This window comes from Micromonospora sp. RL09-050-HVF-A, from assembly GCF_019374995.1.
Classification (GTDB): domain Bacteria; phylum Actinomycetota; class Actinomycetes; order Mycobacteriales; family Micromonosporaceae; genus Micromonospora; species Micromonospora antibiotica.
On record NZ_JAGKQP010000002.1, the window covers coordinates 1,985,810 to 2,101,152 of the forward strand.

At 71.0% G+C, this 115,343-nt stretch carries 107 protein-coding genes (2 of these 107 running past the window's edge); 61 read left to right on the forward strand and 46 right to left on the reverse strand.

All coding sequences use genetic code 11. The features are described from left to right. From J7462_RS08595 to J7462_RS08615, 5 genes are all read left to right on the forward strand, one after another. A protein-coding gene (locus tag J7462_RS08595; protein WP_308290821.1) for a sugar ABC transporter substrate-binding protein crosses the window boundary here: on the forward strand, positions 1-648 show its 3' portion. Its footprint begins 405 nt before the window's first position; only the last 648 of its 1,053 coding nucleotides appear in the window; its start codon lies beyond the left edge, outside the window; the stop codon is at positions 646-648. Further along, positions 645-2,186: a sugar ABC transporter ATP-binding protein gene (locus tag J7462_RS08600; RefSeq protein ID WP_219463302.1), complete on the forward strand. Its 1,542-nt coding sequence runs from the start codon at positions 645-647 to the stop codon at positions 2,184-2,186. Before J7462_RS08595 ends, J7462_RS08600 begins: the two co-directional genes overlap by 4 nt. After that, entirely contained in the window at positions 2,179-3,216 is a 1,038-nt protein-coding gene (locus tag J7462_RS08605; protein ID WP_219463304.1) for an ABC transporter permease, read from the forward strand. The genes J7462_RS08600 and J7462_RS08605 overlap by 8 nt, the downstream gene beginning before the upstream one ends. Positions 3,217-3,291: 75 nt before the next feature. Further along, positions 3,292-4,617, forward strand: a complete 1,326-nt coding sequence (locus J7462_RS08610; RefSeq protein ID WP_219463306.1) for an enolase C-terminal domain-like protein — start codon at positions 3,292-3,294, stop codon at positions 4,615-4,617. After that, positions 4,614-5,495 (forward strand): amidohydrolase, encoded by an 882-nt coding sequence (locus J7462_RS08615; protein WP_219463308.1) that lies wholly within the window; start codon positions 4,614-4,616, stop codon positions 5,493-5,495. The genes J7462_RS08610 and J7462_RS08615 overlap by 4 nt, the downstream gene beginning before the upstream one ends. Before the next feature lie 15 nt (positions 5,496-5,510). Here J7462_RS08615 and J7462_RS08620 read toward each other — a convergent pair whose 3' ends face one another. After that, positions 5,511-6,206 (reverse strand): FadR/GntR family transcriptional regulator, encoded by a 696-nt coding sequence (locus tag J7462_RS08620; RefSeq protein ID WP_219463310.1) that lies wholly within the window; start codon positions 6,204-6,206, stop codon positions 5,511-5,513. Between the two features lie 173 nt (positions 6,207-6,379). On the opposite strand from J7462_RS08620, the gene J7462_RS08625 reads away from it, so the two are divergent. The 6 genes from J7462_RS08625 to J7462_RS08650 all read left to right on the forward strand — a co-directional run bounded on the left by J7462_RS08625 (position 6,380) and on the right by J7462_RS08650 (position 12,576). Next, positions 6,380-6,715 (forward strand): L-rhamnose mutarotase, encoded by a 336-nt coding sequence (locus tag J7462_RS08625; RefSeq protein ID WP_208567559.1) that lies wholly within the window; start codon positions 6,380-6,382, stop codon positions 6,713-6,715. Next, a complete protein-coding gene (locus J7462_RS08630; RefSeq protein ID WP_219463312.1) occupies positions 6,712-7,737 on the forward strand; it encodes a zinc-binding dehydrogenase in 1,026 nt (341 codons plus the stop codon). Before J7462_RS08625 ends, J7462_RS08630 begins: the two co-directional genes overlap by 4 nt. Before the next feature lie 184 nt (positions 7,738-7,921). Next, positions 7,922-8,704, forward strand: coding sequence for a hypothetical protein (locus J7462_RS08635; protein ID WP_308290822.1), 783 nt, complete (start codon positions 7,922-7,924; stop codon positions 8,702-8,704). A 57-nt stretch (positions 8,705-8,761) separates the two neighbouring features. Then, a complete protein-coding gene (locus J7462_RS08640) occupies positions 8,762-10,048 on the forward strand; it encodes an ROK family protein (protein ID WP_219463313.1) in 1,287 nt (428 codons plus the stop codon). A gap of 17 nt (positions 10,049-10,065) precedes the next feature. Continuing rightward, complete coding sequence (locus J7462_RS08645; protein ID WP_219463316.1) at positions 10,066-10,896, forward strand: LacI family DNA-binding transcriptional regulator; 831 nt, start codon at positions 10,066-10,068, stop codon at positions 10,894-10,896. 126 nt (positions 10,897-11,022) lie between these two features. After that, positions 11,023-12,576: a cellulase family glycosylhydrolase gene (locus J7462_RS08650; protein ID WP_219463317.1), complete on the forward strand. Its 1,554-nt coding sequence runs from the start codon at positions 11,023-11,025 to the stop codon at positions 12,574-12,576. A gap of 164 nt (positions 12,577-12,740) precedes the next feature. Here J7462_RS08650 and J7462_RS08655 read toward each other — a convergent pair whose 3' ends face one another. The 3 genes from J7462_RS08655 to J7462_RS08665 form a co-directional block, all read right to left on the reverse strand. After that, entirely contained in the window at positions 12,741-14,516 is a 1,776-nt protein-coding gene (locus J7462_RS08655) for a DUF1996 domain-containing protein (protein ID WP_219463319.1), read from the reverse strand. A 253-nt stretch (positions 14,517-14,769) separates the two neighbouring features. Continuing rightward, the gene (locus J7462_RS08660) at positions 14,770-16,146 is read right to left on the reverse strand and encodes a hypothetical protein (RefSeq protein WP_219463320.1); all 1,377 of its coding nucleotides are present in this window, start codon (positions 16,144-16,146) and stop codon (positions 14,770-14,772) included. Beyond that, positions 16,143-17,192, reverse strand: a complete 1,050-nt coding sequence (locus J7462_RS08665; protein ID WP_308290824.1) for an NAD-dependent epimerase/dehydratase family protein — start codon at positions 17,190-17,192, stop codon at positions 16,143-16,145. The genes J7462_RS08660 and J7462_RS08665 overlap by 4 nt, the downstream gene beginning before the upstream one ends. 153 nt (positions 17,193-17,345) lie before the next feature. Here J7462_RS08665 and J7462_RS08670 point away from each other — a divergent pair, with 153 nt between their 5' ends. Genes J7462_RS08670 through J7462_RS08690 form a run of 5 tightly spaced genes read left to right on the forward strand, consistent with a single transcriptional unit; the run spans position 17,346 to position 21,016 of the window. Continuing rightward, positions 17,346-18,005: a glycosyltransferase family 2 protein gene (locus J7462_RS08670; RefSeq protein WP_219463321.1), complete on the forward strand. Its 660-nt coding sequence runs from the start codon at positions 17,346-17,348 to the stop codon at positions 18,003-18,005. After that, on the forward strand, positions 18,002-18,694 hold the full coding sequence (locus J7462_RS08675; RefSeq protein ID WP_219463323.1) for a TIGR04282 family arsenosugar biosynthesis glycosyltransferase: 693 nt from the start codon (positions 18,002-18,004) through the stop codon (positions 18,692-18,694). Before J7462_RS08670 ends, J7462_RS08675 begins: the two co-directional genes overlap by 4 nt. Beyond that, entirely contained in the window at positions 18,691-19,332 is a 642-nt protein-coding gene (locus J7462_RS08680; RefSeq protein WP_308290825.1) for a class I SAM-dependent methyltransferase, read from the forward strand. Before J7462_RS08675 ends, J7462_RS08680 begins: the two co-directional genes overlap by 4 nt. Then, on the forward strand, positions 19,329-20,543 hold the full coding sequence (locus J7462_RS08685; protein ID WP_308290826.1) for a molybdopterin-dependent oxidoreductase: 1,215 nt from the start codon (positions 19,329-19,331) through the stop codon (positions 20,541-20,543). Before J7462_RS08680 ends, J7462_RS08685 begins: the two co-directional genes overlap by 4 nt. Beyond that, a complete protein-coding gene (locus J7462_RS08690) occupies positions 20,540-21,016 on the forward strand; it encodes a hypothetical protein (protein WP_219463327.1) in 477 nt (158 codons plus the stop codon). Before J7462_RS08685 ends, J7462_RS08690 begins: the two co-directional genes overlap by 4 nt. Here J7462_RS08690 and J7462_RS32025 read toward each other — a convergent pair. The 5 genes from J7462_RS32025 to J7462_RS32920 all read right to left on the reverse strand — a co-directional run bounded on the left by J7462_RS32025 (position 20,991) and on the right by J7462_RS32920 (position 25,809). Then, positions 20,991-21,590, reverse strand: coding sequence for a carbohydrate ABC transporter permease (locus J7462_RS32025; RefSeq protein ID WP_308290827.1), 600 nt, complete (start codon positions 21,588-21,590; stop codon positions 20,991-20,993). The genes J7462_RS08690 and J7462_RS32025 overlap by 26 nt on opposite strands. Beyond that, positions 21,485-23,026, reverse strand: coding sequence for a sugar ABC transporter permease (locus J7462_RS08695; RefSeq protein WP_308290828.1), 1,542 nt, complete (start codon positions 23,024-23,026; stop codon positions 21,485-21,487). The genes J7462_RS32025 and J7462_RS08695 overlap by 106 nt, the downstream gene beginning before the upstream one ends. After that, positions 23,023-24,459 (reverse strand): extracellular solute-binding protein, encoded by a 1,437-nt coding sequence (locus tag J7462_RS08700; RefSeq protein ID WP_255597640.1) that lies wholly within the window; start codon positions 24,457-24,459, stop codon positions 23,023-23,025. Before J7462_RS08700 ends, J7462_RS08695 begins: the two co-directional genes overlap by 4 nt. A 403-nt stretch (positions 24,460-24,862) precedes the next feature. Next, positions 24,863-25,375: a hypothetical protein gene (locus J7462_RS08705; protein ID WP_219463329.1), complete on the reverse strand. Its 513-nt coding sequence runs from the start codon at positions 25,373-25,375 to the stop codon at positions 24,863-24,865. A gap of 59 nt (positions 25,376-25,434) precedes the next feature. Then, complete coding sequence (locus J7462_RS32920; protein ID WP_308290829.1) at positions 25,435-25,809, reverse strand: UBP-type zinc finger domain-containing protein; 375 nt, start codon at positions 25,807-25,809, stop codon at positions 25,435-25,437. Positions 25,810-25,971: 162 nt separating this feature from the next. Here J7462_RS32920 and J7462_RS08715 point away from each other — a divergent pair, with 162 nt between their 5' ends. Then, the gene (locus J7462_RS08715) at positions 25,972-26,700 is read left to right on the forward strand and encodes an alpha/beta fold hydrolase (protein ID WP_219463333.1); all 729 of its coding nucleotides are present in this window, start codon (positions 25,972-25,974) and stop codon (positions 26,698-26,700) included. 224 nt (positions 26,701-26,924) lie between these two features. On the opposite strand, the gene J7462_RS08720 is transcribed toward J7462_RS08715, so the two are convergent. Next, positions 26,925-27,608: an alpha/beta fold hydrolase gene (locus J7462_RS08720; protein ID WP_208567574.1), complete on the reverse strand. Its 684-nt coding sequence runs from the start codon at positions 27,606-27,608 to the stop codon at positions 26,925-26,927. A gap of 53 nt (positions 27,609-27,661) precedes the next feature. Between J7462_RS08720 and J7462_RS08725 the strand changes: the two genes are divergently transcribed. Continuing rightward, positions 27,662-28,639, forward strand: a complete 978-nt coding sequence (locus J7462_RS08725) for a YafY family protein (RefSeq protein ID WP_219463335.1) — start codon at positions 27,662-27,664, stop codon at positions 28,637-28,639. Positions 28,640-28,673: 34 nt separating this feature from the next. Here the strand turns inward: J7462_RS08725 and J7462_RS08730 are convergent, their stop codons facing one another. Continuing rightward, entirely contained in the window at positions 28,674-29,717 is a 1,044-nt protein-coding gene (locus J7462_RS08730) for an arabinan endo-1,5-alpha-L-arabinosidase (RefSeq protein ID WP_308290830.1), read from the reverse strand. Positions 29,718-30,167: 450 nt separating this feature from the next. Between J7462_RS08730 and J7462_RS08735 the strand changes: the two genes are divergently transcribed. The 8 genes from J7462_RS08735 (at position 30,168) to J7462_RS08770 (ending at position 41,721) form a co-directional block, all read left to right on the forward strand. Beyond that, positions 30,168-32,336 (forward strand): UvrD-helicase domain-containing protein, encoded by a 2,169-nt coding sequence (locus tag J7462_RS08735; RefSeq protein ID WP_219463340.1) that lies wholly within the window; start codon positions 30,168-30,170, stop codon positions 32,334-32,336. A gap of 283 nt (positions 32,337-32,619) precedes the next feature. After that, a complete protein-coding gene (locus tag J7462_RS08740) occupies positions 32,620-33,648 on the forward strand; it encodes a LacI family DNA-binding transcriptional regulator (RefSeq protein WP_244252456.1) in 1,029 nt (342 codons plus the stop codon). 86 nt (positions 33,649-33,734) lie between these two features. Beyond that, positions 33,735-35,039: an ABC transporter substrate-binding protein gene (locus tag J7462_RS08745; RefSeq protein ID WP_219463342.1), complete on the forward strand. Its 1,305-nt coding sequence runs from the start codon at positions 33,735-33,737 to the stop codon at positions 35,037-35,039. A gap of 67 nt (positions 35,040-35,106) precedes the next feature. Then, entirely contained in the window at positions 35,107-36,078 is a 972-nt protein-coding gene (locus tag J7462_RS08750; RefSeq protein ID WP_219463344.1) for a carbohydrate ABC transporter permease, read from the forward strand. 1 nt (position 36,079) lies between these two features. After that, a complete protein-coding gene (locus J7462_RS08755) occupies positions 36,080-36,955 on the forward strand; it encodes a carbohydrate ABC transporter permease (RefSeq protein WP_219463345.1) in 876 nt (291 codons plus the stop codon). After that, positions 36,952-39,192 carry an alpha-xylosidase gene (yicI, locus tag J7462_RS08760; RefSeq protein WP_219463349.1) on the forward strand — a complete coding sequence of 747 codons (2,241 nt, stop codon included), beginning with the start codon at positions 36,952-36,954 and terminating at the stop codon, positions 39,190-39,192. Before J7462_RS08755 ends, yicI begins: the two co-directional genes overlap by 4 nt. Further along, positions 39,189-40,589 carry a GH1 family beta-glucosidase gene (locus J7462_RS08765; protein WP_219463350.1) on the forward strand — a complete coding sequence of 467 codons (1,401 nt, stop codon included), beginning with the start codon at positions 39,189-39,191 and terminating at the stop codon, positions 40,587-40,589. Before yicI ends, J7462_RS08765 begins: the two co-directional genes overlap by 4 nt. Before the next feature lie 472 nt (positions 40,590-41,061). Continuing rightward, the gene (locus J7462_RS08770; RefSeq protein WP_219463352.1) at positions 41,062-41,721 is read left to right on the forward strand and encodes a YitT family protein; all 660 of its coding nucleotides are present in this window, start codon (positions 41,062-41,064) and stop codon (positions 41,719-41,721) included. Positions 41,722-41,830: 109 nt separating this feature from the next. Here J7462_RS08770 and J7462_RS08775 read toward each other — a convergent pair whose 3' ends face one another. Together J7462_RS08775 and J7462_RS08780 are read right to left on the reverse strand one after the other, a co-directional pair. Further along, the gene (locus tag J7462_RS08775; protein ID WP_219463353.1) at positions 41,831-42,136 is read right to left on the reverse strand and encodes a hypothetical protein; all 306 of its coding nucleotides are present in this window, start codon (positions 42,134-42,136) and stop codon (positions 41,831-41,833) included. A gap of 159 nt (positions 42,137-42,295) precedes the next feature. Beyond that, entirely contained in the window at positions 42,296-42,811 is a 516-nt protein-coding gene (locus J7462_RS08780; protein ID WP_219463355.1) for a hypothetical protein, read from the reverse strand. A 343-nt stretch (positions 42,812-43,154) separates the two neighbouring features. On the opposite strand from J7462_RS08780, the gene J7462_RS08785 reads away from it, so the two are divergent. After that, positions 43,155-43,850 carry a DUF2690 domain-containing protein gene (locus J7462_RS08785; protein WP_219463357.1) on the forward strand — a complete coding sequence of 232 codons (696 nt, stop codon included), beginning with the start codon at positions 43,155-43,157 and terminating at the stop codon, positions 43,848-43,850. Positions 43,851-43,992: 142 nt separating this feature from the next. Here the strand turns inward: J7462_RS08785 and J7462_RS08790 are convergent, their stop codons facing one another. Beyond that, positions 43,993-44,961: a hypothetical protein gene (locus J7462_RS08790; RefSeq protein ID WP_219463359.1), complete on the reverse strand. Its 969-nt coding sequence runs from the start codon at positions 44,959-44,961 to the stop codon at positions 43,993-43,995. 142 nt (positions 44,962-45,103) lie between these two features. On the opposite strand from J7462_RS08790, the gene J7462_RS08795 reads away from it, so the two are divergent. Further along, the gene (locus J7462_RS08795; RefSeq protein WP_255597641.1) at positions 45,104-48,319 is read left to right on the forward strand and encodes a BTAD domain-containing putative transcriptional regulator; all 3,216 of its coding nucleotides are present in this window, start codon (positions 45,104-45,106) and stop codon (positions 48,317-48,319) included. A 67-nt stretch (positions 48,320-48,386) separates the two neighbouring features. On the opposite strand, the gene J7462_RS08800 is transcribed toward J7462_RS08795, so the two are convergent. The 3 genes from J7462_RS08800 to J7462_RS08810 are packed head-to-tail and all read right to left on the reverse strand — an operon-like array spanning position 48,387 to position 52,932. Beyond that, positions 48,387-49,394, reverse strand: a complete 1,008-nt coding sequence (locus J7462_RS08800) for an NAD(P)-dependent oxidoreductase (protein ID WP_219463364.1) — start codon at positions 49,392-49,394, stop codon at positions 48,387-48,389. Next, the gene (locus J7462_RS08805; protein WP_219463365.1) at positions 49,391-51,973 is read right to left on the reverse strand and encodes an alpha/beta fold hydrolase; all 2,583 of its coding nucleotides are present in this window, start codon (positions 51,971-51,973) and stop codon (positions 49,391-49,393) included. Before J7462_RS08805 ends, J7462_RS08800 begins: the two co-directional genes overlap by 4 nt. Continuing rightward, on the reverse strand, positions 51,970-52,932 hold the full coding sequence (locus tag J7462_RS08810; protein ID WP_219463367.1) for a 3-oxoacyl-ACP synthase III: 963 nt from the start codon (positions 52,930-52,932) through the stop codon (positions 51,970-51,972). The genes J7462_RS08805 and J7462_RS08810 overlap by 4 nt, the downstream gene beginning before the upstream one ends. Before the next feature lie 197 nt (positions 52,933-53,129). Here J7462_RS08810 and J7462_RS08815 point away from each other — a divergent pair, with 197 nt between their 5' ends. Beyond that, on the forward strand, positions 53,130-53,546 hold the full coding sequence (locus J7462_RS08815; RefSeq protein ID WP_219463369.1) for an SDR family NAD(P)-dependent oxidoreductase: 417 nt from the start codon (positions 53,130-53,132) through the stop codon (positions 53,544-53,546). On the opposite strand, the gene J7462_RS08820 is transcribed toward J7462_RS08815, so the two are convergent. Next, entirely contained in the window at positions 53,453-54,406 is a 954-nt protein-coding gene (locus J7462_RS08820; protein WP_255597643.1) for an alpha/beta fold hydrolase, read from the reverse strand. The two genes, J7462_RS08815 and J7462_RS08820, sit on opposite strands and share 94 nt — an antisense overlap. Positions 54,407-54,469: 63 nt before the next feature. Here J7462_RS08820 and J7462_RS08825 point away from each other — a divergent pair, with 63 nt between their 5' ends. Together J7462_RS08825 and xylB are read left to right on the forward strand one after the other, a co-directional pair. Further along, positions 54,470-55,450 (forward strand): WYL domain-containing protein, encoded by a 981-nt coding sequence (locus tag J7462_RS08825; protein ID WP_308290832.1) that lies wholly within the window; start codon positions 54,470-54,472, stop codon positions 55,448-55,450. Between the two features lie 112 nt (positions 55,451-55,562). Further along, positions 55,563-56,960 (forward strand): xylulokinase, encoded by a 1,398-nt coding sequence (gene xylB / locus J7462_RS08830; protein ID WP_219463375.1) that lies wholly within the window; start codon positions 55,563-55,565, stop codon positions 56,958-56,960. Between the two features lie 247 nt (positions 56,961-57,207). On the opposite strand, the gene J7462_RS08835 is transcribed toward xylB, so the two are convergent. Next, on the reverse strand, positions 57,208-58,407 hold the full coding sequence (locus J7462_RS08835; RefSeq protein ID WP_219463376.1) for a pectate lyase: 1,200 nt from the start codon (positions 58,405-58,407) through the stop codon (positions 57,208-57,210). A gap of 306 nt (positions 58,408-58,713) precedes the next feature. Here J7462_RS08835 and J7462_RS08840 point away from each other — a divergent pair, with 306 nt between their 5' ends. Continuing rightward, the gene (locus tag J7462_RS08840; protein WP_219470147.1) at positions 58,714-59,373 is read left to right on the forward strand and encodes a Type 1 glutamine amidotransferase-like domain-containing protein; all 660 of its coding nucleotides are present in this window, start codon (positions 58,714-58,716) and stop codon (positions 59,371-59,373) included. Between the two features lie 90 nt (positions 59,374-59,463). On the opposite strand, the gene J7462_RS08845 is transcribed toward J7462_RS08840, so the two are convergent. From J7462_RS08845 to J7462_RS08855, 3 genes are all read right to left on the reverse strand, one after another. Further along, positions 59,464-60,957, reverse strand: coding sequence for an alpha/beta fold hydrolase (locus tag J7462_RS08845; protein WP_219463378.1), 1,494 nt, complete (start codon positions 60,955-60,957; stop codon positions 59,464-59,466). 341 nt (positions 60,958-61,298) lie between these two features. Then, positions 61,299-61,772 carry a hypothetical protein gene (locus J7462_RS08850; RefSeq protein WP_219463380.1) on the reverse strand — a complete coding sequence of 158 codons (474 nt, stop codon included), beginning with the start codon at positions 61,770-61,772 and terminating at the stop codon, positions 61,299-61,301. Between the two features lie 110 nt (positions 61,773-61,882). Beyond that, complete coding sequence (locus J7462_RS08855; protein ID WP_219463382.1) at positions 61,883-64,618, reverse strand: ATP-binding protein; 2,736 nt, start codon at positions 64,616-64,618, stop codon at positions 61,883-61,885. A 671-nt stretch (positions 64,619-65,289) separates the two neighbouring features. Here J7462_RS08855 and J7462_RS08860 point away from each other — a divergent pair. Continuing rightward, on the forward strand, positions 65,290-65,799 hold the full coding sequence (locus J7462_RS08860; protein ID WP_308290833.1) for a hypothetical protein: 510 nt from the start codon (positions 65,290-65,292) through the stop codon (positions 65,797-65,799). Positions 65,800-66,054: 255 nt separating this feature from the next. Here the strand turns inward: J7462_RS08860 and J7462_RS08865 are convergent, their stop codons facing one another. Beyond that, the gene (locus tag J7462_RS08865; protein ID WP_219463384.1) at positions 66,055-66,234 is read right to left on the reverse strand and encodes a hypothetical protein; all 180 of its coding nucleotides are present in this window, start codon (positions 66,232-66,234) and stop codon (positions 66,055-66,057) included. A gap of 178 nt (positions 66,235-66,412) precedes the next feature. After that, positions 66,413-66,706: a hypothetical protein gene (locus J7462_RS08870; RefSeq protein ID WP_219463386.1), complete on the reverse strand. Its 294-nt coding sequence runs from the start codon at positions 66,704-66,706 to the stop codon at positions 66,413-66,415. Positions 66,707-67,134: 428 nt separating this feature from the next. Here J7462_RS08870 and J7462_RS08875 point away from each other — a divergent pair, with 428 nt between their 5' ends. Beyond that, the gene (locus J7462_RS08875) at positions 67,135-68,391 is read left to right on the forward strand and encodes a prolyl oligopeptidase family serine peptidase (protein WP_255597645.1); all 1,257 of its coding nucleotides are present in this window, start codon (positions 67,135-67,137) and stop codon (positions 68,389-68,391) included. Between the two features lie 80 nt (positions 68,392-68,471). Here the strand turns inward: J7462_RS08875 and J7462_RS08880 are convergent, their stop codons facing one another. Continuing rightward, positions 68,472-69,410, reverse strand: a complete 939-nt coding sequence (locus J7462_RS08880) for a LysR family transcriptional regulator (RefSeq protein WP_308290834.1) — start codon at positions 69,408-69,410, stop codon at positions 68,472-68,474. 109 nt (positions 69,411-69,519) lie between these two features. Between J7462_RS08880 and J7462_RS08885 the strand changes: the two genes are divergently transcribed. Further along, on the forward strand, positions 69,520-70,437 hold the full coding sequence (locus J7462_RS08885) for an NAD(P)H-binding protein (protein ID WP_219463390.1): 918 nt from the start codon (positions 69,520-69,522) through the stop codon (positions 70,435-70,437). Then, positions 70,427-70,792 (forward strand): darcynin family protein, encoded by a 366-nt coding sequence (locus J7462_RS08890; protein WP_219463392.1) that lies wholly within the window; start codon positions 70,427-70,429, stop codon positions 70,790-70,792. Before J7462_RS08885 ends, J7462_RS08890 begins: the two co-directional genes overlap by 11 nt. 88 nt (positions 70,793-70,880) lie before the next feature. Here J7462_RS08890 and J7462_RS08895 read toward each other — a convergent pair whose 3' ends face one another. From J7462_RS08895 to J7462_RS08920, 6 genes are all read right to left on the reverse strand, one after another. Next, a complete protein-coding gene (locus J7462_RS08895; RefSeq protein WP_219463393.1) occupies positions 70,881-71,825 on the reverse strand; it encodes an aldo/keto reductase in 945 nt (314 codons plus the stop codon). A gap of 244 nt (positions 71,826-72,069) precedes the next feature. Next, positions 72,070-72,939, reverse strand: a complete 870-nt coding sequence (locus J7462_RS08900; protein ID WP_219463395.1) for a DUF6745 domain-containing protein — start codon at positions 72,937-72,939, stop codon at positions 72,070-72,072. Between the two features lie 144 nt (positions 72,940-73,083). Continuing rightward, positions 73,084-73,794 (reverse strand): glycosyltransferase family 2 protein, encoded by a 711-nt coding sequence (locus tag J7462_RS08905; RefSeq protein WP_219463397.1) that lies wholly within the window; start codon positions 73,792-73,794, stop codon positions 73,084-73,086. A 5-nt stretch (positions 73,795-73,799) separates the two neighbouring features. After that, complete coding sequence (locus J7462_RS08910) at positions 73,800-74,426, reverse strand: class I SAM-dependent methyltransferase (RefSeq protein ID WP_219463398.1); 627 nt, start codon at positions 74,424-74,426, stop codon at positions 73,800-73,802. After that, a complete protein-coding gene (locus J7462_RS08915; protein WP_219463400.1) occupies positions 74,423-75,160 on the reverse strand; it encodes a PIG-L deacetylase family protein in 738 nt (245 codons plus the stop codon). The genes J7462_RS08910 and J7462_RS08915 overlap by 4 nt, the downstream gene beginning before the upstream one ends. After that, entirely contained in the window at positions 75,154-76,116 is a 963-nt protein-coding gene (locus J7462_RS08920) for an acyl-CoA dehydrogenase family protein (protein WP_219463402.1), read from the reverse strand. The genes J7462_RS08915 and J7462_RS08920 overlap by 7 nt, the downstream gene beginning before the upstream one ends. Before the next feature lie 422 nt (positions 76,117-76,538). On the opposite strand from J7462_RS08920, the gene J7462_RS08925 reads away from it, so the two are divergent. Genes J7462_RS08925 through J7462_RS08935 form a run of 3 tightly spaced genes read left to right on the forward strand, consistent with a single transcriptional unit; the run spans position 76,539 to position 79,185 of the window. Beyond that, positions 76,539-77,372 (forward strand): CPBP family intramembrane glutamic endopeptidase, encoded by an 834-nt coding sequence (locus J7462_RS08925; RefSeq protein ID WP_219463405.1) that lies wholly within the window; start codon positions 76,539-76,541, stop codon positions 77,370-77,372. After that, a complete protein-coding gene (locus J7462_RS08930) occupies positions 77,372-78,529 on the forward strand; it encodes a sensor histidine kinase (RefSeq protein ID WP_219463406.1) in 1,158 nt (385 codons plus the stop codon). Before J7462_RS08925 ends, J7462_RS08930 begins: the two co-directional genes overlap by 1 nt. Then, positions 78,526-79,185, forward strand: coding sequence for a response regulator transcription factor (locus tag J7462_RS08935; protein ID WP_219463408.1), 660 nt, complete (start codon positions 78,526-78,528; stop codon positions 79,183-79,185). Before J7462_RS08930 ends, J7462_RS08935 begins: the two co-directional genes overlap by 4 nt. A gap of 51 nt (positions 79,186-79,236) precedes the next feature. Here J7462_RS08935 and J7462_RS08940 read toward each other — a convergent pair whose 3' ends face one another. Next, positions 79,237-80,016, reverse strand: a complete 780-nt coding sequence (locus J7462_RS08940) for an NAD(P)H-dependent oxidoreductase (RefSeq protein ID WP_219463410.1) — start codon at positions 80,014-80,016, stop codon at positions 79,237-79,239. Positions 80,017-80,161: 145 nt separating this feature from the next. Between J7462_RS08940 and J7462_RS08945 the strand changes: the two genes are divergently transcribed. Together J7462_RS08945 and J7462_RS08950 are read left to right on the forward strand one after the other, a co-directional pair. Next, complete coding sequence (locus tag J7462_RS08945; RefSeq protein ID WP_219463411.1) at positions 80,162-81,010, forward strand: helix-turn-helix transcriptional regulator; 849 nt, start codon at positions 80,162-80,164, stop codon at positions 81,008-81,010. A 185-nt stretch (positions 81,011-81,195) separates the two neighbouring features. Continuing rightward, complete coding sequence (locus J7462_RS08950; RefSeq protein ID WP_219463414.1) at positions 81,196-81,723, forward strand: DUF6244 family protein; 528 nt, start codon at positions 81,196-81,198, stop codon at positions 81,721-81,723. A gap of 12 nt (positions 81,724-81,735) precedes the next feature. On the opposite strand, the gene J7462_RS08955 is transcribed toward J7462_RS08950, so the two are convergent. The 4 genes from J7462_RS08955 to J7462_RS08970 all read right to left on the reverse strand — a co-directional run bounded on the left by J7462_RS08955 (position 81,736) and on the right by J7462_RS08970 (position 85,001). Beyond that, positions 81,736-82,218, reverse strand: a complete 483-nt coding sequence (locus J7462_RS08955; RefSeq protein ID WP_308290835.1) for an NUDIX hydrolase — start codon at positions 82,216-82,218, stop codon at positions 81,736-81,738. A gap of 210 nt (positions 82,219-82,428) precedes the next feature. Beyond that, a complete protein-coding gene (locus J7462_RS08960; protein WP_219463416.1) occupies positions 82,429-82,866 on the reverse strand; it encodes a hypothetical protein in 438 nt (145 codons plus the stop codon). 228 nt (positions 82,867-83,094) lie between these two features. Next, a complete protein-coding gene (locus J7462_RS08965; RefSeq protein ID WP_219463418.1) occupies positions 83,095-83,652 on the reverse strand; it encodes an O-acetyl-ADP-ribose deacetylase in 558 nt (185 codons plus the stop codon). Between the two features lie 857 nt (positions 83,653-84,509). After that, positions 84,510-85,001, reverse strand: coding sequence for an SgcJ/EcaC family oxidoreductase (locus tag J7462_RS08970; protein WP_219463419.1), 492 nt, complete (start codon positions 84,999-85,001; stop codon positions 84,510-84,512). A 59-nt stretch (positions 85,002-85,060) separates the two neighbouring features. Between J7462_RS08970 and J7462_RS08975 the strand changes: the two genes are divergently transcribed. Further along, positions 85,061-85,540 carry a MarR family winged helix-turn-helix transcriptional regulator gene (locus J7462_RS08975; RefSeq protein WP_219463421.1) on the forward strand — a complete coding sequence of 160 codons (480 nt, stop codon included), beginning with the start codon at positions 85,061-85,063 and terminating at the stop codon, positions 85,538-85,540. Between the two features lie 248 nt (positions 85,541-85,788). Next, positions 85,789-86,541: a hypothetical protein gene (locus J7462_RS08980; protein WP_219463423.1), complete on the forward strand. Its 753-nt coding sequence runs from the start codon at positions 85,789-85,791 to the stop codon at positions 86,539-86,541. Positions 86,542-86,591: 50 nt separating this feature from the next. On the opposite strand, the gene J7462_RS08985 is transcribed toward J7462_RS08980, so the two are convergent. Beyond that, on the reverse strand, positions 86,592-87,608 hold the full coding sequence (locus J7462_RS08985) for a YafY family protein (RefSeq protein ID WP_219463425.1): 1,017 nt from the start codon (positions 87,606-87,608) through the stop codon (positions 86,592-86,594). 206 nt (positions 87,609-87,814) lie between these two features. Here J7462_RS08985 and J7462_RS08990 point away from each other — a divergent pair, with 206 nt between their 5' ends. From J7462_RS08990 to J7462_RS09045, 12 genes are all read left to right on the forward strand, one after another. Beyond that, positions 87,815-88,168 carry a RidA family protein gene (locus J7462_RS08990; RefSeq protein ID WP_219470155.1) on the forward strand — a complete coding sequence of 118 codons (354 nt, stop codon included), beginning with the start codon at positions 87,815-87,817 and terminating at the stop codon, positions 88,166-88,168. A gap of 62 nt (positions 88,169-88,230) precedes the next feature. Then, a complete protein-coding gene (locus tag J7462_RS08995) occupies positions 88,231-89,478 on the forward strand; it encodes an IS701 family transposase (protein ID WP_219463427.1) in 1,248 nt (415 codons plus the stop codon). A 547-nt stretch (positions 89,479-90,025) separates the two neighbouring features. Continuing rightward, positions 90,026-90,283 carry a hypothetical protein gene (locus J7462_RS09000; protein ID WP_219463430.1) on the forward strand — a complete coding sequence of 86 codons (258 nt, stop codon included), beginning with the start codon at positions 90,026-90,028 and terminating at the stop codon, positions 90,281-90,283. Between the two features lie 23 nt (positions 90,284-90,306). Beyond that, complete coding sequence (locus J7462_RS09005) at positions 90,307-90,663, forward strand: nuclear transport factor 2 family protein (protein ID WP_219463432.1); 357 nt, start codon at positions 90,307-90,309, stop codon at positions 90,661-90,663. Between the two features lie 145 nt (positions 90,664-90,808). Beyond that, positions 90,809-92,011 (forward strand): 3-deoxy-7-phosphoheptulonate synthase, encoded by a 1,203-nt coding sequence (locus J7462_RS09010; RefSeq protein WP_308290838.1) that lies wholly within the window; start codon positions 90,809-90,811, stop codon positions 92,009-92,011. Further along, positions 91,999-92,622: an isochorismatase family protein gene (locus J7462_RS09015; protein ID WP_219463436.1), complete on the forward strand. Its 624-nt coding sequence runs from the start codon at positions 91,999-92,001 to the stop codon at positions 92,620-92,622. The genes J7462_RS09010 and J7462_RS09015 overlap by 13 nt, the downstream gene beginning before the upstream one ends. Continuing rightward, a complete protein-coding gene (locus J7462_RS09020) occupies positions 92,619-94,535 on the forward strand; it encodes an anthranilate synthase family protein (protein ID WP_219463438.1) in 1,917 nt (638 codons plus the stop codon). Before J7462_RS09015 ends, J7462_RS09020 begins: the two co-directional genes overlap by 4 nt. After that, a complete protein-coding gene (locus tag J7462_RS09025; RefSeq protein ID WP_219463439.1) occupies positions 94,532-94,879 on the forward strand; it encodes a hypothetical protein in 348 nt (115 codons plus the stop codon). The genes J7462_RS09020 and J7462_RS09025 overlap by 4 nt, the downstream gene beginning before the upstream one ends. Further along, positions 94,876-95,493 (forward strand): phenazine biosynthesis FMN-dependent oxidase PhzG, encoded by a 618-nt coding sequence (gene phzG / locus J7462_RS09030; RefSeq protein WP_219463441.1) that lies wholly within the window; start codon positions 94,876-94,878, stop codon positions 95,491-95,493. Before J7462_RS09025 ends, phzG begins: the two co-directional genes overlap by 4 nt. A gap of 39 nt (positions 95,494-95,532) precedes the next feature. Then, positions 95,533-97,368, forward strand: coding sequence for an asparagine synthase (glutamine-hydrolyzing) (asnB, locus tag J7462_RS09035; protein ID WP_219463443.1), 1,836 nt, complete (start codon positions 95,533-95,535; stop codon positions 97,366-97,368). A 32-nt stretch (positions 97,369-97,400) separates the two neighbouring features. Beyond that, the gene (locus J7462_RS09040; RefSeq protein ID WP_219463446.1) at positions 97,401-97,889 is read left to right on the forward strand and encodes a PhzA/PhzB family protein; all 489 of its coding nucleotides are present in this window, start codon (positions 97,401-97,403) and stop codon (positions 97,887-97,889) included. A 9-nt stretch (positions 97,890-97,898) separates the two neighbouring features. Beyond that, entirely contained in the window at positions 97,899-98,309 is a 411-nt protein-coding gene (locus J7462_RS09045) for a VOC family protein (RefSeq protein WP_219463448.1), read from the forward strand. A gap of 117 nt (positions 98,310-98,426) precedes the next feature. Here the strand turns inward: J7462_RS09045 and J7462_RS09050 are convergent, their stop codons facing one another. The 4 genes from J7462_RS09050 to J7462_RS09065 form a co-directional block, all read right to left on the reverse strand. Next, positions 98,427-99,278: a PhzF family phenazine biosynthesis isomerase gene (locus tag J7462_RS09050; RefSeq protein WP_307799765.1), complete on the reverse strand. Its 852-nt coding sequence runs from the start codon at positions 99,276-99,278 to the stop codon at positions 98,427-98,429. A gap of 29 nt (positions 99,279-99,307) precedes the next feature. Further along, positions 99,308-100,972, reverse strand: coding sequence for an asparaginase domain-containing protein (locus J7462_RS09055; RefSeq protein WP_219463449.1), 1,665 nt, complete (start codon positions 100,970-100,972; stop codon positions 99,308-99,310). After that, positions 100,969-101,442, reverse strand: a complete 474-nt coding sequence (locus J7462_RS09060; RefSeq protein ID WP_308290839.1) for a DUF488 domain-containing protein — start codon at positions 101,440-101,442, stop codon at positions 100,969-100,971. Before J7462_RS09060 ends, J7462_RS09055 begins: the two co-directional genes overlap by 4 nt. Before the next feature lie 186 nt (positions 101,443-101,628). Further along, positions 101,629-102,975: a replication-associated recombination protein A gene (locus J7462_RS09065; protein WP_374197508.1), complete on the reverse strand. Its 1,347-nt coding sequence runs from the start codon at positions 102,973-102,975 to the stop codon at positions 101,629-101,631. A gap of 374 nt (positions 102,976-103,349) precedes the next feature. On the opposite strand from J7462_RS09065, the gene J7462_RS09070 reads away from it, so the two are divergent. The 3 genes from J7462_RS09070 (at position 103,350) to J7462_RS09080 (ending at position 105,566) form a co-directional block, all read left to right on the forward strand. Then, positions 103,350-104,324, forward strand: a complete 975-nt coding sequence (locus J7462_RS09070; protein ID WP_255598369.1) for an acetylserotonin O-methyltransferase — start codon at positions 103,350-103,352, stop codon at positions 104,322-104,324. 82 nt (positions 104,325-104,406) lie between these two features. Beyond that, a complete protein-coding gene (locus J7462_RS09075) occupies positions 104,407-104,733 on the forward strand; it encodes a TraR/DksA C4-type zinc finger protein (RefSeq protein WP_208569987.1) in 327 nt (108 codons plus the stop codon). Positions 104,734-105,017: 284 nt separating this feature from the next. Continuing rightward, positions 105,018-105,566, forward strand: coding sequence for a hypothetical protein (locus J7462_RS09080; protein ID WP_219463454.1), 549 nt, complete (start codon positions 105,018-105,020; stop codon positions 105,564-105,566). Between the two features lie 68 nt (positions 105,567-105,634). Here J7462_RS09080 and J7462_RS09085 read toward each other — a convergent pair whose 3' ends face one another. The 3 genes from J7462_RS09085 to J7462_RS09095 are packed head-to-tail and all read right to left on the reverse strand — an operon-like array spanning position 105,635 to position 109,156. Beyond that, complete coding sequence (locus J7462_RS09085; protein ID WP_219463455.1) at positions 105,635-106,987, reverse strand: hypothetical protein; 1,353 nt, start codon at positions 106,985-106,987, stop codon at positions 105,635-105,637. Positions 106,988-107,006: 19 nt separating this feature from the next. Next, entirely contained in the window at positions 107,007-108,206 is a 1,200-nt protein-coding gene (locus tag J7462_RS09090; RefSeq protein ID WP_219463457.1) for an ATP-grasp domain-containing protein, read from the reverse strand. Further along, positions 108,203-109,156, reverse strand: a complete 954-nt coding sequence (locus J7462_RS09095) for a glycosyltransferase family 2 protein (RefSeq protein ID WP_219463459.1) — start codon at positions 109,154-109,156, stop codon at positions 108,203-108,205. Before J7462_RS09095 ends, J7462_RS09090 begins: the two co-directional genes overlap by 4 nt. A 284-nt stretch (positions 109,157-109,440) precedes the next feature. Between J7462_RS09095 and J7462_RS09100 the strand changes: the two genes are divergently transcribed. Next, positions 109,441-111,222 carry a carbamoyltransferase C-terminal domain-containing protein gene (locus J7462_RS09100; RefSeq protein ID WP_219463461.1) on the forward strand — a complete coding sequence of 594 codons (1,782 nt, stop codon included), beginning with the start codon at positions 109,441-109,443 and terminating at the stop codon, positions 111,220-111,222. Beyond that, positions 111,219-111,896, forward strand: a complete 678-nt coding sequence (locus J7462_RS09105; RefSeq protein WP_219463463.1) for a hypothetical protein — start codon at positions 111,219-111,221, stop codon at positions 111,894-111,896. Before J7462_RS09100 ends, J7462_RS09105 begins: the two co-directional genes overlap by 4 nt. Here the strand turns inward: J7462_RS09105 and J7462_RS09110 are convergent. Next, positions 111,893-112,987, reverse strand: coding sequence for a UDP-galactopyranose mutase (locus tag J7462_RS09110; RefSeq protein WP_219463464.1), 1,095 nt, complete (start codon positions 112,985-112,987; stop codon positions 111,893-111,895). The genes J7462_RS09105 and J7462_RS09110 overlap by 4 nt on opposite strands. 208 nt (positions 112,988-113,195) lie before the next feature. On the opposite strand from J7462_RS09110, the gene J7462_RS09115 reads away from it, so the two are divergent. Beyond that, a complete protein-coding gene (locus J7462_RS09115) occupies positions 113,196-114,218 on the forward strand; it encodes a peptidogalycan biosysnthesis protein (protein WP_219463466.1) in 1,023 nt (340 codons plus the stop codon). Here J7462_RS09115 and J7462_RS09120 read toward each other — a convergent pair. Continuing rightward, positions 114,190-115,343: the 3' portion of a phenylacetate--CoA ligase family protein gene (locus tag J7462_RS09120; protein ID WP_219463468.1), read on the reverse strand. Its footprint extends 160 nt past the window's final position; only the last 1,154 of its 1,314 coding nucleotides appear in the window; its start codon lies beyond the right edge, outside the window — the gene reads right to left on this strand; its stop codon occupies positions 114,190-114,192. The two genes, J7462_RS09115 and J7462_RS09120, sit on opposite strands and share 29 nt — an antisense overlap.

Sequence of the window (115,343 nt, forward strand, 5' to 3'; positions counted from 1 at the left end):
GACAACCGCGCGTACGGCACCAAGGCGTGCCAGTTCCTGGGCGCCAAGCTGGGCGGCAAGGGCAAGGTGGTCATGCTCCAGGGCGGCCTGGACTCGATCAACGGGCGGGACCGCACCGAGGCGTTCAACGAGTGCATGGGCCGGGACTTCCCCGGCATCAAGGTGTTCGGCGAGGCGACCGACTGGAAGGCCGACGTGGCAGCGTCGAAGTTGCAGACCCGCTTCGCGTCCGACCCGGACATCAAGGGCGTCTACATGCAGTCCTCGTTCGCGCTGTCGGGCACCCTGCAGATCCTCAAGCAGCGGGGCCTCCAGGTGCCGCCGACCGACCCGAAGCACGTCTTCGTCGTGTCCAACGACGGCATCCCCGAGGAGCTGAAGGACATCGGCGAGGGGTTGATCGATGCCACCGTCAGCCAACCCGCCGACCTCTACGCCCGCTACGGGCTGGAGTACGCCAAGGCGGCGATCGAGGGCAAGACGTTCCAGCCCGGCCCCACCGACCACGGCAGCACCATCATCCAGGTACGCGACGGCCTGCTGGAGGACCAACTGCCCGCGCCCCTGGTGACCCTGGACGGCGCACCGATCGGGGGGCAGCCGACCGTGAAGTTCGACGACGCCTCGCTGTGGGGCCGCAACGCATGAGTGCCACCCCGCACCGCCCCGGCGGCGGGCCGGTCGGCCAGGACCGACCCGTCGTCGAGGCGGTCGACGTCACCAAACGGTTCGGTTCCACGGTCGCCCTGTCCGGGGCTGGGATCATGGTCCGGCCCGGTGAGACCCACGCCCTGGTGGGCCGCAACGGCGCCGGCAAGTCGACGCTTGTCGGCATCCTGACCGGGTTGCTGGCCGCCGACGGCGGGGCGGTCGCCTTCGACGGGCGTCCCGCCCCACCACTGGCCGACCGGGACGCCTGGCGGCAACGGGTGGCGTGCGTCTACCAGAAGTCGACGATCATCCCGACCCTCACCGTGGCGGAGAACCTGTTCCTCAACCGGCACGCGCGCTCCCGCAGCGGACTGATCCGCTGGTCGACCCTGCGACGGGAGGCCGAACAGCTGCTGGCGGCCTGGTCGGTCGAGGTCGACGTACGCCAGCCGGCCGCGACGCTCTCGGTCGAGCAGCGGCAGTTCGTGGAGATCGCCCGCGCGTTGTCCTTCGGTGCCCGGTTCATCATCCTCGACGAACCGACCGCCCAGCTCGACGCCGCCGGCATCAGCCGCCTGTTCACCCGGATCAGGGACCTGCGGGCGCACGGCGTGACGTTCCTGTTCATCAGCCACCACCTCCAGGAGATCTACGAGTTGTGCGACCGGGTCACGGTCTTCCGCGACGCCCGGCACGTCGTCACCGCCCCGGTCGCCGAGTTGAGCCGGCAGGCGCTGGTCGCCGCGATGACCGGGGAGGACGTGACGATGCCGGAGGCCGGCCGTCGGCCCCTGACGTCCGACGCGCCGGTGCTGCTGTCGGTACGGGACCTGGTCACCTCGTCCGGCGCCGAGATGTCGATGCAGGCCCGGGCGGGCGAGGTCGTCGGCCTCGCCGGGGGCGGCGGCAGCGGCAAGGTCGAGGTCGCCGAGGCGATGGTCGGCCTCGCCCGCCCGGTGGGCGGGACGGTCAGCCTGGCCGGCCGGGTGTTACGACCGGGCAGTGTGCCCGACGCCCTCGCCGCCGGGGTGGGGCTGGTGCCGCAGGACCGGCACCGGGAGGGTCTGGTGCCGTCGCTGTCGATCGCGGAGAACGTCACGATGACCGTGCCGGACCGGATCGGACGGTACGGCCTCATCTCGCCGGCCCGTCGCGACGCCCTGGCCCGGGACACGATCGCCGACTTGACGATCAAGGCGGCCGGGCCGCAGGTGCCGGTCGCCGAGTTGTCCGGCGGCAACCAGCAGAAGGTCGTCATGGGCCGGGCGCTGGCCAACGACCCGCGGCTGCTGGTGCTGATCACACCCACCGCCGGGGTCGACGTGCGGTCCAAGCAGACCCTCCTCGGGGTCGTCGAGGACGTACGGCGGCGCGGCGCTGCGGTGCTGGTGGTCTCCGACGAACTCGACGACCTGCGCATCTGCGACCGGGTGCTGGTGATGTTCCAGGGGCGGGTCGTCGGCGAGATGGCCCACGGCTGGAGTGACAACGATCTGGTAGCCGCCATGGAAGGGGTGGACATCCACCATGTCTGAGACGCTGTCCACCGGCAAGGCGTCGCCTCCGGCGCCGCCACCGAGCCGACCGCCGTCGCGGCACCTGACTCTCGCCCGGTTGCGGGACCTGGCGCTGGTGCCGGCGATCGTCGCGGTGGCGATCGTCGGGTGGATCATCAGCCCGGTCTTCCTGAGTTCCGACAACGTCATCAACGTGCTGCAGAGCATGTCGGAGATCGCCATCCTGGTGCTGGCCCAGACGATCGTGCTGATCACCGGCAAGATGGACCTGTCGCTGGAGAGCACCTTCGGGCTCGCCCCGGGCATCGCCGCCTGGCTGGTCGTCGATCCGGCCCTCACCCGGGGGCTGGGGCTCGGCCTGCTGCCGGACGCCTGGGCGGTGCCGGTGGTGCTGCTGGTCGGGGCGCTGGTCGGGGCGTTCAACGGGCTGCTCATCGTCCGGTTCGGGCTCAACGGCTTCATCGTGACGCTGGGCATGCTCATCATCCTGCGGGGACTGCTCACCGGCATCTCCGGCGGCCAGACCTTCTTCGCGCTGCCCGGGTCGATGACTTACCTCGGTTCGACGAGCTGGTTGGGGGTGCCGGCCTCGATCTGGGTGTCGCTGCTGCTGTTCGCCGTGGGGATCGTGGTGCTCGGTCACACCCGTGCCGGGCGGGCCTTGTACGCCATCGGCGGCAACGCCGACGCGGCCCGGGCCGCGGGCATCCGCACCGACCGGGTGCTGTGGATCGCGCTCATCGTGGCCAGCGTGCTCGCCGCCCTCGCCGGGCTGCTGATCAGCGGTCGGCTGGCGGCGGTGCCGGCGGCCCAGGGTGACGGCGCGATCTTCCAGGTCTTCGCGGCGGCGGTGATCGGCGGGGTCAGCCTCAACGGCGGCAAGGGCAGCGTCTTCGGCGCGTTCACCGGTGTCCTGCTGCTCTTCATGATCATTAATGTGCTGACCCTGGCCGGGGTACCGGCACAGTGGACGAACTTCCTCAACGGCGCGGTCATCCTGGTCGCCCTGGTGGTCTCCCGCATCACCGGCGGCAAGGCACAGACCTGACCCACCCCGATCCCGCGCGCCACGCCCACGAAGCGGGCCGCAGACCCAGCACCGTTCCCCCCTCCAGGAGTTCCGTTGACTGAACGCATCACCTCGGTGGACACGATCGACGTCCGCTTCCCCACCTCCGTGCACCGCGACGGGTCGGACGCGATGAACCCGTTCCCCGACTACTCCGCCGCCTACGTCGTCCTGCGGACCTCGGCGGACGCCGAGGGGCACGGGCTGGTCTTCACGGTGGGACGCGGCACCGAGATCCAGGTCGCCGCCGTCCGGTCGCTGGCCGCGATGGTGATCGGCCAGCCGGTCGACGAGCTGGTCGCCGACCCGGGGGCCCTCGCCCGCCGGCTCGTCGGCGACAGTCAGATCCGTTGGCTCGGCCCGGCCAAGGGGGTCGTGCACATGGCCGCCGGTGGCCTGGTCAACGCGGTCTGGGACCTCGCCGCCCGGCGGGCGGGCAAGCCACTGTGGAAGCTGCTGGCCGACCTCACCCCCGAACAGCTCGTCGCCCAGGTCGACTTCCGTTACCTGCGCGACGCCCTCACCGAGGACGAGGCGCTCGCGTTGCTGCGGCGGGCGGGCGACGGTCGGGTCGAGCGGGAACAGCGGCTACTGGCCGAGGGGTATCCGGCGTACACCACCACCCCGGGGTGGTTGGGCTACGACGACGAGAAACTGGCCCGGCTCTGCGCGGAGGCGGTCCGCGACGGCTACCAGCTGATCAAGCTCAAGGTCGGCGGGGACCTGACCGACGACGTACGCCGGATGGGCATCGCCCGGCAGGCCGTCGGGCCGCAGATCCGCCTCGCCGTCGACGCCAACCAGATCTGGGGGGTGCCCGAGGCGATCGGGTGGATGCGGCAGTTGGCCGCGTACGACCCGTACTGGATCGAGGAGCCGACGTCGCCGGACGACATCCTCGGGCACGCCGCCGTACGCAAGGCGCTCAGCCCGGTCCGGGTGGCCACCGGTGAGCACGTGCACAACGCGGTGATGTTCAAGCAGCTGCTCCAGGCCGACGCCGTCGACGTGGTGCAGATCGACGCCTGCCGGGTCGCCGGGGTCAACGAGAACCTGGCGGTCCTGCTGCTCGCCGCGCACTTCGGGGTGCCGGTCTGCCCGCACGCCGGTGGGGTCGGGCTGTGTGAGCTGGTGCAGCACCTGGCGATGTTCGACTTCGTGGCGGTCAGTGGCAGCACCGACGACCGGGCCATCGAGTACGTCGACCACCTGCACGAACACTTCGTCGACCCGGTCCGGGTCACCGGCGGGCGGTACCTGGCACCCACCACCCCGGGGATGAGCGCGGAGATCCTGCCGGCCTCGCTGGCCGCGTTCCGGTTCCCGGACGGCCCGCAGTGGGTCGACGCGTCGGTGCCGGCGGAAGCGCCCATCCCATGATCATCGACGCGCACCACCACCTGTGGCGACCGGAACGCGGGTACACCTGGCTCGACGCGCCGGAACTCGCCACCATCCGGCGGCCGTTCACCCCGGCGGACCTGACCACCGAGCTGGCCGCCGCCGGGATGGCCGGCACCGTGCTGGTCGAGGGCGGTCGCTGCCATTCCGACGAGGCGGCCGAGTTCCTCGGCTACGCCGCCGACACCGCACCGATCCTGGCGGTGGTGGCCTGGTTGGACGTCGCCGACGACGACGTGCCCGCCACCGTCGGGCGGTACCGCCGGCTGCGCGGCGGCGAATACCTGGCCGGGGTGCGTTCACAGGTGCAGGGCGAGGCGGACCCGGACTACCTCGACCGGCCCGACGTGCGTCGCGGGCTCGCCGCGCTCGCCGCCGCCGGGCTGGCGTTCGACCTGGTGATCCGCGCCGACCAGCTCCCGGCGGCGGCACGGGCGGCCCGGGCGGTGCCGCAGCTCCGGTTCGTCCTGGACCACCTCGGCAAACCCCGGATCGACGAGGGTACGGCCGGGCTGCGGCGCTGGCGCGGCCCGCTGGCCGCGTTGGCCGCCCAACCCAACGTCACCGCCAAGCTGTCCGGCCTGGTCACCGAGGCCGGCCCGGACTGGTCACCGGACGAACTGCGCCCCTTCGTCGAGGTGGCGGTCGCCGAGTTCGGTGCCGAGCGTCTGATGTTCGGGTCGGACTGGCCGGTATGCCTACTCAGGTCGGACTACGCCGGGGTGGGGCGGGCGTTGACCGCGGCGCTGCCCCCGCTGTCGGACCGGGAACGGCACGAGATCCTCGCCGGCACCGCCGTACGCACCTACCGGTTGGCCGACCGGGTCGCGGCGCTGCTCCCGGCGCGGCCCGCATGATCCCGGCCGGTGGGCTCACCCGTTCGCCACCTTGGCGGCCAGCACCGTCCGCAGCCATGCCTCGGAGGTGTTGACGTGCAGCAACGCACTAGCCTGCGCGAGCAGTTGGTCGCGCGAGCGCAGCGCGAGGTAGATCGCGTGGTGCTCGTCGATCGTCGTGTGCGCGGAGTTGCTCTCGATCAGCCCCCGCCACACCCGGGCCCGCAGCGTACGGCTGGACAACCCGTCCAGCAGCGAGGTGAGGGTCTCGTTGCCGGTGGTCGCGACGACGGTGTGGTGGAAGGCCGTGTCGAAGCGGATCAGCTGCTCCGCGTCGTCGGCCGCCGCCCGCATCTGCTCCAGGATGGCGCTGAGGTCGTCGAGTTGGGCGTCGGTCATCCGCAGCGCCGCCAGGCCGGTCGCCATCGGTTCCAGCAGCCGCCGCACCTCCATGACCTCCAACAGGGTGTCGTCGCGCAGCAACTCCACCGCAACCCCCAGCCCCTCCAGCAACAGCCGGGGGGCGAGGCTGGTGACGTACGTCCCGTCGCCGCGTCGTACGTCGAGCACCCGGGCCGATTCGAGGACCTTGACCGCCTCCCGGACCCCGCTGCGCGACAGGCCCATCTGTTCGGCCAGCTGCGGCTCGGGGGGCAGCCGGGCCCCCGGCGGCAGCTCACCACTCTGGACCATGCTCCGGATCTTCGCGATCGCGTCGTCGGTCAGTGCCATCCGCGTCCCCTTCTGGCCGGTCCGTCGGGCGTCGTCACGACGGTCCGTGCGCGGCAGGCGACGACAGCCCACCCCAATATAGAGACATCGGATGTTTTCCCCGGCTCCGGTCACCCCCGGGTGCCGCACACCCGGCCGGCCGGAGAACGCCACCGCAACCGGAAGGGTACGACGTGCAACGCTACGGCTGGCTGATCCGGCTCCGACCGGAGCAACGCGAGACCTACCTTCGGCTGCACGCCGCCGTGTGGCCCGACGTCGAGCAGACGCTGCGCGCGGCGAACATCCGCAACTACAGCATCTTCCTGCACCACGACCTGCTGTTCGGCTACTACGAGTACGTCGGTGCCGACCACGACGCCGACCAGCGCCGCATCGCCGACGACCCCCGTACCCGGCAGTGGTGGACGTTGACCGATCCATGCCAGGAATCGCTCGCCGAACCCGGCTCGGGGCACTGGTGGGCCCCGATGCGCGAGGTCTGGCACCTGACCGAGGAGGCGTCATGAACCACAGCGCACACTACGTCGGCGACAACACCTTCGTCGTCGAGCCGACCGCGATCGTGCCGCCCGGCCCCGGCCAGGTACGCATCGACGTCGCGTACACCGGGATCTGCGGCACCGACCTGCACATCGCGCACGGTGCGATGGACCAGCGGGTGCGGGTGCCGGCGGTGATCGGCCACGAGATGTCCGGTCGGATCGCCGAGACCGGCCCGGGGGTCGAGGACCACCGGGTGGGCGATCCGGTGACCGTGATGCCGCTGGACTGGTGCGGCGAGTGCGCCGCCTGCCGGGCCGGCCACAGCCACATCTGTCACCGGCTCACCTTCGTCGGCATCGACTCCCCCGGCTCGATGCAACGGTCCTGGACGGTGCCCGCGCGGATTCTCGTGCCACTGCCCGGGGACCTGCCGCTGACCCACGCCGCCCTGATCGAGCCGACCGCGGTGGCCGTGCACGACGTACGACGCTCCCGGCTCACCGCCGGTGAACACGCGGTGGTCATCGGGGCCGGCCCGGTCGGCCTGCTCATCGGCACGGTCGCCCGGGCCACCGGCGCCGAGGTGACCGTGCTCGAACTCGACCCGCGTCGCCGCGCGCTCGCCACCGAACTCGGGCTGCGCACCGTCGACCCGGCGACGGTCGACGTCGCCCGGCACGTCCACGAGACGACCGGTGGTGCCGGGGCCGCCGTGGTCTTCGAGGTGTCGGGGTCGGCCGCCGGGGTCCGCACCGCGACCGACCTGCTCGCCGCGCGCGGTCGGCTGGTGATCGTAGCGATCCATCCCACCCCCCGGGAGGTGGACCTGCACCGGGTCTTCTGGCGTGAACTGGAGATGATCGGCGTCCGGGTCTACGAACGCGGGGACTACACCGAGGCCGTCCGGTTGGTGCACACCGGACAGGTGCCGGCCGCCCGGCTGATCACCCGGATCGTGCCGTTGGCCGAGGTGGCCGGGGCATTCGGGGCCCTGGCCACCGGCGGCGAGGTGAAGATCCTGGTGGACTGCGGGGGCGCGAACTGAACCCGCGCCACGGGTAGCGGCCGGCACCCCGGGTGCTCGTGCCCCCCGTCGTCCCGACGGTCACCGACCACCGGCTCCGGCGGGACGCGCCGCGCCCCGGGCGAGCGGGCAGCCCCGGCGGACGTGGCACGGCCGCCGCCGGTCGGGGCCACGCCCGCCGGGGCGACCGTGTGATGATCGGGGGGTGCGGGTGGTGCTGGCGACCGACGCGGGACATCCCGGTCGCACCAACGAGGACTTCGCCGGTGCGGTGCCGGCCGGGCTGGTGCTGGTCGACGGCGCGGGTGGCGTTCCCGGTGCCGACCAGGTCTGCCGCCACGGCGTGGCCTGGTACGCCAACCGGCTCGGTGGCGCCCTGCTGGGCGGGTTGTCCGCGCAGCGGAGCCTGCGGGAGGTCCTGGCCGAAGGGATCGTCCAGGTCACCGACGTCCACCGGGACACCTGCGACGTCACCCACCCGAGCAGCCCGCACGCCGCCGTGGCGATGCTCCGGTTCTCCGACGACCTGGTCGAGCACCTGGTCCTCGGGGACGCGGTGGTGGTCGTCGGGCGGGCGTCCGGTGCGCCGGTCGTCGCCCATGACCCCCGCGAGGTGGTGATCGCCCGGTCCTTCGAGCGCCGGCTGGTGGGCGTCGCCGTCGGCAGCGAGGAGTACCGGCGGCTGCTCCGCGAGCTGCGGGGGCACCGCAACAACCCGGGCGGTTTCTGGGTGGCCAAGGACGACCCGCAGGTGGTGGCCGAGGCGGTCACCGGCAACCACCCGGCGGGCGAAGTGACGCTGGCGGCGCTGCTGAGCAACGGTGCGAGCCGACTCGTGGACACTTTCGGGCTCACCGACTGGGCGGGACTGCTGCGCCTGCTGGACCACGGTCCGGCCGAGGTGATCCGACAGGTCCGGCAGGCCGAGGACCGGCACGGCGTCGCGACCGACGACGCGACGGTCATCTGCCGCAGCCGAGCCCTGTGACATCGGGATCCTTGTATACTCGGCTCGGCCGACCTAACAGCCCCTGGCAGAGAAGCAGTGAGCGGACCAGCAGCGAGCAAACCCCAGGCGAGCAGCAAGTCGGTTGTTCTCGACGCGATCCGGGCGGCCGGCACGATCAGCCGGGTCGGCCTGATCCGGGCCACCGGCTTCACCGCCCCGACCATCTCCACCCTGGTCCGCAAGCTGATCAACGAGGATCTGGTCGTCGAGACCGGGCACGCGAAGTCGACCGGGGGCAAGCGGCGGGTGCTGCTCCAGCTCAACCACGCCTCCCGCTACGCCGTCGGCGTGCACCTGGACCACGGTGTCATCACGTACGCCCTGACCAACCTGGGCGGGACGGTGGTGGCCCGGATTTCCCGACCGGGTGCCGGTGCCGAGGAGCCGCAGGTGGTGGTCGCCCGGATCGCCACCGAGATCGCCGCGTTGATCGACGGGGTGGGGGTGGAACGCCTGCGGATCCTCGGCGTCGGCGTGGTGTTCCCCGGCCCGGTCGACGCCCCCCGGGGCATCGGTGGCCCGCCGGACGTGGGGCTCGCCCCCGCCATGCGGCAGTGGAACGGGTTCCCGCTGGGCCGGGCATTGGAGCAGGTGGCGGGCCTGCCGGTGGTGTTGGACAACGACTCGACCGCGGCGGCGTTGGGCGAGCACTGGACGGGCGGTTTCGGCACCGCGACCTCGGCTGCCGCCCTCTACATGGGCACCGGCATCGGTGCCGGCCTGGTGATCAACGGCGTCACCTACCGGGGGCCGAGCGGCAACGTCGGTGAACTGGGCCATGTCAGTGTGTCGGCCGACGGCCCCCGGTGCTGGTGCGGCGCCCGGGGGTGCGTGGAGGCGTTGGCCGGGCCGGCGGCGGTGGTCGCCGCCGTCCGGTCGGATCCGGCGGCGACCCGGGCGGCGGGGTTGGCGGCCGGTGGCCGGCGCTCCTCGGTGGTCGCCGACTTCGCCGCGATCAGCCGCGCCGCCCGCCGGGGCGAGCCGCGCGCGCTGGCCCTGCTGGAGCGGTCGGCCCGGTACGTCGGGACGGCCGCCCGGACCCTGGCGAACCTCATGGACCTCGAGGTGCTCGTGCTGACCGGTCCCAGTCTGGCCGCCGCCGGGTCGGTGTACCTGCCCATCGTCCGGCACGAACTGCGCACCGCTTTCTCCCGGGGCACACACACCGTCGACGTGCGGCTCTCCCGGTCCGCCGCCACGGCCTCGGCCATCGGCGCCGCCGCATTGATCCTCGAATCCGAGCTCGTGCCCCTGGGCCACGGGCCGCGCCCGGCGGAACACCTGGTCGAGGAGCGGACCAGGCTCACCGAATCGGCAAGCTGACTGACCGGGGGTACGCAGTGGACGACGCGTGGCGGACGAGCGCGGTGGGCCTGGTGCTCGCCCGCCCTCCCCGGCTGCTCGGCACCGAACCGTTCTTCATGGAGTTCATCGCGGGTATCGAGGAGCGGCTCGCCGGACACGGTCGGTCGGTGCTGCTGCACGTGGTCGCCCATCACGCCGCCGAGATCGCCGCGTACCGCAGGTGGGCGCAGCAGCGGCTGGTCGACGCGATCGTGCTGGTGAACCCGTCGGTGGACGACCCCCGACCGGCAGTGCTGCGGGAGTTGCGGCTGCCCGTCGTGGTAGCGGGGGAGCCGAGCCACGACACCCCGGCGGTACGGCGCGACGACGTCGGTTCGATGCGGGCGGCCCTGGCGCACCTGGTCGGTCTCGGGCATCAGCGGATAGCCCGGATCACCGGCCCCGGGACCCTGCTGCACACCCGGACCCGCACCACCGCCATGTTGGCCGCCGACGTCGACGCCGTCGTCGTGGAGGGCGACTACTCGGCGGAGTCCGGGGCCCGGTTGACCGCCCGGTTGATGACCGGGCCCGAGCCACCCACGGCGATCATCTACGACAACGACCTGATGGCGGTGGCGGGCCTGCACGCGGCCAAGGAGCTGGGCCACCGGGTCCCCCGTGACGTCAGCCTGATCGCCTGGGACGACTCCAGCCTGTGCCGGCTGGCCTCGCCGGCCCTGACCACGATGAGCCTCGACGTGCACTCGTTCGGGGAGTCGGTGGGCGAGTCGGTGCTGCGGCTGATCGACGGGGGGACGGTGCCGGAACGGTGGTGTGCGACCGAAACCGTGGTGGCCCGGGAGACGACCAGCACGCCCCGATAGGTCAGTGGTGTGGTTCACCTGGCAGTCCGTCGAAACGGCATCGATACGCTTGACTTAATGAGGCGCATAAAGAAAGCTCGCAGACGCGCTCCCATCGACGCTCCCCGCTATATCTAGGAGAGCTTCATGACACGTCGACATGCCCTGCTGGCATCGACAGCCGCCGGCACGCTGGTGGCGGCCAGCCTGACCGCGGCCACCCTGCCCGCCTCGGCCGCAGCCTCGGGCTGCGCGGTCACCTACACCGTGCAGAGCCAGTGGAACGGCGGGTTCAGCGGCAACATCGCCATCACCAACCTCGGCTCGGCCGTGGCCGGCTGGACGCTGACGTTCGACTTCCCGGACACCGACCAGCGGGTCACCCAGGGCTGGAGCGCCACCTGGTCGCAATCCGGCGCCCGGGTGTCGGCGGCCAGCCTGAGCTGGAACGGCGCGCTGAACACCGGCGCGTCCACCACGATCGGCTTCAACGGCGCGTGGAGCGGGACCAACCCCGTACCCAAGTCGTTCGCGCTCAACGGGACGGCCTGCACCGGCGTGGTCGACCCCACGACGCCCACCCCACCACCCACGACCACCCCACCGCCGCCCACCACCACGCCGCCACCCACCACTCCCCCGCCGACCACCCCGCCGCCGACGACCACCCCGCCGCCCGGCGGTGCCGCGCCGAGCCTGCGGGTCTCCGGCAACCGGCTGGTGACGGCGGCCGGCGCGACCTACCGCCTGCTCGGCGTCAACCGGGCCAGCGGCGAGTTCGCCTGCGTCCAGGGCAAGGGCATGTGGGACAGCGGCCCGGTCGACCAGGCCTCCGTCGACGCGATGAAGGCCTGGAACATCCGCGCCGTCCGGATCCCGCTCAACGAGGACTGCTGGCTGGGCCTGTCCGGCTCGCCCAGCGGGACCGCCTACCAGCAGGCGGTCAAGGCGTACGCGAACCTGCTCGTCGCCAACGGCATCAACCCGATCCTCGACCTGCACTGGACCCACGGCCAGTACACCGGCAACATCTCGGCCTGCCCCGACGTGAACGCCACCTGCCAGAAGCCGATGCCGAGCCGGCAGTACACACCCCAGTTCTGGACCGGGGTCGCCAACGCGTTCAAGGGCAACGACGCGGTGCTGTTCGACCTGTTCAACGAGCCGTACCCGGACGCCGCCAACAACTGGTCGGACATGACGGCCGCGTGGCGCTGCCTGCGTGACGGTGGCACCTGCACCGGCATCGAGTACCCGGTGGCCGGCATGCAGAGCCTGGTCGACGCGGTACGCGCCACCGGCGCCACCAACGTCCTGCTGGTCCCCGGCCTGACCTGGACCAACGACCTGACCCAGTGGCTGGCCTACAAGCCGACCGACCCGCGCAACAACATCGTGGCCTCCTGGCACTCGTACAACTTCAACGCCTGCGTCACCGAGACCTGCTGGGACACCCAGATCGCGCCGGTGGCCGCGCAGGTGCCGGTGCACGCCGGGGAGATCGGCCAGGACACCTGCGCCCACGACTACATCGACCGGTTGATGACCTGGCTGGACCGCAACCGGCTCGGCTACACCGCGTGGACCTGGAACCCGTGGGGTTGCAGCGGTGGCAACGTGCTCATCGAGGACTACAGCGGCACCCCGACCAAGAGCTACGGCGAGGGCTACCGCGCGCATCTGCTCTCCGTCACGCCGTAACCGACCCCGGCCTCCCCCGCCGGCAGCAACCCGGCGTCGGTGGTCGGTGACGTGACCGACGGAGTAACGGTGGGGGTGGGTACGGCGACCGTTCGCCGCACCCACCCCCGTCCGCACTGCAACCCCGGATGGAAGCCTCGTGTGCAGGCTCCCACCCCGGCACGTCAGGAGCAGTTCTTGCCCTTGTTGATGCAGGTCGCGATGCGCTGCATGGTCTGCGCGGAGTTGACGTTGACGAAGTCGTTGTGGTCGGAGAACGGGTTGTGGTTCTCCTCGGGGAAGGAGTCGAGCGCGTACTGCCCCTTGACCTGCACGTCGCGGGGGATGTCGTAGCCGACGGTGATCCGCAGCTGCGGGATCGCCTGGAAGCCCTGCGGGCAGGCACCGGTGGCCTTGTCGGCGAACGCGACGTGGTTGCGGTGGTTGTCGCTGTCGATGTTCCGGCCGTCCCAGCAGCCGGGGAAGTCGTGCACCCGCTGGACCTGGCTGCCGGCGGGGCAGATCGGGTACTTGTCGGAGAGCCGGTCGGCGAAGCCCGAGCAGCTCCAGGTGGCGCGGGCGTTGGCCGGGCCACGGCTGGTGGGCTTGGCGTCGCCGGTGAGGGCCCGGAGGAACTTCGGCATCGGCACCACCTTGCTGACGGGGTTGCCCCGGTACTCGATCAGCACCTGCGCCGGGCGGACGATGCCACCGGTGTTGCCGGGCAGCTCGAAGTCGGGCCCCTGCGGGTCGGGCAGCGCGGTGGGTGCGGTGGGTGCGGCGGTGGTGGGTGCGGTGCCCGGTGCCGAGGGTGCCCCGGGGGCCTGGTCCAGGGTGCAGGTGGCGAACGCGTCGAGACCCTGCGGACGGGCGGCCTGCCGGCCGATCGCGATGGCGATCCGGTCGAGCACGGCGATCCGCTTGGCCCGCAGCGGCCCGAGGATGGCGTTGTCGACGAAGGCCGGCCCACCCTGGCCCCGGGTGGTGACCAGGCGTTCGTTGGCCTCGGAGAGCTGCCGGTCGAGTTCGTCGAGGTTGCGGTTCACCTCGGCGAGCGCCCCGGCGGGCACGCCGGGCAGCTTGTCGCGGACCGTGGGGCACTGGATGCGCGGGTTCGCGGCCTGGGCCGCCTTGACGCTGGCGCGGTGGGCGCTGCCGGGCATCCGGGCGTGCATGTCGTCGTAGCTGATGTCGCACTCGACCAGCGAGACCAGGCCGGGCTGGTTGCCGCCGGCGGCGGTGACCGTGGTGCTGATCTGCTTGATCATCGCGGCGCGGCGTTCCCGCAACGAGTCGATGACCTCCCGGTTGAACGCGGCGTCGATGCGGCCCCGGCTGGCCGTCATCCGCTGGTTCGCGGCGGCCTGCTGGCGGTCCAGCTCGGCGAGCAGCCGGTCCACGGTGCCGCGGGCCCCGGTGGGGACGGCACGCAGCCGCTTGCCGACCGAGGGGCAGACGACCACCGGCTGGGTCTGGGCGAGGGCCTGCTGGACCTGGTTGTCGCTGCGCACGCTCTTGTCGATGCGCACCACCGGCCAGAAGTAGGACGACTTGTCACCGTTGCGGCAGGTGGTGCCGGAGGCGTCCAGGTCGGCGTTGGAGGAGTTCGCGGTGATGGCCAGGTTGCCGACGAAGTCGTGGACGTGTTCGGCGCCGTTGCGGATGCCGGGCTGGGCCACCGGGTTGTCCGGGCTGAACTTGCCGTTGCCGTTCGTGCCGCAGTCCACGGTGAACCGGCCGGTCGACCCGCCGGCAGCCGGCTGTGGATTCCGCACGTTCGGCGACACGTTCTCGATCTGCACGAACTGGTCGAGGCTGGTGGCGGCGTCGGCGGTGCCCTTGCCGCCGCTGGAGACGAAGGTGACGGTGAGCGCACCGGTGGCCGCCAGCACGACCGCAGCCAGGGCGATCCTGACCGGCCGGGTCTGGACCAGCGCGGTCCCGTTCTTTCTGCGGTTCATCGGAATCTCCTCAAAGCCGCGAACGGCTCCGGTGATGTTGCTGTCTCCACTCGGTACGGGCCGGCACCCGGTCGACGGTCAACGGTTGCCGGCCCCGTCATGGTTCGGTAAGAAGTCCCCCCGGCTCCCTCGGTGACGGCGGTGACCGGCACGCCGCTGAGCCGTTGCGCCCTCGGGCAGCCGGCAACAGCGGCCGACGACACGGTCGTCGGCCGCTGCGTCAGCGGTGTGGGGGTGGTCGCCGCCGGGTGGTCTACCAGACCGTCAGCAGCAGGTGGTTGATCGTGAGCGCCACCGCCGCCTGCGCGGCCAACCAGCCACGGCGGTCGGCGGGCGGGATCAGGGCCGCCCCCGCCATCAGCCAGACCATGAAGGGCAGCCAGATGCGTTCGACCTCGGCCTTGCTGTAGCCGGACAGGTCGGCGGCGAGGATCACCGCCGTGGCGGCCAGTGGCAGCAGCCAGCTGGCGTGCACCACCCCCGGCCGCCGGTCGGCAGTCCGCACGCCGTTGCGGTGCCGCCGAGAAACGGCCCGCCACCCGGCCGGCACCGCGCGCCGTAGGATCACGGCCACCACGGGACCGGCGGCCACGACGACCACCGCGAGGTCGGCCCAGACCCAGTAGGCGTACGCCCGGTCGGAGGCGAGACCCTGGTAGTAGCGCTCGATGACGAGGTCGTAGCCGGTGGGCCACCAGAAGCCGGCGACGGTGAACGCGGCGGCGACCGGCACCGCCCCGACGAACGCCCAGCCCACGGTGCGCCAGCGTCGGCCGGCCAGCACGACGACGGCCAACGCGACCGGCGCCATCAGGACCAACCCGTAGGAGAGGTAGCAGCCGAACGCCAACAGGGCGCCACCGCCGACCGCGCCCAGCGCACGCCCCCGGATGACGCCGTACGCCAGCAGGGCCACCCCGGTGGCGGTCACCCCGGCGAACAACCCGTCGGCGGACACCCCGGACCAGACCGCCCCGGGGAACAGCACCACGAACGGCACCACCGCACGGGCCGCCTCGTCGGTGCCGAGCAGCCGTACGGTGTGCGGCACGGCGACGGCGACGAGGGCCGCCACCAGGATGCACAGCACCCCGGCCCAGCCGCCGCCGGACAACCCGATCCGGTCGAGGACGACGAAGACGAGCAGGGCCCCCGGTGGGTGACCGGACACGTGGGTGGTCCAGGAGTCCGGTTGGAGGCCGAGGATCCGACCGCTGAATCCGGCCAGCATGGCGGGGATGTCGGTGACGCCCGGGACCTCGTGCAGGTACTCGTAGGTGGTGGTCAGCCGACCGGCGACGCCGCGCTGCCAGCCGTCGACCAGGGCCAGCGACAGCGTCCAGGCCACGGCGGCGGCGTAGGAGACCGCGAGCAGCCCTCGCCAGGCCAGCCGGGCGGCCAGGGCGGGCCCGCGCCACCAGACCAGCGCGGCCACCAGCAGGGCCAGCGGGGTGCCGGGGCCGACGTGCGGCAGCCACTGCGCGAACAGCGGCGCCGAGGTGGCATGCACCGGGCGTCCCCACAGGTAGAGCAGGCCGCCGGTGACGGAGGCCACCGCGAACAGGCCGAACGCGGCAGCGACGGCGATCAGGTCGGCGCGCGGCGGCCGGTGGCGCGGGGTGTCGTTCACCCGCGCAGCGGCGCGTGGGCGAACTCCGCGATCCCGTCGGCGAGTCCCACCACGGCCCGGAAGCCGAGTTCGGTCTCGGCACGGGTGGGCGAGGCGACCACGTGCCGCACGTCGGCCAGCCGGAACTCGCCGGTGACCACCGGCGACGGCCCGCCGGCAGCTCGGGCCAGCTCCGTGGCCAACTGGCCGATGGTGGCCGGCCGGCCGGAGGCCACGTTGTACGCCCGCCAACCGGTGCCCGTACCGGTCGCGTCCAGGGCGGCGAGGTTGGCCGCCGCCACGTCGCGGACGTGCACGAAGTCGCGGCGCTGACCGCCGTCCTCGAACACCCGCGGTGCCTGCCCCGCCTCCAGCGCCGAACGGAACATCGCCGCGACCCCGCTGTACGGGGTGTCCCGGGGCATCCCCGGCCCGTAGACGTTGTGGTAGCGCAACGCCACCACCGAGCCGCCGGTCTGCCGGGCCCACGCGGCGGTGAGGTGCTCCTGGGCGACCTTGGTGGCGGCGTACCCGCTGCGGGGGTCCAGCGGGGCGTCCTCGTCGACCAGGCCCGGCGTGACGGCGACGCCGCAGCTCGGACAGGTCGCCTCGAAGCGGCCGGCGGCCAGGTCGGCGACGGTACGCGGCCCGGGGCGCACCGGGCCGTGTCCGGCGCAGACGTAGGCGCCCTCGCCGTAGACCACCATGGAGCTGGCGAGCACCAACCGGTGCACGCCCGCCCGGGCCATCGCGGCGAGCAGGACGGCGGTGCCGAGGTCGTTGCAGCCGACGTACTCGGGCAGGTCGTCCAGGTCGACGCCGAGTCCCACCATGGCCGCCTGGTGCACCACCGCGTCGACACCGGCCAGGACCCCGGCGACGCCCGGCCCGTCGCGCACGTCGAGCCGGACGACCGGGGCGCCCGCCACCGTGTCCGGCAACGGCCGGCGGTGCGCACCGGGATGACCGCAGTCCACGATCGTCACCCGGTGGCCGGCATCGTGCAGGGCGGTCACCACGTGGGTGCCGATGAAACCGGCGCCGCCGGTCACGAGTACGTGAGTCACCCGCCGACGGTAGGGCCGGGACGCGTCGCCGTGCCCCGACCGCGACCGCCCGTCAGCGGTTCGTAAGAACTCCGTGCGCGGGTCGCGGGTGCCCCGGATTCCGTCATCAGCAGGTAAGAACTTCCGGCCGGATCGTGTCCTAGCGTCCGCAGCATGACCGACGTGGTTCTTCCCTGCCGCAACGAGGCCCCGGCCCTGCCCGACCTGCTGGCCCGGATGCCGGCCGGCTACCGGCCGATCGTGGTGGACAACGGCTCGACCGACGGCTCGGCGGCGGTGGCCCGCGCCTGCGGCGTCGAGGTGATCAGCGTGACCGAACCCGGGTACGGTGCCGCCGTGCACGCCGGGGTCCTGGCGGCCGACCCGGTCGACGGGGTGGTGTGTGTGCTGGACGCCGACGGGTCGTTCGATCCGGCGCAGCTGCCCCGGCTGGCCGATCCCGTCCGGGCCGGCGAGGCGGAGTTGGGCACCGGCCGGCGACGCCCCACCGCGCGCGGGGTGTGGCCCCTGCACGCCCGGGTCGCCAACGCCCTGCTGGCCCACCGGCTGCGCCGGACCACCGGCCTCGACGTCCACGACATCGGGCCGATCCGGGCCGTCCGCCGGGCCGACCTGCTGGCGTTGGGGCTGCGTGACCGCCGTTTCGGTTACCCGTTGGAGCTGCTGATCTCGGCCGGTCGGGCCGGCTGGCGGGTGGTCGAGGTCGACGTCGACTACCACCCGAGGGCGGCCGGGACCCGGTCGAAGGTGACCGGCACGGTGCTCGGCACCGCCCGCGCCGTCCGCGACATGAGCGCGGTGCTGGCCCGGTGAACGTCCCCCGACAGCCGCACGTTCCCGGGTCCCGCGCACCGCAGGTGCTGGTGCTGGCCAAGACCCCGGAGCCCGGCCGGGTCAAGACCCGGCTCTGCCCGCCCTGCACTCCGGTCCAGGCCGCCCGGGTCGCCGCGGCGGCGTTGGCCGACACCCTCGACACCGTCGCCACGGCCACGGCCGGCACCCGGGTCCTGGTCGTCGACGGCGACCATCCGGCCCCCGAGGGCTGGACGAGACTCGCCCAACGGGGCGGCCCGCTCGGCGACCGCCTCGCCCACGCCTTCGCCGACACCCGCACGGCGGGCACGGCCACCCTGCTGATCGGCATGGACACCCCGCAGCTCACCGCCGCCCACCTCGACGACGCGCTGGACCTGCTGCGCCGGCCGGACGGGCCGGACGCGGTGCTCGGTCCGGCCGACGACGGCGGCTGGTGGACGCTGGGACTACGCGAGCCCGGCCACGCCTCGGTCCTGCGTGCGGTGCCCACCTCCGAGGCGGACACCGGACAGCTCACCCTGGCCGCGTTGCGCCGCCTCGGTCTGCGGGTCCACCTGCTGCCCCGGCTGCGGGACGTGGACACCGCCGCCGACGCCCACGCGGTGGCCGCGGTGTGCCCGCCGGGCAGCCGGTTCACCGTGGCCGTCGCCCGCGACGTGCCGTCCCCCACGGCGGTCGCCCGGTGAACGCGGTGGCCCTCTTCGACGCCGTGTTCGACCGGGCCGCGTCGGGTGTCCCCGCCGCGTTCACCGCCCGGCACCCGAGCGGTGGCGTGCACCGGTTCGACCCGGCCGGCTGGTGCCGGGACGCCATCGCCGGGGACGCGACCCTGCTGCAGCGCTGCACCGGACCCACCCTCGACGTCGGTTGCGGCCCCGGGCGGCTCACCGGCGCGCTGATCGACGCCGGGCAGCCGGCGCTCGGCATCGACGTCAGCGCCACCGCCGTCCGGCTGGCCCGGGAACGCGGTGCCGTCGCGCTGCAACGCGACGTCTTCGGCCCGGTGCCGGGTGCCGGACGTTGGCCGCACCTGCTGCTGGCCGACGGCAACGTCGGCATCGGCGGTGACCCGTACCGGCTGCTGCGGCGGTGTCGTCGGCTGCTGGCGGCCGACGGCCACCTGCACGCCGAGTTCGCGCCGCCCGGCACACCGGCCTGGTCCGGCACCGCCATGGTGCAGACCCCGGGTGGTGTCGGCAGCCCGCTACCGTGGGCCTGCGTACCCCTCGACGACCTTTCCGTACTGGCCGGGGGCACCGCGCTGCGGGTGCACGACACCTGGACGGAGGCGGGCCGGTGGTTCGCCACCCTCACCCCCCGGTGACCGGCCGGCCGACCGCGCTGCGGCGGCTCGCCCGACGGTGGTCGGCACCCCTGCCGGCCCCGCCCGGGGCGCTGCGGCGCGGGCCGCTGCGGCCTGACGGTTTCCCGTCCCCGTTACGGTCGACCCGGTTGACCAGCCAGCTCGGCGTCGCGCTCGGGGTGGCGTTCGCCGTCTGCTTCCTCACCGGGCTGCTCAGTCACCTGATCCAGCACCCGCCCGGCTGGTTGTGGTGGCCGTCCCGCCCGGTGGGCCTCTACCGGTTCACCCAGGGCCTGCACGTGGCGACCGGTCTGGCCACGGTGCCGCTGCTCGGGGCCAAGCTGTGGTCGGTCTACCACCACCTGTTCCGCTGGCCGCCGGTCCGGTCACTCGCCCACGCGCTCGAACGCGCCAGCGTCGCCGTGCTGGTCGCGGCGGCGCTGTTCCAGGTGATCGGCGGCGTCCTCAACGTCGCCCGCTGGTACGCGCCGATGCCGTTCTTCTTCACCGCCGGGCACTACCGGGTGGCGTGGTTGTCGGTCGGTGCGCTGCTGGTGCACGTCGGCGTGCAGTTGCCTGCGGTACGCGCTGCGCTCGGCCCGACCACCGCCGAGTCTGCGCGGGAGCGGCTCAGCCGACGCGGGCTGCTCGGTGGGGTCGCCGCCGCGGCCGGGCTGGTCACCCTGACCACGGTCGGGCAGACCGTCCGGCCGCTGTCCGCCCTGGCGGTGCTCGCTCCCCGTCGACCGGACGTCGGGCCGCAGGGGCTGCCGGTCAACCGGACCGCCGACCGTGCCGGGGTACGCGCCCAGGCGCTCGACCCGGCGTACCGGCTGGTGGTCGAGGGTCCCCTCCGGCGCACCGAACTGGACCTCGCCGCGCTGCGCGCCCTGCCGCAGCACACCGCCGAGCTGCCGATCGCCTGTGTGGAGGGGTGGAGCGCCACCGGGCGGTGGACCGGCGTACGACTGCGGGACCTGGTCGCGTTGGTGGGCGTCGACCCGGACCGGGCGACGGTGCTCGTCGAGTCGTTGGAGACGGCCGGCCGCTACCGCACGTCGACCGTCGGGGCGGCGCACGTGCGTGACCCGTTGACGCTGATCGCGCTGCGGTTGGGTGGGGCACCCCTGCACCCCGACCACGGCTACCCGGCCCGGTTGATCGCCCCGAACCGGCCCGGTGTGTTGCAGACCAAGTGGGTCGGTCGGCTCACCGTCCGGGAGGCGTCGTGAGGACCCGGGTGGCGCTCGTCGCGGTCGGCACCCTGCTGATCGGGTACGCCGTGGTGGGCGCGCTCGCCGACCCCGACCTGCGGCCGGCCGGGGTGCTGCTCTTCCTGGCCGGGGTGTTGGCCGGGCACGACCTCGTCTGGATGGCCGGGCTGCTGGGCGTCGGCGCGCTGCTCGCCCGGTGGGTCCCGGAACGTCACCGGCCGGTGGTGCGGGCCGGCGTGATCAGCGCCGCCACGGTCACCGTCGTGGCGTTTCCGCTCGTCCTCGGTGTCGGCCGGCCGCCGGACGACCCGTCGGTGCTGCCGCTGCCCTACGGCCGTAACCTCGCGGTCGTCCTGCTGCTGATCGTCGTCGCGACACTGCTGACCTGCTGGGCGGCCGACCGGCGGCGCTCCCGGCGACCGGCCCCGGACGGGCCGGGCGGGGCGGGCGGGGCGGCCGCCCCGGTCAGCCCTTCACCGCCCCGGCGGTGAGCCCCTCGGTCAGGAAGCGCTGCCCGAAGGCGTACATGATCACCACGGGGATGCTGACCAGCAGCGACGCGGCGGCGAGCTGCCCCTGCGGCACGACGTCCCCGGTGATCATCGACTGCATCCCCACCGGGAGGGTCTTGTACTCGTCCTTGGTGATGAACACGAAGGCGAAGAGGAACTCGTTCCAGGCGTTGGTCAGGGTGAACAACGCGACCGCCAGCAGTCCCGGCTTGGCCAGGGGCAGCATCACCCGCAGGAACGCCTGGAACCGGGTGCAGCCGTCGACCAGCGCGGCCTCCTCCAACTCGACGGGGATCGACGCGAAGTACCCGGCCAGCAGCCAGGTGGCGAACGGCAGGGTGAAGGTCGGGTAGGTCACGACCAGCGACCACAGCGAGTCGGTGAGCCGTACCCCGATGAGCAGTTGGTAGAGCGGGATGAACAGCAGCGCGCCCGGCATCACGTAGGTCACCAGCACCGTGACGGTGAAGCCCTGCGCCCCCCGGAACCGCAGCCGGGCCAGGGCGTAGCCGGCGAGGGCGGCGCAGACCAGCGCGACCACGGTGGACGCCACGGACACCAGCACCGTGTTGAGGTACCAGCGGCCGAACGGCTTGGTGGCGAAGAGGTCGGTGAACTGTTGCAGGCTCCACGGCGTCGGCCACAGGTCGCGGTCGTGCATGACGATCTGGCCGTCGGACTTGAAGGCCGTGACGACGATCCAGTACAGCGGGGCCAGGACGAACAGGAGCAGCCCGGCCAGGGCGACCCAGGACGCCAGCCCCGACACCAGCGACGACGTCCGGCGACGCCCCGGGCCCCGAGGGCCGAGACCACCCGGCCGACCACCGCCGCGACCAGCAGGAAGACCCCGAGGACGACGGCCGCCTTCCAGAAGATGTGCGGTGACGCCCAGGCCAGCAGGGCGGCGGTGACCACCGCGACGACCCACGGCAGTGCGGTGCGGACCGTACGGGTGGCGCGGGCCGAGCGGTCCGGCCGGGGCTTGCGGGCACGTCGGGGCGGCGCCACGCCCGAGTCCCGGCGTAACAGCCGGACCAGCACGAACACCAGCGAGCCGATGACCGGCAGCATGACGAGGGTGACCGCCGCTCCCGCGCCGTACTGCAGTTGCAGGATCGCCTTCGAGTACGCGACCAGCACGTACGGTGCCGTCGCGTCGCCCGGGCCGCCCTGGGTCAGCAGCCAGATGAGGTCGAAGTTGTTGAACGTCCAGATCGACGACAGGGTGACCGTCACGGTGATCACGTGGCGCAGTCCGGGCAGCGTCACGTGGACGAACCGCCGCCACGGCGAGGCGCCGTCGACGGTCGCCGCCTCGTACAGGTCGGTGGGGATGGCCTTCAATCCGGCGAGGAAGGCGACGGTGAAGAACGGCACCCCCTTCCACACGTTGACTCCGATCACCGACGGCATGGCCAGGGACGGCTCGGACAGCCAGCCCGCCGGCCAACTGTCGACCAGGTGCGCGCTGACCAGCAGCGGCCCGATCCCCGACTCGGTGAGCAGCATGTTGACGCTGCCGAAGATCGGGTCGAGCAGCGAGCGCCAACTGAACGCGGTGACCACCGTCGGCACCACCCACGGCAGCAGGAGCAGCCCGGCCAGCACGGCCCGTCCCCGCCGTCGGTGGTGCAGCAGCAGGGCCGCGGCCAGCCCCAGCACCGCCTTGAACACCTCGGCGTACGCGGTGAAGACGAACGAGTTCACCACGCCCGTGTGGAACTGCTCGTCGTCGGCCAGGGCGAGGTAGTTGGCCAGACCGACGAACACGCTCTGCTGCCCGTGCCGTTCCGTCGTGCTGGTCACGACCGACCAGGCGATCGGCACGAGCACGAGGCCGCCGACCAGCACGGCGGTGGGTGCCAGGAACAGCGCCGCCAGTCGCCAGTCGCGGCCCAGCCGGCGTCGGGTCGCGATGCGGAATCGGGATTCCGGCGGCGAGGATCCCCGGGACGCCGGGGCGGACGCCGGGCGGACCGACGTCACTGCGGCAGCCCCTGCTGGGTGAAGATCTGCACCATCTTGGTGTGCGCGGCCTGCACGGCCTGCGCGGGCGGCGTGCCCTGGATGACCTGCTGCATCATGTCGGTGAGGACGTAGGCGCCGACGGCGGCCTGCTGCCCCGCGCTGGCCTTCTGCGGGAAGTTGAGGCCGTTCTTGGTCGACAGCGGCAGCTGCTGTTGGGTGATCTTGCGCATGATGGGGAAGGCCGGGTCGCCGCTGGTGAAGAACGGGTCGGCGTCCCAGACCTTCTCCCATGCCGGCAACGCCAGACCGGGCGCTTCCTTCGCCACCCCCACGAGGGCGGGCGCGGTGACCAGGTACTGCGTCAGGAGCTTGGCCAGGGCGGCGTTCTTGGCGCCCTTGAAGATGACGAAGCCCTGGGACTGGCCGAGCAGCAGGGACTTGTCGGTGGCCGGCCCGGTGCAGTCGGCGAAGACGTGGGTGTTGTCGTAGACGGGGTTCTTCTTGGTCTTGGAGTCCGCGTAGACGCTGAACTGGTTGCGGGTGTAGCCGAGGATGCCGGCGAGCCAGTTCTCGTTGTTGCTGGAGTCGGTCCAGGCGGCCACTCCCGGCGGCAGCATCGGCTTGTAGCGGGGGTTGGTGTAGATGTCGGCGAGGAAGGTCACCGCCTGCACCGTCTCGGGAGAGTCGAAGGTGACCTTCCGGCCGTCGTTGGAGGCGATCGCCCCGCCGTAGGAGTTGATCAGCGCCTCGATCATGCCGTTGGCGTCACCGGAGCGGTTCACGGTCATGCCCCAGCCGAACCGCCGCTTGCCGGGGTCGGAGATCGCCAGGCACAGGTCCCGCAGCTCCTCCCAGGTGTAGACGTCCCTGGGGGTGATGCCCTCGTCGCGCATCCAGTCCTTGCGCAGGAACGACCCGATCCCGATGAAGTGGTAGGGGATGGCGAACCACCTGCCGTCGAAGACGCAGAAGTTCTTGGACTCGGCGGTGGGTTCGCCGTACGTCGCCGTCAGCGCCTGGACGACGTCCGTCACGTCCTCCAGGTCGCCGAGCGCCTGGAACTGGGCGACGAACCGCGAGTCGGTCATGAACGCGAGGTCGCGCGCCACACCACCCTGGACCTCAGCGTGGATCTTGGCAACCACGTCGCCCGCGTCCGCCTGGACCAGGCTGTTGCCGATCTTGGTGCCGGTGGTGTCGGCGAACTTCCTGATCGAGGCGTCGAGTGCCGCGTTCGCCGCCTCCGAGTACAGCTTCTGCGACAGCATCCCCAGCGAGGAGCCCTTCAGCGCCACCGCGGCGTCGACGAGTTCCTTCGGGACCTCGGCCTGCGCCCTGGGCATCGACGGTGCGGTGCCTCCGCAGGCGGCCAGGCCGGCCGCACCGAGCAGCCCCACCCCCATTCCCAGAAAGCCGCGCCGGGACCGTAACGCACTGTCCTCGATGGACATCCGTCTCCTCCGTCTCGCCTCACCGGGACCCACCGGGAGAGGCCAGGGGCAAAACCGTCCTGTGTGGACGCCCGCACAGCACGCGCCCGTGGACGGTTGCCTGATCGGATGGCCTCAGCCCGCTCCTGCCCGCGCAGTCATCGGAAAGTCGCCCCGCCACCGGCGGGCCCTCCCCGGCCTGCCCCGAGCTGTTCGTGCCCCGGGCGGCGGAACGGCGACCGGGGCGGCGCTGCGCCCACTCTACACATTTCGGAAAGTCGCGCCTAGGCTTGAACGCAATTCGGGAGACCGTCCAAGCAATTCATCTTCACCAATATTGCTAACCGAGAACCCACTCCGGGGCTCAGGCCCGAGCCATTGACGCTGGTGAGCCGCACGATGGTCGGCCGGTGACGTCGGAACGTCAGGCGGGAAGGCGGCGGGCCAGTTCGCGCCGCAGCTGGTCACGGCCGGGGCTCAGGTAGACCAGCGGGAGCCGGATCTCGTACGGCCGGCTCTGCCCGTACGTCGCCCACTCCCACCGGGCGAGCGGGGGGCGGGTCCGGTCCGGGTCGGCCGGCTCGATCACCAGGACCGGGTACCACCGTCCGCTGATCTCGGCACGCGCGACGTTCGACCACTCGATGGCCAGGGTGCGCTCACCCGGACCCGCCACCTGGAGGTGGTCCGCGGTGAGCCGCAGGGGCAGCCGCGGCTGGTGACCGGCGGACGGCGGACGGACCACCCCCCGGGAGAACCCGAGGAGCAGAAACCACGTCAGCGGCAGCCACAGCCCGTCCCACCACGGGTCGCCGGAGGCCAGGTTGACGACCGCCTGCACCACCGCCAGCGCAGGGAGCGCGGTGGCCAGGAAACCGACCTCACGACCCCGGGAACGGCGGAACTCGGTGACAGCAGGCTCATCGGCGGTGGCCATTGCGGTGTGCTGCCCGGCGGGCCGGAGCACCAAACCCGCCGACCCCGGCATGCGCACAGTCAGTGCAGCCGGCGCTTCCAGTCCTCCGGCACCCGACCCTCGGGGCCGGGGGCGGGCTGGTCGAGCGGGCGCGATTGCGGCCCGGCCAGCTCCGGACCCGCGGCATAGAACTGATCGTCGGAGTAGTCCCAGAACCACGACTCGCCGGGTTCGAAACTGCGTACCACCGGATGCCCCGTCGCGGCCGCGTGCGCCGTCGCATGCTGGCCCGGCGAGGAGTCGCAGCAGCCGACCTGGCCGCAGGACGCGCAGCGGCGCAGGTGGAACCACCACCCACCGGAGGACTCACACTCGACGCAACCCGGGCCGCTCGGCGGCACCGTCGTAGTGACACCCACCGCGGTCGCGGCGAGGAGCTTGGGCTGATCGGCCACGGCGTGTTCCTCTCGACTCGCCGCTACGGTACCCGGACTCATCCGTCGGCGCCTCACCCCGGTTACCCGGCCGGGTGAGCCGGTCGGTCGACGCACGCCGGGGTACGCCCGTGGTCCGAGAATGAAGCCGGCACCCGGCCCACTATCCGGAGGAACCCGACGATGTCCCTCACCACCGCACAGCCCGGCCGGCCGACGGTCGTCCTCGTCCACGGCGCCTTCGCCGAATCGGCGAGTTGGGCCGGGGTGATCACCGCACTGCGCGACGACGGCTACCCCGCGGTGGCCGTGGCCAACCCGCTGCGCGGCGTCCGGCACGACGCCGACCACCTACGCGCGGTGCTCACCGGGATCGACGGGCCGGTCGTCCTCGTCGGCCACTCGTACGGCGGAATGGTGATCTCGAACGTGCCGGCGGCGGGTGCCGGCGTGACCGCGCTGGTCTACGTCGGGGCCTTCGCCCCCCTCGCCGGCGAGAGCGCCGCCGACCTGGCCGGTCGGTTCCCCGGCAGCTCCCTGGGTGAGACGCTGGCCCCCGTCACGCTCCCGGGCGGGGCGACCGACCTCTACATCCGGCAGGACCGCTACCACCAGCAGTTCGCCGCCGACTCGACGACGGCGCAGGCCGCCGTGATGGCGGTGACCCAGCGGCCGATCACCGAGGCGGCCCTGGGTGAGCCCTCCGGCGAGCCCGCCTGGCAGTCGCTGCCGTCCTGGTTCCTCTTCGGCAGCGAGGATCTCAACATCCCGGTCGCGGCCCACCGGTTCATGGCCGAACGGGCGGGCTCCCGGCGGACGGTGGAGATTCCCGGAGGTTCGCACACGGTGGCCATCCCGGAGGCCGCCATGCTGGCCGATCTCATCCGGGAGGCCGCCGACGCGACCCGCTAGCCGGGCCCGGCCGGAAGACCGTGATCCGCCCCCGGCCACCGCACTCCGCCCGGTCACGCCCGGCCCGGGAGGCACGGCACGGCTACCCCACCACCACGGGCGAGGTAGCCGCCGCTGCCCCGAGGCACGTCCCCGACCGTGCCGGTGCGCCCCCGTTCACCGTCGCCCGGTACCGCCGTGTCGTCGTCGCCGAGATCGGAGTCGTCGACCTGTTGCCGGGTCCGTCAGAGGTCGGCCAGGATGCGGGCCAACTCGACCGGCCTGCTCAGCATCGGCCAGTGCCCGGAGTCGATGTCGACCAGGTCGACCTTCCGGGCCTTGGCGAGTTCGGGCAGGTCACCCCCGTCGAGCATCGCCTGGGCCTGCTCCGGGGTGAACTCGGGGCACACCAGGACGACAGGCACGTCGAAGCGCCGCGCATCGGTCAGCCGGACTGTCCCCCGGGCGACGCCCTCGGGCACCGGGATGGCGGTGGCCAGGAATTCCGCCCGCGCCCGTTCGTCGAGGTCGGCCGCGTCCGCGCCCTCGAAGGGCGCCCAGCCGGGGAACGGCATCGCCCCGTCCTCGATCGGGAAGAAGTCGGCGTACAGGTCCCCGTCGGCCTGCGGGAAACCGCCGATCAGCACGACCCGGGCGACCGTCGAGGGCCGCGCGTCGGCGATCAACCAGGCCAGGGCGCAGGAGGCCGAGTGCCCCACCACCACCGACCCGGCCGGTGCCGCGTCCACGACGGCCAGGACCGCGGCAACCTGGTCGTCGAGCGTCGCCGCCGTGTTCCCGTCGCCCTGGCCCGGCAGGTCCACCGCCACCGCGTGTCGCCCCACCCGGGTCAACTCGGCGACGACGCCGTCCCACGCCGAGGCGTCGAGCCACAGGCCGCCGACGAGCACGATCTGTTCATCAGTCATGACGACAACGTAGCGTCGATTCCGGACGTTCCACTTCCGGTACCGTCCGGTGGGTGGAGAATGCCGTCAGCCCCACCGCCCGTGCCCTGCGGACGCTCGACATCCTGCGGGACCGCCCGGGCACGACCGCCGAGGAACTGGCCGCCGGTCTCGGCGTGACCGAACGCGCCGCGCGCCGCTATGTCGGGATCCTCCGCGAGGCGGGCATCCCGGTCGAGTCCGTCCGGGGGCCCTACGGCGGCTACCGCCTCGGCCGGGGCGCCCGGCTGCCGGCCGTCGTCTTCACCCAGGAGCAGGTCATCGGCCTGGTCATGGCCGTTCTCGACGGGCAACCTGCCGCGATCGACGCCGACGGCCTGGTCGGGTCCGCGCTCAGCAAACTCATCCGGGCGCTGCCCGACAGCGTCGGACGGCAGGCGGCGGCACTGCGGGCGTACGCGGCAGCCGCCTCCGACCGACGGTCGGCGCACGCCGATCCCACCACGACGAGCACGCTGGTGGCCGCCGTGGCCGACCACCACCAGGTGGCCTTCACCTACACGACCGAAGGCGGCGAGTCCTGGGAGGCCGTGGTCGACCCGTGGGCGGTGGTGGTGCGCTTCGGCCGCTGGTACCTGCTGTGCCACTCGCACCGGGCGGGCGCGATCCGCACGTACCGCATCGACCGGATCCGGGCCGTGCGGCACCTGCCGCAACGGTTCACCCCGCCCGACGACCTCGACCCCGTGGCCACCCTGGAGGCGCACCTGGGTTCCGGGTGGAAGTACCCGACCCGGGTGGTGTTCCACGAGCCCTACGAGCGGGTGGCACCGTGGGTCCGGCCGACGATGGGCCGCCTGGAGCCGGCCGGCGACCGGTGCGTCCTGACCGGCAGCACGACCAACACCCGGATGTACGCCCAGGAGTGGCTGGCCGCCGTCCCGTTCGGCTTCACCGTCGAGGAGGGTCCCGAGCTGCGGGCCGCCGTGGCCGCGGTCGCCGCCCGCCTCACCGCCGCGCTGGACGGCGGCCCCCGACCGTCGCCATCCTGACCGGGGGGGCCGCACCGTCGGATCGCGGTCGCCGTCAGTAGACGAACGGCCAGCCGGCGTTGTCGTAGCCCAGCAGGTTGACGCCCAGCAGTGAGGTGCCGTTGTCGGCGTAGTAGTGGTAGACGAGGACTTCGGCGTCGGTGTCGGTGAACACCGCCTGGTGGCCGGGCCCGTGGATGCTGCCGTGCCCGGCGAGGACCTGGGTGCCGCCACCGGCGGTCATCGCCACCCCGTTACGGTCGACGAACGGGCCGGTGACCGAGGTGGACCTGCCCACCATGACCCGGTAGGTGCTCGCCGCCCCCTGACAGCAGCGGTCGAACGACACCCACAGGTAGTAGTAGTTGCCGTGCCGGACGATCACCGGGGCCTCGATCGCACCCCCGTTACGGCCGGCGATGCTCCGGATGGTCGTGTCGGCGCGTTTCCCGGTCGCCGGATTCAACGACACCATCTTGATGCCGGACCAGAACGACCCGAAGCTGAGCCACCATCTGCCGGAGGTGTCGACCACCAGATTGGGGTCGATGGCGTTGAAGTCGTCCGACGTCCGGGACTCGATCACCAGACCCTGGTTGGTCCAACTGCCCGACGCCCCAGAGGTGCTCGTGGCCAGGAAAATCCCCGACCGGTTCGACCCGAACGTCGAGGCCGAGTAGTACAACCAGTACCGGCCGTCACGGTAGGACAGATCCGGCGCCCACAGATTACGACTGCCCCCGGTGTACGTCGTCGTCCACGGCGCACCACCGGGGAACACCACACCCGCGTTACGGAACGCGACCCGATCGGTGGAGGTCTTCAACGCGATGTTGTCACCGGTGTGGGCCAGCAGGTAGCCGCCACCGGGGCGGATCACGACCGTCGGGTCGTGCACCCCGACGTCCCCGGTCACCCGACCCGGGCCGGGGTAGGACGCGGGCGGCGTGGTGGGCGTCGCCGCGACCCTCGGTGCGGCCGTCGACGCCGACGGCGATCCCTGAACGATGCCGGCGACCACCAGCACGACCGACAGGGAGATCAACGCCAGCCGGCGGAGGGTGGACGGATTCTGTACGGAGGCGAGCGAAGTGGTCACGACAGTTCCCTGGGGTCGGGCGTCGGGCAGCGTGATGCCGACGCGGCGGGACGTCGACAAAAATGTCGAGATCATTGCATTCATGTTTTCCCAGAAGTTAACGCAGGCATCGAAGCCTGTCAACGCCTGTGGCCGCCGGCCCCCGTCGGCCGCCCCTCCTCGACAGCCGACGCCGACGGGGGTCGCGCCGGGCCGGCCCGGCGGGCCCGCACCACGTCGTCGACGACCACCCACGCAGGGATCCCGCCACCGGCACCCGCCCGCGAAAGGGCCGGCACGACCCGTCCAGATGGGATGAGGCCACAATCGGCAAGAAACTGTGAGGTATTGAGACGCTTGTCTCCGCCACCGATTTCACGGCACGCCGACGAGACCGCGACCCTATGCTTGTCGCCGAAATACCTGCGGCCGGTCGGGTAGCAGGAAAAGAACCAGTCCGAGGATCTGCCAATGCGTCGGAAATCTGCTCTGGACAATGGCATCGCTGACGTCACCACGGCAATTACCCGCAGCGGAGCACCAACCTCCCCCGCAGCGGAGGCCGCGCGCCGAGCCGCAGTCGCCGAGGAACAGGAGTTCCTCGACTCGGCCGTGGCGCGGCGCGACAGTCTTGTCGACCATCTACAGGCCGAGCTTTCCTCAGCCGCCCTGGACGTGTTGGAACGGGCGCGGCTGCGCATGCTCCGCCAGCAGTACGAGCAGTTGCGGCGAGCGCAGGAACGGTTGGTCTTCGGCCGCCTCGACGGTCTTGACGGCACCGTGCGGCACGTGGGCCGGGTCGGCCTGCGCAACGACGACGAGGACGGTGAGCCGCTGCTGCTGGACTGGCGCGCTCCCGCGGCCCGGCCGTTCTACACCGCGACCGCTGTCGACCCGCAGGGGCAGGCACGACGGCGGCACATCCGCACGGCGGGACCGGTGGTCGTCGGGGTGGACGACGAGCCGCTGGACGGGACCATGACAGCGGAACTCGTCGGTGAGGGGGCGCTGCTGGCCGCCCTGGACCAGCGGCGCACCGGTCACATGTCGGCGGCGATCTCCACGCTGCAACGCGAACAGGACGACATCATCCGGGCGGAGGCGACCGGCCCGCTGATCGTGCAGGGCGGTCCGGGCACCGGCAAGACCGTGGTGGCCCTGCACCGCGTCGCCTACCTGCTGTTCGCCCACTCGACAATGGCCGACCAGGCGGTCCTGGTCCTCGGTCCCTCCCCGCGGTTCCTCCAGTACATCGCCCAGGTGCTGCCCGCCCTCGGTGAGACCGCCGTCGTCTCGGCGACCTGCGACACCCTGCTGCCCGACATCCGCGTGGGCCGCGACGAGAGCCGGACCCTCGCCGAGATCAAGGGCCGGGCCCTCTGGCAGGCCGCGCTCGAGAACTACGTCGGCTCGCTGTTCCCGCAGCCCCGCGAGTTGACGCTGCGCTGGGAGGGCGAGTTCTACGCCATCCCCGCCGGGACGGTCGCCCAGGTGCTCGCCTCGGTGCGGGGACGCCCCTATCACCGGGCCCGTCAGGCGTGCGCCGAGCAGCTGCACCACCTCCTGACCGAAGCCGTCGTCGATCAACGCGAGGCGCTGGTGAACGCGATGGACGAGGGCTTCGAGGACATCCTCGCCCGCGTCGACCGGAGCATGCAGCACGACCACCGGTCCGCCGGTGGGCCCACCGGCAGTGACGTCGACGGGCTGCTCGCCGAGGAAGAGATCGACGCCCTCCGTGGTCGTATCGCGGAGAACGCGAGCATCGCCCGGTTCGTCGAGGCGTGGTGGCCCACCCTCGACGCCGAAGACCTGTTGCGGGGTCTGGTGACCGACCGAGCCCTGCTCACCCGCTTCGCCCCCCAGTTGTCCGCGGCGGAGATCACCGCCGTCGCGACGGAGCCCGCGCCGTGGGCTTCGAGCGACATCCCCCTGCTCGACGCGGTCGCCGACCTGCTGGGCGAGATCGAAGCCCCGCCGCCGCAGGGCGAGTTCGTCGCCGACCACGCTCGCCGGCAGCGCGGCTGGGTGTACGGCCACGTCGTCATCGACGAGGCGCAGGAGCTGTCCGAGATGCAGTGGCAGATGGTGCTGCGGCGTTGTCCCAGCCGTTCCGTCACGGCGGTCGGCGACATCGATCAGACGGAGGCGGCGCACCGGCACACCACCTGGGCACAGGCGGTGCAGGCGGCTTTCGGACAGCGGTGGACCGCTGCGGAGCTGACCATCTGTTACCGCACCCCGCGCGAGGTCATGGACCTCACCGGGCCCGTCCTGAGGCGGGCCGGTAGCCACAACGCACCGCCCCGGGCGGTGCGTTCCTGCGGCATCGACCCCTGGGTCCTCACGGTCGCCCCTGCGGAGCTTGCCGACACCGCCGCCCGGGCGGTGCGACAGTTGCAGCAGCGGTGGCACGGCGGCACGGTGGGCGTCATCGCCCCCGCCGACCGCATCGCCGAACTCCGCGCCGTACTGGCTGACGTCCCGGTGCTCACCGCGGTGCAGTCCAAGGGTCTGGAATGGGATGCGGCGCTCCTCGTCGATCCCCAGGGCATCGCCGCCGGGCCGCGCGGCTGGAACGCCCTCTACGTCGCGCTCACCCGATGCACCCAGGAACTGGGGCAGCTGGTTCTCGGGTAGCGGAACTCCGCGGGTGTGCCGCCGCTGCGCCGGCGTCCGGTCACCGCCGGCGCCGGGTGGCCAGGGCGCCGTCCCAGGCCACCCGGCGTCGACGCGGGAGGACGCGGTCGACCACCGGGCGGGCGACACAGGCGGGAAGTGCCGAGCTGACCGCTTCCGACATCGGCTATTGACGTCGCCGTAACACCGGGTCTAGCGTCTGTCGAACCGCTTCGTCGAACCGCTTCGACGAGCCGGCGAACACGGTTCCCTGCCTGCCCGGAGGAGGTGCGCGGTGGCCACCATGCAGGACGTCGCCCGCCTGGCGCAGGTCTCGGTCAGCACCGTCTCCTACGTGCTCACCGGAGCCCGGCCGATCTCCCAGGGCACCCGGGCCAAGGTGCTCGCCGCCATGGCCCAGCTCGACTACCAGCCCAACGCCATGGCCCGGGGGCTGGCCAGTCGCCGCAGCCGGATCCTGGGCCTGCTGCTGCCGATGGACGAGCGCGGCCTCGGGGCGACCGAGACGGCGTTCGTCACCGGGGCCGCCGCGGCGGCCAGCGCCGTCGGCTACCACCTGGTGCTGTCACCCGTCGGCGGGGGCGGCGACCTCGACGGGCTGCGTCGGCTGGCCAGCCAGCGGATGTTCGACGGCGTCGTGCTGATGGAGGTGCAGCTCGCCGACGAGCGGGTCGGCGCGCTCCAGCAGGCCGGGGTGCCGCTGGTGCTGATCGGGCGCACCGGGGACACCGCCGGGCTCTCCTACGTCGACATCGACTTCGAGCAGACCGTACGGGAGGCGGTGGCGTACCTGGTCGGGCTGGGGCACCGGCAGATCGTCTACGTCAACCACTCGGCCGAGACCCTGGCCAGCGGTTACGGGCCGGCGCTGCGGACCCGGGACGCCTTCGTCACGGCGATGACCGGCCACGGCCTGGAACCGGTCATGATCCCGGCGCAGGACAGCGCCGCCGGCGGCCGGGCCGCGTTGGCCGCCGCCATCACACGGACGCCGGGCCTGACGGCCGTGCTGGCGATGAACGAGACGGCGGTCTTCGGCATCCTCGGCGAGCTGACCGGGCGGGGGCTGGCCGTGCCCGACGACGTGTCGGTCGTCTCGATGGTCACCTCGCCGCAGGTCGCCGAGCTGGCCACCCCGGCGCTGACCGCGATGACGTCACCCGGCTCGGCGCTGGGCCGGATCGCGGTCGAGGCCCTGGTGCGCCACCTGGACGGGGCCGGTGACGAGCGCCACCAGCAGTTGCTGCCGTGCGCGCTGGAGATCCGGGGATCGACCGCAGCACCACGAAGCCGTCACCCCGATGGGGGTTGACCAGGTCAAACGGCCCGTCGCCGCGCGGCAACGCGACGACGGACCCAGTGAAGTACCGGGCTCGATACTCAACGAGGAGGATAGCAATGCAGCGATTCCGCCGGATCGTCGCCGCGATCGCCCTGGCGGCGACCGCGACGACCACCGTGGCCGCCTGCGGGGGCGACGACAGCGGTGACGACAGCGGGGCCAAGACCCTCAAGCTCTGGCACTACGAGGGCGAGAACAGCGCGATGGGGGTCGGCTGGGACAAGGCCATCGAGATCTTCAAGACCGAACACCCGGGCGTCGAGGTGCGCTTCGAGCGCAAGGCGTTCGAGCAGATCCAGCAGAACGCCGGCATGATCATCAACTCGTCCGAGGGTCCGGACATCATGGAGTACAACAAGGGCAACGCGACGGCCGGCCTGCTGTCGTCGCAGGGACTGCTCACCGACCTCAGCGGCGAGGCCGAGAAGCGCGGTTGGGCCGGCAAGCTCAGCCCCAGCCTCCAGACCACCGCGCGGTACAGCGACAAGGGCGTGATGGGCTCGGGCAACTGGTTCGGCGTGCCGAACTACGGGGAGTACGTCACGGTCTACTACAACAAGGACCTGTTCGACCGTAACGGCGTCACGGTGCCCACCACCATGGCGGAGCTGACCGCCGCGATGGACACCTTCGTCGGCAAGGGCATCACCCCGCTGGGCATGGCCGGCGCGGAATACCCGGCCGGGCAGCTGTTCTACCAGTTGGCCCTGGCAAAGGCCGACCGGCAGTTCGTCGACAACTACCAGCTCTACAAGAACCCGGTCGACTTCCGCGCCGACCCGCTGAAGTACGGCGCGGACACCTTCGCCGACTGGGTGCGCAAGGGCTACGTCGCCAAGGACTCGTCGAGCCTCAAGGCCGAGGACATGGGCACCGCCTTCATCGCGGGCAAGACCCCGATGATCGTCTCGGGCAGCTGGTGGTACGGCCGGTTCAAGGCCGAGATGAAGGCCAACTGGGACACCTTCCTGTTCCCGGGCAACACCCTCAACGCCGGCTCGTCCGGCAACATCTGGGTCGTCCCGACCAACAGCAAGGCCAAGAGCCTGGCGTACGACTTCATCGACATCACCCTGCGCCCTGAGGTCCAGGACCTGATCGGCAACAACGGTGGCATCCCGGTGGCCGGCGACCCCGCCAGGATCGCCGACCCGAAGGACCGCAAGCTCATCGAGGACTTCAACACGGTCAGCAAGCAGGACGGCCTGGCCTTCTACCCGGACTGGCCGGTGCCCGGCTACTACGACGTGCTGGTCGGCGGGTTCCAGGCGCTGATCAACGGATCCAAGTCCCCCGACCAGGTGCTCGACACGATCGCCAAGCCGTACGCCGACGGCGTCAAGGAGATCACCGGCAAGTGACACGGCGAGCGGCGGGCGTGCCCGGTACGACCGGCACGCCCGCCCGCCCTGCCGGGAAGGATCCTGCATGGCTGTCCCCGACACCCTCGCCGGCACACCACCGGCGGCGACCCCCACCCCCACGTCTGCGTCCCGCCGTCGACCGCGTGGCCGCGATGCGGCGTACTGGCTCTACCTGCTCCCCGGAGCGGTGCTGTTCATCCTGGTCATCGGCGTGCCACTGGTCGGCACCGGCTACCTGTCGCTGACCCGGTGGTCAGGCGTCGGTGACCCCACCTTCGTCGGGTGGGACAACTACCAGCGGTTGCTGCACGACGAGGTGTTCTGGGCGTCGTTCCGCAACACCGTGGCAATGATCGTCGCGATGGTGGTGGTGCCGACCCTGGTCGGGCTGCTGCTCGCCTCGGTGCTCTTCGACGTCGTCGGGCGGCGGTTCCGGCCCCGGACGGCGGCGGCGTTGCGGGCCGCGTTCTATCTGCCGCAGGTGCTGCCCGTGGTGGTCGCCGGCATCGTCTGGGGCTGGATCCTGCGCCCCGACGGCGCGTTCAACAGCACGCTCGACGCGATCGGTCTCGGGGCGCTGCGCCACGACTGGTTGGGCGACCCGGACACCGCGCTGCCGGCGGTGATGGCGGTGATGATCTGGGTGCAGATCGGCTACCCGGTGGTCGTGTTCATGGCGGCGTTGCAGCGGGTCGACCCGGAGCTGTACGAGGCGGCCGAGGTCGACGGGGCGAACTGGCTGCACCGGTTCCGGGCGATCACCCTGGCGCAGATCCGGCCGGAGACCTTCGTGGTCGCCCTGACCTGCACCATCGCCGCTCTGAAGGTGTTCGGGCCGATCTACGCGCTGACCCGGGGCGGCCCGGAGAACGCCACCAACGTGCCGTCGTACTTCGCCTACTACACGTTCTTCAAGAAGCTCCAGGTCGGATACGGCTCGGCGATCTCCACCGTGCTCACCGTGATAATCGTGGTGGTGGCCGTGGTCTTCATCGGGGTGCAGGCCCGCAGCGAACGCCGGGACCGGGGGATCTGAGATGACCGTGACGATCACCAAGGTCCCCCTCCGCCCGAAGGTGCGCGACCGGCACCACCGGGGCCTCAGCCGCTGGGTGGTGCTCGCCGGCGTCACCGTCGGCGCGCTGGTCATGCTGGTGCCGTTCGCGTTCATGCTGCTCAACGCGTTCAAGTCGCCCGGTGACTACTCGTCGGGCGGCCCGTTGAGCTGGCCGACGGAGTTCTACACCCAGGGCCTGCGGACGTACTGGTCCGCGGTGAACTTCCCGCTCAAGCTGTGGAACTCGACGCTCATCGCCGGGTCGGTGGCGGTGTTCGGCGTCGTCGTGTCGCTGCTCAACGCGTACGCCCTGGGCATCGGCCGGGTCCGCGGCCGGCTGTGGATCGTCGGGCTGTTCCTGCTGGCCAACATGTTGCCGCAGGAGGCGTTGATCTATCCGCTGTACTACGTCGCCAAGGAGATCGGCCTCTACAACACCCGACTGTCGGTGATCATCATCTTCACCGTCATCCAGAGCGCGTTCGGCACGTACCTGCTCGCCTCGGTGCTGGGCACGTTCCCCCGGGCGCTGCTGGAGGCCGCGGCGCTCGACGGCGCCGGGAAGTGGACGGTGCTGTGGCGGGTGGTCTTTCCCAACCTGCGGCCCACCCTCGCCGTCCTGCTCATCTTCTTCTTCATCTGGACCTGGAACGAGTTCCTCATCCCGCTGGTCATGTTGATCGACAACCAGACCCAGACCATCCCGGTCGCCCTCGCATCGTTGCAGGGCGACCGGCTGATGGACGCCCCGACGACCAACGCCGGTGCGCTGATCAGCCTGGTGCCGGCCATCCTGTTCTTCCTCATCTTCCAGCGCACCCTCGCGCGCGGCATCACGGCAGGAGCCGAGAAGTGAAGTTCACCGACGGGTACTGGCAACTGCGTCCGGGGGTCAGCGTGCTGCGCCCCGGCACGGTCGAATCGGTCGAGCCGGACGAGCGCGGCTTCACCGTCTTCGCCCCGTCCGGGCAGATCAACGGCCGGGGCGACACGCTGAACCGGCCCGTCGTCACCGTCCGCTTCTTCTCCCCCGCGCCCGGCGTCGTCGGGGTCACCATCGGCCACCACAGCGGCGGGCTGCCCCGCGAACCCCACTTCGGGGTCAGCACCGACCACACCCACCCGGTCACCGTCGACATCACCGGACTCAGCGCGTCGCTGACCACCGGAGAGCTGACCGTCCGGGTCGCGCTGGTCGACGGCTGGCGGGTCGAGTTCCGGCACGGCGACCGGCTGGTCACCGCGTCCACCGCACGCAGCGTCGGCATCGCCACCGACGGCGAGGGCCGCCGGTACGTGCACGAACGGCTCGCGCTCGGCGTCGGCGAGACGGTGTACGGGTTGGGCGAACGGTTCGGCCCGTTCGTCAAGAACGGTCAGACGGTCGACATCTGGAACGCCGACGGCGGCACCGCCAGCGAGCAGGCGTACAAGAACGTGCCGTTCTATCTCAGCAGCGCCGGCTACGGGGTGTTCGTGGACCACCCGGAGCACGTGTCGTTCGAGGTCGGTTCGGAGGTCGTCGCGCAGACCCAGTTCAGCGTCGAAGGCCAGTCGCTCACCTACCACGTCATCGACGGGCCCACCCCGAAGGACGTGCTGCGCCGCTACACGGCGCTGACCGGCCGACCCGCCCGGGTGCCCGCCTGGTCGTACGGGCTGTGGCTGTCCACCTCGTTCACCACGTCGTACGACGAGAAGACGGTGACCGAGTTCGTCGACGGGATGGCCGAACGGGACCTGCCGCTGTCGGTGTTCCATTTCGACTGCTTCTGGATGCGCCAGTTCCACTGGGTCGACTTCGTGTGGGACCCGGCGACCTTCCCCGACCCGGAGGGGATGCTGCGCCGGCTGCACGAGCGGGGCCTGAAGGTCTGTGTGTGGATCAACCCGTACATCGCGCAGCGGTCGTACCTGTTCGAGGAGGGCCGCGAGGCCGGTTACCTGGTACGCAACCCGGACGGGTCGGTGTGGCAGTGGGACAAGTGGCAGGCCGGCATGGCGCTCGTCGACTTCACCAACCCCGACGCGGTGGCCTGGTTCACCGGCAAGCTCAAGTCGCTGCTGGACATGGGCGTCGACTGCTTCAAGACCGACTTCGGCGAGCGCATCCCGACCGACGTGGTGTGGCACGACGGGTCGGACCCGCAGCGCATGCACAACTACTACTCCTACCTCTACAACCGGGCGGTCTTCGAGCTGCTGGAGACCGAACGCGGCGAGGGTGAGGCGGTGGTGTTCGCCCGCTCCGCCACCACCGGCGGCCAGCAGTTCCCGGTGCACTGGGGCGGCGACTGCGAGTCGACGTTCGTCGCGATGGCCGAGTCGCTGCGCGGCGGGCTGTCCCTGGCGTCGTCCGGCTTCGGCTACTGGAGTCACGACATCGGCGGCTTCGAGGGCACCCCCGACCCGGCGGTGTTCAAGCGGTGGATCGCGTTCGGCCTGCTGTCGTCGCACTCGCGGTTGCACGGCTCCGGCTCGTACCGGGTGCCGTGGGCGTACGACGAGGAGGCCGTGGAGGTGCTGCGCCACTTCACCCGGCTCAAGCTCGGCCTCATGCCGTACCTGGCGGCGACGGCCGAGGAGGCGCACCGCGACGGCATCCCGATGATGCGCCCGATGATCGTGGAGTTCCCGGACGATCCGGCCGTGGCGCACCTCGACCGGCAGTACATGCTCGGCCCGGACGTGCTGGTCGCACCGGTGCTCAGCGCCGACGGGCAGGTCACCTTCTACGTACCCGCCGGCACGTGGACCCACCTGGTCACCGGCGCGCAGCTCACCGGCCCGGCGTGGGTGACCGAGAAACACGAGTACGACAGTCTGCCGGTGCTCGCCCGCCCCGGCGCGGTCATCGGGTTCGGGGCGCGCTGCGACCGGCCCGACTACGACTGGGCCGACGGGGTGCAGCTGCGGCTCTACGCGCCGGCCGAGGGGCAGCGGCACCGGGTGCGCATCCCGTCGCCCGACGGGGGCCCGGGTGCGCAGTTCGAGGTGGGTTTCCGTGACGGGGTGGCCACCGCCGAGCTGGTGGCGGGCGAATCGTCGGCGTACCACTGCGTGGTGGTCGGCGCGGAGAGGGCGGGACGATGACGGCACGCAACTTCCCGGAGAGCTTCGTCTGGGGGTCGGCCACGGCGGCGTACCAGATCGAGGGCGCGGCCACCGAGGACGGCCGGGGGCGGTCCATCTGGGACACCTACAGCCACACCCCCGGGCGTACGTTGAACGGCGACACCGGCGACGTGGCCGCCGACCACTACCACCGGTGGCCGCAGGATCTCGACCACATCGCCGGGCTGGGGTTGTCCGCGTACCGTTTCTCGATCTCCTGGCCCCGGGTGCAGCCGGGCGGTTCCGGCCGGTTCAACCCCGCCGGCCTGGACTTCTACGCGCGGCTGGTCGACGGCCTGTTGGAGCGCGGCATCCGGCCGGTCGCCACCATGTACCACTGGGACCTGCCGCAGGAGCTGGAGGACGCCGGCGGGTGGCCGGCGCGGGACACGGCGCTGCGCTTCGAGGAGTACGCCTCGGGGATCGTCGGCGCGCTCGGCGACCGGGTGCACACCTGGACCACGCTCAACGAACCGTGGTGCTCGGCCTACCTGGGGTACGGCTCCGGCGTGCACGCGCCCGGTCGCACCGAACCGGCGGCGGCGCTGGCGGCGGTGCACCACCTCAACCTCGCGCACGGCCTGGCCGGGCGGGTGGTGCGGGAGCTGGTGCCGAGCGCCGAGCTGTCGGTGACGCTCAACCTGCACGTCGTGCGGGGCGCGTCCGGGTCGGATGCCGACCGCGACGCGGTCCGGCGGATCGACGCGTTGGCGAACCGGGCGTTCCTCGGTCCGATGCTGGACGGGGCGTACCCGGCCGACCTGCTGGCCGACACCGCCGCCGTCACCGACTGGTCGTTCGTGCGCTCCGGCGACGAGAAGCTGATCGCGGTGCCGTTGGACGTGCTCGGGGTCAACTACTACTCCAGCACCCTGGTCCGCGCCTGGGACGGACACTCGGCCCGCTCCGATGCCGACGGGCACGGCGCGTCGACCCACTCGCCGTGGGTGGGTGCCGAGGACGTCGACTTCCTGCCGCAGCCCGGCCCGTACACGGCGATGGGGTGGAACATCGACCCGCCGGCCTTCACCGAGCTGCTGCTGCGGCTGCGGCACGACTACCCGGGTCAACCGTTGATGATCACCGAGAACGGCGCGGCGTTCGACGACGTGGTCGCGGCGGGCGGGCGGGTCCACGACGACCGGCGCATCGACTACCTGCGCCGGCACATCGGCGCGGTGGCCGACGCCCGCGCGCAGGGCGTGGACGTGCGGGGTTACTTCGTCTGGTCGCTGCTGGACAACTTCGAGTGGGGCTACGGCTACGACCGCCGCTTCGGCATCATCCGCGTCGACTACGACACCCAGGAACGCCTCTGGAAGGACAGCGCCCACTGGTACCACCGGCTGGCCACCACCGGACACCTGGACGGGTAGGTCGCGGGCGGGCCGACCAACGGTCGGTCGGGCACCGTCGGGCCCGCACCCGGCCGGCGCGGCGTCAGGGGGTCGCCGCGCCGGCCCTTCGCCGTGCGACGGTGCCGAGGTCACGGTGGCCACGAACCCTGTGTGATGCATCTCTCACCCCTGGCGACCACGCTGGTCACCAGGGGTGAGCGCCAGGGGCGGCCGAACACGGGCTCATCCGGCGTCCCGCGCGGTCGAATACGACTTAGACATTGATGGCGATCAAGCTGACCCGTGCGGCAGAATTCGGACCACGCGAACACGCTCCGACGTTATCGCCCACCGCGACCATGCTCGACCGATCAGCGCGCGACAGCTGCGTGCCGGCTCCGGCAGGGGCCACCGCCACCTGGATGCGCGCACTCCCGACGTGCCGGACGCCTGCTCCCGACGTCACGAACCGCCCCATCAGGCAGACGGCCCCCGACAATCGGAGACCTGGATGCCTGCCGCCCCCGTTCGCCCTGCCGTCGACAAAGCCTTCCCCTATCTCATCGGCTGCTTCTTCTTTTCGCTGGGCGCGTATTTCTTCATCGTCTCGCACCTCGGCACGGATCCGCTCGACACGTTCGCGCTCGGCCTGCTGCGCCACGTACCCGGGACGATCGGTATCGCCCAGGCCGCCGTCGCGGTCACCTGCGTGTCCATCGTCGCCGTGTGGACCCGTCGCCGACCGGTGCTCTCCCCCATGCTGACGTTCTTCCTCTGCGGCAGCGCCATCGACGGGCTGCTGATCCTCGACCCGGTCCGCCTCGCCCCGGCACCCGCGGCGACGTTGCTCGCCGCCGGCACCGCATGCTGTGCGTACGGTTCGGCGCTGATCATCATGAGCGGGTTCGGCATCCGGGCGATGGACCTTCTCGCGATCGCCATGGTGCAGCGCTGGCGGTGGCCGTTCTGGCTGGCCAAGGGCGCACTCGAACTGACCCTGCTCGCAACCGGGTGGCTGATGGGCGGGCCGGCCGGAGTGGGGACGCTCTGCTTTCTGATCGGCGTCGACCTGCTGATCCAGCCACTGATGTGGCTCAATGCCACAGTCTTCCGGGTGCGGAACCTGGGTCTGCCACCGCACCCGGCGCCGGCCGGCAGCGGCCCCACGTGACGGGCGGGGTGGTGACACGCTGAGTGCAGCGAGGCCCGCCACCCACCGTAAAGCGTCCTAGGACATAGTCTGCCCGCGCCGCGAGCTGGAACGTCGACCGTCCCGCTGCTCAGTCGTCTGCCAGGTATCCGGTGCTCGGGTCGACGGTGTCCAGGAAGTCACGGATGTTCTTGGTGTGCTCGTCAGCCGACAGGTCCGCCGTCGGGCCCACGCCGAAGCCGTAGCCAGGGTTCGGCCCGCTGAGCCAGGCGTAGTCGGTGCCGCCGAGACCGTTCGAGCGGAGAACGAAGGTCTCCCCGTCGACCTCGAGCGTGCGGGACGTGGCGTCGGTCGCCCCGTCGGTTACGGGGCGCAGACCGGGCACGGCCCCGGGGTCCGCCGCCGGATCGCCGTCGTCGGAGTAGATCTCCTTCACGTAACCATCATCGTGGGTCGACCGGCCCGGCGCGCGCATCCGGCGCGAACCGGACGGCACGTCGAAGGTGGATCAGATCGACGGGCCCATCCGACAGCCTTCGACCCGGCGTGCCACCCGCATGCGCAGTGACGGACGCCGGGTCGAAGGCTCACGACGTCAGACGCAGAAGCGCGCACCGTTGGTGTGGTAGTTGAGCGTGCCGAAGTCCGATGACAGCCACGCCTGCACGCACGCCGTGCTCTGCGAGTTCGCCAGCCGAATATAAGGTGACCAAGCACTTGTTCCACCGGCGCCCGTCAGCAGATTAGGGTCGTATGCGCTCGCCCTGCGGCCCTCCGATTCGACGACCTGTTCCACGGTCACCGGGTTCGAGTACATTCCGCCGTACAGGACGACCCGCGACCAGTTTCCGTGGCAGGACCACGACCAACGCAGCTGAAGTTCCCCGATCGCCTTGCCCGCGAGGGCGCCCCGCGAACCGTGGATGGGCACGGTGGCGACAGTGCTGGTCTGCGAGCAACCGGTGGGGCTGCCGTCACCACCGGAGTCCGTCGCCTGCGCCGCAGCCGCGCCCGTGAGAATGATCGTGCCGGCGGCCAGGATCGCGGTGACAGCCGCAAGCAGGGCTCTGCCGAATCGACGGGGTCGTTCGACCGTGGACGTTGTACTCATCGGGTTTCTCCTCACCAATTATGATCCGCGCCGCAGCGGTGGATCGTGGGATGTCCGAGGCGACGCCACCATGCGAGCGAACTGCCGCCGGCGGTACGTCCCGGACACCCCGAACTGCACCCGTTCAGTCGTCCATCCACCAGGGAGATGGAGGAATGGATCGCGATTACGCCACACTGGTCAGGCGGTGGCGAATCCGTCGCGGGCGGGGGGTGCGGTGAAACAGGAGTCGGATCGGCAGGACCGGGGCGACTCGGTCGACCGTTTCGTGGGTGACCTACGCAGGCTGCGCGACGACCGTGCGGTGCCGCCGACATGGGACGCGATGGTCCACCGCGCCAGAATGAACGGTGTACGGGTCAGTAAGAGCACCCTGCACAAGGTCGCGAAACTCGAAGCGCTGCCCTCCGAGTTGGCGGTACGCGGCTACCTGACCGCCCTCGGCGTCGACCACGCGGAAATCGAACGCTGGGCTGCTCGTCGTACGGCGCTGGTCACGCCACCCGGCGAGCAGAACGCTGCGGAGTTCACCAGTCGACCACCTGGACAACCTCGATGGCGATGGTGGGCAGCGGTCGCGGTCACCCTGCTGATCACCAATGTCGTGACCGGGTTCGTCGTACACCGTGTCTCCACGTCTGAGCCGGTCACCGCAGCGGCAACGAAGCCGACCTCCGCACCGGCAGCGACCGGTGACAACCCGCTGGACACGCCGTGCCTGGACGACGCGAAGGTCGCGACGAGCACGAACAAGAACCCGGAGTTCCTGCTGGAGATCGTCTTCTCGGTCAGGTGTCGGGCCGCGTGGGCCCGAATCACCCGAGCAGACGACAGCCCGCTGGGCAACCACGTCGAGGTCGCCATCTACCGCAGGTCCGACCCGCACGGGGATACCCGCCAGGAAGCCGTGGAACCCGATGTGAAGTCGGCCTTCACCACCCTGATCGTCCGCGCCGACCCCACCGACCGGCTCTGCGCGATCGGAGCCGTCGTCACTCGTGACGACCGCTCCGCCGCCGCAGAACCGATCTGTGTCTGACGTCGACGGCCGCCGAACCGCCGCTCGTCCACCCGGTGATGATCTGATGTCCGGGTCCCGGCCAGGGGTGGCGGCGAGAAGGGCGCGGCCACCGCGCGACAACGGTGGTTGTCGCGCGGTGACCGCGGGGACGGGTGCGGAATCAGGCAGCGATGGTCTGCAGGTAGGCGGTCCCTCCGCAGGACAGTGTGCTGAGGTTCTTGAACCACATCGCGAGCTGACGCTGAGAGGATCCGTCGCTGTTGATGCGCTGGATGTAGACCAGGCGCGTGACCTCGAACTGGCAGTAGGTGGGGAAGCTGCCCTGGGGCGACGGACCGACCACGTAGGCCGAGGTGACGGGATTGGCGTTGTTCCACGTCGTGGACCAGGTGCTGCCGGGGCCCACGGTCGCCATGGAGAACTGCGAGCCGATGGTCGTGGAGCCGAGCCGGATGTCGGCCTGGCAGGTGATGCTCCCTACGTTCTTGGCCTCCACCCAGATCTGCCGGAGCGAGCTGCCCGGCTGCACGGTCCAGATGCGCGACACCTGGAACTGACAGGCCGCCGAACCCGTGGCGCCGCTCGGGTTCAGAGCGGGCACCCAGATGGTGTTCCAGGGGACGTTCCACAGGCTCGTCTGGGTGCCACCCGGGCTGACGCCGCCGGTCGAGCCGAGGAACGTACTGGTCACCGCCGTGAGTTGCACCGTCGCACCACAGGCGATCGAGCCGACGTTCTTGAGGGTGAACTGGTACTGCCGCTCCCCAGTGGGCAGTTGGACGTACCGGCTGTTGATCGTCTCGAACTGGCAGGTGGCCGAGGTGGTCGCGCCGACCGGGTTGTAGCCGACCACGTAGGCGGCGTCGGCCGGGGCGTTGGTCCAGGTCCAGCCCTGTGTGCCGCCGGCGGCGAGGGTGCCGGTGAACCACGTCGCGGCGATGCCGATCCCGCCCTTCGCGGCGTGGCTCAGCCCGCCCGACGCGGCTGCGGCGGCCCGTGCGTCGCGCAGTGACGACTGCGCTGGCTGCGACGACTGCGACGACTCGTCGGCCTGCGCGACCCCGACCGACGCGACGACCACGCTGAGTGTCGTCACCGCGAGGAGAGCCGCGCGGATTCTTCGTCTCATTGAAGCTCCTTTACCCCATGTTCCGGACCGTCCGCCCGGCTCCATCAGGCTGCGCGGCCCGGCTTGCCATCGGCTAGCCATCCGATAGCCGCCCTGGAGGCGACACATAGAATCAAGTTCGATACATCGATGTGGGGGCTGGATGACATGGCGCTTGCTCGGCCCGGTCGAGGCCGTGGTGCGGGGCGGGCGAGTGCCGCTGGGACGACCCCAACAACGCGCTGTGCTGGCGTTTCTGTTGCTCAATGCCAACGTGGTGGTGTCGGCGGAGCAGTTGACCGAGGCGCTGTGGGGCGGAGCTCTCCCCACCCGCGCACGCGCGCAGGTCCAGGTCTGTGTCTCCCGGTTGCGACAACTGACCCGTGCGGCCGGGATACCCGAGACGATCTATTCCGATTCCGGCGGATACCGCCTTGAGTTGGCCGGCGACGACCTGGACGTGGTGGTCTTCTCCGGGCTGACCGAAGCTGCCCGTCGGTATGCCGACTCCGGCGAGCACGAACGGGCCACCATCCTGTTACGGCAGGCGTTGGCGCTGTGGCGTGGCCCGGCACTCGCCGGGGCGTCCGGCGCGTTCGTACCGGCGGCCGCCGCCGCCCTGCACGACAAGCGGCTTGCCGCGTCCGAGGACCTGTTCGACGCCGAGTTCGCACTCGGTCGACACGCCGCCGTGGTGGCGCCGTTGCGCGAGCTGGTCACCGGGAACCCGTGGCACGAGGGCCTAGCCGTGCGGCTGATGACGGCACTGGCCGGATCGGGACACCGGGCCGAGGCGCTGCGGGTGTTCGAGCGGATCCGCCGCCTCCTCGCCGACGAGCTGGGCATCGAGCCGGGAGCGCTGCTCGCGGAGGCCCACGTACGGGTACTGCGGCAACAGTTTCCGCCGAACAGGCCCGCACCACCGGTCCGGGAACCCGGATCCGCTCCGCGTCCCGCCCAACTGCCCGCCGGCCTGTCCACCTTCACCGGTCGCGGCGACGCACTCGCCGCGATGGACACGATGCTGGACCAGGCCCGGGAAAGCGGCGCCCTGGCGGTCGTCGCGATCATCGGGACGGCCGGGGTGGGCAAGACGGCGCTGGCGGTCCGGTGGGCGCACCAGGTACGGCCACTCTTCGGCGACGGGCAGCTCTTCCTGGACCTGCGCGGTTACTCGCCCGGCGCGGCGACAGCACCGCTGGAGGCGGTGTCGCGCTGCCTTCGCGCGCTCGGTGTGCCGCCCACCCGGGTGCCGGACGACGTCGACGAGGCGACGGATCTCTACCGCAGCGTGCTCGCCGACCGGCGGATGCTGATCCTGCTGGACAACGCCCGCGACACCGCGCACGTACGGCCGCTGTTGCCCGGCGGCGCCGGCTGCCTGGTGATCGTGACCAGCCGTGATCGCCTCGGTGGGCTGGCCGCCCGGCACGACGCGCAGCGGCTGTCGTTGGACGTGCTCGCGCCGCAGGAGGCCACCGAACTGTTGACCCGCGTCATCGGCGCGGAACGGGTCGTCGAGCAGCGGGACGCTCTCGCCGAACTGGCCCGTGACTGCGCACACCTGCCGCTGGCCCTGCGCATCGCCGCAGCAGACCTGCACGCCCGCCCGCACGAGATGGTCAGCGGCTACCTGGCGCGGCTTCGCGCGGGCGACCCGCTGACCGTGCTGACCGTCCGTGACGACGAGCAGGTCGCGGTGCGTTCGGCGTTCGCCGTTTCCTACCGGACTCTGCCACCGCGACTCCAGCGGCTCTTCCGGCTGTTCGGCCTGGTGCCCGGCTGCGACGTGACAGCGGAGTCGGCCGCCGCGATGCTGCGGTGCGAAACCGGCGAGGCGGCGGACATGCTCGCCCGGATCGCCGACGCGCACCTGGCGCAGGAGCGGACGCCGGGCCATTTCGGCACCCACGACCTGCTCGGCCGGTACGTGACCGAGCTGGCGGCGGTCGAGGACAACCGGGACAGACTCGTCGACCTGTTGTCCTGGTACCTCTTCAGCGTGTACGCCGCAGCCGACCGGCTGTATCCACAGGTGTTGCGCGTACCCACGCAGCTACCCGCGCCCGCCGGTCCACCGATGCGATTCGCCGCCCATGTCGACGCTCTCGCCTGGCTCGACGCGCACCGGCACAACCTCGTCGCCGTGACACGCCATGCCGCGCACCAGGAACTGCACACCTTCGCCTGGTCGTTGGCGGACGCGCTACGCGGCTACCTGTGGCTGGGGATGCACACCACGCAATGGTCCGAGGTCGCGAGGATCGGTCTTTCCGCGGCCCGGGCCGACCGGCACGAGCAGGCCGAGGCGGCGGCCCGGCTGAGTCTCGCCGCCCTGCACTGGCGGCTGGAACGGTTCCCCGAGGCGATCGACGACTACCAGCTGGCGCTGCTCGCCGCGAACCGTTCAGGGTGGCGCGACGGCGAGGCGGCCGCGCTGGGCAACCTGGGACCGGTCTTCCGGATGACCGGCCAGCCGCGTGAAGCCCTGCGGGTCATGGAGCGGGCGCTGGAGTTCAACCGGCGCAACGGCCGGACCGCAGGCGTCGCCGTCAACCACAACAACCTCGGACTGGTCTGCGCCGACCTCGGACGGCTCCGCGAGGCCGCAGACCATCACCACGCGGCGCTCACCCTGGCACACCAGGGCGGGGCAACCTCCAGCCGGGCCCTCATCCTGAGCAACCTGGGCGTCGTCTACCACCTTCTCGGCCGGTCCGACGATGCACTACGGACACTGACCGAGGCGCTGGAACTCCATGAGCAGACGGGCAGCCGGGGCCGTGCCACCACCCTGTGCGCGCTGGCTCGGGTCCACTGCGACCGTGGCGACCATCCGCACGCGGCCAGCCTCGCCCGGCAGGCACTCGACATGGCGCGCGCACCGGTCGAGCCCCGGGTCGAAGCGCTCGCTCTCCACATCCTGGGCGTCGTCGAGCGGAAACCCGGCACCCTGTTGGATGCCCTGCGAACCGCGCGCACCACCGCGGATCGGTACATCGAGGCCGACATCACCGTCAGCCTCGCCGAAATCGACGAGCCTGCGGCACCCTCCTGGTGCCATGCGGCGCTGTCCATCACGCGGCAGTGCGGCTATCTGCTGCTCGAAGGCCGGGCGCTCGCCGCCCGCGCCGCAGCCGAATACTCGGCCGGTGACGTGGTCGCCGCCCGGCGCAGCGCCGGGCTGGCGGCCCAGTCGCACACCCTGACCGGCCACCAGCCGGGCACCGAACGAATCGAGAAGCTACTCGCCCTTCTCGCGTCGGAGTCCCTGCCCGGGCACCGCACGCAGGCCACCCGTCAAGCGCCAGCGACCCCACCACGAGGAAGCAGGCCGGCACCGGCGCACAACAAGCATGACTATGACTACGACAAGTGACGGCACCACGAGCGGCGCGGTCCCGGCATGCGCGGTGTCGCCACCGGCGTGGTCGGCGGTGCCGCGCTCAGTCCCCGCCAGTGGCTGCGGGGGCGGGGACCGTGCTCCGGTACGCCATGGCCAGCCGAACGAAGCCTTCCTCAAGCGTCACCTGCGGTGACCAGCCCAGTGCCTCCCGGGTCCGGCGTTGGTCGAACCAGTGGGCGGTGGACAACTGCTCGGCCAGGAACCGGGTCATGGGCGGTTCCTCGGTGCGCCGAAGCGCCGACCAGAGCCGCTCCACCACGGCGCCGCCGGCCTTTGCCACGGCCACCGGCACCCGGAGCCTCGGTGACGCCGTACCGGCGGCGACGCAGATCCGGTCGACGAGCTCGTGCACCGTCCGCGGCTCACCGTTCGTCACGACAAATGCCTGTCCGTGTACGCCGACCTCGGGGGCCCGGTCGATCGCGGCGACGAGGGCGTCGGCGGCGTTGCTGACGTACGTCGTGTCGATCAGGGCGGTTCCCCGGCCGACCAGTGCCAGCCGGTTGCCCCGGGCCCGCTCGACGATCCGACCCACCAACTGGGTGTCGCCCGGCCCCCAGACCAGGTGGGGGCGGATCGCCACCACGGCGAAGCCGGGCGAGTCGGCGGCCAGCGCGAGCAACTCCGCCGAGGCCTTGCTCCGGGCGTAGTGGCCCCGGGCACGGTCCGGGTCGGCGGCGCCGGCGCCGACGCCGGCCAGGCCGGTGCCGTGGTGGGCCACCGACGGCGAGGACACGTGCACGAATCGCGTCACGCCGGCTGCCCGGGCGGCGGCGAGCAGGGTGGCCGTACCACCGATGTTGGTGTGTGCGAAGTGTTGCCACGGCCCGGTCATCGACACCTTCGCGGCCAGATGGACCACGGCGTCGACGCCTTCGGTGGCCACGCGTACCGCTTCCGGATCGGTGATGTCGCCGCGGTGCTCGTCGACCCCGACCAGGCCGCTGGGCCGACGCTGCAGGACGCGGACGTGGTCGCCGCGCATCCGCGCAGCCGCGGCGGTGGCGCCGCCGAGCATGCCGCTGGCACCGGTGACGAGGATCTTCACGGGCGGCGCAACCCCCCGCCGGCGAGCACTCGTTCCGCCCAGTGCCGCAGCCGGGTACGGTCGATCTTCGAGTTGTGGCGGATGTCCGTGGGCAGGGCCGGGACCACCAACACGGCCGCGACGGGTGTCGCGGCTGCGGCGCGTACCGCGGCGGCCAGGTCACGGCTGGCCATTCGGGCACGGCGGCTCCCGGGCAGGGTTTCGGCGATGACCACGACCTTTGCCACCCCGGGCGGTCCCACACCGACCACTGCGGCCCGCGCGATCTGCGGCAACGACTCGATTCGCTGTTCGGTCCCGACCGGAGTGAGCACGCCGTCGGACGTGACCAGGACGTGGGCAAGTCGACCCTGCACCCACAGTCGGCCGTCGGAATCCAGGTAGCCTACGTCGCCCGTGCGGTGCCATCCGGGATTGCGGGAGCTGTCCCGCTCGGTCAGCCAGAGCCCGTCGTATCGGTCCTTGACATGCGCGGCCCTGACCAGGATCTCGCCGGTGCGCCCAGGAGCGCAACCGGGTTGCTCGGCAGGCGTGCCGGTCGTGTCCAGGGCCGCGATCGCCACCTGGACACCGGGCAACGGCCGGCCGACGCAGACACCGTCGCCCGGCCCGGCGTCGACGATCTCGTCGAGGGTGACGTCGGTGACCGGGAGAACCTCGGTCATTCCGTAGGGGGTGTGCGGCTGCGCCTTGGGCATCAGCACCCGCGTCCGGGTGAGCAGCGCGGCGGGCACCGGCGCGCCCGCGCTGAGCAGCAATGTCACCCCCTGCAACGCGGCGCGGTGACGATCGTCCAACGCGTCGCCGGTGTCGACCACGTTGCGTAGCGCGGCCGGTGACGCGAACACCGCCGAGCCGTCGACCGCGGCTGCCGCCTCGGCGAGGGCGGTGGCGGTCAACGTCCCTGGTGCGGTGACCCTCATGTCCGGGATCGCCGAAGGGGCACCGAGAGCCGGCCCGAACAGTGCGAACGGCGCGAAAGCCGCCACGATCCCGGCGTCGGTGTTCACCCCGAGCTCGAACAGCGCGTCACGCATCGCGGCGAGTTGGCGATGGGTGTAAACCACACCCTTCGCCGGCCCGGTGGAACCGGAGGTGAACAGCACGGCCGCGTCGTCGTCCGGTTGTGGGGGGGCCGGAAGTTCCCGGACGTCGACACCGAGGCGGGCAAGCCCACCCAGGGTCAACGCCCCCAACGCGGCGGCACCCGGCCCGGCTCCGATACGCCGTCCGGGCCAGCCCATGGCCCGGGCGACGGCGAGGCCCCGGCCGACGGCCACCAGGTGCGCGGGGTCCGCGCTGCGCAGGGCCCGACTCATGCCGGCCAGTCCCAGACCCGGATCGACCACCACGATCACCGCACCGATGCGAAGACACGCGTAGACGGCGGCGGTCAGGTCGGCCCCGGGCGGTACGAGTAGTGCCACCCGATCACCGCGGCGCACTCCGGAGGCCGACAACCCGGCCCCGATCTCCCGGATCCGCTGCCACAACAGGGACCAGCTGACCTGCCGGCCGTTGTTCGCCAGCTCCACCAGGGCGACCGACCGGTCCTCGGCGCGCTCGGCCAACGCCGCCCACAGCGGACGCCATGGCACCGCCGGTGCCGGTGCAGATGCCGGAGTCGGGTCGGCGGGCCGGCGGTCCAGTTCAACCAGCCACCGAGCCACCGCACCGGCGACATCAGCATCCTCGGGGAGCAGGTGACCGGCGCCTTCGAACCGGTGCAACCGCGCATGCGGCAACCGGTTGCGCAGGTCCCGCAGATGCACGTCGCCGAAGACCGGGTCACGCGGCCCCCACAACAGCAGTGTCGGGATCTCCGCCAGCGTGTGCAGACCCTGTGCGACGTCTTGCAGCGCCTGCCAGCTCGCGTGGTCGGATCCGAGCGGGATGTCCGCGACGAAGCCGCCGATCGCCGCCCGCCGGTCCGCCCCACGGTACGGAGCGAGATAGCCCTCTCGCGCCGGCTCCGGCAGCCACGGGTTCGCCAGGGCGAGGGTGGCCTGCAGGAACGTCGGGGTCCGCACGGTCACCGCCGGCAGCACGCCGGGCAGCCGGGCCAGGCGGATCAGCGTGGGCGCCGGCGACCCACTCGGCTGGTGCACCGCGGTGTTGGTCAACACGACACCGCGTAGTTGATCACGGTGCCGCAGTGCCCAGCCCAACGAGATGGACCCGCCCCAGTCGTGCCCGACCGTGACCACCGGCCCGGTCAGTCCCAGCGCGTCGGTAACCGTGGTGAGGTCGTCGATCCGCTGCGCCAGCCCACGTACGGTGCCGGTGCGCTCGGAGAACCCCATGTCCAGGTGGTCCACGGCGACCACCCGCCACGCCGGTGCGTCAACCCGCCCGAACCGGGCCAACAGGTGTCGCCACAGGTACGACCAGGTCGGATTGCCGTGCACGCACAGGATGGTCCCCACGGGTCGGACCGGACCGGCCGACTCCTCGGCAGCGGTGTCCAGCACATGCCAGGTGCGCTGCACGCCCTGACTGTCTACCGCGGTGACCCACCGGGACCAGGCACTGTCCAGTCCCGACAGCCCGAGCGGCGACACGGTGTCTCGATTGCTCACCACACGATCTCCAGGGCACACGTGTTCAGGCCGGAGCCGACCCCCATACACAGCACCCGGTCACCTGAGTTGAGCGATCCGGCGTGGTGAGCCAGGGTCAGCGGCAGCGACGCCGGGCCGACGTTTCCCCACAACGGGAACGTCTCGGGAACCTTCCGAGGGTCGAGGCCGAGCCGGCTGACGACGCCGTGCGTGTGCGCCGCCGAAACCTGGTGCATGACGTAGAGGTCCATGTTCTGCCAGTCCCACGCCCCGGCGCGCGCCCAGGCCGCCGCCGCGAGGTCCACCCCCGCGTCGAGCAGACCCTTCGCGTCGGTACGCATCCGCGTGCTGTCCCCGACACACAGCGTGTGGTGTTGCGTGGCCGCCCGACTCACCCCGCCGACCAGGCGGTGCCCCTCCTGGTGGGCGTCGGCGGCGGCCAGCACCATCGCGGCGGCGCCTGACCCGAGGGTCAACGTGGCGAACTGCTCCCGGACGTCGTCGCGGGTGGAGTCGGACCGGCGTAACCGCTCGACCGTCGCCTGTTGCGCCTCGCGGGCACTCTCGCCCGCCACGATCAGCGCGTACCGGATCTGTCCGGCGTCGATCATGTTGGCAGCGACCTGGATCCCGTTGACGAACCCGAGGCAGGCATTGGCGATGTCGAAGTTCAAGGCCGACGGCGGCAGGTCCAGGGCGTGGTGGATCGCCACCGCCGTCGATGGCTCCAGATGCGCTCGAGACACGGACGTGTTGATCAGCAGGCCGACGTCATGCGCGTCGACACCCGCCTCCGACAGCGCCTTCGCTCCGGCAGTCGCCGCCGCGTCGGCAAACCCGAAACCCTCCGGCCACCAACGCCGCTCCTGGACGCCGGCGATCCGCTGAAGCATCCGTGGGCGCAACCTCAGCCGCCGGAAGGTCTCGCTCAGCTGCTCGTCGAACTGGTCGGAGGTGACGACGACCGGAGCTTCCACAGCCGCCACCGACATTATCGCCGTGTTCGTGTAGCGATACTCAGCGTTGCCACGCGTCATCCATCCTCCGCCCGTCGCCCACCTTGAGAACTCGAAGCTATCCGCCCGGTTCCACCAATCACCAACGGCCGATCGGTATCGCGGCGAACGTCACCCACCCGCGAACTTGCCCGGCGGGATTCCATGTCCTGGCCGGGGTGCGACGCGGCACCGACGCCGACGCCATCCGTACGACCGGCGTCGAACCGGTCATCCTCGCCATCACCGACGCCGAGCAGGTGGCGGCCCTCGCCGCCCGGGTCGGCGACGACCCGCGCACGGTGCACGCGCTGGTCAACAACGCGGGAATCCCGGTGAACGCGCCGGTCGAAGCACTGCCGATGGCGCAGTGGCGGCGGGTGTTCGAGGTCAACCTGTTCGGCAACGTCGCCGTCACCCAGGCACTCCTGCCCGCGCCCCTGCACGGCGGGGGTCGCGTGATCAACATCAGCTCGATCGGCGGCAAGGCCGCCATGCCGACCTACGGGGCGTACGCCGGTGCGGCTGCCCGCTGGTCCAGCCACGCCAGGATCGTCCCGGTCGTCTCCTGCGGTTTCTCCTGTTGGATCCAGTGACCGCAGTCCAGACCGACCACGTCCACGTTCGGCACGAATGCCGTCAACCTCTCCGCCCTGGCGACCGGGTCACGGTCGCCGTAGATCATGAGGGTGGGCTGTCGGATGATCGGGTCCGCAGCTGCCAGCAGCCGCCAGTTGCGGTCCAGGTTCCGGTACCAGTTGATTCCGCCCGTGAAGCCTGCCGACTCGAAGGCGGAGACGAAGACCGCCAGCTCGTCGTCGCTCATGACGGGCTCACCGGGCGGGGTTTCCGCCCTGGCGAGGTTGATCAGGGCGTTGCCCGGCTGGGGCTCTGCGGGGGGCACGTTCTTCCGGTACAGGTTCCGCAGGAACCGGAACGGGTTCTCCTCGAACACGGCGTCCGCGACGCCCGGCTGCCGGTTGAAGTGCACGAAGTAGAAGTCGGGGCCGAGCACGGCCTCCATAGCCTCGATCCACGGCACCTCTCCGCGCTCCTGGTAGGGCACGCTCAGCGCCACCACGCCGTTGACCCGGTGCGGGTGCAGCAGGGTCAGGCCCCAGACGACGAATGCGCCCCAGTCGTGGCCGACGAAGGTGGCGTCGGCGTAGCCGTAGTGATCGAGGAGGGCGACGAGGTCACCGGACAGCTGGGCGATGTCGTAGTCCGTCACGTCGGCGGGACGGGACGAGTTGCCGTAGCCCCGTTGGTTGGGGACGATCACGTGGTAGCCCGCCGCCGCCAGGGCCGGCACCTGATGACGCCAGGAGAAGGCGTGCTCCGGCCAGCCGTGACAGAGCACGATGGGACTACCTGCGTTGTGCCGGCCGGCTTCGAAGACTTCGAGTTCCACACCGTTGACCGCGATGCGGGTGGGCTCGGGAAAATCGGTTGTCATGCCGGCATCATGCCGACCGAAACCGGTCACCTCCTGACCGGTTTCCGTGGCAGTGTCGTCCGGGTGCGAGCCGACCGATTGGTGGCCATCCTCCTCCTGCTGCAACAGCGCGAACAGGTGACCGCGGCGGAGGTCGCCCGGGAGCTGGAGATCTCCGAGCGCACCGCCCGCCGCGACCTCGACGCCCTGGGCATGGCCGGCGTACCGGTGTATTCCGTGCAGGGCCGGGGCGGCGGCTGGCGCCTGGTGGGCGGCGCCCGCACCGACCTGTCCGGGTTGACCGCGGGTGAGGCCCGCGCCCTGTTCCTGGTCGCCGGCCCGGCCTCGGCGGTCACGCCGACGGTGAAGGCGGCGCTGCGCAAACTCGCCCACGCCCTGCCGGAGCCGTTCCGGGCGCAGGCCGAAGCGGCGTCGTCGTCACTCGTCATGGACCCGCAACGGTGGGGGTCGAGCCCGGTCGAGGCCCGACCGCCGCGTTTCCTCGGCGAACTCCAGGACGCGGTGATCCGCGGCGTCCAGGTCCGGCTCGGCTACGTCGACCGGGAACGCACCGGCACCGAGCGGACCGTCCACCCGCTGGGCATCGTCGCCAAGGGTCCGTCGTGGTACCTCGTCGCCACCACCGGGACCGGCCGGCGGACCTTCCGGATCGACCGCGTGTCCTCCGTCGCCCCGACCACCGATCCCGTGCACCGACCCGAGGACTTCGACCTCGCCGAGAGCTGGCGCGAGATCGCCGACGAGGTCGAGCGCCGGCGGACACCGGTCGAGGCCCACGCGACGTGCACGCCCCACGCGGTAGGCGTGCTCCGGATGGGGTTCGGCGCTCGACTCGACGTGGGAGGCTCCACCACCGACGGCCGTATCGAGGTCGTGATCCGCGGCAACGACGAGAGGATCCTCGCCGGCGAGCTTGCCGGGCTGGTCGACTACCTCGAGGTGACCGGCCCGCCGGGGGTGCGGGACCAGCTGGCCGCGATCGGCACCGTGCTCGTCGAGCGGTACGGCTCGCAGCAGCACGCGCCTCGGACGCCACGGCGATGAGCAACGTCGTCGACGGTGCTCCACGGTCAAGGCGACGCCGAATTTTGCATAGCCATTGAACTAATCCGGGTGCTGGACGTAGGGTCGGGTCCCGAGCTACGGAGGCATCGCCATGGGTGACGCGAGGACCCTCGTCGCCGGGGTCGATTCGTCGACCCAGTCGACCAAGGTCGTGGTCTGCGACGCCGAGACCGGCGAGGTGCTCCGCGCGGGCCGCGCCCCACACCCCGACGGCACCGAGATCGACCCACGGTCGTGGTGGGCCGCGTACGAGCAGGCCAGCGCCGGCCTGCTGGACGGAGTCGCCGCGATCGGCGTCGCCGGACAACAGCAGGGCATGGTCTGCCTCGACGACGCGGGCGAGGTGCTGCGCCCCGCCATCCTGTGGAACGACACCCGCTCGGCGCGTGCCGCCGTCGACCTGACCACCGAGTTCGGCGGCCCGAAGGCATGGGCCGACGCCGTCGGGCTGGTGCCGGTGGCCAGCTTCACGGTCACCAAGCTGCGCTGGTTCTCCCGCGCCGAGCCCGAGCTGGCGGACCGCACCAGCATGGTGCTGCTACCCCACGACTGGCTCACCCACCGGCTGCGCGCCGACGGCGGGGAGCCGACGACCGACCGGGGTGAGGCGTCCGGCACCGGCTACTGGTCACCGGCCGTCGGCGCGTACCGGCAGGACCTGGTGCGGCTCGCGTTCGGTCGGGACGTGGCACTCCCCCGGGTGGCCGGGCCGGCCGAGGTGGTCGGGGAGACCGCCTCCGGGGCGCTGCTCTCGGCCGGCACCGGCGACACCATGGGCGGGGCGCTCGGCGTCGACCTGCGGCCGGGTGACGTGGTGGTCTCGCTGGGCACCTCGGGGTGCGTGTACGGGCGCAGCGACGTACCGACCGCCGACGCCAGCGGGCTGGTGGCCGGGTACGCCGACGCGACCGGCCGGTTCCTGCCGCTGGTCTGCACGCTCAACGCGGCCCGGGTGCTGGTCACGGTCGCCGACCTGCTGGGCCGGTCACTGGCGGAGTTGGACGACCTGGCGCTCGCGGCGCAACCCGGCGCGGGCGGGTTGACCCTGCTGCCGTACCTGGACGGGGAACGCACCCCCGATCTGCCCGACGCGCGTGGCCTACTCGCCGGCCTGACCCGGGCGAACGCGTCGGCGGCGAACCTGGCGCGGGCCGCGGTGGAGGGCATGCTCGGCGGCATCGCCGACGCCCTCCACGCGCTGCGCGCCCAGGACGTCCCGGTCGACCGGGTGTTGCTGATCGGCGGTGCGGCGCGGTCCCGCGCGGTGCGGGCGGTCGCACCGGCGTTGTTCGGTGCGCCGGTGAGCGTGCCGCGCCCCGCCGAGTACGTGGCGCTCGGCGCGGCGCGGCAGGCCGCCTGGGCGCTGTCCGGCGACGTCGAGCCGCCGCCGTGGCCGGTGGAGGCCGAGGAGGCCACCGCCGACGGCACCCCCGGGGTCTACGAGCGCTACGTCGACGTCCGCCAACGGGCGCTACCGCTGCCGACGTGACCCCGGCGGCGCGGAGCGGGTCGGGCGCTGACGGCGATGCGCCCGGGTCCGTTCCGGGCGGTCACCGCCGACGACCGTCGCGGTGGCGTACGCGTTCTCCGGTACGCCCGCGACGCGGGCGACGCGCCAGCCGGACCCGGTGTCCAGCATTCGTCCGTCCGTCCGTCCGTCCGTCCGCCCGGCCGCAGCGCAGCGGAGCACCCGTCTGGCGCGGATGCCCCGCTGCGCAGGACCTCGTCCGGGGTGACTACCGGAAGGTGACGTCACTCCTGTTGACCTTGCAGTTGGCGTCGTTCCAGCCCTCACCGAGGTAGCTGGGTTCGCTGCCCTTGGGCACACCCTTGTACTTGCCGCAGATGGTGGCCGAGCCGATCACGACCACGCGGGTGATCGTGGCGGTGTCGTTCCAGTTGCTGTTGATGCCGGCGAGCATGTCGATGTCGTCGACCAGGACGTTGTCGATACGCACGTGGCGGGTGTACGAGGTGGTGCAGTTGCCGCAGCCGCGGTACAGCTTGCCGGACCCCTTCAGGTAGAAGCCGGAGATGTTGACCGTGCCGTTGCCGTTGTGCTGGAAGGTCTTGTCGCTGCCGCTGCGCGCACCGCCACCGATGATGTACGAGGTGCCGCCGTTGGTCTGCTTGAAGGTGGCGGCGTCCTCACCGATGTCGTTCCACCACACGTTGCGCAGGGTGCAGGTGCCTTCGCAGTGCACGCCGTCGCCGGCCGGCGAACCGAGGATGACGTTCTGCAGCGTGCCACCGTTGGCGATCTTGAACATCGGGTCCTGCGACTCGCCCTGCCCACCGTCACCGATGCAGCAGTAGGTCTTCATCCCGCCGTCGAACGTGCCGGAGACGTTGACCGTGCCGGAGATGCTGACCGAGCCGGCCGACGACGGCCACGCTCCGGTCGGCGTGCCCGGATTGCTGGTCGGGCCGGACGTCGGACTGCTGGTGGGACCGGAGGTCGGGGTCGACCCGCCGCTGGAGTACGTCTCGAACTCGGCGATCCGCGGGGTGCCGGACGCGCCGGTGATGACGAAGGAGATCTTCTTCAGCGACGTCGAGGAGAAGTTGACGGTGCTCGGGGCGCTGCTGCCGCTGGCCAGGACGGCGCCCGTGTCGTTGTTCTTGAGCTGCCAGCCGCTGATCGAGCCGCCGCCCGAGGCCAGCACGATGACGGCCGAGGACACCGTGGTGGCGCTGCCCCACTTGACCGAGATCGTGCCGGTCGATCCGCTCGGCGACCAGTAGGTGCCGGTGTTGCCGTCGATGACGTTGCCGTAGCTGGTACCGCTGGCCTTGCTGGAGCCGTCGGCGCCGGCGCCGAGGCTCAGGTTCGTGGCGGCCGAGGCGCTGGGAATCTGTAGCGCCAGCGCGACGACGGCGCCTGCGACCACGGTGGCGCTGCCGGCCAGCCACCGCGAGGCGACTTTGCGTCTCATCTGATCTCACCTTTCGAGCGGGAGCACCTGGTTTGGGAAAGCGCTTTCCATCAAAGATAGAGACCAGTCGATGATGAGGCAAGGGTCACACCTGACTCGTCCGGTTTGTCGCGAAAAAGCCGGTGCGGTGCACCGAGGCCGTCGGGCCGGGTCAGCGACGCGTCCGATCGCCGCAAGGGCGCTGCAAATCCCAGGACTGACAATGGCGTCGGCAAATTGCTCCGGACGGACCCGTCTGCGGACACCGACCGATGGTGCGCAACTATCATGGCGGGCAGTCGCGAGCGCTACGGACAGGAGGCACGCGTGCGGCTCCTCCTCACGTCCGCAGGGGTCACGAACGGGAGTATCCACGAGGCGCTGGTCGACCTACTGGGCAAACCGATCGCCGCCTCCAGTGCCCTCTGCATCCCCACGGCGCTGTACGGCAACCCCGTGTCCGGACCAGCCTCGGCCTGGCGTTTCATCACCGGTCAGACGCCGCTGCCCATGTGCGGCCTGGGCTGGGAGTCGCTGGGTGTCCTGGAGCTGACGGCGTTGCCCAGCATCGGCGGGCAGCGGTGGGTTCCCTGGGTGCGGGACGCCGACGTCATCCTCGTGGCCGGCGGCGATGCGGCATACCTGTGCCACTGGATGCGGCACTCCGGGCTGGCGGACCTCCTGCCGTCACTGCCGGACACCGTCTGGGTGGGGCTGAGTGCGGGGAGCATGGTGCTGACCCCCCGGATCGGCGCGGAATTCGTCGCGTGGCAGTCCGCGCCCGACGACCGCACACTGGGAGTCGTCGACTTCTCGATCTTCCCGCACCTGGGTCTTGAGCCCGACAACACCATGGCTGATGCCGAGAGATGGGCGGCCGAGATCGCGGGTCCGGCGTACGCCATCGACGATCAGACGGCCATCACGGTGACCGACGGCGTCGTCGAGGTCGTCTCCGAGGGGCAGTGGCGGCGGTTCCCCTCGTAGCTACGGCCAACGGCGGTCGCCTGGCGGAGCACCCGCTCGCTCCGCCACGTACCGCAGCCGAACACGCCGCGACGACCCGGCAAGGCGCCGTCAGCAGGCCGTGTCGTGCCTCGGCAGCTGCCCGTGCACCAGGTAGGCGGTGACGGTGCCGGTCAGGCAGGCGTTAGCCTGGCCGCTGAGCAGCGGCACATGGGTCTGCTTGTCCACAGTGACCAGCCGGGAGCCGGTGATGGCCCGGGCGGTCGCGATCGAGTTGGCCGGCGGCACCGAGGCGTCGCGCAGTGCGGCGACGACGAGTGCCGCCGGTGCCCGGTTGCCGACCAGCGGCGGTGTGTTGTCCCGGCTGACCGGCCAGAAGGCGCAGGGGTTGACGTTGGCGATCGACGGACCGAAGACCGGATGGCGGGTGCCGAGTCGGTTCAGGTCGCGGCGGTAGGTCGCCAGGTCACGGGGCCACGCGTCGTCGCCGCAGCGGAACGCCATGTTGACCGCGGTGTGGTTGTCCGCCGGCACGCCCGGGGTCCCGGGCAGGGGGGCCGGCCGCGGGTCGAGGGGGATCGGCGGCGGGATGTGGGCGAGGATGGCGGCCAGGTCGGTCGCGACCACCGGCCAGAACTGCTCGAAGTACGTCGCGATGACCGTCAGGGAGCCGAGTTCGCCGGCGGTCCACGCGTGGTCCCCGGCCACGATCGGGTCGAGCGCCGCCTCGGCGAAAGCCCCGCTCAGGGTTTGCGCGACCTCGGTCGGCGTGCCACCGAGCCCGAACGTCGCGTCGTTGTCGGCGAGATACCCGGTGAAGGCGGCGTAGTTGTCCTCGAAGGCCGGGAGCCGTTCCAGCTCGTAGGGCCGCCAGGCGAGGTCGAGGTCGACCGGGCTGTCCAGCACGAACCGGTCCGCCCGGTGCGGGAAGAGCGTGCCGTACGCGACGCCGAGCATCGCCGCGTACGACCCCCCGAGGAAGGACAGCTTCCGCTCGCCGAGGACTGCCCGGATGGCGTCCATGTCGCGGGCGGCCTGCGCGGTCGTGGCGAACGGCAACGCCCAACCGGCGTGCCGGGCGCAGGCACGGGCGTACTCACGGGCCTCGACGGCGGTGTCCTCCAGGGACTGGTACGTCGCGGTGCGCACCCAGTAGCCGCCCGGTTCCTCCTCCGGCTGGCCGCAGGTGATCGGGGTGCTGCGTTCGACGAAGCGCATGTCGAACCCGACGATGTCGTACCGGGCGAGCACCGCCGGATCGACGACGGCGGCGAGGTTCAGCGGCTCGGGCACACCGGCACCACCCGGTCCGCCACCCGTGGTGACCAGTACACCGCGGCGCAGCGCCGGGTCGGTCGCGGCCAGCCGGGAGATCATGATGTCGATCCTGGGGCCGGCCGGCCGCGCATGGTCGAGCGGCACCTCGACGGTGGCACAGCGCAGGCGCGTGTCATCGACACCGGGGCACGCCCGCCACGCGAGGGTCGCCCCGCTGGCCGTCCCGGCCAGGGCCGCTCCGGCCGGGGCGACGGCCATGGTGAGGCTGGCGACAACGACAGCGACCACCGCCCGCATCCACGCCTCCAACCATCGACGCCTATTCATCTGTGTCGCACACGCTAGGACGCACGCCTCCACACCGCAACGTGCCTTTTCCGGCAGCACTCTTGCGCTGCACGGTCAGGCGTCCACGGGTGGTTGTTCCACCGCTGGGCGCAGGCGGCGGTGGTGACGCTGCAGGCGACGCGTTCGGGAAGGTCGGCGTCACCGCCGCCGCCCGCAGGAGGAGTTCGTGGTATGGCGGGGCGGTTGCGGCGATGAAAAGCTGAAGTGTCCGTGCCCACTGAGGCCTAACCGCGTTCGGCGGCACGCCCGGTGATGTCAGCGCAGTGGTCGTAGTGGTCGGCCCAGACTTGGTGTAAGGCATCGCACGATCACGACATCCGCTAAGGACGGACAGCAGGAATGATCAACTCCAGCGCGGACCACCACATCGCAGCGACCGTCCCCGCAATGAAGACGATAATGTACGTCTCGTACCATCGGTAGAAATTGCGTAACGTCGGTGGCGCCCGGAAGTCCGGCTGCAGGACGTCGGACAACAGTTGACACTCTTCGTGGCGGTAGTCGAGCCAGGTCAGGACGCCAACGACCACCACAAGGACCGTAAAGGCTGCAACGACGGTCACCAACCACAGGAGAGCAAGAATTCCCGCCCGAACAGTGCCCGTTGGAATATTCCAGTCGCGGTAACCGACGAACAGAGCCAATGCCGCGCCGATCAGCGTCGTGGCCAGCGTCTGGTAGATGCCGAGGAAGCGGTGAACATTCTCGTTGGCGGCGTGGATCTGCTGCAGGATGTAGCGGTACCGCTCGAGTTGGAACTCAGTCTGAGCTGCGGCGTCTTTGTGGATCCCCACACAGTCCGGATCGGGGGACCAGCGCTCATCGCGCTGACCAGCCCGTCGTCGCGGGTCGCCACCACGCCCCACCGGCAACCGTCCGGAACTGACCAGCCGAGGTGATCGCTTCACTTATCGGCCGCCCTGGCCTGACCTGCCACACCAGACGGGCGCTGCAGCCGTACCATTTCGACACGTTCGATGCCGCCGCCGACAAGCGACACCGGACACCGCTCGTCACCATCCTCATCCAAGTGCATCGGCTCCATCAGGTCGAGCAGATCGGGCAGCGCAAGCTCCCACATCGCCGCGATGACACGTATCACCAATCCGACCGATCCGAAATTGCCTGTATCATACCACCAACTCCGAGCATTCCATTTCACTCCCTGCAGTTCCGTGTCGGCAAAGCGCTCATCCTTGGGCCGCGGCAACACTTCCTCCGGATACAGCCACTCAGAGTAGAAATTGACGACGAGACAGTCTTCGGGAAATTGCAGCTCGCCGCCACCGAAAGAAATGAACCACGGAGTACCGTCCGACCGGTAGTGAACGTAGAAACTACTGTCTACCAGTAGAATTGTATTCCGAGCCTCCAGCCAACCATGCAGATCCGCCACATCGAGCGCTCGGCCACTCGACAACGCACATGGCAGTTGTGGTGCCACAGCGCCCAATGCCCGGCTCAGGTTACCGATGATCTGGCGTTGCTCCGACCCGATTCGCGGGCTGCGGCCCACCCGATCGGCCTGCGACTCCGCCCATCTGGTGAGCTGCTCGGGGTTGGCGTCCGGAAATGACCGCAGCCGGTCTGCGGTCAGGGGACTGCCGACAAAGACGCCCATGGTCTCGCGAAGGGTGTCGGATTCCAAACCACCCACGTATATCTTTGAATGACAGTTCACCCAACCCCCTGCTCCGCAGGTTCCCTCCCACATCGACGTCATCATGGCCCTACCGATCACTTGACCATGCTCGTCACGTAGTTCCTCGGCCCGTTCGAGAAAACGTTGGTGATACTCCTCGAGGCCAAGCCGGCGCCCGTAGGTATCGTCGGGTCGAAGGTAAACGCGCTCGAACAATTCCGAGTCTGAGATCGCTAACCAGTCATTTGCGTTGACCAGGCGCACGGGCAGGGGGTCGTCTGGCCCCTGCACATCGACATGCACCCGCGCCAGAGCGCACATGGGCAGCACCATCGCGTGCAGGTACTCGGTATGTGTGAGCCGTCGACTCGCATTGCGGAACAGTCCGTTGCCGGACCGCGGCTCCACCCTCAGGCAGGCGCGTATAACAGTTCCTGGCTGACGGAGCCATTCGGCACGCTCGGCTGCACGAAGCAACGGTCGAACCGACACGCCATTCGCAAATTCCAGCACATGAGTATCTCGCGCCGCTTCATCCAGCGCCAGGCTGCGGACGATCACCTTATCGGCGATCATGAAGATAGAGAAGAAGCCGATACCGAAGCGCCCGGTGGGCTGGAATCCACTCAGTTCCGGATATTCCGTCAACATGTCGGCAGACCGCCATCGGGAGAAACCAAAGTCGGTCAGGGCCGAAACCATCGTGTCTGGCTGCATACCGATCCCTTGGTCGGCCACCGTCAGCCACCAAGAGCCGCCCTCCAGGGTCAGTCCGATCGTGACCGTGCCGGGCGGCGCGCCTTCCCGTGCCGCGCGAGCCAATGTCGCATCCGAGGCGTTGGCGATCAACTCCCTCAAAGCCACATCCGGCCGCTTCCCGTACAGCTTTTCTCCACCGAGATTGCCCACCACCTTATCGACATCGGTGACCCTGATCCGCGCGTCAATGGGGCGCCACCGGTCAGTCTGCAGGTAGGCCGCGAGCCGGTCGGGAGCATCCGCACCAGCGACCGACCGGGCCCGGAAACGGGGGCGCTTGAGGTCAGCGCAGAGCGCATCGACACGACGCAGCTCGCCGTCAATCATCTGGATTGTCTCGTGGGCCAACCACCAGGCGGGCGCCTCCGCCCCTGCGAAACGTCGCGTCGATGTATACACGAGACGATCATCGTCCAGCTGTGGACGGGTCAGTCGCTCCTGGAACACCCAGTGGTCTTCGGCGACGCCACTCGGACGCCGGAACGCGTGCACGTAGCTCGGCGCGCGCCGGCTGTCTATGTGCGCCGCATCGGCCAGGCGCAGAATGCAAGCGATCTTCAGCGGATCCACGGTCCAGGCTGGCGGGTGGTCCGGGCGGGAACCCTGCACCCGGTCCAGGTCGCGTAGTCGACCAACATCCCACCAGTGACTCTCGGCAATTTCGCCGATCATGCTTCCGTAGTCAAGTCGGAGACTGAGATCGGCCAAGAGATAGTTGTCACTCCCATCTGGTCCGACGAAGGGGGTTCGTAGCAACTGCTGGGCCCGTTCGGCATGACGCCGCCGTAGCAGCTCGACGAGTGCCTGCTTTTGTGCGACAACATTGATCGTCGACTGGTCCGCAGCCGGTTCCAGATTCTGCAGTCGCTCTGTCGCGATAGCCAGGAGCCCCGCATAGGCAGGATCGGCGATGACCTGGTCCGCACCACCGGGATAGGCGCAAAGCCCCATCCCAAGATCGTGCATGAGAAAGGCACCGCCGAGCACAAAAGCTTCGGCTGGATTGATCGGAAAGTCGACGCCGCAGACGATGGACGCGGTGTCCCAAAGCGCGTCGATATGAGAAATGGAGTGGTCGGTGAACATCGGCATAGAAATCACGATCTCGTTGGCGAGCGGCGCAACCGTCGACCGGAACTGTTGATACGCGGCTCGCAAAGCCGCCCGCTGCGCTGCCCAGCAATCCCCGGGAACTTCGCCGAGCGTCCGGCGCCACAACGGCGACTGCTCATAGGACATCTGATCTGTCGAGATGACCATAAGGAGGAGCCCCTTCAAACATCGCGTGGGATTGAAGGCCACGCCGGATCACAGTCAACCGAAACAGGGAGCAGCTCTTCTTTGGTCCACCAGCCCGCGACCACCAGCAGCATAAGAATGCTCCTTAGATGCTGCCCCCATGAATGTGGGAGAGTCGACCGCGACCGGGAACCTGAATACCGGGCAACTGCCAATTTGGATTTCCGATCTTACTAAGGCTCGGTAGGGGATCACGATTCGAGTCGGGAACCGGACTCTCGTGTTGCGTCGAGCCAAATCAGCCGAACACCCCTGACACGTCGAGTTCACGCTTGCAGTCGGCGATGAATGCCTCGACCAGGGCATCGTCCGTACGACGAGCCGATGCGCCGTGCCGTAGGCGGGCGTCGACGAAGTCGCTACTGCCATACCGCCTACGGTTCAACCGGTCGCTGTGGAAGATCACCCCGCCGACCTGGGACGCCTGACCATGTGACGATGACCGACCCAGGAGGCCACGAGTTCGACGTCCTCAGGCCCGTTCGGTCGGACAGTTGTCCGCCGGCCCGGCCAGCACACCGAATGCCGGTTCACCCGGCCACACCCGGAGAGTCGAGTACCCGAAACCTGGCCGCGGCTGACGCTCCGTCGCGCCGTGGCACCATCGTCCGGTGGACGCGGGGAAGAAGCGGTATCTGGTGTGCCATGACTACGGCATGGGTGGCATGTGGTGGTGGGTGTGGGCCGCCTCTGCCGAGGACATCGTGGACAACGTCGCCGAGGTCGAAGTGATCACCGACGAGGCGAGCATTCGCGAGCTGGGCCCCTCCGTGGAGGAGGAGCTGCACCTGGACGCGCTGTCGGGGACTTCCCTGGCGGACCTGTGGGACCAGCGCGCCGCGCACCGATCGCTGCCCGGGTACGGGGTGCTTGCCGGGCGGGAGCGGGTGTATCTGCGCGACGACGAGGACGGCGCCGTCTTCCTCGTGGAGGTCGGCCCGGACGGGCGTCGCCGGCGGGAGGTGGAGGTGTCGACGGAGGGCGTGTTCCGGCTGGCTGACGACCTGCTCAACCCGCCCCGGGACCTCCGGGACCCCCGGTACGTGCGGATGGAGATCAGCCGTGACGAGTTCGAAGCGGCGTGGGAGCGGTCGGTGCCCTACCCGGAGGACGGAGAGTAGGCCCTCCACAGGGTCCGACCGTGTCGGCCATGGTCATCTCCTGGTCGGGCGAAGACCTTCCTCAGGACAACGGCCGGCCGGACGACCAGGGCAGGTACCAGCACCGTTCGCGCGGTGTCCGGTAGGAGCAGCACTCGTTCGGGCTGGTAGCCCGACCTGACTCGTCGCGGCCCCGGTGGGGCGATCAGGCACGCGGAGCGGACGGGCATCCCCCTGCCGCTCCGCTCGTGCCTGCCCGCGACAGTCGGTGCGCGGTCAGCCGTCCATGCCGCTGACAGCCAGCTGCACCCACAGGATCGAGGCGACGGCGATGCCCAGGAAGGTGAGCGCCGACAGTCCCAAGGCGGCAGCGAGACTCCGGCGCCTGCGGGTCACGACGAAGACGACTACTGACGCGGCCACGGCGAACAGCGCGAGGTATGCCGTAAATCCCATGTTCTGCTTCTCTCTGCTAGGCGTTGCGCGGCACCGGACTGTTGTCGCGGACAGTCAGGTCGTCCGGTGCCGGGAATGATCCGATGTGGTGCGGGCGGAGACGGTGCGGACACGCGATGGTCGGGCGCGGCGGTCCGGGTGGTCGGCGTCGACGAGGAGGCCGACCGGCCGGGCGCTGTCACGGGGCGTACGGCAGGACCTGCAGTCCGATATCGCCGTCTCCGGAGGCCGTGATGCGGCCGTTCGTGACGCCGATGACGCCGTAGGCCCCGTGCAGTTCGAACAGGCCGGAGTCACCTGCCAGGACGACCTGCCAGACCTGCGACGTCTTCCCGTCGCGGCAGTTCTCCAACTTCAACGCCGCACCGGCGGTGTCCGCGACGCAGTACCCGCCGCCGACCTCCTCGTTCCAGAACGGCGGCTTGATGACCACCCGGTTCTTCGCCGCCACCGCCGCCGGGTAGAGGGCCATCGCGGTGGAGTCCGTCCGGTCGGTCCCGGTGAAGTCGACCCACCCTGGCCCGCCTGTAGGAAGCGGTCCACCCCGTCGCCGGCGACGTCGATCAGGACGCTCTTGCCGGCCTTGACGACCGTGATCCGGAGTCCGGACAGGTCCGAGGTGGCCTTCGCCCGGGTCGTCGGCTTCGCCGGCGCAGCGGCGGTGCTGCGGCGGGGGCGGCGGCTACGGCCTGGTCGGCATGCGGGAACGGGTGCAGCTGCTCGGCGGCCGGTTCGAGGCGGGCCGGGTGCCCGGTGCCCGCTGGCAGGTGCTCGCGGACGTGCCGTTGCGGGCGGAGTGAGTGGTGGGACCACCGCACACCGGTTGCCAGCCGATCTTCCCGGCGCTACGTTGACCCTCTATCGACAGGTGTCTACGTAGTTGTCGGGGGTCGCATGTCCATGTCGGTCACTCGCCGCACCGTCCTGGCCGGGGGCGCCGGCACGGCCATCGGCCTCGCGCTGCCCGGGGCCGCCCACGCCCACGGCCACCGCTCCACGAGCGTGAGCTTCACCCTCGACGCGACGACGCTCGACGGCGGCGAACAGGTCACCTCCGTCACCCTCGACACCGCCCGGCTCGGGCCGATCGATCCCGCCGGGCTCCACCCCGGCACGTTCACCGTGCACGCCAAGGCCACCAGCCCCGTCCCGATCGCTCCCGGCGACCTGATCTTCAGCGAGTACGACCTGGACCGCACGGTGACCGCGGCCCGGCTCGACCGGCACGGGAACATCGTGCTGGAACTGAGCCACGCCGAAGGCCAACTCGGCGGCGGCACCCTCGGCTACATCCTGAGCAGGGCCCGTAATGTCCGGCTGGACCTCGTCTACACCATCACGCAGAACACCCCGCTCGTCCGGCGTCACGGCCCACCGCTCACCATCACCAGCTTCGTGCAGGGGCGACTGTCGAACCCCGAGGTGGACGCCTTCAGCCACCACGTGTCGGGCTCGGGCATGAAGTACCGGCTGTACTCCCCGCAGCGTCCACCCCGCCATGGCCGGCTGCCGCTGATCCTCTGGCTGCACGGGGCCGGCGAGGGCGCCTCCCTGCCCGACGGCTACTACGACAACGAGACCACGCTGCGTGCCAACCGGGGGGCGTTGGGCTTCGCCACCCCGCAGGCGCAACGGATCTTCTCCGACGCGTACGTGGTCGCTCCGCAGAGCACCTCCTACTGGATGGAGGACGGCCCCCGGTTCGCCCCGCTGATCCGCGAGATCGTCGACGACCTCGTCCGCCGCAGGCGCGTCGACCCCGACCGGATCTACGTGGCGGGTTGCAGCAACGGCGGCTACATGGCCCTGAAGATGACGGTCGCCTACCCCGACCTGTTCGCCGCGTCGGTGCCGGTCTGCGGCGTCGTCGAGCCGCTCGGCGCGGCGGGCCCGCCGCTGGTCACCGACGCGGAGCTGGCGGCGATCGACACCCCGACCTGGCTGGTCACCTCGCGCGACGACGACACCGTGCCGCCCGTGACCAACACGGTCCACGCCCACGACCTCATCCCGGGATCGCTGATCACCCTGTACGACCGCGTCGTCTGGAACGGCTACCAGTTCCCCGGCCACTTCTCCTGGATCTACGTGGCCCGCAACGACCCGAGCGTCGACGGCACCCACCTCTGGCAGTGGATGTCCCGTCGCCGCCGGTGATCGGCCGCATCCGCGAGTGCTCCCCCAGCGGCGCGGCCCGCCCCGACGGGCACGTGTGCGCGGCCGGGGACGCGCAGGTCCTATTCCGCTCGGGCGGGACGGAGCACGTGACGCACGGCGGCACGCAGCCACCGGTGGGCACCGTCGACGCTGTGCCGTGGGTGCCAGGCCATGCCGATCGTCAGCGGTGGCAGCGGCAGCGGAATGTCCAACAGGCGCAGCCCCAGCGTGTGTGCCGCGTCGCTGAGCCGTGACGGAGGTTCACCCGGCAGCGCGGTCGGCACCAGGCAGACCACGTCCTCGGCTGCGGCCAGCATCATCGCGGCCAGGTGTCCGGGCAGGACGGCGCTGACCCGCCGGCTGAGCCCCTGCTCGGCCAGGGCCGTGTCCAGCGGTCCGCTGAAGCGTCCGCGACGGCTGACCGCCACGTGCTCGGCCTTTGCGAGCCGGGCGGCCGTCAGAGTTCCCTCGGTGAGTGGGTGCCCGGCCCTGACTCCGGCCGCCATCCGCAGGGTGACGAGTTCTTCGACGTGGGTCTCCGGGTCGACATGGTCGATGGCCCCGATTTCCAGGTCGATCCGTCCGTCCCGCAGCGCGGGGCCCGCCTCCCACTCCTCGGCCAGCACCCGCAGCGAAACGCCAGGTGCCCGCTGTCGGGCGAACCGGAGCAGCCCGGGCGCGACTGCGGCACCGACCAGGTCTGCGGACTGGACGGTGAAGGTGCGCCGCAGTGCCGCAGGATCGATTCCGCCGCTCGGGGCGAGCAACGCCTCCAGCTGGCGTACCACCGCGGCGGCCTCGTCGCGCAACGCCTCGGCGCGCGGTGTGGGCACCATCCGCTGGCCGGCCCGGACCAGGAGTGGATCCCGGAGCACCCGGCGCAACCGGGCCAGGCTACGGCTCATCGCCGCAGGGGAGGTCTGTAGCCGCGCGGCGGCGCGGGTGACGCTCTGCTCGGTCAGCAGGGCGTCGAGGGCGACGGCGAGGTTGGCATCGAGGTTCGGGGCGGGGCTGCTCACTGCAATTGTTCCACTTCGGGCAATGATTGGATGCTGAAGTTCCCATTGTGGCAATGCGGTGCCGGTCCGCACTATGGCTGAGTCCTGCCGATCCGACAATCGAGGTTTCATGATCGTCATTACCGGTCCCACCGGGAACATCGGGCGGCACCTGCTGTCGCTGCTGATCGAGGCCGCGCCCGCCGGCCGTGAGGAGTTGCGGGTCGTCGTCCGGGATCCGGCCCGGCTACCCGAGGGCGTCCGTGGCCGGGTCGAGGTGGTCGTCGGCTCGCACGGCGACGCCGCGACCGTCGAGCGTGCCTTCGCCGGGGCGGACGCCGTGTTCTGGCTGGTGCCCCCGGACGCTTCCGTCCCGCCCGACGACGCCTACAGCGGCTTCACCCGCCCGGCCGCGCGGGCTTTCGCCGAGCACGGCGTCGGGCACGTCGTCGGCGTCTCGGCGCTCGGCCGTGGCACCCCGCAGGCCGCCCGGGCCGGGCTGGTCACCGCCTCCCTGGCCATGGACGACCTGATCGCCGGCTCCGGCGTCGCCTACCGCGCCCTGGCCTGCCCGTCCTTCTTCGAGAACCTGCTGGAGGAGGTCGACGCGATCCGCGACGACGGCGTCTTCACCGACACCGTCGCCCCGGACCGTCGCGCCCCCATGGTGGCCGTCGCCGACATCGCCGCCGTCGCGGCCGGGCTGCTGCTGGACCGCTCCTGGACCGGTGTGGGCGACGTCCCGGTGCTCGGCCCGCAGGACCTCTCGCCCGACGACCTGGCCCGCATCATGACCGGGGAACTGGGCCGTCCGGTCCGCTACCGGCGTCAGTCGCTCGACGACCTGCGCTCCACCATGCTCGGTTACGGCCTCAACGAGGCGTTCGTCGAGGCCATGGTCGACATGAAACGCGCCAAGGACGCGGGCCTGGACTCGGGCGTCGCCCGCTCACCGCAGGCGGGGCCGGCCACCGCGTTCGCGCAGTGGTGCGCCCGGACGCTCCGGCCCGCCGTCCGCACCGCCCAGGAGGCCGCCGATGCCCGCTGACCGAACCGGGCCGCCCGTCACCGCTTTCATGCTCGTCAAAACCACTCCCGAGTGGCTCGCGATGACCGTGGCCGAACGCGTCGAGGCCTTCACCACCCACGTCCTGCCCGTCATCGAGGCCCGCACCCGTGGTGTCCGCTCGCGCTTCTACGACACGGAGTTCTACTCGGCGCGGGTCACCGACATCTGGGTCTGGGAGGCGGACGACCACGACGCCTACCGGCTGCTGATCGACGCCTTGCGCGAGACCCCCTTCTGGGACCGCTACTTCGAGGTCGTCGACCTGCTCGTGGGCACCGAGAACGGCTACGCCCACACCTACGGCCTGAAGCCGCTGGCCACCGTCAGCACCTGACGCGCCGCCGCAACGGCCGGTGCCGCCGTCGCCCGACGGCGGCACCGGCTCGGCGGACGACGATCCACCCGATACCTCCCGTTGCTGTTCAGCGGGCGGCGGCCAGCCGGGCCAGCTGGCCGTCGTCCAGCGGCACGTCCACCGCGTCGACAGCCTCGTCGAGCTGCGCGAGGCTGCTCACGCCGACGATGGGCCGGATGCCCTGCCGCAGCAGCCAGGCGAGCACCACCTGGTTGCGCGTCGCCCCCGTCTCGACGGTGATCTCGTCGAGCACACCGAGGACCCGGCTCGTCCCCGGGTGGTCGTACGCCTCGGGGAGAGGTTTGTCGGGGCGTACGTAGCCGCCGTTGATCAACGGGGTGTAGGCCCACACGTCCAGGCCCTCGGTGTGCGCGTAGTCGAGGTCGTCGGCGGCGAGGAGTTTGTGACCCTGGTCGGGCAACGCCGCCCCGGGTCGGGGTTGTGCCAGCGAGTGCCGCAGTTGCAGCGCCGACCACGGGGCCACCCCCTGGTTGCGGGACAGGGCACGGGCCTGCTCGACGCGCCACGACGCGTGGTTCGCCGCCCCGACCCGGTGCACGGTCCCCCTGCTGACGAGCGCGCCGAAGGCAGCGACGGTCTCGGCGAGCGGCACGGTGCGGTCCTCGCCGTGTGCCCACAGCAGGTCGACCGTGTCGACGCCCAACCGCGACAGGCTACCGGCGACGCCCGCCGCGACCGCCCCGGCCGACAGTCCCTCGGCGGACTCGGGCCAGCGGTGCGCCACCAGCGGGTCGTACCGGACCTTCGTCGCGATCCGCACCCGGGCCCGCCCGCCCGGCCGGGCCCGCAACCACGCCCCGATCACCCGCTCACTGGCCCCGCCGAGACCTGTCGGATCGGACCAGAACGCGTAGCAGTTGGCGGTGTCGAGCCACTCCCCGCCCGCCTCCACGAACCTGTCCAGCAGCGCGAAGGCGCGATCCTGGTCCACCGTCGTGCCGTAGTTCATCGTCCCCAGCACCAGCCGGGCCGCTGTCCTGTCGCCTGCCATGGTGTCGACCCTGCCACCTGGAGCGCGCTCCAGGTCAAGCCCTTCGCCCCGCCTGCCTGCCGGGGAGGCCGGTCGGCAGCTGCCCCGTCCCGGTGTTCCCGCCACACGGACCGCCGTGGGTCTCATCCGTCGAACCCGCCGGCCGGTCCGCTTCCGACCGGCAGCGGAGATCATGAGCAGCAGGGCGTCGGACCGGCCCGGCCGGGACCGTGGACTGCCTGTCCCGGCCGGCGGTCGGCTCACCTCACCTGCTCAGGAGTGGTTGCCAGCCGTCGCGGTAGCACACACCGCGAGGCAGCAACCGGATCTGGTCGTGCACCGTGGCGACGACCGGCTCGGTGCGTACCTCCCGGGGGCGGTCCACCACGACGCAGACGTCCTCGCCGGGCCACCACCAGCCGCAGGAGCGGGCCAGGTCGGCCCAGGCGTCGACGTGTTCGGTCTCGTCCGGGCCGTAGCCGGCCAGGCCGAGACGACGCAGCACGTCGTAGTAGGCGATCCAGGACGCGTCCTGCTGCCCGTACCAGCACACCGGAACCGCAGCGCCGCCGGCGAGCGCCGCGCGCACGGGCAGGTAGAACCCGTGCGCGAGGCTGCGGTGCAACGCCGTACGGATGCCCTGGTGCAACACGACCGCCAAGGGGACACCGCTGTCGAGCGCACGCGACGGTGCCAGTTCGGGCCAGGGCTGCCTGGTCCTGCCCGTGCGCCCGGGGGACAGTTCCGGGTCGGGGTGGGTGACGCCCGCGCCCAGTGCGCCGCGCAGCCGGGAGGCGATCATGGCGAGGTCGCTGGCCAGCGGTGGTGTCCGGCGGGGCCGGGGGTCTCGGACCTGTTCGTAGAGCTGGTCGAGGGTGGGCCAGCCGGTGACCAGGGGGCGTGCCGCGGCCGGCGATTCGACCCAGACGAACCGAGGTCGCGGCCGTGCTGTCCGGGCGTAGAGGGCGGTCAGGGACCGCTCGGCGGTCGCCCGGTCAGCCGGCTGCGTGGACAGGGCGTGATCGAGCCATTCCTGGCGGATCCGGGTCGCTTGCTGCCACAGGTCGTGCGGGTCGCTGTGGACAGCGGCCTGCGGGGTCTTCGCGGCGGCGTCGCGCCGCGCGGGGGCGCTCACCGCGCCAGGGCGTCGCCGCCCTTCCGGTACGAGATCATGCGACGACTATCGCCCGCCGCGCGCCGCCGGCGCAAAGGCATTTCGCCACCTCCCCGGTTCACCCGCCACGCGCCGCCGGCGCAAAGGCTTCGCCCCCTCCCCGGTTCACCCGCCGCACGGCGTCCGCTCAGGCTCCACCGTCGGCGGCCGCAGGTCGGTTTCGAGGGCGTCGAGGTAGCCGGCGAAGCCGTGCGGGGCCCGACCGTGACGGCGGGCACTGGTCCGTACCGCACAGCCGGCGTCGGTGACGACCCGCATGGCCTGCCGCCGACCGCGTTCGACGAGGTCGTGGTCCTCACCGTGGCGCAGGTCGGCGAAGCCGCCCAGCCGCTCGTACGCGGTGGCGGCGCAGCCCAGGTTCGCACCGTGGACGTGCCGGTGGCCGGTGCCGGTCAACCCCTGCCGGTACCGGTCCTCGTAACGGTCACGGACCTGGGTGGCGCGGGGCGCCCAGTCGGTGACCCGTACCGTCCCGACCAGCAGGTCGGTGCCGGCGCGGGCGTGACCCAACTGCCAGCCGCCCCACCGTCGGGGCACCCGGCTGTCCGCGTCGGTGGTGGCGAGCCACAACCCCTGCGGACCGTTGCGCAGCGCGTACGCCATGCCGGCGGCGCGGGCCCGGCCGACGTTACGGGCCCGCACCATCAACACGACGACGCCGAGACGTTCGGCGACGGCGGCCGTGGCGTCCCGGCAGTCGTCGGCCACCACGATCACCTCCGAGCGCACCGGCAGGTGACGCAGCGAGTCGAGGACGGAGGTCAGACAGCCGGGCAACGACACCTGCTCGTCGTGGGCGGGCACCACGACCGCCATCCGGTTCACCACAGACCGTCGGTCTGTGCGACGGACCGGGCCGGCGGCGGCACCCGGAGGAACACGTCGAGGAGGAAGTCGGCCTCCTCGTGCCGGGCCGTCCGCGCCAGACCGGCCACGCCGCCGAGCAGCCGGTGCACGTCGTCGCCACCACGGGCGTGCTCGGCCACCGCCGGCCGCCAGTGCACCGCCACGAGCGTGCCGCCGGGGGCGAGCGAGTCCACCGTCCGGGCCAGCAGCCGATCCAACCCGGCGTCGTCGAAGTAGTAACCCAACTCGGAGAGCACGACCAGGTCGAAACGGTCGTCCGGCACGGCCGGCCACTCGTCGGGAACGCGCATCCGCTCCACCCGTACGTGCGGCTGGTCCGCCAGCCGCTCCTGGGCGCTCGCCACCGGCGCGGCGGCGATGTCGACCGCCAGCAGCCGGTCGCACCGCTGGGCGAGGCGGCGGGTGAGCATGCCTGTCGAACACCCCGGTTCGAATGCCGACCGGTAACGCCGACGCGGCAGACAGGCCACCGTCACGTCGTGCTTACGCTGGTCGTACCAGCGGGTGGCGAAACCCCACGGGTCCTCCGCCCCGGCGTACATGCCGTCGAAGTATTCGGCCGGGGTGCCGGGTGGGGTCATGGCACGAACACCGTTTCGTAGGGCCGCGCGAAGCGGGCGAGAACGTGCGGGGGCAGGATCGCGGCGTCGGCGGGTGCCGGCCCGAGCGGCAGCACCTGGCTCCGGAAGGCGTCGACCGCTTCCCGCTTGGCTGATCTGGCCGCGTCGGTCAGGTCGAGCCGGCGTGCCCGGTGCCACGGCACGTCGGGATGGTCCGGCCCGGCCCAGTGCCACATCCACACCGGGAACTCCAGCAGCGTCGCACCCGTACGCCGGCAGGCGACCGCAGCCGCCCGCCCGACCGCCTCGTGGTCGGGGTGTCCGTCGCCGCGCCACGTCGTGACACACCATCGGCCCGGCACCAGCCGGGTGGTCAACGCGTCGGTGAGCGCCGCTTCGTCGACACCGCCGTCGGGATGCCCGAGATGCTCGATGACGGCGGGGGCGACCCCGAGCAGCCCGCAGGCCGTGACCGTCTCGGCCCGCCGGATCGCGGCCAGCGCCGCCCGCGAGTGCACCGTGGATTCCGGATGTGAGGCCTCGCCGTCGGTGACGACCGCGATCTCGACACCGCCGGCGAGCATCGCGACCAGGCCACCCACACCGAGCACCTCGTCGTCGGGATGGGGGGCGACGACCAGCGGCGGCACCGTCGGCGACCGGTCGGCCAACGCCAGTACGGGCCATCCGGCAGGTGCCGGCCAGGCATGCCAGGTGCCCTCGTCGGTGCCCGCGTCGACGATCGGCCTCACCATCCGGGGTCCCCGACCGCCGCCACCAGTTCACCGAGGTGGGCCAGGTCCGCCTCCGCGTGGCTCTGCCGCAGGTACACCGTCAGGTCGGCGACCCGTCGGGCGTGGTGGGCGTCCTGGCACAGCGGGCCCGCCCCCAGCGCCCGGCCGACCCGGTCGACGACGGTGGTGGCGGTCGCCTCGACGGTGGCGCGCACCTGGTGCGCCAACCGGTCCGCGTCCCCGGTGGGCTTCGCGTCGACCTCGTCGGCGGCGGCGAGCAGGACCGCTCGGGCGGCGGTCAGGGCCGCGTCGACCGCCCCGAGGTGCGCCATGGCGTGCGGGCTGAGGCGGCGGTGCCGCGCCGCGTCGTGCAGGGTGTCGGCGACCCCGACCGCACCGCCGTACCAGCACGCCGCGACCCCCAGCCCGCCGTGCCAGAAACCCGGCCGCGCGGTGTAGCTGCCGGGCCCGCCGACGGGCAGGGCGGTCACGCCGTCGAAGCTGACGGTACGGCTGTCGCTGGCGGCCATGCCGACGGCGGGCCACGTGTCGGCCACCGGGGTGACCCCGGCGGCGTCGACCTCGATCACGAACAGCCGGACGCCGTCGTCGGCGGTCGCGGTGACCAGGGCCCGGGACAGTAGACCCGCCCCGGAGCACCACGGCCGGTCACCGGTCAGCCGCCACCGGTCGCCGTCCCGGGTGGCGGTGACCGAAGCCGGTGCTGCCGCCCAGACGCCCCACGGCTCGCGACGCCGGTCGGGGTCGACCGGCACGCCGAGTTCGGCGAGGATCGCCAGGGCGTCGGCGTGCCCCTCCCCCAGCCGGGCCAACGTCAGGTCGGCGCGGCCGAGTTCGACGAAGCGCAGGAAGCGTTCACGCGTGCGTCCGCCGCCGGGTGACGGCAGGTCGAGAAGCCCGGCGTGCACGGCCGACCGGAACGCCGTCCCCGGGTCCTCGCCGCCGGCGGTCAGCATCCGGTCCCCACTGCCCGGGGCGGTCGGCCGGACCGCAGCCCACCCCGGCCTGATGCGCGGTCGACCACGGGCAACGGCTCCGGACGGCCGAGCGTCATCGTGTACCTCCCCGTTCGGGCGACGTGCGGCCTGTGTAGGTCGCCGCCGCAAGATGCCCCTCTCCCCCGGGGCGAAACATGGCCTGGCCCACACCGCCGCAGGTGACACCCGCGGCGTCGCCCGGCGCGCGGACCTGACACCGGACCTGATCGGGGAGATGACCGTCGCGCGCCGGCGGCCCGGGCCCGTACGGCACCACCCTCGTCCCCCGTGCGAGCTACCCGCAGGTGTCCACCGCATGGTGACGATTCCCGGCCCGCGAATCCCTAGCGTTCCAGGTGACCGTGGCACTCCGGCCGCGCACCCTGCAGAGGAACCCCATCATGCGTGTGTTGAAGCAGGTCCTGGCTGTCGTCGCTGCCGGTGCCGTCGGCAGCCGGGCCGTCGCGGCGGTGCAGGACGACCCCTGGCTCACCCTGCTCCTCGGTACGGCGACCGCCGTGGCCACGCTCCTCGTGTACGGGTGGGTGGTGCGCCGTACCGAACGACGGGACGTCACGGAACTGGCCCGGGCTGGCGCCGGCACCCGGATCGCCCGGGGGACGTTGACCGGGTGCGCCATGTTCACCGCCGTCATCGTCGTCATCGCCCTGCTGGGCGGCTACCACGTGCACGGTGTGGGCTCGGTGACCGGCGCGGTGGGGTTGTTCGGGTTCATGGCGGCCGCGGCCGTGACCGAGGAGGTGCTCTTCCGGGGCCTGCTGTTCCGCCTCGTCGAGGAACGCCTCGGTACCTGGCTGTCGCTGCTGGTGACCGGGGTGCTGTTCGGCCTGATCCACCTGGCCAACCCCGACGCCGACCTGTGGGGCGCGACCGCCGTCACCATCGAGGCGGGTTTCATGCTCGCCGCCTGCTACGCCGCCACCCGCACCCTGTGGGTGCCGATCGGGCTGCACTTCGGGTGGAACTTCGCCGCCGCGGGGATCTTCAGCGTCGTGGTCTCCGGAAACGGCGAGTCGACGGGGCTGCTGGACGCCACCATGTCGGGCCCGACGCTGCTCAGCGGCGGCGACTTCGGCCCGGAGGCCAGCCTCGGCACGGTGCTGGCGGGGCTGGTGCTGACCGTGGTGTTCCTGGGGCTGGCCCACCGCAGGGGTCGTATCGTGCCGCGTCGCCGCCCGGTCGACGCGCCGGCGGCAGACGTTACCGTCTCCTGATGGTCGACCTGCGGACGCTTGCGGACCGGTGGCGGCGCTGGCCCGTCACGGTCCGGGACCTCCCGCTGGCGCTGCTGATCGCTCTCGCCTGCGCGCCGCTGCCGGTGTTGCAGGACCGCAGCACGCAACTCGGCGACCTGCCCGGCCGCCCGTTCGACGCGCTGGCCGTGGTGGCGATCGCCCTGGAGTGCCTCCCGCTGGCCGTCCGGCGGCGATGGCCCGGGATCTGCCTCGCCCTGGTGTCCGTCGGTTTCGCCATCGACCAGGTACGCGCCTACCACTCGGTCGCGGGCACCGCGCTGGCCGTGGCGTTGCTGAGCGCCGGCGTCCACCTGCAACGTCGTCGGCGTACCACCCTGGTGGTGGGCTCCGCCGCGTACGTCGCCCTGGCCGTCGCCCTGCACCGGCAGGGGTCGACGGAGGGCGTGGGTGGTTTCCTCACGTTCTACCTGGCGTCGACCCTCGCCTGGGGGGTCGGGGCCTGGCTGCGGCAGAGCCGGGCCGCCGAGGCCGAGCGCCGCCGGGTGGCCGCGGTGGCCGCCCGCGCCACCGAACGCGCCCGCATCGCCGGTGAACTGCACGACATCGTGACCCACCACGTGACGGCGATGGTCGTGCAGGCCGAGGCGGCGCGCTACCTGACGGCTGCCCCGGACCGTCTCGACACCACCCTCACCGCCATCAGCGACACCGGCCGGCGGGCCATCACCGACCTGCGGATCCTGCTCGACCTGCTCAACCCCGACCACCACGGCGACCCGCGGGTGCCGTCCGTCGGCGCGTTGCACGCTCTGGTCGAGCAGACCCGGCAGGCCGGGCAGCCGGTGGAGTTCACCCAGGAGGGCAGCCCCGCCGGGACCGTCGGCGGCGCGGAGGCCGCCGCCTACCGGGTCGTGCAGGAGGCGCTGACGAACGCCCTGAAGTACGCCCACGGCAGCCGCACCGCCGTGCACGTCCGCCACGGGAAGAGGGAGATCACGGTGGAGATCGACACCGACGGCCCGGGTACGCACCCCGCAGGCCCGGGTGGGAGTGGACGCGGCCTGACCGGGCTGCGCGAACGCGTCACCGTGCTCGGCGGCGAGTTCAGCGCGCAACGCCGGGACGACGACGGATTCGTCGTCCGGGCCCGCATCCCCACCGGTGACGCGTCGTGACCGCGCCGATCCGGGTGCTGGTCTGCGACGACCAGGCGCTGATCCGTACCGGCTTCGCGACGATCATCGGCGCTCAACCCGACCTGGCGGTGGTGGGCGAGTGCGGCAACGGGCGTGAGGCGGTCGACCTCGCCGGCCGGCTGCACCCGGACGTGGTGGTGATGGACGTGCGGATGCCGGTCCTCGACGGCATCGCGGCGACCCGCCTACTGGCCGGCAGCGGGACAGCCAACCCGGTCAAGGTGCTCGTGGTGACGACGTTCAACCTCGACGAGTACGTCTATGAGGCGCTGCGCGCCGGAGCGAGCGGCTTCCTGCTCAAGGACGCGCCGCCAGCGCAGCTGCTGCACGGCATCCGCACCGTCGCCAGCGGGGCCGCACTGCTGGCACCCGAGGTGACCCGGCAACTCGTCGGCCGGTACGCCGCACGCATCCGACCCGCCGAGGGCACCCCGGACGACACGGGCCTGACCCGGCGCGAGTTGGAGGTGCTGCGCCTGATCGCCGACGGCCTGTCCAACAGCGAGATAGCGGCCCGGCTGGTGATCAGTCAGGAGACCGTCAAGACGTACGTGTCGCGCATTCTCACCAAACTCGACCTACGCGACCGGGTGCAGGCGGTGGTGTACGCGTACCGGACCGGGCTGGTGACCTGAACGCCCCGGGAGGTTGGTCCTCTCGACGAGACAGGGGGCGCAGGCCCGCCGTCAATCTCGCACATGCAGGTTGAAACCCCCGCGCCCAGGAGCCTCCAGGCCCTCCTTCAATCGTAGTGACGGAATCTCGTAGTCACCGGAGTTCTGCCGCCGGAACGCGATGGGCGCCGTCGTCTCCAGCGTCAGCAATCGTTGCTTCCACCTTTTCGTCACGTCCTCGAATTCTCCGTCGGACATCCTGACGGCGTCATACAACACGAATGGCGGCAGCACCTCCATGCCCGGGTAGTAGAGGATCCCGTGGTGGATCGGGAACAGCAGATCCCCGATGGGGCCGTTGATCCCGCGATCGGTGTAGTGCGACTGTGGGCCGCCCACGGTCACCGAGAGGATCGCCCGCCGCCCGAGCAGGATTCCCTCGCCGTAACGCTCGCCGTAGCGGGTCTCGTCGTGCACGCCCACGCCGTAGGCGAAGTGGAAAGAGAACACCCGGTCCACCCAGCCCTTGAGGATGGCCGGCATCGTGTACCACCACAACGGGAACTGGAAGATCACCGTGTCAGCCCAGAGCAGCTTCTCCTGCTCGGCCGTCACATCGGGGGTGAGTGCGCCGGCGTCGTACGCCCCACCCGAACTCGGTATCACCCGCAGCGGGCTCGTGGCGTACCCGCCGAAGTCGGCTGCGTCCACGACGGCCTTCCAGTTCATCGCGTACAGGTCACTCACCCGCACCTCGTGACCGGCGGCCTCAAGAGTGGACACCGCGACATCCTTCAGTGAGCCGTTCAGCGAACGCGGCTCCGGATGGGCGTACACGATGAGCGTCTTCATGGCTGATCCCTTCGACGACGTGGGTCGCCACCGATACTCGACGGCCGGGACCGCCCCCGTTCAGGGGCGCGAGTTCCGTCGGACCGGACTTCCTGGTACCGGCAGGACCACCCGCACACGGGTCACCCGAGCGATACTGGAGGCCATGGACGATCTCGCGGGCTTCCTGCGTATCCGGCGCTCCCGGGTCGACCCGTCCGTCGCCGGCATCCCGACCGACAGCCGGCGTCGCGTCGAGGGTTTGCGTCGCGAAGAGGTCGCTCATCTGTCCGGGGTCAGCGTCGACTACTACGTACGCCTGGAGCAGGGCCGCGCCACCCAACCCTCGGAACAGGTCCTCGACGCGCTCGCCCGCGTCCTCGGACTCGACGAGACCGAACGCGGTCACCTGCACCGGCTGGCCCGGCAACGCCGCCGTCGCACCAGGTCACCCAGCAGTCGCCCCCGGGCGGACCTGCTACGGGTACTCGACCTGATCATCGACGCCCCGGCCCTGATCATGGACCACCGGATGGACGTGGTCGCCGGCAATCGCCTCGCCGGACTTCTCTACGGCCGAAACACGACGGGCCTGAACACCGCCCGGCACATCTTCCTCGAAGAGGCCGAACGTGGCCTCTATGCAGAATGGGAGAAATGCACGCTCGACGTGGTCGGGCACCTTCGCCTGGCCGCCGGCAGATACCCCGATGATCCCCGCCTGGCCTCGCTCATCGGCGAACTGTCGGTGGGCAGCGAGCGCTTCCGCCGTCTCTGGGCCCGTGCCGACGTACGCGCCCGCACGCACGGACGCAAGGCCTACCGGCATCCCCTGGTCGGACTGCTCGAACTGCATCAGGAGAACTTCGCCCTGCCGGATGAATCGGGCATCGAACTGATAGTCCTGTCGGCGCCACCGGAAAGCCCCGCCGAAGACGGGCTGCGCCTGCTGGCCTCACTCAACGACGGCGGGAACACCCCGGGGAAAGGACTGCGGGTCACCAACTCGTCATGAGCCGTGCGCCCATCTGCCACCGGGCACGCGTCGCTGGGCCAATTGTCGCCCAGCTGAACATGCGCTGGGACGCACAGTTCGTCGTGACGCGGTACCGCTACCGCTGCTGGCTCTGGTGAGCTGGCAGTGCCTTCGGTAGCGTCAAACGCACCCGTCCGCCGTCATCGATTGGGGATGCTGCCTTCGTGTCACAGGTTGAGAAGATCACTGGTGAGCTCCGCGCCCTGATGGCCGGAGTCGAGCGGGCGCAGGGGTTGACGGCCGCTGCCGACCGGCAGGCGCAGGAGGTGGCATTACGTGCCACGAGCGCCGGCTTCCTCGCCGTCGCCGCAGGCGTCGCCCGGATACGCACCGCGATCACCGACGTCCAGGGCACCCTGGGACGGCTGGGAGGATCGATCGGTGAGGCGACGAAAGCCGCCGCCGCCGTACCCCAACAGGCCACCCCGCAGGAGACGGTCGCCGCACTGACGCCCGTGCAGAGCGCCATCGGCGCCGCCCGCGACGCGGCGGGCGGCGTCATCACCCAGATCGGGGAGACACAGCAGCTCGTCACCACGATCCTCCAGGGCGGCCAACCCGGACCGCTGCTACAGGCCCTCGACGGCATCAAGCAGGTCCTGATGCAGGTCGTCGCCCGCACCAACGGTGCACGACAGGCCACCGAGGCGGCGATCGCCGAGGCACAGCGGGTGGGATCAGCGGGAAACTGACGGGGCTGGAGGTCAGTGCGCGCGGAAGCCGTTCTCCAGGTCGAGCATGGTGCCCTCGGCCTTGGCCCGCAGCGCCGCGACGACCCGGCGTGCCAGCAGCTCCGGCATGCGCTCCCGGATCTGCTCCTCGGTGCACCAGGCCCAACTGCGCAGCTCGTCCGGTGGCAGGAGGATGTCGGCCGCGCCGGCCTCATCGAGGGTGCCGCCGTCGTAGACGAACATCATGCCCTCGGTGCGGTCCGGCCGAGGGGGCACCCAATCGGTCACCAGCAGCCGACCAGGCACCACCGACCTGCCCAGCTCCTCCTCCACCTCACGGGCCGCCGCCTGCCGAGGAGACTCGTCCGCGTCGACGCACCCGCCGACGATCTCCCAGTAGTCCTTGTAGACGGGCTCGACCAGCAACGCCCGCCCGGCAGCGTCGGTGATCAGAACTGCCGCGCCCATCCGCTTACGGGGAAGCGTCGCCGTGTAGTCGCCGGATGGTGTGCTCACCTTCGCAGGCTACCCGCGCCGGCGGCCCCGGCATGTCACCTTCGACCGTCCTGGACGGCTGACGAGGAACCATCGACATGGCTGGCCCGTGTCCCGCGGGCCAGCCATTCGTCAATCCGGAACTGCACAGATAACGGGCCTGCCGCACACTCGGTGGTGACGGAGCGTGCTGTTGTCCGAGGAGGATGCAGTGGCGGATCAGGCTTCGGGTCAGGTCCGCTTACGGCTCGCGATCTCGTCGGAGAGTTGCTGCACACGGGCTGGGTCCGCGTCCCGGGCAAGGGCGACGTAGTGGTCCATGACGGCCGGCCGGTAGCGCACGGGCAACGTCTGCCCCGGGGCGAGTCGGGTGAGCTCGGTGATCGTGAGGTCTTCGTCGGCGATACCGCGGAACGAGATGCCCTCGGCGGTCTCCACGTCGAACATCAGGACCACGCGAGGGTTGCTGTTCACCTCCCGCCAGTCGACGAGAACGCCGAGCGCAAGCACCCCCGTACGCAATTCCGCATTGCGCTTCCGTGCGTCACCGCTCAGGAGCGGGTTCGGGGCGACGCCCGGGAAATCGGGCCCGACGCCCAGCGATTCCCGACTCAGGTCGGGCCTGAGCTGCGCCATCGCATCGTCGAGCTTCTTCTTCCAACCGAACATCCTGACCCCTCCTCACACCGGCGCCGGGATCTCGGGCTGACGCTTCACCACCACCGCGATCATACGTCGCCGGCCGTTCCCCTCCGACCCGGGCGGCCCGTTGGTTGCAGGAGCATCCCCTCGAACAACGACCACTGGGAATCCGAGAGCACCTGAAAAGACGACCGGGCCAGAGTCCCGGCCACCTTTGTCACACGCCCTCATAATGACGCTGGCCGACGGCCCGAGTCAGTCCCTTGCAGAATCGTGATGCGGCGGCGGGGTGAACGGACCGCCAGGCGTCCGCCCGACTCGCTCGGCGGCCTGCCGGGTGTCATCATCGAAAAGGACAAGTCGTACGCGCTCGACGGCCGGCGGTGCCGTCTGCAATCCGGTCAACGCCTGGACGACAGCGTCCTCCTTAGGCCACCGGTACACGCCAGACGAGATCAGCGGGAACGCCACCGACGTCGCGCCGAGCTCGGCCGCGATGATCAGCGAGTTGCGGTAGCAGTCACGCAGCAATGCCGATCGGTCCTCGGTGGCGCTCCATACCGGCCCGACGGTGTGGATGACCCAGCGGGCCGGAAGGCGGCCCGCAGTCGTCGCCACGGCCCGCCCGACCGGCAGTCCCCGGCCGAACCGGCTGGCCCGCAACGCGCGGCATTCGTCCAGGATCGCCGGGCCACCCCTACGGTGGATCGCACCGTCCACCCCGCCACCACCCAGCAACGACGAATTCGCCGCATTGACGATCGCATCCACCCGCTCCGCGGTGAGATCCCCCGTGACGAACTCGATCTCCATGGCCACCATCATGAACCATCCGCATACCCCGTGCCGCCGACAAACCCCCGTCGATCACCCGCACTCCAGGTCGCATACGCGCACATGCCGCGATCCGCATGCTTACCGGGATCATCGTGCGTCGAGCCTGCCCGGGGCGTACGGAGCCGGACAGGGGGACGAAGTTCAGCCGATGATGGCGGCGAGAGTGGGGTTCGCAGCTCGCGTCGTAATAGACGGCTGCGGCGAGCGGTCTGGCGGTCGTTGAAGAAGCTGGGACTGCGGTTTCACCTGCCAGTTCGTCGGGAGCCGGGTCGCCGACCTCCACCCTTAGACCCAGAACTGCGGCGTCGGGTCGGCTGATCAGCCGGTCCGTCGACGGCACCAGGGCTGGAGAACGACACCGGAGGCGCTGCAGGACGGGAGGACTGCGGCGGCGGCCATTGCGACGCCGCGAGCTGGGCCCCGGTGACCGGCAGGGTGGGCGAGATCTGGTCGAGCAAGCGCTGCGCCAGAGTGGCGTCGATCTCGACGTCTGCGCTGATGCGAACATCGGCCGCAGTCGCCAGGTCCACGACGTCATCGCTGGTGAACGCATCAGCTCCGAGAGTACTCAGCCGTCGCGCGAGCTCCTGGACATTGATCATTTGCAGCCTCATCGTCAGATTGTTAGTTATCCACCGTAACCCCCGCTTCGGTCGGCGGATCCTGCGCCCGCCGTTCGGGCTGCTGGGCCGGCAGTCGACGCTGACAACTACGACCGCTGCGCGGAGGTCCGCAACTCTTCGGTGAGCTGATCGCGCGCCTGCAGGGTCGTCACGCTCTGTGTTACCCATGCAGTCCGCGACGCCCGCGATCCGCTCCGGGAGGGCTGCCGTTCAGGTCGTCGTGACGCGGCGGCCGACGCCGAGGCCGCGAGCCAGCCTCCCCATGGCCTGGGCCATGCGGGAGGGCGTGGAGTCGGGGGCGGGGATAGTGATCGGCCTGACGCGGCCGTTGTGCAGTGCAGTGAACCGCCAGCCGTCCTGGGCACGGATGGCGACCAGAGTCTGCCGGGACAGTCGCCGCTTGGGCAGCGTCGATCGCCAGGGCATCAGGACCGATGCGGTGCCGTGGATCACCGCGACGTCCGGGCTGACGTAGCGGATCGATTCGATGCCACCGACGAGCGCGGATCCGGCAAGCACGCCACGGAAGAGCCGGTCGTGGGCTTCTTGCATCGGTACGCGGCCGACTGCGCGGGTGCCGTCGTAGGAGACGTAGTCGGAGTCTTCGGTGAAGCAGTCCGCGTAGGCGACCGCGTCGTTGTCTGTCCATGCCTTCATGAGGCGGTCGAACAAGGCGCGAATCGCGCGGTCGTCGACGTTCATGGGTGCTCCCTATCGGGTAGGATCAAGTCGTCGAAGATTACGATAGCAGAAAGGTTCGAATGTCGAAACGTGAGTTGATTGGTCTCGTAGCCACGCATCTGCGGCTGCTGCAGCAGAGCATCGACGCGTTCGACGAGGCCGCAGCCGCCGCGCTGGAGATCAACCGCACGGATCTGCGGGCACTCGACCTGCTACTGGAGGGCGACAAGCCGCTGTCGGCCGGAGAGCTGAGCAATGCGCTGAGCCTCAGCCCGGCCGCCACGACCACGGTCATCGACCGCCTCCAGCGCGCCGGACTCGCCGACCGGATCGCGGACCCGCACAACAGGCGGCGGGTCCTCGTCGCGGCCACCGATGCCGCCCGTGGCGCCGAACGCCAGATCTACGCGCCGGTCGGCGTCGCGGGTTCCGAGGCGCTAGGCCGATACACGTCCGAGCAACTCGCCACCATCCTCGACTTCCTACGCGTGGCCCGTCATGTCCAGGAAGAGCAGACAGCGCGGATCGCGAGCACACAGACCCGGCTGTACCCGACGTAACAACCTCCTGGCAGCCCGGCGAACCCCACCGGAGATCGCTCACCCGCCGCACATCGAATCGACGCACGGACATGCCGCTGACCGCGCGTCACGCAACGTCGCAGTCGGCCAATCAAGAGAATCCCTGGTCTTGTCGGGAAGCGGATACCGCTGCGTGGCGTTGAGCGTGGACGGCCTGTAGCCGCCTCACCGGGGCGAAAGTGGGGTGTAGTCTGCAGTGATCATTTGGCACTGGGAGCGGACGACCGATGGGTGCGCGTACCGCACTGCTCGCTTTCACCGAGGGTGGTCTGCGCCCTGCTCTGCGGGGAGCGGTCCGGTCGCGCCCAGCGGAGGTCATCGACCTTGTGCGCGGGATGCATCCCGGCTCCGAGGTGACACCGATCGGTGACGGTTCGCTCGGTGACCACAGTTGTCCGCCGGACGACACCAGTTATGCGACCGTCCTGGCTGGTGCCGAGCTGTTCTGCGACCGCCGGCTCGTCTGTGCTCTCCCATCACAGATACCTGCCTGGCTGCTGCGCGCCGCGGAGGGCCGGCGGATCATCATGCACGGCATGCACTCGGTCTCCGACTCGCTGTGCTTCGCGGTGTGGGAGAACGGCGAACTTCTCCGCTCGCTGAGCATCTCGCCGGTCGCCGGCATCGGGGAGAACATCGGCGAGCCCTACGACTTCGAAATGCCATATTGGGCGGGCGAACACCCCGTCGAGCCCGTGCTCTCCGAGGAGCCGTACCCTCTTGCCTTCCACCCGTTGGAACTGGGCGAGCAGGCCCTACGCGCGTTCTTCGGCTTCATCCTCGAGGGCCGACCCGACCCGGACGACATCGACCCGTTCGATGTTCCCCTGCACGGCTTCCACGTCGCCGACCCAACCGGCCGGGAACAGGCGGAACGCGACGACCTGATGGAACGAATCCTGCAGAGGATGGAACCGCCACGGCGTCACCGCATGATGCCGGACGGCACGCTGCGCCGACTCGACGACGGCGAGATCTGACCCCGAAGACCGACCTGCGAGCACTGCCAGGCCCACTCAAACCCGTACTGTCACCGGTCGCCCGGGGACGGGGCAGCACTCGCGTGACGATGGGCGTCCCGGGAGTTGTCATAGAGGCCGGCGATCGTCGCCGCCCGGCAGCCCAGAGCGGCCCGGAGGGAGGGCGGGGAGAGTGCCTCCGCATCGGCGCCGAGTTGCCATACGGCCCAGATGGCATGCCGCAGGTTCTCGAAGGTGACGTTGAGGCGCAGCCAGCCGTCCGTGTCGGGCTCTTCGGCCCGAACGGCCACGGCACTGGCCAGTAGTTCCTCACGCCACATCGGGGCGACCCTGACCGACACCGAGATGTGGTCGGCGGACAGGAACTGCGCGCACCGCTGCTTCCAGAGTAAGTCGAGATCGATGTGATCGGTGCGCTGCGCCCGTTCGTCAAGTTCCTCGGCGGCCAGCATCCGGGACAACCGGTAGGTGCGGTCTTCGCCGTTGCGGGTCGCGAGCAGATACATCCGGTCGCGGACGGTTACCAGGCCTACCGGGTCGACAGTGCGCCACAGTGGGCTCTGGTCACGGGCCGCGTAGTGGATTCGCAGCCGGTTACCGGCGACCACGGCACGCCGCACAGTCAACATGGTGCTGTCAGGGACGTCTCGGGCAGCCTGCCGGCGGGATAGCAGATCGGTCTCCGGCTCCACGAGTAGTCGTTGGGCCGCGTCGCTGACGGTGACCTGGTGGCCGTCGGGCAGCGCGTCCACGACCTTGCGGATGGCCGAGGAGAGGGCGGCACCGAGACCGAAGACCTGTTCACCCCGGGCGGAGGCAGCGGTCACCAGGGCCAGCGTCTCGTCGTGGTTGAGGCCGGTGAGCTCGGCACGAAAGCCGGGTAGCAGAGCGACGCCTCCGTGGCGGCCGCGCTCGGTGTAGACGGGCACGCCGGCGGCGGACAGCGCTTCGACGTCGCGCAGCACCGTACGCGTGGAGACCTCGAGTTCCCGCGCCAAGGTGTCGACGGTCAGCTGACCACGCTGGCGGAGGAGCAGCATCAGCGAGACAAGCCGATCGGCGCGCACGGGACAACTCTAGCCACGGACCGCCCGGAATACCTGACACAGGGTGTCGTGATTACTTGTGACACTCGTCGGCAGGAGCTCGACATGCCGCCTGTTCGGGCGGCGGGACGAACACGTCCTCGACCGAGCTCGTCCTCAATTGAGTCTAAGGAGTAACTGTGGCAGCAGAGCGTATCGCGGTCAACCCGGTGAACTGGTCCCTCGAGATGGGCTTCAACCAGGGTGAGATCGTTTCTGGTCAGACCCGGACGCTGTACGTCTCGGGGCAGACGTCGATGAGCCCGGAGGGCAAGCCCGAGCACGATGGCGACATCGCCGCGCAGCTCGCGCTGTGCGTCGACAACCTGGAGGCCGTGCTGAAGGAAGCGGGCATGACCCTGGCGAACCTCATCCGCTTGAACGTCTACACCACCGACGTCGACCAACTGTTCCCCCACTACGGCGTGCTCGCCGGGCGACTGGGGTCTGCGGGTGTCGCGCCGACCACGACGATGCTCGGGGTGACGCGCCTGGCGATCCCCGGCCAGCTGGTCGAGCTCGAGGGCACCGCCGTCGCCTGAGCCGACCTCGCCACGCTCGCTGCTCGTGCCGGTTCGTCCGGCGCGGGCAGCTGGCAGATTGGGTGACCCTGGTGGCCAAGAGCCTGCCCCCCGGCTGGGCGTCGCGACTGCGACAACTGACGGACCGTGTCGGGCACGTGTTCGCCCGCCCCGAGCCCCGCGTCGTCTTCCACGACCTGGTCGAAGGGCTGCTGTCGGACCTGCCGAAGAAGAACTGCTGGTCCTTGTCCGAACGGGCCGGGCACAGCCACCCGGGCCGAATGCAGGCGCTGTTGTCGCGGGGCGCGTGGAGCGCCGACGCCCTGGAGGCCGAGGTCCGCTCGTACGTCATCGAGCACCTGGGTGACCCGGACGCCATGCTCGTCATCCGCGACGCCCAGGTGATCAAGCGGGGTGACAAGTCCGTCGGGGTGGGACCGCAGCACTGCACGCTCACCAACCGCATCGAGAACTGCCAGGTCGCGGTCATGCTGGCGTACGCCGCGCCCGCCGGGACGGCGTACGTCGGGCATCGGCTGCACCTGCCGCGTACCTGGATCGCCGACTCGGTGCGCCGCAGGAAGGCGGGCATTCCCGCCGACGTCGCGTACGCCTCTCGGCCGGAGCAGGCCGTCGAGCTGCTGGCGGAGGCAGTGGATGCGGCGGTGCCGTTCAGCTGGGTCAGCCTCGACGACGGATACGCCCAACATCCGCAGGTCCGGGACTGGTGCGTGCAGCGCGCCCTGCCGTACATCGCGGCCGTGCCGGCGACGCTACCCCTGATCAGGGTCGGTGCGACCAGGTCGTCCACCACGACCGGCCCCGAACAGATCCTCGGCCACATCGCCGACAGTTACTGGCACCGCCGGACCGAACGGGCGACTGGACGCACGCACGACTGGGCGCTCGTCGGGCTCGGCGGCAGCCTGCTGGTCGGTGGCGAGGTCCCCACCCGCGGGTTCGCCCAGTCGCTCATGGTACGGCGGTCGGTCGACAACCCGCACGATGTCGCCTACTTCGTGGCCCACGCGCGCCGCCGCACACCCGCGTCCGTCCTGATCGGTGCGGCGGAGCGGCGACACCGCGCGGGACAGCCGGAGCAACCCGGCGACGAACTGATCGGTCTCGACCAGTACCAGGTGCGCACCTGGACCGCCTGGCACCACACGATCACCACGTGCATGCTCGCCCACGCGTTCCGCACGGTGCAGCACACAACGGCACCCGATGCCCGCACCGCCGTCCGCAAGCCCCGGCAGGTCGCGGCCTGCCGCCCGGGGGTGGGCACCGGGGCAGCGAGCCACCCACTGCGCAGCGGCTCGGGGCACTAGCGGACGTCGTGAGGGCGGGGCCGGCCGGGTACCGGTCGGCCCCTCGGGCGGTGGCAGGGGCGGGGATCCAGGCCGTGGCAGCACACCGGCGGCACCGTCCGAATCGGACCATCACTCTCATTTGAGTTCCAGCCCGGCTGTCGTCATCCGGTATTTATGCCCGGTTCACGACACGTGACATCACCTGCGCGACGGAATTCGCAAAACGCCGTGAGGCCACCACGAGTCCAAGATCCGCAACTGTAGTCGCCAACTTCGGCCGGCGCGTTTTGGGGGCATCCTTCCGGAAGGAGAAAATCGAGGGTTCGCGTTTTGGCTGGTAGTAAGCACGAGTCAGCAGCACAACGTCCCACCAAGCGATTCATGATGTTGAAATATTGTCGCCGCCCGAGCTTAATGTGTCTTGACAGAGCCAGATGCGGGCTGTTGTATCAATGCCATCAGGCCGCCGGAACGACAAACCGGGGACCATGAAACGCGCCCGTAAATGACGGTCAGATGAGCGACTCAAACCCTAGTAACCACTTCCAATTAGGGGGAGACAGTCATGCACGAAATCAAGCGCACGATACCCATTGTCGCCGCCGGCGGCATCCTGCTGGCCGCCGGCACGCTCTTCGGGGCCAACTCCGCCTATGGCCAAACCGACACGAACAATCCCCAGCAGACACACGCGAATCACTCCATCGACCACCGGGCGCATGCCCGCGTGCCCGGATTCGTCGCGCCGACCACCACCGCCGTACCGACCCCGCCACCAACACCGCCGCCCTCCAGGCCGGCGCCCAGAGCCCCGCCGAGCTGATCAACCTCCTCGGTCAGCGGATCGTGGCGAAGGACGTGGACGGGATCGTCGCGCTTCAGGAGCGCGAGGCAGCCATCATCGACTGGGACGGATCGGTCATTCGCGGGCATGCCGCCATTCGCGCATTCTACGTCGAGTGGTTCGAATCAGACCCGATCCTCCAGGTCAGCCCGCTCCAGATCGTGGAGGCCGGCGGAACACGCGTCGGAAACAAGGTGATTGGCCGTTCAGCGTCCGTGATGGGCACCTACACACTCGAACAGGACGGGCCCGACGGCACCCGGGTGAGCTTCTCGGGGAACTTTTGCGACATCGTCCGCCAGCAACTGAACGGCACCTGGCTCTACATCCAGGACAATCCCTACCCGCCGCACAGCTGATCTGCCCATCCACTGACCACGTCCCCCTCACGCACTCCACCGCACGTCGGTAAGTGAGCCCGTAGCCGATTAGCCAGCCTAATCGGCTACGGGCCACACCCGAAGTAACCAGCGAATGCCGAGATGTCCGAGGTTGGGAGAGAGTGTGAACGCCATCTCACTCGATGTTCCACCGGTCGAGGCCGCCGAGCAGCAACCTGAATGGGAAGACCCGGCGCAGGTCGCGCAAATCCGCGACGTCCTGGCGAGCCTTCCTCCACTCATCGAGGCGGAGTCACTTCCCACGTTCCAGAGTTCACTCGCCGACGTCGCCGCCGGGCACGCCCAGGTACTGCAGGCCGGTGACTGTGCCGAGGACCCTGCGGAATGCACCGCGGAACACGTCAGGCGCAAGGTGGACCTGCTCGACGCCCTCGCCGCCACCATGAGCGCCGCCACCGGCCGACCCGTCGTCCGGGTGGGCCGCATCGCCGGCCAGTACGCCAAGCCACGGTCGAGGCCCACCGAACAGGTCGACGGCGTCGACCTGCCCGTCTACCGCGGCCACCTGGTCAACGATCCTGCGGCGACCCGCCCGGCACGCCGGCCCGACCCGCAGCGGCTGCTCGCGGGATACCGGTCGGCGAGACGGACCCTCAGCGAACTCGGGACCGTCCGTGCCGCCGGGGCGCCCGTCTGGACCAGCCACGAGGCACTGCTGCTCGACTACGAGGTGCCGATGCTGCGCCGTGACCGCGCCGGCCGGGTCGCGCTCACCTCCACCCACTGGCCGTGGATCGGTGAGCGGACCCGGCAGCTCGACGGTGCCCACGTCGCCCTCCTCGCCCAGGTGGTGAACCCGGTCGCGTGCAAGGTCGGGCCGACGATGACGGTCGTCGACCTGCTCGCGCTGTGCGCACGGCTCGATCCGCTACGGGAACCGGGACGCCTCACCCTGATCGCCCGACTGGGCGCCGACGTGGTCGCCGACCGGCTACCGCCGCTCGTGCGGGCCGTACGCGCGGCCGGGCACCCGGTGGTCTGGCTGGTCGATCCCCTGCACGGCAACACCGTCACCGCAGCCACCGGACGTAAGACGCGCATCCTGTCGACCATCCTCCGGGAGGTCACCGCGTTCCAGATCGCGGTACACGCCGAAGGTGGGGTCGCGGGCGGCGTACACCTCGAGACGACCCCCGACGACGTGACCGAGTGCCTTGACGACGGGCACAGCAGCGAGCCGGCCCGCCTGCGGTACACCTCGCTCTGCGACCCGCGGCTCAATCCCCGCCAGGCGCAGACCGTGGTCTCCGCCTGGCGGACGTCACCCCTGACGAACCGGGCTGAGGAGAAACCGTGCCGGGCCTGACACCGATCGCCGCCTACCCGCTTCCGACCACGGGCGACCTGCCCGTCAGCATCGCGCAGTGGACTCCCGATGCCAGCCGGGCAGCGCTGCTCGTCCACGACATGCAGCGTTACTTCCTCGGCCCGTTCGACCCGTCGGTACGCGGGGCGCTGGTCCGCAACTGCGTCCGGTTACGCCAGCGGTGCGGCGAACTCCGCGTGCCGACCTATTACACGGCCCAGCCCGGAGGCATGACCGAGCAGGAGCGCGGCCTGCTCAAGGACATCTGGGGTCCCGGGATGAGCGGGCAACCCGGCGACCGGGAGATCGTCACCGAACTCGCGCCCGGACCGGCGGACCACGTGCTCACCAAGTGGCGCTACAGCGCGTTCCACCGTTCGGACCTGCTGACCCGGCTACGCCGGCAGGGTCGCGACCAGCTCATCGTCTGCGGGGTCTACGGGCACGTCGGAGTGCTGGCCACCGCCCTCGACGCGTTCACCAACGACATCCAGCCCTTCCTCGTCGCCGACGCCATCGGTGACTTCTCCGCCGACCACCACCAGTTGACGCTCGACTATGCGGCCACGCGTTGCGCGGTGGTCACCACCACGGAGGAGGTCTTCCCGTGAACGCGGCCCGCCTGCTCCGACAGCTAGTCGATCCCGGCCGGGAGGCATTCGCCCTGCTGCACCGCCCCGAGTCGGTGGGCGGCGACCGGGTGGAGATCCTGTCCGGCCGGATCAGCACCGTCGCGCGGCTCGCCGACGTCCCACTCCCCGACGCCCCGATCCACCAGGCCGGGCCGGGCGACGAGACGCTACACGAGACGCTGGTGCTGGTGCCCCACCAGCAGATCACCGAGCGGGGATTCACCGCCGTCATGGACGGGTCACCGCTGATCACTCTGTCGGTGACCGAACAGGGCTCGATGACCAGGGCTGAAGCGTTCGAACACCTCCCGGACGACCCGATCAGCCTCACCAACGGCGGCTTCGACACCGATGACGGCAGCTACGCCGACACGGTACGTGCGGTACTCGCCAACGAGATCAGCACCGGTGCCGGCGCGAACTTCGTCATCAAGCGGTCGTACGTCACCACCGTCACGGGGTACTCCCCGCGCACGGCGCTGAGCCTGTTCCGCCGGCTGCTCGCCCGGGAGACCGGCGCCTACTGGACCTTCCTCGTGCACACCGGCACCCGGACGTTCGTGGGCGCCACCCCGGAACGGCACGTCAGCCTGCGTGGCGGCGTGGCGGCGATGACCCCGATCAGCGGGACCTACCGCTACCCGAGGACCGGACCGGTCCTGGCGGAGGTTCTCGACTTCCTCACCGACGGCAAGGAGACCGACGAGCTGTACATGGTCCTCGACGAGGAACTCAAGATGATGGCCCGGGTGTGCGACAGCGGGGGCCGGGTGGTCGGCCCGTTCCTGCGGCAGATGGCCTGGCTCGCGCACACCGAGTACAACATCGAGGGCCCCAGCAGCCTGGACCCCCGCGACATCCTCCGGGAGACCATGTTCGCCCCGACCGTGACGGGCAGCCCGTTGGAGAACGCCTTCCGGGTGATCGCCCGCTACGAACCGCACGGCCGCGGCTACTACGGCGGCATCGCGGCCCTGATCGGCCGGGACGCCGGTGGCGCACGGACCATGGACGCCGCCATCATGATCCGCACCGCCGACATCCGTCCCTCGCAGACCGACGACAGCGCCCGCGTCGAGGTCGGTGTCGGTGCCACGCTCGTCCGGCACTCCGATCCCGACGCCGAGGTCGCCGAGACCCACGCCAAGGCCGCCGGGGTGCTCTCCGCGTTGGGCATCGGCGAACGCCTCGACGGGCACCCACTGATCCGACAGGCGCTCGACCGCCGCAACACGGCGATCGCGAGCTTCTGGCTCAGCGACGCGCAGACCCGCAGGCGGCCGCAGCCCGCCCTGGCCGGCCGCCGAGCCCTGATCGTCGATGCCGAGGACGCCTTCAGCGCGATGCTGGCCCACCAGCTACGGGCACTCGGCCTGGCGGTGCAGGTGGCCCGGGCCGACACCCGCCCCGGGTTCGACGCCCACGACCTCGTCGTCCTCGGCCCCGGCCCGGGTGACCCGCGCGACACCGCCGATCCACGGATGAGCCACCTCACCGAGGCGATCGACCAGCTCCTCGCCCGGCGTACCCCGTTCCTGGCGGTGTGCCTGAGCCACCAGCTGCTGTGCCGGCACCTCGGCCTGCCGCTACGGCGGCGGGACATCCCCAACCAGGGCGTCCAACGTGAGATCGAGCTGTTCGGCACCCCGGCACGGGTCGGCTTCTACAACTCCTTCGTCGCGTACGCGCGGATGGAGCAGTTCCACAGTCCCAGGGCGGGCGAGGTGCGCGTCAGCCACGACCCCACCACCGGTGAGGTGCACGCCCTACGCGGAGCCCACTTCAGCTCGGTGCAGTTCCACCCGGAGTCGGTCCTCACCCAGGACGGCGAACGCGTGCTGGGCGACCTGCTGGCATCGCTGACACACATCGAGGAGGTCATGAACGCATGAAGGCCGCCGTCTCCTGGTGGGACCTCGCCGGGTCCACCCAGACCATCGACTCACTGCGCCACTACCTGCGCGAGGAGGGCGTGCAGCCGTGGGAGCGGGTGCACGGAATGCGGCTCAAGTTCTGGATCTCCGACCGGGAGACCAACCGCTGGGGCGCGGTCATGCTGTGGGACGCCACCGCCGACCTGACCGCGCCGCTGCCGCCGAACCGGGCCACCGAGCTGATCGGATACCCGCCCACCGTGCGGATGATGACCGAGGTGGAGGCCATCGTGGAAGGGCTGCACGCCGGCCCGTCCGACGACCGTGGGCTGGCATTCGGACCGGTCCGGAACCCGTCGTGAGTACGTCGGCACAGCAGCTGGGCGTCGATGTCTTCGCCACCCCGCCCGACGAGCCGATGGGGCTGCTGCGGAGCTGGCTGGACGCGGCGCGGGCGGACGCCGTCCGCGAGCCCGGCGCGCTGGCGCTGGCGACCGCCGACGCCGACGGTCGCCCGTCGACCCGGATGGTGCAGGTCCTCGCCGTGCGCGACAGCGGACTGCTGTTCGCCACCCACTCCGGCAGTCGCAAGGGCCGGGAGTTGGCGGCGAACCGTTGGGCGTCGGGTGTCCTCTACTGGCGGGAGGTGGCCCGCCAGGTGGTCGTCAGCGGGCCGACCGGCCCGCTGGGAGCCGACGAGGCCGACGCCCTGTGGACGGCCCGGCCGGTCGCCACCCACCCGATGTCGGTGGCGTCGCAGCAGAGCGCACCCCTCACCGACGAGGAGGCGTTGCGCGAGCAGGCGCGGCGGCTCGGCGACGGGGGCCTGCCGTTGCCCCGCCCGGATGCCTGGCTGGCCTACCTGCTGGAGCCGGATTCGGTCGAGTTCTGGGAGTCCGACCCGGGCCGGTTGCACCGTCGGCTGCGCTTCGACCGCGACGGCACCGGGTGGCGGTCCGGTCGCCTTCAACCCTGACCACCCGGACAGTTCGCTCGAGAGGAACAGGTAGACGAGATGTGTGGAATTGCAGGCTGGGTCTCGTACGATCGGGATCTCACGCGACACCAGGCCGACCTGGACGCGATGACGGCGACCATGGCCTGCCGGGGTCCGGACGCATCCGGTGTCCAGCTGGACCGGCACGCCGGGCTCGGTCACCGCAGGCTCGCCGTGATCGACGTCGACGGCGGCACCCAGCCGATGGCGGTGCAGACCGACGACGGCACGGTGACGATCACCTACAGCGGCGAGGCGTACAACTTCGGGGAGCTGCGCGGCGAACTGCGACGCCGCGGTCACCGCTTCCGGACCCGCAGCGACACCGAGGTGGTGCTGCACGGCTACCTGGAATGGGGCGAGGCGGTCGCCGAACGGCTCAACGGCATGTACGCCTTCGCCGTGTGGGACTCCCGGGTCGAGAAGCTGGTGCTGATCCGGGACCGGCTCGGCGTCAAGCCGCTCTACTACTACCGCACCGACGACGGGGTGCTCTTCGGTTCCGAGCCCAAGGCGATCCTCGCCAACCCGCTGGCCGAACGTGCCGTCGACCTGGCGGGGATCCGGGAACTGGTCAGCTTCACCCAGACGCCCGGCAGCGCCGTCTGGTGCGGGATGAACGAGGTGCTGCCCGGCGGGGTCGTCACCGTCGACCGTGCCGGGCTGCGCGAGCACCGCTACTGGACGCTGCCGAGCCGCCCGCACACCGACGACCTGCCGACCACCATCACCAACGTCCGCTCGTTGCTCAGGGACGTGGTGGAACGCCAACTGGTCTCCGACGTGCCGCGCTGCACCCTGCTGTCCGGCGGGCTCGACTCCAGCGCGATCACCGCCCTCGCCGCCGCCAAGCTCGGCGAACGCGGTGAGAAGGTGCGCAGCTTCGCGGTGGACTTCACCGGACGCGAGGACGACTTCGTCGCCGACGAGCTGCGCGCCACCACCGACGCCCCGTACGCGCGGGAGGTGGGCGCGCACGTCGGCTCGCTGCACGAGTCGGTGGTCCTCGACCACCGGGACATCGCCGACCCCGCGGTCCGACGGGCGGTGATCACCGCCCGGGACAGTCCGCTCAGCCTCGGCGACATGGACACCTCGCTGTACCTGCTGTTCCAGGCGATCCGTCAGCACTCCACGGTGGCCCTGTCCGGGGAGTCCGCCGACGAGGTCTTCGGCGGCTACCGGTGGTTCTTCCAACCGGAGGCCCAGGCCGCGGCGACGTTCCCCTGGATGGCGGTGTTCGTCAGCGGCGCGAAGGCCCAGGTGTCGGACCGGTTCAACGCCGACATCACGGCCGCCCTCGACCTGCCCAGCTACATCCGGGACCGGTACGCCGAGGCGCTCACCGAGATCGAGCGGGTCGACGGCGAGAGCGACCACGAGTTCCGGATGCGCGAGATGTGCCACCTGCACCTGACCCGCTTCGTCCGGATGCTGCTCGAACGCAAGGACCGGGTCAGCATGGCCGTCGGTCTGGAGGTCCGGGTGCCGTTCTGCGACCACCGGCTGGTCGAGTACGTCTACAACACCCCGTGGTCGATGAAGACGTTCGACGGGCGGGAGAAGAGCCTGCTGCGGGCCGCGACCGCCGACCTGCTCCCCCGTTCGGTTCTCGACCGGGTGAAGGCCCCGTATCCGGCCACGCTCGACCCGATGTACACGAGCGCCCTGTTGCAGCAGTGCAGGGACCTGCTCGCCACCGACGACCCGGTGTTCAACCTGGTCGACCGCGCCTACCTGGAGGGCATCACCCGTGAGTCGGGCGCCCTGCCGATCGAGATCCGCAACGGCATGGAGCGGGTGCTCGACCTGAGCACCTGGCTGGACATCTACCGCCCCGAGCTTCGGTTCTGACCTGACCGCCACCGGCTGAGAAGGGACTTCCGTTGACGACCGAGACCCAGCTTCCGGGGTTCACCGACCAGGTGGACCTGCGGGCCCGCAACCGCGCGACCGTCACCGACTACATGAGCCGCAAGGGCGAGAACCGGCTGACCCGCTACCTGCTGTTCACCGAGGACGGCAGCGCCGGCCTGTGGACCACCGACACCGGCCAGCCGGTCGCCTCTCAGGGCCACGAACTGCTCCGGGCGCACGGGGAGTGGTCGCTGCGGATGTTCCCCGACTGGGAGTGGACGAACGTCGAGATCTTCGAGACGCAGGACCCGAACCGGTTCTGGGTCGAGTGCGACGGCGAGGGTCAGATCCTCTACCCGGCGTACCCGCCCGGGCACTACCGCAACCACTTCATCCACTCGTTCGAGTTGGACGATGGAAAGATCCGCCGCCAGCGGGAATTCATGAACCCGTTCCAGCAGCTCCGGGCGCTGGGCATCGAGGTGCCGACGATCGACCGCGGCGGAATCCCCACCTAGGAGCAGCAGATGACCGCTCGGCTCAATCCGTACATCGCCTTCAACGGCAACGCCCGGGAGGCACTGGAGTTCTACCGTGAGATCCTCGGCGGTGAGTTGGAGATCGGCACGTTCACCGAGTACGGCGCGTCCGACGTGATGGCCGCCGACAAGATCATGCACGCGGTGCTCACCACCCCGGACGGTTTCACCCTGATGGCCTGGGACGTCCCCGAGCGGGTGCCGTTCCACCCGGGCAACAACGTCGCCCTCTATCTCGGCGGCGACGATCCCGCGTTGCGCGGCTACTTCCAGCGGCTGTCGGTCGGGGGCACGGTGACGATGCCGCTCAACACACAGGTGTGGGGCGACGAGGCCGGCTCGTTCATCGACCAGTTCGGGATCTTCTGGATGGTCAACATCACCCGGCCGAAGGGCTGACCGGCCACACCTGGCGGATCCGGCACGCTAGCCCCCCGAGGTGGGCCCGCCCGCTGTCAGCGGGCGGGCCCACCTCGGTCTGCCGGCGTACCGCACGTCGGCGGGACCGCCCGGGGCTCACGTGTAAAGCGTCGCGCGGGCCACCACGACCGCGGACCCGGAGACCTGGACCGTTTCGATCCGGTCCGGTGCACCGGTGGCCCGGGCCCGCATCGTCGACGGGCGACCGATCTCGACGCCCTGCAGGACCTCGATCCACTCACCGAAGGGGATCAGGCCGTGTCGCGCCAGATGCACCGCCAACGACCCGGCCGCCGAACCGGTGGCGGCGTCCTCGACGACGCCGTAGGCGGGCGAGAACATGCGCAGCCGCCACTGCGTGTCGGAACCCGCGAAGCAGTTGGCGGCCATGTCGGGCAGCCGGGCCAGGACCCGCTGGTCGGGCTCCAGCGCGGACAACTCGGGTACGCCCGGCAGACCGACGAACACGTGCCTCGGCCCGTTGTCGTAGACCTCCACCGGCAGGACGGCGTCGGTGGCGGGGACACCCAGCCCGGCGAGCAACTCCTCGGCCCGGTCGTAGCGCCCCCAGGTGGGGATGGGCTGCCACGAACTCGCTGAGCCGCGCCCGTCCCGGGTGGACCGCTCGATGTCGAACGTCACCGTGCCCATGGCCGTCTCCATCCGGATCTCCCCGACCGGCTTCAACTCGCTGAGTACGATCGCCGTGCCCAGGGTCGGGTGCCCGGCGAACGGCAGCTCGTTGACGGGGGTGAAGATGCGGACCCGCACGTCACCGTCCCGGCGCGGAGGCAGCACGAAGACGGTCTCCGACAGGTGCATCTCGTTCGCGATCTGCTGCATCCGCTCGGCGGACAGGGCTGCCGCGTCCAGGAAGACCGCGACCGGGTTGCCCTCCAACGCCGTCTCCGTGAAGACGTCCGCCACCACGTACTCGTAGGTGCCCACAGGTTCTCTCCAGCCGGGGATCGTCGAGGTCAATGCGTGTCGAACAACGCCTGGTAGCGGGCGACCGCCTGCTCGGTCACCGCACGCTCGGCGTGGGTGGGCCGGAACGGGTCCGCGGCCGGCGGCAACGCGCCGTACTTGAGCAGGGCAGCCATCAGCAGCAACCGGGCCTTGGTCGCGGTCAGGTTGTTGCCGACGATGAACGTCGGATCCGTCCGGTACGCCATGCCACCGGTGTTGCCACGGCCGGTGCGAACCACCGGCATCCCCGCGAAGATGGCCACCCCGAGCGCCGAGTTCTTCGCCGGGTCCGCCATCCCGAACGGCGACATGCCCTCGCAGACGAAACCGGCGAGCGGGGCGGCGGCGAGATTGGCCCGGATCCGGGCCAGGATCTCCACCTCGTCGCCCACCCGGGGATCGCCGCCCGGTTCCGCCGCGTAGCGGCTGTACTTGGTGATCGTCACCCTGGGCATGGCGTCCGGGATCAGCCCGTCCCCGTCCCTCGTCGCGACACCGAGCAGGGTGACGCCCGACTCCAACGAGCCGGCGACGCCGTTCACCTCCTTCGGCAGCACGGTGAGGCGCAGCTGCGAGCGCGCGGTCTGCCGACGCGTCGGCAGGTAGGTGAGCTGCGGGGGGCCGTACCCGCCCAGGTCGGCGACGATTCCCCCGTGGCCGCCGGTGACTTCGTATCCGCCCGGTCGAGCGTCGACCTTGGTCACGTCGCGGGCGGTGTAGACGAGTTCGTCGACGATCACGCAGGCGCCGACCCGGTCGACACCCTGCGCGTCGAGGGCGACACCGGAGGCGATGTACTTCACTCCGTCCACCACGTTGCGGTCGCCGTCGGCGCTCAGCGAGTGGTGCCGCCGCTGGGCGGCGTGGCCGACGAGGGGAACCGTCGTGTCGATCAGCAGGCCGAGCCAGTAGAGGGTCTCGTCCACGGTCGGGCTGCCCTCGAGCCACTGCACGCCGTCGTGCTCACCCGCGGCGAGGACGGCCTGGACCTGGTTGGTCGCCCCGGCGAGGTCACCCAGGTGCGGCTCACTCTGCAGGTGGTAGGGGTAGTAGACGAAGAAGTCACGGCCGAGCCGCTCCCCGTCCGGACCGGTGGTGTAGCCACCCGACGGGGCCGCGCGGAAGAAGTCGAAGTCGGCGATCGAACCGAACTCGACAGGTGTGCCGTGATCGCCCAGCCCGAACCGTTCGATCTCCTCGTAGAGGCGGCTAGCGTCCGGGTAGAACGTCTGCCGGGCCGCCTCCGGTGGCGCGTACGGCGTGGTCGCGGCCTGCTCCCACGCTGAACCGTCACGCTGCCGCGCCAGGTATGGCAGGGGGTACAGCCCGTCGTCGGGGTGCAGCTCCACGACGAACACCGGGGTGGCGTCGCCGGCCGGCTGCGCGGTGTGGAACGCGCCGTCGGTGTCGAGCCAGCCGTCCGGCGGCGCGTACAGGTGTGCCGCGTCGCGTTCGAGTGGATGCGCGCTGTACGCCTCGACGTACGCCGTGACCGGCGCCGCCAGCCGCTGCGGACGCAGTGCGTCGAACCGGCCCGGCCGGGGTGCGAGGCCGTGCCGGATCCGGGCCTTGTTCGACGTGACCAGGTCGGGGGTGTTCAGGATGGTCGCCGTCGGCCCGGCGAACACCGCGATCCGGGGCCGGGTCCCGCCCGTCGGGGTCAGGCCGGTCATGCCGGGGTCAAATGCTCGACCGACACGTCGTGCTGCTCGGTGAGCCGCCGGGCGATCAGCGACCGGTGACAGGCCACCGCATCGCGCTCGACGCAGAACAGCGCCGCCCGCCCCCGCGTCGGTAGCGCCGCGAGCAGCGGCACCAGGTCGGCGAGGTCGAGGACCTCGGCGGTGTAGCGGCGCACGTACTCGGCAGCCAACTCCCGGCGGGACCGCTTACCGACGCCCTGGCGGTCGTCCTCGGCGTACTGCAGATGGCGGTGTTCGGTGGTCGGGGCCAACTCGCGGTGGTGCTCGTAGGCGATGCCCGCACCGGCGAGGGCCTCCTGCAGCCGGCGCGCGTTCGCCCAGGCGTAGTCGGGCCCCCGGACCCCGCGGCGCTGGCGCACGTCGAACAGCAGCCTGACGTCCGCGGCGCGCAGGCGTAGCAGGAATGATTCGAGATCGAAATCGTAGACTCCGATTGTCACCAATCTATGCATTGGCATCCCGGTCCCTCGTATGGCGGTGCCGCACAATCCGCATCCTGATACTTGGTCGACCCACCCGACACTACCCTTGGAGACCCTCGACACAGCGGTTCGAATGCCATACCGAAAATGCCGATCCGACCACCCGCCCGACTCTTTTGCATCGACCGTCCACTGTGTTATGTGTCAGCCGCCACGAATCACGCGCCGGAGGTCTGCGAGTCGATCACGAAGGGTGCGCTCACCACCGTGCCGACTCGGGTGGTAGTAGTTCTTTCCCACCAGACCGTCCGGCGGATACTGCTGTTCCAGCACCCCGTCCGGAACCTTGTGCGGATAGCGGTAACCGATCGCGTTGCCGAGTTCCGCGGCACCCTTGTAGCGCCCATAGCGCAGGTGGGCGGGGACGTCGTCCACGGCACCCCTGCGCACGTCCGACATCGCCGCGTCGATGCTCTCGATCACCGCGTTGGACTTCGGCGCCATCGCGAGGTGCAGAGTGGCCTGCGTCAGCGCGAGACGCGCCTCGGGCATGCCGATCAACTGCACCGCCTGCGCCGCGGCGACGGCCGCGTGCAGGGCCGTGGGATCGGCCAGACCGACGTCCTCGCTGGCGTGCACGATGAGCCGCCGCGCGACGAACCGCGGGTCCTCCCCGGCCACCAGCATCCGGGCCAGATAGTGCAACGCGGCGTCGGGGTCCGAACCACGGATCGACTTGATGAAGGCGCTGATGACGTCGTAGTGCTGGTCGCCCTGCCGGTCGTATCGCACGGTCGTCTCCGCGACGGCCCGTTCCACGGCCGGCACGTCGATCTCGGTGCCATCGGTCGCCAGCACCCCGTCGGCGGCGGCCTCCAACGCGGTCAGCGCGCTGCGGGCGTCACCGGCGGCCAGCCGCACCAGCGCGGCTTCGGCCTCGGCCGACAGCGTGACCGCGCCGCCGAGGCCCCGTGGATCCGCTGCGGCGCGACGCAGCAGGTCACGGACGTCGGTGTCGCCCAACGAGCGAAGTTGCAGCACCAGCAGGCGCGACAGCAGCGGGGTCACCACCGAGAACGACGGGTTCTCGGTGGTGGCGGCGACCAGCAGCACCAGCCGGTCCTCGACCGCACCGAGCAGCGCGTCCTGCTGCGTCTTGGAGAAGCGGTGCACCTCGTCGATGAACAGCACGGTCTGCCGGTGCTGCCGGTCGAGCCGGCGGCGGGCCTCGACCATCACGTCGCGCACCTCCTTGACGCCGCTGGACAGCGCCGAGAGGGCGACGAACTGGCGGGTGCCGGCGGTGGCCAGCAGCCGGGCGATCGTGGTCTTTCCGGTGCCGGGCGGGCCGTAGAGCAGCACCGAGGCCGCGCCTGCGCCCTCGAGCAGTCGGCGTAACGGGGCACCGGGACGCAGCAGGTGAGCCTGACCGACGATCTCGTCGATCGTGCGGGGTCGCATCCGGGTCGCCAGCGGGCCGGCGTCCGGTGCCGCCGCACCCGGCTGCGGCCGTGGGTCGGCGCGCGGGGTGGTGAAGGACGGTGCGGGCAATTCGAACAGGGTCTCGACGCTGTCGTCCGTTCCGTCGTCTCGGTCATCCGTTGTGACGGTGCTCTGCTGGGACACGCTTGGTGGCCCTCCCCTTCGGTGAGCTGGGTATGTCGTGCGCACCCTAACCCGTCGTCCGCGAGCAACCCGTCAATACAACAACGGCGGTTCGCCACGGCGCACGCCGGGAACCACCGTTGTTGTACATCAATTTTGTCGCACTCCGGTCATTGGCCGAACGGAGCGCGTCCGTGACACCAAAGCCCTTCCTCGGCAGTTCCCTACGGGGTACGGTTGCCACCGTCGTCGCGAAGGGCAGTGCGGGCGGAGGAAGAATGGCAATCGACCTACAGGCCACTCGGGACATTGTCGATGTCATGACCGGCGGGTGGAAGGCACAGGCTCTCTACACCGCGGTCAAGCTCGGATTACCGGATCACGTCGCCGCCGGCCGGACCACCAGCGACGAACTGGCCGCGGCAAGCGGCGCTTCCGCAGCGGGGATACGTCGTCTCATGCGACTCATGGTGGCGATGCGCGTGTTCAACGGTAGCGAGACGAGCGGCTACCGCAGCACCCCGATCAGCGAGGCGCTGCGTTCCGACTCACCGTCGATGCGCGACATGTGCCTGCTGCACGGCGAGGAGTACTACGCCGCGTGGGGGCACGCCCATCGCGCGATCGGCACGGTCAACTCCGGCTTCGAGGCCGCCTACGGCAGCTCCTTCTACGACTACCTGAGCGGGGACCCGGACACCGCCCGCCGGTTCCAGGCCACCATGAACGCCGGCAACATGTTCTTCCATGAGGTGCCGGCCGCCTTCGACTTCACCGGCGGCAAGACCATCGTGGACGTCGGTGGTGGCGGCGGGCAGCTGCTCTCCACGCTCCTCGCGGCCACACCCGACGCCAAGGGCGTGCTGTTCGACCGCGAGCACATGATGCCCAGGGCCGGCGAACACCTGGCCGCCACCGTCGGGCTCCACCGGGTCACCCTCGTCGGCGGCGACATGTTCACCAGCGTGCCGACGGGCGGCGACGTCTACATCCTGTCCCGCGCGCTGGCCGGTTGGGACGACGACGCGGTCGTCCAGGCCTTCGACAACTGTCGCCGGGCGATGTCCGGCCCGACGGCGCGGCTGCTGGTCCTCGACCGCTTCGTCGTCGACGAGGACCCGTCCGTGCTGCCGGCCCTGTGGGATCTGCACCTGCTGATGATCACCGGCGGGGCGCACCGGAGCCTCCACCACGTCACCGAGCTACTCGGCCGCGCCGGATTGGACGTCGAGCGGACCGGCGCGCTCCCGATGGAGCACGTCGCCGTCGTCGCCGCACCCCGCCAGGCATCCTGACCGGGCCGTTGACGGCCGGGAGCGGCCGCTCCGGCCAACGGGATCAGCCGCTGGTGTGTCCCTCCGGTACTAAACTGTGACGATGATCCGGGAGGAGCTGCTGCGGTTACGGGCGGGTGCGGAGTCCGAGGCGGCGACGCTGGCGCGGGATCTGGAGGCGCTGTTCACGGCATCGCGGGATTCGAACGCCGACGACGAACACGATCCCGAGGGTGCCACCGTCGGCTTCGAACGCGCCCAGCTGATCGCGCTGCTCGCCGCGACGCGGGCGCGGATCGCCGAGGTCGACGACGCCCTGCTCAGGCTGGAGGCGGAGACCTACGGGCGCTGCGAGCGCTGCCAGCAACCGATCGGTGCGGAACGACTCGCCGTGCGGCCGTTCGCCCGCCACTGCATCTCGTGTGCGTAGGACGGTGAGGCGGGCGAGTGCCGCAATCTTCCCGCTGTCGTAGCCGCGGGTGTCGCAGTGGACGGTGTCGGCCGCCCGCACACTCCGGGAGTCGATACAGGATGCCAGCAACGACCGCCCGACGAGGATGCCTCTCCGGCCCACCCACCGCGGCGACGGCCTTGCGGTGCGGGAGGCACTGCGCCTCAGTGTCGGGTCATCCGCCGTCCCGGCTTCGTTCCCGCGCCCGGGTAGCACTGATAGGTTCACGGTCCGGACGGGTTCGTGGCGGGGTAGGGATGACGATGTCGGTACGCCTGATCGGTGCCAACCCCGGACTCACCCTGTTCGACGCCGCCGGAGAGCGCACCGCGTTCGCGTCGGTGTGGCGGGTGGACTGGTCCGAACGGGGCCCGGGGCAGGCGATCGTGGTGTGGCAGGCGGGCGAGGTCCGGATCCTGACCCCACGACCGGAACTCGGCCAGTGGCTGACCGACGAGTTCACCAGGCATTTTCCGGAGGTCGCGGGCCTGCCGTGGGGCACGCCGGCGGTGACGCACACCGCAGTCCGTCTCGACTACGACCTGGCCCGGGGTGTCCGCGCACAGGCGGCCGATGTCGTCGTGGAGATCGACGAGCCGCTCGACCGGCGGCTGATCCGGGTGCCCGAGTTCGACCTCGGCGGCACCCCGAACCTGCTCTCCACCGTGTACGTGCCGTGCGCCGAAGGGCGGCTGACCGTCGACGGGGTCGCCGTGGCGGGGTCACCACAGGTGACCCACGAGCCGACGACATCATCCAGCGCGTTCCTGGCGGACGCCGAGGTGTGGTGCCGGGTGGACGTTCCCAGCTGACCCGGTCCGGGCCGCCGCCGGTACCGGCGGCGGCCCGCCGGACAGTGGAGCCCGTGACCACCCGGTCCTCACCTCCTGACCGCCCGGCCGGCGGCGAGCCACAGCAGGGCCGCCCGGACCAGCTCGCCGGCGACCAGCGCGGCGACGCCGCCGAGAGCGCCCGTGACCGGCACGAGCAGCCAACCGGCCCCGGCGACGACGGCGAACTGTGCCGCCGCCGCCTGCGCCGACCAGCGTCGACCCCGCGCGCCGCTGACCTCCAGAAGCAGCGCCGACACGGCGTTCGCGCCGAACAGCACGATCTCCACGGCGATCGCCGGATAGACCAGGTCCGGTCCCGCCCCGGCGGTGCAGGCGGCGGTCAGCGCGACCGCTGCAGGCAGCCCGAACGCCATGGTCGCGCCGAGCGTCCGCCGGGCGGACCGCCAGCCGGCCAGCTCGCCGGCCCGTTCGTAGCGGTCCGCGACGGCGGGTTGGACGAGGCGCAGCAGGTAGCCCCACCCGGTGGACACCACCGACGTGACCACTGCCAGCACGTAGAAGAGGCTGATCTCGGCGGCGTCCCCCAGGGCGGCCAGGGCGGCGTACAGGGCCGACGCGCCGGCCGTGCCCAGCAGTTCGGCCACGCCGAGCAGCGCCGCGGCGCGCAGCGCGACCCGGCGTGGCAGCGCCGGTACGTCGGAGGCGACCGCGTCCCCGTGACCCGCAGCCGAGTCGGCACGTCGGGCCGTACCGCCGTGCGGGGCCGGGTCCAGGTGCTCCGTCGCCGGCTCCCGTGCGGTGTCCGCACCTGCTCCCGGACCGGGCGTGTCCCCGGGGGGCGCGGGCGTGCTCCGGTCGCCGCGGACGAGGCCGACGAGCAGCGCGACGTTCACCGCGATGCCGGCGGCGGCCAGCGCGGCGAGGACCTGGGTGGCGCCTGCTCCGGCCAGCGCCAGCGTGACCGCGACCGCGTACGCCGCCGCGACGGCGAGGTACGCCGCGCCATCGACCAGCGGGGCACCCCGCAGCCGGTACAGCGCGACGAGGACCGTGGCGCAGCCGATCCCGCCGGCGGCGGTGGCCGCGGTGGCGTAGCGGACCGCCGTGTCCCCCGCGCCGGCCACGACCAGCAGCAGCCATCCGGCCAGCGGCACGGCGAGCCCGGTGACCGCGATGGCGCGCATCAGCCGGTGCAGGTGTGCGCCGCCGGGCCGCGCGATCAGGGTCAGCGCGGCCTTCTCCGGTCCGCTGGACACCGCCACGGTGTACCAGGCGAGCGCGCCGACAGGTCCCGCGTACGCGGCGAACTCGTCCGGACCCCACACGGCCAGCAGGATCAGTCCCGCGGCGTACACGGCGAGCCGGTATGCGCCGCGTCCGGCCAGGAGGACCACCACAATGCGCGTCCGGGGCAGGGCGGCCGGGACGGTTGTCCTCATGCGACCGGGTCGGGACCGCTCACGGCCGCTCTTGCGGCTGTACGTCGAACCGCAGGTGGGCGTCGACGGCGGCCAGGGTGGCACGCAGCTGGTCGTGGTCGGGGGCGGTCGCCAGCAGGTAGCCGAGCTTCGCGCCCGCCCGGTGGTACGGCTCGACGTGGTCGCCCGGACTCACCGCGAGGATGAAGTCGACCAGGCCGGGCAGTGCCCGTACCGTGTCGTCGCCACGGACGGCGACCAGCTTGCCCGGCTGGGCGGCGCGCAGCACCCGCATCGCCGCGCAGGACGGCGGACCGGGGGTCAGGTCGGGCCGCTCGCCGACGGCCATCGCCACGTACGCGGCGGTGACGTCGACGCCGTGCACGAGACCGAGCAGCTCGGCCGACCCGTTGCCGCCCAGGCGCGCCCCCAGTTCGATGACGATCACCCGGTTGTCGCGGTCGACGAGCAGGTCGGCGTTGAGCGACCCCCACCGGTAGCCGAGCGCGGCGACGATCTCCTCGGTGGTGGCCCGGCAGCGGGCGACGAGGTCCGCGTCCGCTCCGGGCATGACGTGTTCGAGGGTGACGAAGTGCGGCGGCTCGGTGAGGGTACGTGCGCCGAGCCCGAAGAGCACGATCTCGCCGTCGGCGACCACGGCCTCCACCGCGTAGTGCTCGCCGTCGAGGAACTCCTCGACGATCACGATGCCCGCGGCGGAGTACGCGGCGGCGGCGTCCACGGCGGCGGGCACCTCGGCGGGTGACGCGCACAGGCTGATGCCGCGTCCGCCGCTGGAGTCGGTCGGTTTCACGATCACCGGGTAGCGCAGGTCCCCGCAGCCGCTCACCACGGCCTCGGGCCTGTCCTGCACGAACCTGGGTCCGGGTTGGCCCAGCCGGTCGCAGACCGCGCGGAAGTATCCCTTGTCGACGGAGGCGCGCAGGGCCTGCGGGGAGAGCCCGTTGGGGAGGCCGAGCAGCTCCGACAACTGGTACTGGGCGGGCAGGTTGACGTCACTGGCGGGAGAGACGACGCCGACGACGTCGTCGCGCGCGGCGAGCGCGGCGGCGACCCCGGGCACGTCACGGGTGCTCAGATTGAGGAACTCCGCGGCGTAGGAGATCGCGGGGGCGTCGGTACGCGCGTCGATGCAGATGGTGTGCAGTCCGAGGCGTGCCGCCGTGGCGAGGGTGGTGATGGCCCCGTCCGCGCCGCCGAGCACGGCCAGGGTTCTCATGCCGCGTGTTCCGGCAGGGGTAGCGGTGCGCGGGCCGGCCGCGCCGGGGGCGGTGCGAGCGTGTCCTCGGCGGCGGTCGTGATGTTGGCCTCGCGGATCAGGAACTGCGGCAGTCGGCCCGGCGGCCGGGCGATGTGCAGCAGGTACCGGGCGACGACGGCCAGGCTGGCCAGGCCGGCGGCCAGCGCCAGCCCGAGCAGGGCCGCGGCGGCGGGCAGGCGGCCGGGCAGCAGGGCGCAGAGCGCGCCGGCCAGCGCCAGTGCGGCGGCGACGAGGCTGACCTGCCCGGCTGCGACGACCGGGCGCGGAGAGTGGGACATGAACAGCTCCACGGCGTGCCGGGCCAGACCGCGTACGGTCACCTTGGCCTCGCCGCTGCGACGGGCGCGGTGCGCGGTGGGGACGGTCGTCCAGGCACCGGTCAGCCGGGGCAGGGTCGCCATGAAGTAGGGCGTGGCCAGGCGCAGGTCCACGACCCGGCGGGCGACGTCGGTGCGCAGCAGCCGGAAGCTGGTGCCACCGGCGGGGATCTCGATGCGCAGCAGCCGCCGGGCGATCAGATCGTGCAGCCCGGACGCGGCCCGACGCAGCAGACGGTCCTGCCGGTCCACCCGGATGCCGAAGACCGCGTCGTAGCCCTCGCGGGCCCGTTCGATCAGCTTGTGCGCCTCGGCGGGCGGAAACTGGAGGTCGGCGTCCAGGTGCAGGATCCAGGGGTGGCGGGCATAACGGTAGCCCGCCGAGAACGCCGCCTCCAGCCCGAAGTTGCGGGTGAAGGACAGGTAGGACACCGCATGGTCCTTTTCCGCCAGTGCACGGAACCGGTCCAGGGTGGTGTCGGTGCTGCCGTCGTCGATGAACAGGATCTCCAGGCCGGCGTATCCGGACAACTCGGCGACAATTTCCCCGTGGAGGGCGTCGATATTGTCCGCCTCGTTCAGACATGGCACGACGACGGTCAGAGCGAACCCGTCGCCGCCTTGGTCGATACCCGGCAATACGGCCGCCTTTCCGGCACATCGTCGCGCCACCAGTGGCACCGGCACAGGTGAAGCCGGCACGCAAACGACCCCCACAATAGCGGTATGCTTCGATTCCCCATACCCCCTGCCCGAATTCAGGTATCTCAGTAGATATGCCCTCCGAATAGGAAAATGACAGCCCGGCAAATGTTGTCGAAGCCGCCGTTACGCGGCAAGCTCAAGCATCCAGTCGATGGGGATCGGAGAATCGCATGTACGTGCTGGGCATCAACCAGCATCACGACTCGGCAGCCGGGCTGGTGCACGACGGCCGCATCGTGGCCTTCGTGGAGGAGGAGCGGGTCTCCCGCGTGAAGCACGACGGGACGTTCCCGGCGCGGGCCATCCGCGAGTGCCTGGCGACGGCCGGCATCACCCTGGCCGAGGTGGACCACGTCGCCTACTTCTGGCAGGCCCGCAAGGAGGTCACACACGCGCTCAAGCACTTCGTCACGCACCTGCCGGCGACGCTTGCGGTACTGCGCAACGACGCGGGCAGCTACGGCGGCAAGGCGTCGGGGATCGCCGCCACGATCCGTTCCGGAGGCGTGCAGTCGCACTCCGACGACTACCACGTCGGCGGCGCGCTCCTGCTGCACCTGCGCCGGTCGTACACGATGAAGAAGATCCTGTGCGAGGCGGTCGGCCACACCGGGCCGGTGCGCTTCAAGGTGCACCTGGTCGACCACCACCTGTCCCACGCGGCCAGCGGGTACCTCCTGTCGCCGTGGGACCACGCCGCGATCATCACCTGGGACGGCATCGGCAGCGACGGCACATCGACCTACCTCGCCGTCGGCGAGGGCGACCGGATCCGCGACGTGCGCCGGGTGCGCTTCCCGCACTCACTGGGCGCCCTGTACGCCTGCGTCACCAGCTACCTCGGCTTCCACCCCACCCGCGACGAGGGAAAGGTGATGGGGCTGGCCGCCTACGGCGAGCCGACCCACGTCGAGGCGATGCGGGAACTGGTCCGGCTGCTGCCCGACGGGCACTACGAGCTCGATCTGAGCTGGTTCCGCCACCACGCCACGGGCAAGCACCAGATGTCGGCCAAGTTCCTGGAACGCTTCGGCCCACCGCGCCCGCGTAGCCGTGACGAGGTGCCCCAGTACTACGCCGACATCGCGTACGGCCTACAGACCACCCTGGAGGAGGCGGGCCTGCACGTCGCCCGCTGGCTACAGCGGCACACCGGTGAGACCCGCCTGGTCACCGCAGGCGGGGTGGCGCTCAACAGCGTCATGAACGGGCGGATCCTGCTGGAGACCCCGTTCGAGGACTTCTTCGCCCAGCCCGCCGCGGCCGACGACGGTTCGGCACTCGGCGCGGCGTTGCAGGTCGGCGCGAGCCTCGGCCAGCCCCGGCCCACCGGCGGCTACATCTTCCTCGGGGCTCAGTACACCGAGGCGGAGATGGAGAAGGCGCTGGCGGATGCGGGTCTGCCCTACGAGCGCACCGACGACATCACCGAGACGACCGCGCGGGCCCTGGCCGACAGCAAAATCGTCGGCTGGTTCCAGGGGCGCATGGAGTGCGGGCCGCGGGCGCTGGGCAACCGGTCGATCCTGGCCGACCCGCGCGGCAGGGACACCAAGGACCGGCTCAACGAGAAGGTCAAGCACCGTGAGCCGTTCCGGCCGTTCGCGCCCTCCTGCCTGGCCGAGCGCTCCGGGGAGTACTTCGCCTCCGACTACCCGTCACCGGTGATGCTGCTGGTCTTCGACGTCCTGGAGCACCAACGCGAGCGGGTGCCGGCGATCACCCACGTCGACGGGACGGCCCGTGTGCAGACCGTCTCGGCCACCGACAACCCGCTCTACCACCGGCTCATCACCCGGTTCGACGAACTCACCGGAGTGCCGATGGTGGTCAACACGTCGTTCAACGACAACGAGGAGCCGATCGTGCGGACGCCGGCCGACGCCGTGCGGTGCTACCTGCGTACCGGTATGGACGCCCTGGCCCTCGGCCCCTTCTGGACCCAGAAGTGATCCGCCGCTGGTGGTGGCTGCTGCCGGCGACGGTGGGCGGCGTCCTCGCCGCGCTGATCATGCTGGTGCTGCCGCCGGACCGCACCATCGACCACCTGGGCGAGGTGCTGCTCAAGACCGCGCCGCTGCTGTGCGCGGTGCTCGCGGTCGCCTACTTCCCCCAGCGCCCGGGGCTCGGCCTGGCACTGCTGGGGGTGCTGTTCGTCGGCTACATGGCAGTGGTGGACACCCTCAACGTCGACCACATCTTCGGCTACGCCGAAGCCGCCGACCAGGACGCGGCGTTTCCCCGGTTGTACCAGTGGACGATCTTCCTGAACGCGTTCACGGTGCTCGCCGTGCTCTTCGCGTACCGGCTCGGTGGTGCGTCGGCGGGCCGGGTGCTGCGGGCGGGCCTGGCCGCGATCCTGGTCCTGATCTCCGGCCTCAACGACCTGTCGTTCTACTACACCAACGACTGGGACGGCCCGAGACCACGGGTGCTGCACTGGGCGTCACACATCACGGTGTTCGTCGGTGGTCCGCCCACCGCGACGGTCGCGATCGTGTTCTGCGCGGTCCACCTGCTGCTCGCGGCGGTGATCCTGGCGCTGCCGCTGGACCGGTGGGCGGCCCGCTTCGACGGCTGGGCGGCGACACCCACCCCGGCCGAACGCCCGCTCGCCGCGCCCTAGACCTCGCCGAGGATCCGGCGGGCGGTGTTGAGCGCCTGACGGACGACCTGGTCCATGTCGATGTAGGTGTACGTGGCCAGTCGTCCGGCCACGTAGCGGGGCGGGCCGGGCAAACCCGCCAGCTCCTCAAGGTAGCGGCGGGCCAGTGCCCGGTTGGCCCCCTGCACGTCGTCGATCGGGTAGTGGCGCGCGGGCGCACCCGGATACTCGTAGCTGACCACGGTGCCCGGCCCGGTCTGGCCGCTCATCCACTTCGTCTCGATGGCCCGGGTGTGCGGCTTGAGCGGGCTCGGGGTGTTCACCACCCCGCACGTCAGCGCGTGCTCCACCCCCGGCAGGTAGTGGTTGACCAGCCGTACCCCACGCCAGGGCAGCCGGCCCAGGTGCTCGGCGAAGAACTCGTCGAGTGCGCAGGTGACCACGACCGCGTCCGCGCCCGCGCACACCTCGTCCCAGTCGTCGACGGTGACCCGACGGCCCATGACCACCGGTACGTCCCGCAGCAGCGCGTCGACCAGCCGCGGGTAGCCACCCTCCGGCCAGCCCTGGTGAGGGTCACGGAACAGATCGGTGTAACCGTCGTCGCGCAGCTCGATACGCTTGGGTGCCCACCCGGCCGAGAGGTTCCGGGGATCCTCGCCCCACTGCTTGCGGGTATACCCCTCGATCAGCTCGCGGTACAGCGTCTCCCCCAACAGACCCACCGACCAGGACTCGAAGTTGGCGGGGTCGGGCCGGGCGGGGCGGGCGGCCAACTCGCGCGCGATCTGCGGCCACCGGGGCAGGGTACGCAGCTCCGACAACTGGGGCGGCCAGCTCAGTTCGCGGTCGAACGCCTCGGTGCGCACGGTGTGCCGGTACGGCAGGAAGCGGACCAGACCCGTCACCAGCCGCCACACCTCGGCGTCGGCGGTGTGGAAGATGTGCGCGCCGGCCGGCTCGTAGAGAATGCCCGCGGCCGAGGCCGTGCGGAGCTGGCCGCCCCAGGTGGGATCGCCCTCGACGACCTCGACGGCACGGCCCGCCACGTGCAGGAGATGAGCGACGGTCGCGCCGGCCAGCCCCGCCCCGATCACCCGCACGCAACCCATCGCCGGATGGTAATGGGTCGCGCGCGTATCCGGGTCCACACCCTCACCCGCCCGCCGGCCGGCCGGCCGGCCGCCGTGCCACCGCTTGGTCGAACCCGGCCGCCGCGCCACCGCTTGGCCGGGCCCGGCCGCCGCGCCAAGGACGAGACGGCATCGGGTGCCCTGGCCGACGGACGGTATGGTCGGCGGATATGAAGGCGGGTCGGGCATGAACGACGGGCTCACGGTCACGCTGCACGATCCCCACGTAGCCGACGCCCCTGCGGGCTGGGACGCCTTCATGGCCAAGGAACACCTGATGGCGGCGTGGTCCTGGCCGCTCGTCCGGGCAGCGGCGAGCCGACGGACGGTCATCGCCGCAACGGTCCGGCATGGATCCGACGTCGTCGGGCTGGTCACCGGTCGCTTCCACGGGCTACGGACGGGCCGCTCCACGGTCCCGTTGGCCGGAATCGTCGACGTCGACAGCCTCTCCTCCAGCGCGCTGCCGGGCGTCACGCTCGCCGCCGGGGCCGACGGAGCCGCGCTGACCGACACCATCGGCGCGCTCCGCTCCGCGCTGCGGGAGGCCCACGGCGGGCGGGTACGCGGCCTGATGTTCCGTCAGGTGTCCGCCGAGTCCCTGCCCGCGCTGCTGACCCGACCGGCGATCGTCCGGGAGGGCGGCCCCATCGCGTGGTTCCCCAACCGGTTCGCCTCGCTGGAGGACTACCTGCGGTCGCTGGGCCGGGGCCGACGCTACGACCTGCGCCGGATCCTGGCCGGGGTCGCCGCGTCGGACCTGCACGTGGCGAGCACGCTGCGGGGGGAGCCGGTCCCGGTCCAGCCGGCACAGCTGTGCGAGCTGATCGCGAGCGTCGTGAACCGCCACCACGACAAGTGGTGGCTGCCCAAACGGTTCATGTCCCCGGCCATGGCCGCCGCACAGGTCACCACGCCCGGCGTCCACCTCAACGGCTACCGCGACGGCGACCGGCTCATCGCCCTCAACGTGATCTTCGACCACCCGGATCTGCCGCTCTCGGCCGGCTGGGGCGCGTTCTCGGTGGCCGAGGGCGGCCGTCGGGACCTGTGGTACCACAACAACCTCGAACTGGCCCGCTGGTGCATCGACACCGGCCGCCGTGGCTTCCTCAGCGGTCAGGGCAGCCTCGTGGAGAAGCGCCGTCTCGGCCATGAGATGATCCGTCAGTGGGCCGTGCTCATCCCCTTTCCGCGCGGGGCCCGGTGACCCCCGGCCGGTAGGCCGACTCGACGAAGCGGCCCTTGCCGCCCGGTGTCAGCGCGATCCGCTCCGCCCGCACGAACCGCGGTACGACGGGGGCGTCCACCGCCTCGCCCAGGGCCTGCTCGAACGCGACGCACGCGGCGGCGAAGGCCGCCTCGCCGGGAGCCTCGGGCACCAGGTGAACCGTGACCTGGCCGGCCTCGTCCTGCCGGATCATGCACTCCGCCACGCCGGGCGTGTGCATCGCCAACGCGAGGAAGACGCCGCTGTACACCCGTCGGCCGCCGGGCAGCGTGACGAAGTCGTTGGTGCGCCCGTCGACCAGCCGCATCCGGCGGAACCGGCTACCGCACGGGCAACCCGCCGGCAGGACGTACGCCCGGTCACCCAACTGGTAGCGCGGCAACGGCATGGCGCGCTCACGGAAGTGCGTCACCACCACCGAACCGGTGACCCCCTCGGGGACCGGCGTGCCCGCCTCGTCCACTATCTCCAGCCACACCCGGTCCTCGTCGACGTGCATCGCGCCCGCCGCGCAGCCACTCGACACCGTCAGCACCTCGTACGCCGAGTACTCGTCGTACACCGGCACCCCGAACCGCTCGGTGAACTGCGCCGCGACCTCGTCGGTCAACAGCTCCGAGTCGGTCATCACCAGCTTGAGACCGCGCCGTAGCCGGGCCAGCTCACCAGGGTCGAGGGCGCGCAGCAGACCCCGCAGGACCACCGGATAGCCCATGATCAGTTGGGGTCGGACGGCGAGGACCGCCCGTGCTATCGCCGCGTCGGACTGGCCGGCCGGCACCACCACCCGCGGGAACAGGCCCAGTCGCTGGAACCAGCGCACCGGCCGGGGGAACGGCTTGATGTGCGCGATCCGCCACCATGGACGGTAGCCCGACAGCAGGAAGCGCCGCAGTACGGTCGCGCCGTGATAGCCGTACGCGTCGACGTCGTGGCGGATGTGCAGCCGCGTTCCGGTGGTACCGCTGGTGACGTCCGTCCGGTAGGCCCCGGCGGCGAGTCCCCGGGTGTGAAAGGACTCCGCGCCCGCGTCGAGCACGGCGCGTTTGGTCAGGATGGGCAGCCCGGCCAGCTCGTCCAGGCTCGCCAGGGGCCCGGCCGGAT

Coding starts and splice junctions, on each gene's coding strand:
- J7462_RS08715 (WP_219463333.1), top strand. CDS start 25,972: ATGTCCCTCACCACCGCACAGCCCGGCCGGCCGACGGTCGTCCTCGTC.
- J7462_RS09080 (WP_219463454.1), top strand. CDS start 105,018: ATGTCGGTACGCCTGATCGGTGCCAACCCCGGACTCACCCTGTTCGAC.
- J7462_RS09110 (WP_219463464.1), bottom strand. CDS start 112,987: ATGGGTTGCGTGCGGGTGATCGGGGCGGGGCTGGCCGGCGCGACCGTC.
- J7462_RS08705 (WP_219463329.1), bottom strand. CDS start 25,375: ATGGCCACCGCCGATGAGCCTGCTGTCACCGAGTTCCGCCGTTCCCGG.
- J7462_RS09070 (WP_255598369.1), top strand. CDS start 103,350: ATGACCGGCGGGTGGAAGGCACAGGCTCTCTACACCGCGGTCAAGCTC.
- J7462_RS08890 (WP_219463392.1), top strand. CDS start 70,427: ATGCCCGCTGACCGAACCGGGCCGCCCGTCACCGCTTTCATGCTCGTC.
- asnB (WP_219463443.1), top strand. CDS start 95,533: ATGTGTGGAATTGCAGGCTGGGTCTCGTACGATCGGGATCTCACGCGA.
- J7462_RS08605 (WP_219463304.1), top strand. CDS start 2,179: ATGTCTGAGACGCTGTCCACCGGCAAGGCGTCGCCTCCGGCGCCGCCA.
- J7462_RS08925 (WP_219463405.1), top strand. CDS start 76,539: ATGCGTGTGTTGAAGCAGGTCCTGGCTGTCGTCGCTGCCGGTGCCGTC.
- J7462_RS08735 (WP_219463340.1), top strand. CDS start 30,168: ATGCGTCGGAAATCTGCTCTGGACAATGGCATCGCTGACGTCACCACG.
- J7462_RS08865 (WP_219463384.1), bottom strand. CDS start 66,234: ATGGGATTTACGGCATACCTCGCGCTGTTCGCCGTGGCCGCGTCAGTA.
- J7462_RS08930 (WP_219463406.1), top strand. CDS start 77,372: ATGGTCGACCTGCGGACGCTTGCGGACCGGTGGCGGCGCTGGCCCGTC.
- J7462_RS08885 (WP_219463390.1), top strand. CDS start 69,520: ATGATCGTCATTACCGGTCCCACCGGGAACATCGGGCGGCACCTGCTG.
- J7462_RS08915 (WP_219463400.1), bottom strand. CDS start 75,160: ATGGTGAGGCCGATCGTCGACGCGGGCACCGACGAGGGCACCTGGCAT.
- J7462_RS08745 (WP_219463342.1), top strand. CDS start 33,735: ATGCAGCGATTCCGCCGGATCGTCGCCGCGATCGCCCTGGCGGCGACC.
- J7462_RS08855 (WP_219463382.1), bottom strand. CDS start 64,618: ATGTCCTATGAGCAGTCGCCGTTGTGGCGCCGGACGCTCGGCGAAGTT.
- J7462_RS08750 (WP_219463344.1), top strand. CDS start 35,107: ATGGCTGTCCCCGACACCCTCGCCGGCACACCACCGGCGGCGACCCCC.
- J7462_RS08600 (WP_219463302.1), top strand. CDS start 645: ATGAGTGCCACCCCGCACCGCCCCGGCGGCGGGCCGGTCGGCCAGGAC.
- J7462_RS08785 (WP_219463357.1), top strand. CDS start 43,155: ATGAACGGTGTACGGGTCAGTAAGAGCACCCTGCACAAGGTCGCGAAA.
- J7462_RS08945 (WP_219463411.1), top strand. CDS start 80,162: ATGGACGATCTCGCGGGCTTCCTGCGTATCCGGCGCTCCCGGGTCGAC.
- J7462_RS08700 (WP_255597640.1), bottom strand. CDS start 24,459: ATGTCCATCGAGGACAGTGCGTTACGGTCCCGGCGCGGCTTTCTGGGA.
- J7462_RS08940 (WP_219463410.1), bottom strand. CDS start 80,016: ATGAAGACGCTCATCGTGTACGCCCATCCGGAGCCGCGTTCGCTGAAC.
- J7462_RS08650 (WP_219463317.1), top strand. CDS start 11,023: ATGACACGTCGACATGCCCTGCTGGCATCGACAGCCGCCGGCACGCTG.
- J7462_RS08770 (WP_219463352.1), top strand. CDS start 41,062: ATGCCTGCCGCCCCCGTTCGCCCTGCCGTCGACAAAGCCTTCCCCTAT.
- J7462_RS08670 (WP_219463321.1), top strand. CDS start 17,346: ATGACCGACGTGGTTCTTCCCTGCCGCAACGAGGCCCCGGCCCTGCCC.
- J7462_RS09075 (WP_208569987.1), top strand. CDS start 104,407: ATGATCCGGGAGGAGCTGCTGCGGTTACGGGCGGGTGCGGAGTCCGAG.
- J7462_RS09055 (WP_219463449.1), bottom strand. CDS start 100,972: ATGACCGGCCTGACCCCGACGGGCGGGACCCGGCCCCGGATCGCGGTG.
- J7462_RS08875 (WP_255597645.1), top strand. CDS start 67,135: ATGTCGGTCACTCGCCGCACCGTCCTGGCCGGGGGCGCCGGCACGGCC.
- J7462_RS08755 (WP_219463345.1), top strand. CDS start 36,080: ATGACCGTGACGATCACCAAGGTCCCCCTCCGCCCGAAGGTGCGCGAC.
- J7462_RS08655 (WP_219463319.1), bottom strand. CDS start 14,516: ATGAACCGCAGAAAGAACGGGACCGCGCTGGTCCAGACCCGGCCGGTC.
- J7462_RS08870 (WP_219463386.1), bottom strand. CDS start 66,706: ATGGCCCTCTACCCGGCGGCGGTGGCGGCGAAGAACCGGGTGGTCATC.
- J7462_RS08720 (WP_208567574.1), bottom strand. CDS start 27,608: ATGACTGATGAACAGATCGTGCTCGTCGGCGGCCTGTGGCTCGACGCC.
- J7462_RS08790 (WP_219463359.1), bottom strand. CDS start 44,961: ATGAGACGAAGAATCCGCGCGGCTCTCCTCGCGGTGACGACACTCAGC.
- J7462_RS09090 (WP_219463457.1), bottom strand. CDS start 108,206: ATGAGAACCCTGGCCGTGCTCGGCGGCGCGGACGGGGCCATCACCACC.
- J7462_RS08965 (WP_219463418.1), bottom strand. CDS start 83,652: ATGGAGATCGAGTTCGTCACGGGGGATCTCACCGCGGAGCGGGTGGAT.
- J7462_RS08780 (WP_219463355.1), bottom strand. CDS start 42,811: ATGAGTACAACGTCCACGGTCGAACGACCCCGTCGATTCGGCAGAGCC.
- J7462_RS09115 (WP_219463466.1), top strand. CDS start 113,196: ATGAACGACGGGCTCACGGTCACGCTGCACGATCCCCACGTAGCCGAC.
- J7462_RS09085 (WP_219463455.1), bottom strand. CDS start 106,987: ATGAGGACAACCGTCCCGGCCGCCCTGCCCCGGACGCGCATTGTGGTG.
- J7462_RS08975 (WP_219463421.1), top strand. CDS start 85,061: ATGTCGAAACGTGAGTTGATTGGTCTCGTAGCCACGCATCTGCGGCTG.
- J7462_RS08990 (WP_219470155.1), top strand. CDS start 87,815: ATGGGCTTCAACCAGGGTGAGATCGTTTCTGGTCAGACCCGGACGCTG.
- J7462_RS08795 (WP_255597641.1), top strand. CDS start 45,104: ATGACATGGCGCTTGCTCGGCCCGGTCGAGGCCGTGGTGCGGGGCGGG.
- J7462_RS08970 (WP_219463419.1), bottom strand. CDS start 85,001: ATGAACGTCGACGACCGCGCGATTCGCGCCTTGTTCGACCGCCTCATG.
- J7462_RS08845 (WP_219463378.1), bottom strand. CDS start 60,957: ATGAATAGGCGTCGATGGTTGGAGGCGTGGATGCGGGCGGTGGTCGCT.
- J7462_RS08895 (WP_219463393.1), bottom strand. CDS start 71,825: ATGGCAGGCGACAGGACAGCGGCCCGGCTGGTGCTGGGGACGATGAAC.
- J7462_RS08615 (WP_219463308.1), top strand. CDS start 4,614: ATGATCATCGACGCGCACCACCACCTGTGGCGACCGGAACGCGGGTAC.
- J7462_RS08740 (WP_244252456.1), top strand. CDS start 32,620: ATGCAGGACGTCGCCCGCCTGGCGCAGGTCTCGGTCAGCACCGTCTCC.
- J7462_RS08820 (WP_255597643.1), bottom strand. CDS start 54,406: ATGACAACCGATTTTCCCGAGCCCACCCGCATCGCGGTCAACGGTGTG.
- J7462_RS08630 (WP_219463312.1), top strand. CDS start 6,712: ATGAACCACAGCGCACACTACGTCGGCGACAACACCTTCGTCGTCGAG.
- xylB (WP_219463375.1), top strand. CDS start 55,563: ATGGGTGACGCGAGGACCCTCGTCGCCGGGGTCGATTCGTCGACCCAG.
- J7462_RS08980 (WP_219463423.1), top strand. CDS start 85,789: ATGGGTGCGCGTACCGCACTGCTCGCTTTCACCGAGGGTGGTCTGCGC.
- J7462_RS09025 (WP_219463439.1), top strand. CDS start 94,532: ATGAAGGCCGCCGTCTCCTGGTGGGACCTCGCCGGGTCCACCCAGACC.
- J7462_RS09100 (WP_219463461.1), top strand. CDS start 109,441: ATGTACGTGCTGGGCATCAACCAGCATCACGACTCGGCAGCCGGGCTG.
- J7462_RS08765 (WP_219463350.1), top strand. CDS start 39,189: ATGACGGCACGCAACTTCCCGGAGAGCTTCGTCTGGGGGTCGGCCACG.
- J7462_RS08620 (WP_219463310.1), bottom strand. CDS start 6,206: ATGGCACTGACCGACGACGCGATCGCGAAGATCCGGAGCATGGTCCAG.
- J7462_RS08910 (WP_219463398.1), bottom strand. CDS start 74,426: ATGACCCCACCCGGCACCCCGGCCGAATACTTCGACGGCATGTACGCC.
- J7462_RS08920 (WP_219463402.1), bottom strand. CDS start 76,116: ATGCTGACCGCCGGCGGCGAGGACCCGGGGACGGCGTTCCGGTCGGCC.
- J7462_RS08905 (WP_219463397.1), bottom strand. CDS start 73,794: ATGGCGGTCGTGGTGCCCGCCCACGACGAGCAGGTGTCGTTGCCCGGC.
- J7462_RS09000 (WP_219463430.1), top strand. CDS start 90,026: ATGCACGAAATCAAGCGCACGATACCCATTGTCGCCGCCGGCGGCATC.
- J7462_RS08960 (WP_219463416.1), bottom strand. CDS start 82,866: ATGTTCGGTTGGAAGAAGAAGCTCGACGATGCGATGGCGCAGCTCAGG.
- J7462_RS09045 (WP_219463448.1), top strand. CDS start 97,899: ATGACCGCTCGGCTCAATCCGTACATCGCCTTCAACGGCAACGCCCGG.
- J7462_RS08835 (WP_219463376.1), bottom strand. CDS start 58,407: ATGAGACGCAAAGTCGCCTCGCGGTGGCTGGCCGGCAGCGCCACCGTG.